Annotated in this window: 85 protein-coding genes, 1 other RNA gene and 1 pseudogene; 37 read left to right on the forward strand and 50 right to left on the reverse strand. The window is 63.3% G+C overall.

Translation table 11 applies throughout. From position 1 onward, the window contains the following. The 5 genes and pseudogenes from AWB74_RS26275 to AWB74_RS26295 all read right to left on the reverse strand — a co-directional run. Positions 1-266: pseudogene (locus AWB74_RS26275) on the reverse strand (electron transfer flavoprotein subunit alpha/FixB family protein); the annotation flags it as partial. A gap of 15 nt (positions 267-281) precedes the next feature. Next, positions 282-1,031 (reverse strand): electron transfer flavoprotein subunit beta/FixA family protein, encoded by a 750-nt coding sequence (locus AWB74_RS26280; RefSeq protein WP_061149602.1) that lies wholly within the window; start codon positions 1,029-1,031, stop codon positions 282-284. Between the two features lie 175 nt (positions 1,032-1,206). Continuing rightward, positions 1,207-1,998 carry a MetQ/NlpA family ABC transporter substrate-binding protein gene (locus AWB74_RS26285; protein WP_061149603.1) on the reverse strand — a complete coding sequence of 264 codons (792 nt, stop codon included), beginning with the start codon at positions 1,996-1,998 and terminating at the stop codon, positions 1,207-1,209. 22 nt (positions 1,999-2,020) lie between these two features. Next, positions 2,021-2,674: a methionine ABC transporter permease gene (locus tag AWB74_RS26290; protein WP_061122762.1), complete on the reverse strand. Its 654-nt coding sequence runs from the start codon at positions 2,672-2,674 to the stop codon at positions 2,021-2,023. Continuing rightward, on the reverse strand, positions 2,664-3,698 hold the full coding sequence (locus AWB74_RS26295; protein WP_061149604.1) for a methionine ABC transporter ATP-binding protein: 1,035 nt from the start codon (positions 3,696-3,698) through the stop codon (positions 2,664-2,666). Before AWB74_RS26295 ends, AWB74_RS26290 begins: the two co-directional genes overlap by 11 nt. 163 nt (positions 3,699-3,861) lie before the next feature. Here AWB74_RS26295 and AWB74_RS26300 point away from each other — a divergent pair, with 163 nt between their 5' ends. Beyond that, a complete protein-coding gene (locus tag AWB74_RS26300) occupies positions 3,862-4,746 on the forward strand; it encodes an alpha/beta hydrolase (protein WP_061149605.1) in 885 nt (294 codons plus the stop codon). On the opposite strand, the gene AWB74_RS26305 is transcribed toward AWB74_RS26300, so the two are convergent. After that, positions 4,743-5,666 carry a histone deacetylase family protein gene (locus tag AWB74_RS26305; protein ID WP_061149606.1) on the reverse strand — a complete coding sequence of 308 codons (924 nt, stop codon included), beginning with the start codon at positions 5,664-5,666 and terminating at the stop codon, positions 4,743-4,745. The two genes, AWB74_RS26300 and AWB74_RS26305, sit on opposite strands and share 4 nt — an antisense overlap. A gap of 308 nt (positions 5,667-5,974) precedes the next feature. Here AWB74_RS26305 and mltB point away from each other — a divergent pair, with 308 nt between their 5' ends. Then, positions 5,975-7,138: a lytic murein transglycosylase B gene (mltB, locus tag AWB74_RS26310; RefSeq protein ID WP_061149607.1), complete on the forward strand. Its 1,164-nt coding sequence runs from the start codon at positions 5,975-5,977 to the stop codon at positions 7,136-7,138. A 67-nt stretch (positions 7,139-7,205) separates the two neighbouring features. Here mltB and cysM read toward each other — a convergent pair whose 3' ends face one another. From cysM to gyrA, 16 genes are all read right to left on the reverse strand, one after another. Next, on the reverse strand, positions 7,206-8,108 hold the full coding sequence (gene cysM, locus AWB74_RS26315) for a cysteine synthase CysM (RefSeq protein ID WP_061149608.1): 903 nt from the start codon (positions 8,106-8,108) through the stop codon (positions 7,206-7,208). A gap of 269 nt (positions 8,109-8,377) precedes the next feature. Beyond that, on the reverse strand, positions 8,378-8,764 hold the full coding sequence (locus AWB74_RS26320; protein ID WP_061149609.1) for a ComEA family DNA-binding protein: 387 nt from the start codon (positions 8,762-8,764) through the stop codon (positions 8,378-8,380). Between the two features lie 75 nt (positions 8,765-8,839). Then, a complete protein-coding gene (rfaD, locus tag AWB74_RS26325; protein WP_061149610.1) occupies positions 8,840-9,832 on the reverse strand; it encodes an ADP-glyceromanno-heptose 6-epimerase in 993 nt (330 codons plus the stop codon). Between the two features lie 9 nt (positions 9,833-9,841). Continuing rightward, positions 9,842-10,825: a D-glycero-beta-D-manno-heptose-7-phosphate kinase gene (rfaE1, locus tag AWB74_RS26330; protein ID WP_061149611.1), complete on the reverse strand. Its 984-nt coding sequence runs from the start codon at positions 10,823-10,825 to the stop codon at positions 9,842-9,844. Continuing rightward, positions 10,791-12,191, reverse strand: a complete 1,401-nt coding sequence (locus tag AWB74_RS26335) for a UDP-glucose dehydrogenase family protein (RefSeq protein ID WP_061149612.1) — start codon at positions 12,189-12,191, stop codon at positions 10,791-10,793. Before AWB74_RS26335 ends, rfaE1 begins: the two co-directional genes overlap by 35 nt. 81 nt (positions 12,192-12,272) lie before the next feature. After that, a complete protein-coding gene (gene lapB, locus AWB74_RS26340) occupies positions 12,273-13,448 on the reverse strand; it encodes a lipopolysaccharide assembly protein LapB (protein ID WP_061149613.1) in 1,176 nt (391 codons plus the stop codon). Positions 13,449-13,490: 42 nt separating this feature from the next. Next, positions 13,491-13,784 carry a LapA family protein gene (locus tag AWB74_RS26345; RefSeq protein ID WP_061149614.1) on the reverse strand — a complete coding sequence of 98 codons (294 nt, stop codon included), beginning with the start codon at positions 13,782-13,784 and terminating at the stop codon, positions 13,491-13,493. A gap of 269 nt (positions 13,785-14,053) precedes the next feature. Next, the gene (locus tag AWB74_RS26350; RefSeq protein WP_061122718.1) at positions 14,054-14,383 is read right to left on the reverse strand and encodes an integration host factor subunit beta; all 330 of its coding nucleotides are present in this window, start codon (positions 14,381-14,383) and stop codon (positions 14,054-14,056) included. A gap of 23 nt (positions 14,384-14,406) precedes the next feature. Continuing rightward, complete coding sequence (gene rpsA, locus AWB74_RS26355) at positions 14,407-16,137, reverse strand: 30S ribosomal protein S1 (protein ID WP_200822032.1); 1,731 nt, start codon at positions 16,135-16,137, stop codon at positions 14,407-14,409. A 103-nt stretch (positions 16,138-16,240) separates the two neighbouring features. Further along, on the reverse strand, positions 16,241-16,927 hold the full coding sequence (gene cmk, locus AWB74_RS26360) for a (d)CMP kinase (RefSeq protein ID WP_061149669.1): 687 nt from the start codon (positions 16,925-16,927) through the stop codon (positions 16,241-16,243). Between the two features lie 61 nt (positions 16,928-16,988). Beyond that, positions 16,989-18,293, reverse strand: a complete 1,305-nt coding sequence (gene aroA, locus AWB74_RS47385) for a 3-phosphoshikimate 1-carboxyvinyltransferase (RefSeq protein ID WP_061149615.1) — start codon at positions 18,291-18,293, stop codon at positions 16,989-16,991. 15 nt (positions 18,294-18,308) lie between these two features. After that, entirely contained in the window at positions 18,309-19,229 is a 921-nt protein-coding gene (locus AWB74_RS47390) for a prephenate dehydrogenase (protein WP_061149616.1), read from the reverse strand. A 34-nt stretch (positions 19,230-19,263) separates the two neighbouring features. Continuing rightward, complete coding sequence (gene pheA / locus AWB74_RS26370) at positions 19,264-20,346, reverse strand: prephenate dehydratase (protein WP_061149617.1); 1,083 nt, start codon at positions 20,344-20,346, stop codon at positions 19,264-19,266. A gap of 25 nt (positions 20,347-20,371) precedes the next feature. After that, complete coding sequence (serC, locus tag AWB74_RS26375) at positions 20,372-21,454, reverse strand: 3-phosphoserine/phosphohydroxythreonine transaminase (protein ID WP_061149670.1); 1,083 nt, start codon at positions 21,452-21,454, stop codon at positions 20,372-20,374. A gap of 199 nt (positions 21,455-21,653) precedes the next feature. Beyond that, positions 21,654-22,268 carry a DUF2059 domain-containing protein gene (locus tag AWB74_RS26380; RefSeq protein ID WP_061149671.1) on the reverse strand — a complete coding sequence of 205 codons (615 nt, stop codon included), beginning with the start codon at positions 22,266-22,268 and terminating at the stop codon, positions 21,654-21,656. A 184-nt stretch (positions 22,269-22,452) separates the two neighbouring features. Further along, entirely contained in the window at positions 22,453-25,098 is a 2,646-nt protein-coding gene (gene gyrA, locus AWB74_RS26385) for a DNA gyrase subunit A (protein WP_061149618.1), read from the reverse strand. Between the two features lie 702 nt (positions 25,099-25,800). Between gyrA and ompA the strand changes: the two genes are divergently transcribed. The 4 genes from ompA (at position 25,801) to ssrA (ending at position 28,561) form a co-directional block, all read left to right on the forward strand. Beyond that, positions 25,801-26,463 carry an outer membrane protein OmpA gene (ompA, locus tag AWB74_RS26390; protein ID WP_061149619.1) on the forward strand — a complete coding sequence of 221 codons (663 nt, stop codon included), beginning with the start codon at positions 25,801-25,803 and terminating at the stop codon, positions 26,461-26,463. 190 nt (positions 26,464-26,653) lie between these two features. Then, entirely contained in the window at positions 26,654-27,352 is a 699-nt protein-coding gene (gene ubiG, locus AWB74_RS26395; protein ID WP_061149620.1) for a bifunctional 2-polyprenyl-6-hydroxyphenol methylase/3-demethylubiquinol 3-O-methyltransferase UbiG, read from the forward strand. Positions 27,353-27,356: 4 nt separating this feature from the next. Continuing rightward, the gene (gene gph / locus AWB74_RS26400) at positions 27,357-28,121 is read left to right on the forward strand and encodes a phosphoglycolate phosphatase (protein ID WP_061149621.1); all 765 of its coding nucleotides are present in this window, start codon (positions 27,357-27,359) and stop codon (positions 28,119-28,121) included. A gap of 81 nt (positions 28,122-28,202) precedes the next feature. Beyond that, positions 28,203-28,561: a transfer-messenger RNA gene (ssrA, locus tag AWB74_RS26405) on the forward strand. 466 nt (positions 28,562-29,027) lie between these two features. On the opposite strand, the gene AWB74_RS26410 is transcribed toward ssrA, so the two are convergent. Together AWB74_RS26410 and AWB74_RS26415 are read right to left on the reverse strand one after the other, a co-directional pair. Further along, positions 29,028-29,297: a hypothetical protein gene (locus AWB74_RS26410; protein ID WP_061149672.1), complete on the reverse strand. Its 270-nt coding sequence runs from the start codon at positions 29,295-29,297 to the stop codon at positions 29,028-29,030. 131 nt (positions 29,298-29,428) lie between these two features. Continuing rightward, complete coding sequence (locus AWB74_RS26415; protein WP_061149622.1) at positions 29,429-30,499, reverse strand: substrate-binding domain-containing protein; 1,071 nt, start codon at positions 30,497-30,499, stop codon at positions 29,429-29,431. A gap of 128 nt (positions 30,500-30,627) precedes the next feature. Between AWB74_RS26415 and AWB74_RS26420 the strand changes: the two genes are divergently transcribed. The 4 genes from AWB74_RS26420 to AWB74_RS26435 all read left to right on the forward strand — a co-directional run bounded on the left by AWB74_RS26420 (position 30,628) and on the right by AWB74_RS26435 (position 35,917). Beyond that, entirely contained in the window at positions 30,628-31,116 is a 489-nt protein-coding gene (locus AWB74_RS26420; RefSeq protein WP_061149623.1) for an NAD(P)H-dependent oxidoreductase subunit E, read from the forward strand. Continuing rightward, positions 31,113-32,669: a formate dehydrogenase beta subunit gene (locus tag AWB74_RS26425; RefSeq protein ID WP_061149624.1), complete on the forward strand. Its 1,557-nt coding sequence runs from the start codon at positions 31,113-31,115 to the stop codon at positions 32,667-32,669. Before AWB74_RS26420 ends, AWB74_RS26425 begins: the two co-directional genes overlap by 4 nt. A 77-nt stretch (positions 32,670-32,746) precedes the next feature. Continuing rightward, on the forward strand, positions 32,747-35,668 hold the full coding sequence (gene fdhF, locus AWB74_RS26430) for a formate dehydrogenase subunit alpha (RefSeq protein WP_061149625.1): 2,922 nt from the start codon (positions 32,747-32,749) through the stop codon (positions 35,666-35,668). Between the two features lie 3 nt (positions 35,669-35,671). After that, positions 35,672-35,917 carry a formate dehydrogenase subunit delta gene (locus tag AWB74_RS26435; RefSeq protein WP_061149626.1) on the forward strand — a complete coding sequence of 82 codons (246 nt, stop codon included), beginning with the start codon at positions 35,672-35,674 and terminating at the stop codon, positions 35,915-35,917. Positions 35,918-35,968: 51 nt separating this feature from the next. On the opposite strand, the gene AWB74_RS26440 is transcribed toward AWB74_RS26435, so the two are convergent. Genes AWB74_RS26440 through AWB74_RS26450 form a run of 3 tightly spaced genes read right to left on the reverse strand, consistent with a single transcriptional unit; the run spans position 35,969 to position 39,151 of the window. Further along, the gene (locus AWB74_RS26440; RefSeq protein WP_061149627.1) at positions 35,969-37,705 is read right to left on the reverse strand and encodes an FAD-dependent monooxygenase; all 1,737 of its coding nucleotides are present in this window, start codon (positions 37,703-37,705) and stop codon (positions 35,969-35,971) included. Between the two features lie 42 nt (positions 37,706-37,747). After that, positions 37,748-38,755 carry a cation diffusion facilitator family transporter gene (locus tag AWB74_RS26445; RefSeq protein WP_061149628.1) on the reverse strand — a complete coding sequence of 336 codons (1,008 nt, stop codon included), beginning with the start codon at positions 38,753-38,755 and terminating at the stop codon, positions 37,748-37,750. Between the two features lie 36 nt (positions 38,756-38,791). After that, the gene (locus AWB74_RS26450) at positions 38,792-39,151 is read right to left on the reverse strand and encodes an ArsR/SmtB family transcription factor (protein ID WP_200822033.1); all 360 of its coding nucleotides are present in this window, start codon (positions 39,149-39,151) and stop codon (positions 38,792-38,794) included. 122 nt (positions 39,152-39,273) lie between these two features. Here AWB74_RS26450 and AWB74_RS26455 point away from each other — a divergent pair, with 122 nt between their 5' ends. Continuing rightward, positions 39,274-41,133 (forward strand): tetratricopeptide repeat protein, encoded by a 1,860-nt coding sequence (locus tag AWB74_RS26455; RefSeq protein ID WP_061149629.1) that lies wholly within the window; start codon positions 39,274-39,276, stop codon positions 41,131-41,133. A 48-nt stretch (positions 41,134-41,181) separates the two neighbouring features. Here the strand turns inward: AWB74_RS26455 and tcuC are convergent, their stop codons facing one another. Further along, positions 41,182-42,477, reverse strand: a complete 1,296-nt coding sequence (gene tcuC, locus AWB74_RS26460) for an MFS transporter (RefSeq protein WP_061149630.1) — start codon at positions 42,475-42,477, stop codon at positions 41,182-41,184. Positions 42,478-42,841: 364 nt separating this feature from the next. Beyond that, positions 42,842-43,015: a hypothetical protein gene (locus tag AWB74_RS48420; protein WP_327362460.1), complete on the reverse strand. Its 174-nt coding sequence runs from the start codon at positions 43,013-43,015 to the stop codon at positions 42,842-42,844. A 23-nt stretch (positions 43,016-43,038) separates the two neighbouring features. Here AWB74_RS48420 and AWB74_RS48425 point away from each other — a divergent pair, with 23 nt between their 5' ends. From AWB74_RS48425 to AWB74_RS26475, 3 genes are all read left to right on the forward strand, one after another. Continuing rightward, the gene (locus AWB74_RS48425; protein WP_327362462.1) at positions 43,039-43,242 is read left to right on the forward strand and encodes a GNAT family N-acetyltransferase; all 204 of its coding nucleotides are present in this window, start codon (positions 43,039-43,041) and stop codon (positions 43,240-43,242) included. Between the two features lie 192 nt (positions 43,243-43,434). Next, positions 43,435-44,457 carry a hypothetical protein gene (locus AWB74_RS26470; RefSeq protein WP_061149631.1) on the forward strand — a complete coding sequence of 341 codons (1,023 nt, stop codon included), beginning with the start codon at positions 43,435-43,437 and terminating at the stop codon, positions 44,455-44,457. Between the two features lie 74 nt (positions 44,458-44,531). After that, entirely contained in the window at positions 44,532-45,251 is a 720-nt protein-coding gene (locus AWB74_RS26475; RefSeq protein ID WP_061149632.1) for a DUF2968 domain-containing protein, read from the forward strand. Between the two features lie 87 nt (positions 45,252-45,338). Here the strand turns inward: AWB74_RS26475 and AWB74_RS26480 are convergent, their stop codons facing one another. The 5 genes from AWB74_RS26480 to AWB74_RS26500 form a co-directional block, all read right to left on the reverse strand. After that, positions 45,339-46,796 carry a gamma-glutamyl-gamma-aminobutyrate hydrolase family protein gene (locus tag AWB74_RS26480; protein WP_061149633.1) on the reverse strand — a complete coding sequence of 486 codons (1,458 nt, stop codon included), beginning with the start codon at positions 46,794-46,796 and terminating at the stop codon, positions 45,339-45,341. Positions 46,797-46,947: 151 nt separating this feature from the next. Then, positions 46,948-48,705: a cation:proton antiporter gene (locus AWB74_RS26485; protein ID WP_061149634.1), complete on the reverse strand. Its 1,758-nt coding sequence runs from the start codon at positions 48,703-48,705 to the stop codon at positions 46,948-46,950. A 142-nt stretch (positions 48,706-48,847) separates the two neighbouring features. Then, positions 48,848-49,186 carry a P-II family nitrogen regulator gene (gene glnK / locus AWB74_RS26490; protein ID WP_008342452.1) on the reverse strand — a complete coding sequence of 113 codons (339 nt, stop codon included), beginning with the start codon at positions 49,184-49,186 and terminating at the stop codon, positions 48,848-48,850. Positions 49,187-49,265: 79 nt separating this feature from the next. Then, positions 49,266-50,951 (reverse strand): NAD+ synthase, encoded by a 1,686-nt coding sequence (locus tag AWB74_RS26495; RefSeq protein WP_061149635.1) that lies wholly within the window; start codon positions 50,949-50,951, stop codon positions 49,266-49,268. Positions 50,952-50,994: 43 nt separating this feature from the next. Then, entirely contained in the window at positions 50,995-52,137 is a 1,143-nt protein-coding gene (locus AWB74_RS26500) for a GNAT family N-acetyltransferase (RefSeq protein WP_061149636.1), read from the reverse strand. Between the two features lie 152 nt (positions 52,138-52,289). Between AWB74_RS26500 and AWB74_RS26505 the strand changes: the two genes are divergently transcribed. Beyond that, positions 52,290-52,583, forward strand: a complete 294-nt coding sequence (locus AWB74_RS26505; protein ID WP_061149637.1) for a GIY-YIG nuclease family protein — start codon at positions 52,290-52,292, stop codon at positions 52,581-52,583. 45 nt (positions 52,584-52,628) lie between these two features. On the opposite strand, the gene ppa is transcribed toward AWB74_RS26505, so the two are convergent. Beyond that, positions 52,629-53,156 carry an inorganic diphosphatase gene (gene ppa / locus AWB74_RS26510; RefSeq protein WP_061149638.1) on the reverse strand — a complete coding sequence of 176 codons (528 nt, stop codon included), beginning with the start codon at positions 53,154-53,156 and terminating at the stop codon, positions 52,629-52,631. 230 nt (positions 53,157-53,386) lie between these two features. Here ppa and AWB74_RS26515 point away from each other — a divergent pair, with 230 nt between their 5' ends. From AWB74_RS26515 to ureG, 15 genes are all read left to right on the forward strand, one after another. After that, positions 53,387-54,826, forward strand: a complete 1,440-nt coding sequence (locus AWB74_RS26515) for an aldehyde dehydrogenase family protein (protein ID WP_061149639.1) — start codon at positions 53,387-53,389, stop codon at positions 54,824-54,826. Between the two features lie 9 nt (positions 54,827-54,835). Next, positions 54,836-55,612 carry an SDR family oxidoreductase gene (locus AWB74_RS26520; RefSeq protein WP_061149640.1) on the forward strand — a complete coding sequence of 259 codons (777 nt, stop codon included), beginning with the start codon at positions 54,836-54,838 and terminating at the stop codon, positions 55,610-55,612. A gap of 175 nt (positions 55,613-55,787) precedes the next feature. Beyond that, complete coding sequence (locus AWB74_RS26525) at positions 55,788-57,104, forward strand: MFS transporter (protein ID WP_061149641.1); 1,317 nt, start codon at positions 55,788-55,790, stop codon at positions 57,102-57,104. A gap of 855 nt (positions 57,105-57,959) precedes the next feature. After that, entirely contained in the window at positions 57,960-59,267 is a 1,308-nt protein-coding gene (gene urtA, locus AWB74_RS26530) for an urea ABC transporter substrate-binding protein (protein WP_061149642.1), read from the forward strand. Positions 59,268-59,344: 77 nt separating this feature from the next. Continuing rightward, a complete protein-coding gene (urtB, locus tag AWB74_RS26535; protein ID WP_061149674.1) occupies positions 59,345-60,949 on the forward strand; it encodes an urea ABC transporter permease subunit UrtB in 1,605 nt (534 codons plus the stop codon). A 3-nt stretch (positions 60,950-60,952) separates the two neighbouring features. Continuing rightward, positions 60,953-62,146, forward strand: coding sequence for an urea ABC transporter permease subunit UrtC (gene urtC / locus AWB74_RS26540; RefSeq protein WP_061149643.1), 1,194 nt, complete (start codon positions 60,953-60,955; stop codon positions 62,144-62,146). Beyond that, positions 62,143-63,012, forward strand: a complete 870-nt coding sequence (gene urtD, locus AWB74_RS26545; RefSeq protein WP_061149644.1) for an urea ABC transporter ATP-binding protein UrtD — start codon at positions 62,143-62,145, stop codon at positions 63,010-63,012. The genes urtC and urtD overlap by 4 nt, the downstream gene beginning before the upstream one ends. Positions 63,013-63,689: 677 nt before the next feature. Then, a complete protein-coding gene (urtE, locus tag AWB74_RS26550; protein WP_061149645.1) occupies positions 63,690-64,382 on the forward strand; it encodes an urea ABC transporter ATP-binding subunit UrtE in 693 nt (230 codons plus the stop codon). Between the two features lie 30 nt (positions 64,383-64,412). Continuing rightward, positions 64,413-65,273 (forward strand): urease accessory protein UreD, encoded by an 861-nt coding sequence (locus AWB74_RS26555; protein ID WP_061149646.1) that lies wholly within the window; start codon positions 64,413-64,415, stop codon positions 65,271-65,273. A 122-nt stretch (positions 65,274-65,395) separates the two neighbouring features. Next, entirely contained in the window at positions 65,396-65,698 is a 303-nt protein-coding gene (locus AWB74_RS26560; protein ID WP_008342482.1) for an urease subunit gamma, read from the forward strand. Between the two features lie 4 nt (positions 65,699-65,702). Beyond that, entirely contained in the window at positions 65,703-66,008 is a 306-nt protein-coding gene (locus AWB74_RS26565) for an urease subunit beta (RefSeq protein ID WP_014192077.1), read from the forward strand. A 21-nt stretch (positions 66,009-66,029) separates the two neighbouring features. Next, a complete protein-coding gene (gene ureC, locus AWB74_RS26570; RefSeq protein ID WP_061149647.1) occupies positions 66,030-67,736 on the forward strand; it encodes an urease subunit alpha in 1,707 nt (568 codons plus the stop codon). A 7-nt stretch (positions 67,737-67,743) separates the two neighbouring features. Further along, on the forward strand, positions 67,744-68,313 hold the full coding sequence (gene ureE, locus AWB74_RS26575; protein WP_061149648.1) for an urease accessory protein UreE: 570 nt from the start codon (positions 67,744-67,746) through the stop codon (positions 68,311-68,313). Continuing rightward, positions 68,300-68,980 (forward strand): urease accessory protein UreF, encoded by a 681-nt coding sequence (locus AWB74_RS26580; protein WP_061149649.1) that lies wholly within the window; start codon positions 68,300-68,302, stop codon positions 68,978-68,980. The genes ureE and AWB74_RS26580 overlap by 14 nt, the downstream gene beginning before the upstream one ends. 8 nt (positions 68,981-68,988) lie before the next feature. After that, a complete protein-coding gene (ureG, locus tag AWB74_RS26585) occupies positions 68,989-69,639 on the forward strand; it encodes an urease accessory protein UreG (protein WP_061149650.1) in 651 nt (216 codons plus the stop codon). A gap of 18 nt (positions 69,640-69,657) precedes the next feature. On the opposite strand, the gene AWB74_RS26590 is transcribed toward ureG, so the two are convergent. From AWB74_RS26590 to AWB74_RS26615, 6 genes are all read right to left on the reverse strand, one after another. Next, complete coding sequence (locus tag AWB74_RS26590) at positions 69,658-70,461, reverse strand: FkbM family methyltransferase (protein WP_061149651.1); 804 nt, start codon at positions 70,459-70,461, stop codon at positions 69,658-69,660. Between the two features lie 335 nt (positions 70,462-70,796). After that, positions 70,797-71,792, reverse strand: coding sequence for a DUF4238 domain-containing protein (locus AWB74_RS26595; RefSeq protein ID WP_087039208.1), 996 nt, complete (start codon positions 71,790-71,792; stop codon positions 70,797-70,799). A gap of 102 nt (positions 71,793-71,894) precedes the next feature. Beyond that, a complete protein-coding gene (gene waaA, locus AWB74_RS26600; RefSeq protein ID WP_061149653.1) occupies positions 71,895-73,220 on the reverse strand; it encodes a lipid IV(A) 3-deoxy-D-manno-octulosonic acid transferase in 1,326 nt (441 codons plus the stop codon). A gap of 32 nt (positions 73,221-73,252) precedes the next feature. Continuing rightward, complete coding sequence (locus AWB74_RS26605) at positions 73,253-74,137, reverse strand: Kdo hydroxylase family protein (RefSeq protein ID WP_061149654.1); 885 nt, start codon at positions 74,135-74,137, stop codon at positions 73,253-73,255. Positions 74,138-74,196: 59 nt separating this feature from the next. Continuing rightward, on the reverse strand, positions 74,197-75,192 hold the full coding sequence (waaC, locus tag AWB74_RS26610; protein WP_061149655.1) for a lipopolysaccharide heptosyltransferase I: 996 nt from the start codon (positions 75,190-75,192) through the stop codon (positions 74,197-74,199). Between the two features lie 138 nt (positions 75,193-75,330). Next, the gene (locus AWB74_RS26615) at positions 75,331-76,731 is read right to left on the reverse strand and encodes a phosphomannomutase/phosphoglucomutase (RefSeq protein WP_061149656.1); all 1,401 of its coding nucleotides are present in this window, start codon (positions 76,729-76,731) and stop codon (positions 75,331-75,333) included. 469 nt (positions 76,732-77,200) lie between these two features. Here AWB74_RS26615 and AWB74_RS26620 point away from each other — a divergent pair, with 469 nt between their 5' ends. From AWB74_RS26620 to AWB74_RS26640, 5 genes are read left to right on the forward strand one after another with little or no spacing between them, the layout of a single operon-like run. Then, a complete protein-coding gene (locus tag AWB74_RS26620) occupies positions 77,201-78,463 on the forward strand; it encodes an oligosaccharide flippase family protein (RefSeq protein WP_061149657.1) in 1,263 nt (420 codons plus the stop codon). Further along, positions 78,460-79,266, forward strand: a complete 807-nt coding sequence (locus tag AWB74_RS26625) for a glycosyltransferase (protein WP_061149658.1) — start codon at positions 78,460-78,462, stop codon at positions 79,264-79,266. Before AWB74_RS26620 ends, AWB74_RS26625 begins: the two co-directional genes overlap by 4 nt. A gap of 55 nt (positions 79,267-79,321) precedes the next feature. Then, positions 79,322-80,461 (forward strand): glycosyltransferase family 4 protein, encoded by a 1,140-nt coding sequence (locus tag AWB74_RS26630; RefSeq protein WP_061149659.1) that lies wholly within the window; start codon positions 79,322-79,324, stop codon positions 80,459-80,461. 41 nt (positions 80,462-80,502) lie between these two features. Then, positions 80,503-81,537, forward strand: coding sequence for a UDP-glucose 4-epimerase GalE (gene galE / locus AWB74_RS26635; RefSeq protein ID WP_061149660.1), 1,035 nt, complete (start codon positions 80,503-80,505; stop codon positions 81,535-81,537). Between the two features lie 57 nt (positions 81,538-81,594). Further along, positions 81,595-82,704 carry an MraY family glycosyltransferase gene (locus AWB74_RS26640; protein ID WP_061122756.1) on the forward strand — a complete coding sequence of 370 codons (1,110 nt, stop codon included), beginning with the start codon at positions 81,595-81,597 and terminating at the stop codon, positions 82,702-82,704. Positions 82,705-82,749: 45 nt separating this feature from the next. Here the strand turns inward: AWB74_RS26640 and AWB74_RS26645 are convergent, their stop codons facing one another. From AWB74_RS26645 to AWB74_RS26660, 4 genes are all read right to left on the reverse strand, one after another. Further along, positions 82,750-83,445 (reverse strand): dienelactone hydrolase family protein, encoded by a 696-nt coding sequence (locus tag AWB74_RS26645; protein WP_061149661.1) that lies wholly within the window; start codon positions 83,443-83,445, stop codon positions 82,750-82,752. 21 nt (positions 83,446-83,466) lie between these two features. Then, the gene (locus tag AWB74_RS26650; RefSeq protein ID WP_143749314.1) at positions 83,467-83,946 is read right to left on the reverse strand and encodes a hypothetical protein; all 480 of its coding nucleotides are present in this window, start codon (positions 83,944-83,946) and stop codon (positions 83,467-83,469) included. Further along, the gene (locus AWB74_RS26655) at positions 83,934-84,410 is read right to left on the reverse strand and encodes an ImmA/IrrE family metallo-endopeptidase (RefSeq protein WP_061149663.1); all 477 of its coding nucleotides are present in this window, start codon (positions 84,408-84,410) and stop codon (positions 83,934-83,936) included. Before AWB74_RS26655 ends, AWB74_RS26650 begins: the two co-directional genes overlap by 13 nt. Before the next feature lie 159 nt (positions 84,411-84,569). Next, on the reverse strand, positions 84,570-85,391 hold the full coding sequence (locus AWB74_RS26660; RefSeq protein WP_061149664.1) for an alpha/beta fold hydrolase: 822 nt from the start codon (positions 85,389-85,391) through the stop codon (positions 84,570-84,572). A gap of 700 nt (positions 85,392-86,091) precedes the next feature. Here AWB74_RS26660 and AWB74_RS26665 point away from each other — a divergent pair. Beyond that, a complete protein-coding gene (locus AWB74_RS26665) occupies positions 86,092-87,519 on the forward strand; it encodes a hypothetical protein (protein WP_061149665.1) in 1,428 nt (475 codons plus the stop codon). 1 nt (position 87,520) lies between these two features. Here the strand turns inward: AWB74_RS26665 and AWB74_RS26670 are convergent, their stop codons facing one another. Further along, the gene (locus AWB74_RS26670; protein WP_061149666.1) at positions 87,521-87,979 is read right to left on the reverse strand and encodes a hypothetical protein; all 459 of its coding nucleotides are present in this window, start codon (positions 87,977-87,979) and stop codon (positions 87,521-87,523) included. A gap of 173 nt (positions 87,980-88,152) precedes the next feature. Between AWB74_RS26670 and AWB74_RS26675 the strand changes: the two genes are divergently transcribed. Beyond that, positions 88,153-88,479, forward strand: a complete 327-nt coding sequence (locus tag AWB74_RS26675; RefSeq protein WP_061149675.1) for a hypothetical protein — start codon at positions 88,153-88,155, stop codon at positions 88,477-88,479. Positions 88,480-88,543: 64 nt separating this feature from the next. Here AWB74_RS26675 and AWB74_RS26680 read toward each other — a convergent pair whose 3' ends face one another. From AWB74_RS26680 to AWB74_RS26695, 4 genes are all read right to left on the reverse strand, one after another. Beyond that, entirely contained in the window at positions 88,544-90,772 is a 2,229-nt protein-coding gene (locus AWB74_RS26680) for a polysaccharide biosynthesis tyrosine autokinase (protein ID WP_061149667.1), read from the reverse strand. A gap of 84 nt (positions 90,773-90,856) precedes the next feature. Next, positions 90,857-92,044 (reverse strand): polysaccharide biosynthesis/export family protein, encoded by a 1,188-nt coding sequence (locus AWB74_RS26685; RefSeq protein WP_235024685.1) that lies wholly within the window; start codon positions 92,042-92,044, stop codon positions 90,857-90,859. A 17-nt stretch (positions 92,045-92,061) separates the two neighbouring features. Further along, on the reverse strand, positions 92,062-93,441 hold the full coding sequence (locus AWB74_RS26690; protein WP_061149668.1) for an undecaprenyl-phosphate glucose phosphotransferase: 1,380 nt from the start codon (positions 93,439-93,441) through the stop codon (positions 92,062-92,064). A 135-nt stretch (positions 93,442-93,576) separates the two neighbouring features. Next, positions 93,577-93,680 (reverse strand): hypothetical protein (locus AWB74_RS26695; RefSeq protein WP_143749315.1); only part of this gene is annotated, 104 nt, incomplete at its 5' end.

The raw sequence follows: 93,680 nt of genomic DNA on the forward strand, positions 1-93,680 counted from the left end.
GCCAGAATGTGCGAGTAATCCTTCGCGATGTTCAGCACCGTGCCTTCGATGTTTTCCGCGAGGCCATCGGCGAGTTGAGGCGCATCGGCGAGCAGCACTTTCGCCACGCCCGCGATCTTTGCCGCTGCGTCCGCCGCGCCTTGCGCGTTCGAGCCCGCGACCAGCACGTGCACATCGCCGCCGATCTTCGCAGCCGCCGCAACCGTGTTCAGCGTCGATGCCTTGATCGACGCGTTATCGTGTTCCGCAATTACCAGAATCGTCATTTTTCGCGTCTCCCTTTACAGCACCTTGGCTTCGGTCTTCAGCTTCTCGACCAGCGTCTTCACGTCCGGCACCATGATGCCCGCGCTGCGCTTCGGCGGCTCGGTGACCTTCAGCGTCTTCAGACGCGGCGCGACATCGACGCCGAGATCCGCGGGCTTCACCGTCGTCAGCGGCTTCTTCTTCGCCTTCATGATGTTCGGCAGCGTCACGTAGCGCGGCTCGTTCAGGCGCAGATCGGTCGTGACAACAGCGGGAAGCTTCAGCGACAGCGTTTCCGCGCCGCCATCGACTTCACGCGAAACCGTGGCCTTGCCATCGGCAACGACCACTTTCGATGCGAACGTCGCTTGCGGCAGACCCGCCAGCGCAGCAAGCATCTGACCGGTCTGATTCGAGTCATCATCGATGGCCTGCTTGCCGAGAATGACCAACTCAGGCTTTTCCTGATCGACCAGCGCCTTCAAAATCTTCGCGACCGCCAGCGGCTGCAGATCTTCTGCGGATTCGACGAGAATCGCGCGATCCGCGCCAATAGCCAGCGCCGTGCGCAACGTCTCCTGACATTGCGTCACACCGCACGACACGGCGATCACTTCGGTAGCAACACCCGCTTCCCTCAACCGGACCGCCTCTTCCACGGCGATCTCGTCGAACGGGTTCATCGACATCTTCACGTTGGCGATATCGACTCCCGTGTTATCCGATTTCACACGGACCTTCACGTTGTAGTCGACCACGCGCTTGACTGGCACCAGAATTTTCATGCACACGCTCCAAAGTTACGATTACGTCAACCCAGCGACATTATACGAGCGCCACGTCGGCTAGCCCCTCCACAAGCGGGTGGGTTGGGTCGTCATGCAATAGGAATCGGTCTATTTTTATCGAACGATCGTTCTATTTATATCCACGAAAACCCGCATCCGTCACTGAAAACGATTACCAGGCCGTAATCACCGCCCCCGCATATTTGCCTTCGACGAACTGCTTCACCTCCGGCGAGTGATACGCCGCGATCAGCTTGGCGACCCACGGCTTGTCCTTGTCGGCTGCGCGAATCGCGATGATGTTCACGTACGGACCGCGCGGGTCTTCGATCGCGATCGCATCCGACTTCGGCTTGAGGCCCGCTTCCATCGCGAAGTTCGTGTTGATGGCGGCGGCGTCGACGTCGTCGAGCGAGCGCGGAATCTGCGCCGCGTCGAGTTCGACGATCTTCAGCTTCTTCGGGTTCTCGACGATATCGATCGGTGTCGCCTTCAGGCCCGCGTCCGCGCGCAGCTTGACGAGACCTTGCTTTTGCAGCAGCAGCAACGCACGCCCGCCGTTGGTCGGATCGTTCGGCACCGCGATGCGCGCGCCGTTCTGCAACGCCGACAGCGACTTCAGCTTCTTCGAATAGATGCCCATCGGGAACGTGACCGTGTCCGCGACCTTGATGAGCTTGTAGCCGCGATCCTTCACCTGCGCGTCGAGATACGGCAAATGCTGATAGCTGTTCGCATCGAGATCGCCGGATGCGAGCGCGGCGTTCGGCTGCACGTAATCCGAAAACTCGATGACCGTGATCTTCAGGCCGTTCTTCGCGGCGACCTGTTTCACCACGTCCATGATCTGCGCGTGCGGGCCGCCCGTCACGCCCATCTTGATGGCGTCCTCGGCATGAGCGACGTTGAAAAGCGATGCGCCCAGCAGCGCGGCGGCGAACTTCAGCATGAATCGACGTTGCATGGATTGGTCTCCTGTAGATGAATTATTTGTGGCTCAGGCGGCGCACGAGCCAGTCGCCGAACGACTGCACGAGCTGCACGAACACGATGAGAATCACGACGACGGTCAGCATCACTTCAGGCAGGAAGCGCTGATAGCCATAGCGGATGCCGAGATCGCCGAGCCCGCCGCCGCCGATCGCGCCCGCCATCGCCGAGTAGCCGACGAGCGACACGAACGTGATCGTCAGTCCCGCGACGACGCCCGGCAGCGATTCCGGCAACAACACCTTGAACACGATTTGCGATGTCGTTGCGCCCATCGCCTGCGCGGCTTCGATGAGCCCGCGATCCACTTCGCGCAACGCCGTCTCCACGAGACGCGCGATGAACGGCGCGGCCGCGATCGTCAGCGGCACGACGGCGGCCGCGGTCCCGATCGACGAGCCGACGACCAGCCGCGTGAACGGAATCACCGCGACGAGCAGAATGATGAACGGCGTCGAGCGCACCGCATTCACGACGCCGCCGAGCCCGCGATTCACGCCGAGGTTCTGCAGCACGCCATCGCGGTCCGTGAGATAGAGCAGCACGCCCAACGGCAAGCCGATCGCCGCGCCGACGAGTCCCGAGATGCCGACCATGATCAGCGTTTCCCAGAACGACTGGACGAACATGTCGAACATTTCACTCAACATGGGACAACTCCTCCACCACGACGCCTTGCGCGCGCAAATATTCGATCGCCTCGGCGATCTTCACCGGTTGCCCGCCCGCGAGCACCGCGAGCGAGCCGAACGCCTGCCCCTGAATCTCGTCGATCTGGCCATGCAGGATGTTGAAATCGAGTTCGTAGCGGCGGATCGTCTCGGAGAGAATCGGCTGATCGACGCCCGATCCCGTGAACGCGAGCCGCAGCAAATGGCCGCTGCCGGTCTTCAGCCGCTCGATGACGCGCGCCTTCAGCGCGGGCGGCAACTCGTGCGCGATGACGTCGCCGATCAGCGCGCGCGTGACTTCGTGATGCGGCTGCATGAAGACATCGACGACCTTGCCCTCTTCCACGACGCGCCCGGCGTCGAGCACCGCAACGCGGTCGCAGACCTGCTTGATGACTTCCATCTGATGCGTGATGAGCACGATCGTGAGCCCGAGCTCGCGATTGATCTTGCGCAGCAGATCGAGAATCGCGCGCGTGGTTTCGGGATCGAGCGCGGATGTGGCTTCATCGGAGAGCAGCACTTTGGGATTGCTCGCGAGCGCCCGCGCGATGCCCACGCGCTGCTTCTGCCCGCCGCTGATCTGCGCGGGATATTTGTCCTTGTGCGTCGTCAGGCCGACGAGTTCGAGCAGCGGCAACACGGCCGCCTCGATCTCCGCGCGCTTCTTGCCCGCGAGTTCGAGCGGCAGCGCGACGTTGTCGAACACCGTGCGCGAGCTCAGCAAATTGAAGTGCTGAAAGATCATGCCGATATCGCGGCGCGCGGCGCGCAGCGCGTCGCTCGAAAGCGTCATGAGATCGCGTCCGTCGACGATCACGTTGCCTTCGCTCGGCCGCGTCAGCAGATTGATGGTGCGCACCAGCGTGCTCTTGCCCGCGCCGCTGCGCCCGATGATGCCGAACACTTCGCCGGCGGGAATCGTCAGATTGACGTTGTGCAGCGCTTCGACCCAGCCCCGGGGCCCGGCGAAACGCTGCGAGAGATTGCGTATTTCGATCATGAAAATGCAAACGGCGGAAGGCTCGCCGGGTCGAAACACCCGCGCAGCCGGCCGCCGCTTGTCGTAGCTGGTTGATACGTAGCCCGCGATTTTACAGGACGCGTTACATTCTGTTTAATAATGATTTCGGATCGGCTAATAACGCGGAGGAATTTACCGGCTCATGTCACGCAATATTTATTCGACGAGCGCCGTCACGACGCGGCACGGCGTCGAACTGTTCCTGCATCGCTGGCAGAGCGCGCCGGACGTCGAAGTGAGGGCTCGCATCGCGCTGATTCACGGTCTCGGCGAACACGCGGGACGCTACGACGCGCTTGCGGTCGAGTTGAACGCGGCGGGCATCGAACTGCTCGCAATCGATCTGCGCGGGCACGGGAAGTCATCGGGTGATCGCGCCTGGGTGCGCGTCTTCACCGACTATCTGCGCGATGCCGACGTGCTGCTCGAAGCGTGTGCCGCGACATCGCCCGCCGACACGCCGCTCTTCCTGATGGGCCACAGCATGGGCGGCACGATCGCGGCGCTCTACGTCGCCGAACGCGCGTCTGGCCGAAAGCTGGCGGGGCTGATTCTGTCGAGCCCGGCGTTGAAGCTGGGCGCGGGCACGCCGCGCTGGAAGGCGAAACTGAGCCGCATCGTGGGGACGGTCGTGCCGCGCATGGCCGCGTTCAGCATCGATCCGTCGTTGCTCTCGCGTGCGCCGGGCGTGGTCGTTGCCTATCGGCGCGACCCGCTCGTGCATCATGGCGCCGTTCCCGCGCGCACCGCCGCGCAGATTCTCGCCGGGATGGAGCGCGTGGCGGCGAAGCGCGATGCAATCACCTTGCCGCTCTACGTCTTCCACGGCTCGGCGGACGCGATCTGCGATCCCGCCGGCAGCCGCGAATTCGAGGCAAACGCCGGCTCGACTGACAGCACGCTCGCGATCGTCGAAGGCAGCGCTCACGAAACGCTCAACGATCTCGATCGTGACCGCGTGATTCGCGAGCTGATCGACTGGACGCTCGTACGCACCGATTACGCGCGGGCGCATGCGAACGGCTAGATGTCGGCGAGCACCCGCAGATGCGCGACGACGCTGCGCCCGAGCGCCGACAAGTTGTAGCCGCCTTCCAGACAACTCACGATGCGCCCCTGCGCGTGACGTTTCGCGACCGCGCGAACCTGCTCGGTGATCCACGCGTAATCGTCTTCGACGAGGCCCATGTTGGCCATGTCGTCTTCGCGATGCGCATCGAAACCGGCCGAGACGAAGATCATCTGCGGCTTGAACTCCTCGAGCCGCGGCAGCCACATCATGTCGACGACCTCGCGCACCTGCATGCCCTTCGTGCGCGCGGGCAGCGGCACGTTGACCATGTTCGGCGCATGATTCCCGGCGCCGGAGAACGGATAGAACGGATGCTGGAAGAAGCTGCACATCAGCACGCGCGAGTCGCCGCTGAAGGCGGCTTCGGTGCCGTTGCCGTGATGCACGTCGAAATCGACGATCGCGACACGTTGCAGGCCGTGCACCTCGAGCGCATGGCGCGCCGCGATCGCGACGTTGTTGAAGAGGCAGAAGCCCATCGCGCGCGCGGGCTCGGCGTGGTGGCCCGGCGGGCGCACGCTGCAGAACGCGTTGTCGTAACGCCCTTCGATGACGGCATCGGTGGCCGCGATCGCCGCGCCCGCCGCGCGCAAGGCTGCCCGATAGGACTCGGGGCACATCGACGTATCGGGGTCGAGCTCGCTTCGGCCGTGCTCGGGCGTGCGGCTCTTGATGTAATCGATATGCGCCTGCGTGTGCACGCGTGCGAGCTCGGTTTCCTCGGCGAGCGGCGCTTCCTCGCGTTCGATGAGCGTATCGATCCGGCTCGCGATCAGTTGATCTTCGATTGCCTGCAAACGCGCCGGGCATTCGGGATGCCATTGGCCGTTGTCGTGCTGCAGGCAGTCGGGATGGGAATAAAAGCCGGTGGCCATGATGTCTCGCAATGCCGCTTTTGTCGGCTCTCGTCTCGTGTTTTTTCGTCATACGCGACCGTGTGCCGCGCATTTGACGTTAAGTTACCACACCGTTCGATACCGCCGCCCGCCTCCGGACGCCCGGGCGATACCGGCGCGAAGCGTCGGTTATACTGCCTCGACGCCTTGCCGGCCAAGCGTTTGCGCGCGGCATGTTGCAGGCTGTTGCGTTCCGTTGAGAATCGTTGCGGATCGATTCGACTTCACAGGCGTTTCGGCCGCTCGCGAATCCGGCATCGCCCCAACCGTCTCCAACCACGCACACTATGACTTTCCCGTTTGCTCCGTTCGACTTCACGGCCTCTTTCACGCCGGCAAAGCGCGCGCTCCTCGTCTCTCTTTTCTGCGCGCTCGGTGTCGTCTCCGCCAACAGTGCCTTTGCGCAGTCGCAGCAGCCGCAGACCGCGACGCCGCAAGGGCAGGTGTTCGAAGAAGAGATCGTGCCGCAGCGTTACGCGAACAATCCGAATGTCGCGGCGTTCATCAACGACATGGTTGCGCGCTACGACTTCGATGCCTCGGCGCTGCACGATCTGTTCGCGCGCGTGAGCTATTCGGCGACGGCGGCGAAGCTGGTCCTGCCCTCGCCCACGCCGCAAGCGAAGAACTGGCGGGCGTATCAGTCGCGCTTCATCGAGCCAGTCCGCATCAACGCGGGCGTGAAGTTCTGGCGCGCGAATCAGGCCACGCTGCAGCGCGCCGCCGAACAGTTCGGCGTGCCGCCGGAGGTCATCGTCGGGATCATCGGCGTGGAGACGATCTACGGGAAATACATGGGCAACTTCCGCGCGCTCGACGCGCTGACCACGCTCACCTTCGATTATCCGAACACGCCGAACCGCGCCGAACGCATGGCGACGTTCCGCAAGAATCTCGAAGATCTGCTCGTGTGGACGCGCGATTCGCAGATCGATCCGACGACCGTGCTCGGTTCGTACACCGGCGCGATCGGCATTCCGCAATTCCTGCCGAGCAGCATCGTGCAATACGCGGTCGATTACGACGGCAACAGCCGCATCGATCTGCGCTCGAGTCCGGCGGACGCCATCGGCAGCGTCGCGAACTATCTGAAACAGAACGGCTGGCAGCCGGGCCGCCCGGTGGTCTGGCGCATTGCGGGTGATGAAGGCAGTCAGGGTATCGCGCAGGCCGCCGCCGATGGGTCGCCGGAACCGAAATGGTCGCTCGCGCAGTTGACGAAGGCCGGCATGCTGCTCAACGAGCCGGGCCTGAATATCGCGGCGGAAGCGCCGACGCCGCTCACCGTCGTCGACCTCCCGACGCCCGGCCGCGCGACCGAATACACGCTCGGGCTGAAGAACTTCTATGTGCTCACGCGCTATAACCGCAGCTTCTTCTATGCGCTCGCTGTGTATCAGCTCGGCGAGGCGGTCAAGGCGCGCATGATAGCGGGCGACGCCTCGCAGTGATATCGCGGCGGCGCCTTATGTGAAAAACCCCGGCACGCCGGGGTTTTTTCATTGAGCAAGCGTCGATTTACGCCGGAAACACGCCTGTCGACAGATACCGGTCGCCGCGGTCGCAGACGACGAACACGATCGTCGCGTTCTCCACCTGACGTGCGATGCGCAGCGCGACTTCACATGCACCACCCGACGAAATGCCCGCGAAAATGCCTTCGACCGATGCGAGGCGCCGCGCCATCGCTTCGGATGCCGCCTGGCTCACGTTCTCGACGCGATCGACGCGGCTGCGATCGAAAATCTTCGGCAGATACGCTTCCGGCCACTTGCGGATGCCTGGAATGCGCGAGCCTTCTTCCGGCTGCGCGCCGATGATCTCGATGTTCTGATTCACCTCTTTCAGATACTTCGACACGCCCATGATCGTGCCGGTCGTACCCATCGACGAGACGAAGTGCGTGATGCGTCCTTCCGTCTGCTTCCACAGTTCCGGGCCGGTGCCTTCGTAATGCGCGAGCGGATTGTCCGGATTCGCGAACTGGTCGAGGATGATGCCGCGGCCATCGCGCTGCATCTGATCGGCGAGATCGCGCGCGTATTCCATGCCGCCCGTCACCGGCGTGAGCACGATCTCCGCGCCATACGCAGCCATGCTCTGACGGCGTTCGATCGACAGATCTTCAGGCATCAGCAGCACCATCTTGTAGCCGCGCATCGCGGCGGCCATTGCAAGCGCGATGCCGGTATTGCCGCTCGTCGCTTCGATCAGCGTATCGCCCGGCTTGATGCGGCCGCGCTCTTCAGCTTTCCTGATCATCGACAAAGCCGGGCGGTCCTTCACCGAGCCCGCCGGGTTGTTGCCCTCGAGCTTGCCCAACACGATGTTGTTGCGGCTGCGGATTTCATCGTCCACGACGCGGACGAGTTGCACGAGCGGCGTATTGCCGATCGTGTCTTCGATAGTCATGTAAGCCATATGCGGAGCGGATTCGTGTCCCACGGAAAACTCGACGGCTGTGGGCTTTTTGATATAGGGGTTCTTCGATTGTAGCCCAGTGGTCCTCCCGGTGCCGGCGCACCCCTGATACGCGGATGGATTGCCGAATCGAACTGTAAGCATGCGCGCGCGGCGGGCGAGCAAAAAGCCCCGCGACGAAGCCGTTCGCGGGGAGCCCAAAACATCCGAAGGCTGAAGGAGGTCAATGGCGCGCGCCGCACGCCTGGGCGCGCGCCGTCATGTCGTCCTTATTTCTTTACGACGACCGGCTTGGCCGACGCGGACGCGGAAACCGGCGTCGCGACAGCCGAGTTCGCCGCGCCAGGCGGCGCCGCGTTGCCGGGCGCGACCGCCGCCGTCTTCGGCGCGGCACCGATGGTCAGCCCTTCCGCTTCGAGGCGCTGGACGGTCTTGCCGCCCATGCCTTTCACGCGTGTGCCGAGATCGTTCGCGTCCTTGAACGGGCCATGCGCCTGACGCTCATCGAGAATGGCTTTCGCCTTCGCCGGGCCGATGCCCTTGATGCCGCGCAGCGCATCGGAGTTGGCGGTATTGACGTCGACGGCCGCGAACGCGCTGCCGATGGAAAAAACGAGCGCGAACGCGGCGATCGACGAGAGTGCTTGCTTGAACATGACTGAGTCTCCGTGAAGAACCGGCCGGCACCAGCGCCAACCGTGAGACCCAGTGTAAAGACGCTCGAAGCGCGTTTATAGCTGGCCGAATAGCCAACGCACGTAGCGGTCGACGCCTTCCTGAACCGTCAGAAATGGCGCGTCGTAGCCCGCCGCGCGCAGCCGCGACTGGTCCGCCTGCGTGAAGCATTGATACTTGCCGCGCAGTGCGTCGGGGAACGGAATGTACTCGATGAGCCCGCGCTGCACGAGTTCCGCGAGCGACAGCGCGGCCTCATTGTTCATCGCACGCAAGGAGTTCACGACCGTCGACGCGATGTCGTTGAACGGCTGCGCGCGTCCGGTGCCGAGATTGAAAATGCCCGACTTCTCCGGATGATCGAAAAAGAACAGGTTCACCTTCACGACGTCTTCGACCGAGATGAAGTCGCGCGTCTGCTCGCCCGCCGCATAGCCGTTGTATTCGCCGAAGAGCTTGACCTTGCCTTCCGAGCGGAACTGATTGAAGTTGTGGAACGCGACGGACGCCATGCGGCCCTTGTGCGTCTCGCGCGGGCCGTACACGTTGAAGTATCGAAAGCCTACGATCTGCGTCTTCGCCTTCGGCAGCGTTTGCCGCACGATCTGATCGAAGAGGAACTTCGAATAGCCGTAGACGTTGAGCGGCTTTTCGACTTCGCGCTCTTCGACAAAACGGCTCGACCCGCCGTACGTCGCCGCCGACGACGCATACAGGAACTGCGCGCCCTGCGCGAGGCACGCGTCCATCACGTCGCGGCTGTAGCGGAAGTTGTTGTCCATCATGTAGCGGCCGTCGGTTTCCATCGTGTCCGAACAGGCGCCTTCATGAAAAACCGCGCGCACCTTGCCGAAATCGCCACGCTGAAAGCGCTCGACGAACTCCGTTTTGTCGAGGTAATCGTCGATCTCGCAATCGACGAGATTCTTGAATTTGTCGGCGCGCGTGAGGTTATCGACCGCGATCACGCGGTTCTCGCCACGCTCGTTGAGCGCCTTGACGATATTGCTGCCGATGAATCCGGCAGCACCGGTAACGATGATGGTCATGGCGATGGGTCAGGTAAGGTCAGCGAAGAGTTCGTTGTAGTCGACGGTGGCCGTGCCGAGCTTGCCCACGACGATGCCCGCCGCGCGGTTCGCATAGACGATCGAGTCGACGAGCGGCACACCCGCGCCCAGCATGGTCGCGACCGTCGCGATGACGGTGTCGCCCGCGCCCGAGACATCATACACTTCGCGTGCTTCGGCCGAAGTGTGCAGCACCTGGTTCTCCGTGAAGAGCGTCATGCCCTCTTCCGAGCGCGTGAGCAGCAGCGCTGAGAGATCGAGCTCGGCGCGCAGCTTCGTCACGCGCTCGTGCAGGTCTTCCTCGGACTTCCATTGCCCGACTACTTCGCGCAGCTCGGCGCGGTTCGGCGTGATGAGCGTAGCGCCACGATAGCGGTCCCAGTCGTCGCCCTTCGGATCGACGAGCACGGGCTTTCCGGCGCGTTTCGCGTCGGCGATCATCTGCGTGACGTGCGTCAGGCCGCCCTTCGCGTAATCGGACATGAGGATCACGTCATGCTGCGGCAGGATTTCCGCGAAGCGCGCGAGGCACGCGCGCAGCACTTCGTGATTCGGCGTGTTCTCGAAATCGACGCGCAACAGTTGCTGCTGCCGCGACAGCACGCGCAGCTTGATGGTCGTGAGCAGTTCGGGATCGCGTTCGAGATGCGCCGCGACCTTGCTCTCGCTGAGCAGTTCGACGATGCGCTCGCCCGGCTCGTCATGTCCGACCACGCACAGCAGCCCGGCCTGCGCGCCGAGCGCCGCCGCATTGCGCGCGACGTTCGCGGCGCCGCCCAGGCGATCTTCCTTCTTCTGCACGTGCACGACCGGAACGGGCGCTTCGGGCGAGATCCGGTTCACGTCGCCGAACCAGTAGCGGTCGAGCATCACGTCGCCGACCACCAGCACGCGCGCCGCCGCGACGCGCGCGCGCGGCACGACGGGAATATCGGTGCTACTTGCCGTCTTGGCTTCGGTCGAGTTCGACATGGGGACGTCCTATTGCGTGATAGTCGATGCCCATCTCGGCCATCGATTCCGGTTCGTACAGATTGCGGCCATCGAAGATCACCGGCGTCTTCAGCGCGCTCTTCAAGTGCCCGAAATCCGGGCTCTTGAACTCCTTCCATTCGGTCACGATGATGAGCGCATCCGCACCCTTCAGCGCTTCGTGCTGCGTGCCGACGAGATGCAGGCGGTTCAGGTCGTCCGGCCGCTCGGCGAGATCGAGCTCGAGCACGCGTTCGGTTTCCTGCATCGCGACAGGATCATATCCGCGCACCGTGGCGCCGCGCGCCAGCAGCGCCTCGATGATGCGCCGGCTCGGCGCCTCGCGCATGTCGTCGGTGTTGGGCTTGAACGCGAGGCCCCATATGGCGAACGTGCGCCCGCTCAGATCCTCGCCCATGCGCTTCACGATCTTGTTGACGAGCACGTCCTTCTGATCGCGGTTCACCGCTTCGACCGCTTCGAGCACGCGCAGCGTGTGGCCGTTTTCTCGCGCCGTCTGCGCGAGCGCCTGCACGTCCTTCGGGAAGCACGAGCCGCCGTAGCCGCAGCCCGCATACAGGAAGTGATAGCCGATGCGCGGATCCGAGCCGATGCCCCGCCGCACCGATTCGATATCGGCGCCGACGGTATCCGCGAGATTCGACAGATCGTTCATGAACGAGATGCGGGTCGCGAGCATGGCGTTGGCCGCGTATTTCGTGAATTCCGCCGAACGCACGTCCATGTAAAGCGTGCGCTCGTGATTGCGGTTGAACGGCACGTAGAGGCGCTTCATCTTCTCGCGGGCGAGATTGCCCGCGTGGTCGTCGTCGATGCCGATGACGATGCGATCCGGACGCATGAAGTCGTCGACCGCCGCGCCTTCCTTCAGAAACTCAGGGTTCGACACGACCGAGAAGCCGTGCGACTCCGAGCCGAGCCCGCGCGCCTTCAACTCTTCCTCGACGACGTTCTTCACCTGCTGTGCCGTGCCGACCGGCACCGTCGATTTATCGACGATCACCTTGAAGCCGTTCGAATATTTGCCGATGTTGCGCGCCGCTGCGAGCACGTACTGCAGGTCGGCGGAACCGTCTTCGTCGGGCGGCGTGCCCACCGCGATGAACTGAATATCGCCATGCTCGACGCTTGCTTTCACGTCGGTGGAGAACTGGATGCGGCCCGCCGCGCGCGTGCGCCTCAGCATTTCCTGAAGGCCCGGCTCATGGATTGGCACGCCGCCATTGTTGAGGATTTCGATCTTGCGCGGATCGACGTCCACGCAAAACACGTCATTGCCGATTTCGGCGAGGCACGCGCCGGTCACAAGACCGACGTAACCCGTGCCGACGATGGTCACTTTCATACGCTTTCCGGTGGTTTTTGAAATGCCGGTGGCGGAAGCGGCGCTCACGCGCCGCCTGATCTCATTCTAGTCGCGCGCCGCTCAGGCCGAACTCGTGATCGGCTCGACGCGACGCGGCGCGTACGTCTCCCAGCCGCTGCAGCCGGGACATTGCCAATAGAATAGTCGCGCGCGGAATCCGCACGTTTGACAGGTATAACGCGGCAGGTTCTTGGTGCGCTGTTTCACCAGATTGCGCATCAATTCGAGCTCGCCGCGGCGAGGCTCCTCGGCCGTCGCTTCCTGGGCTTCGAGCAGGCGTGTCATGCCCGCGAGGTTCGGCGCGCTCTGCATCTGCCCGCGCGCGAGCGCGTGCGCCGCGTCCAGGCCGCGCAGCTCCTGGACGTGCTTGTACGCGACATCGAGCAAATCGTTCGACGGATAGCGGCTCGTGTAATCGGTAAGCAGGTCGACGCCCTCGTCCTTGCGTCCAAGCGCGGCGTACGCCTTCATCAGCTTTTCGGCCACGAGCGGCAAATACGCTTCGTTCTGCTCTTCGACGCGCTTCCAGTTCGCGATCGCGGCTTCGACATTGCCGGCGGCCGCTTCGACATCGCCTGCGAGAATCGTCGCGCGCACGTTGTCCGGATTCGACGCTAGCGCGAGCTTCAGCTCGGCACGCGCGCCATCGGGATTCTTGCGCTGCAACGCTTCCTGCGCGAGCTCGCAGTGAAAATGCGCGATCTCCATGTGCAACGACGGCGCGCCCATCTTTTCGATCTGCTCGGCCGTCGTGATCGACTTCGGCCAATCCTTTTCGATTTCGTAAATGGTCAGCAGCGCGCGCTGTGCGCCGAGCGAATACTCGCCCGCGTCGAGCGAGCGGAACGTTTCCTCCGCGCGATCGAGCAAGCCCGCCTTCAGGAAGTCCTGTCCGAGCTCATAGAGCGCGTGATCGCGCTCGGCGACCGGCAAGTCGGAGCGGCTCAACAGATTCTGATGCACGCGGATCGCGCGATCGGTCTCGCCGCGACGGCGAAACAGGTTACCGAGCGCAAAGTGCAGTTCGATGGTTTCGGGATCGAGCTTGGCGACCTCGACGAACGCATCGATCGCCTTGTCGTGTTGCTCGTTGAGCAGAAAATTGAGGCCGCGAAAGTACGAGCGCGGCAGATTCGCATTTTCGGACAGCAACGTTTTCAGGTCATAGCGGGACGTCATCCATCCCAGCGCGAACGCGACGGGAATGACGAGCAGCCACCAGAAGTCTAGATCCATGCGATTAGTCGTTGATTGTTAGGTGTCCGCTTTCGCGTCACGTCAGATGAGCGGCGGCATCGGCGGCTCTTCCTTGACGACCGGCGTTTCCCGCGCTGCGCGCAGTTCGCGCTTCAGGCGGCCGTTTTCCATGCGCAGGCGCAGCTTCGCGGGCAGGCCGGACACGAGACCTGCCAGCAATCCCACGACGAAAAACGCCAGGCCGATCAGGATCAGCGGCGCGGTCCAGGCATAGCCTGCGAGAAAGTTCAGTGTCGCAGTCTGGGTATTGGCGAGCGCCAGCACCAGCAGCAGCACGAAAACCAGAACGCGGATAAGCCAGACGAGGAATTTCATGTAGGGTCTCGCAAGAGCGGTTTCACCAGACGCGGCCAAGCCTGCGCGGTTGAACACGCAGGTCAAAGTGACCGGTATTGTAATTGATGCTCACGAGCGCAGACACCGGCCTGCTCCCCGCACGAGTTTAAGCAAGTCGCGCACCCGTTGCCGCCCGAAGGCGACGCGCATAAAAAAAGCACCCCGAGGGGTGCTTTCCTGGTCGATTGCCTCGTGGCCGGACGCCGCGAACCGAAGATCCAGTGAGATCGTCAGCAAGGATGCGCCGATCAGAGATCGTCCGCATCGTCGTCATTCGACTGCTTCAATGGCTCGCCCGCGCGGCCGTCGACACGTTCGCGCAATTCCTTGCCCGGCTTGAAGTGCGGCACGAATTTCTCCGGTACCAGCACTTTTTCACCCGACTTGGGATTGCGCCCGACGCGTGACGGACGACGGTTGAGCCCGAAGCTGCCGAAGCCGCGAATCTCGATGCGGTGACCGTTGGCCAAGGCCTCCGACATCGCATCGAGCATCGTCTTCACCGCGAAATCCGCATCCTTGAGGACAAGTTGCGGAAATCGCGACGCCAACTGGGCGACCAATTCCGATTTGGTCATACTGCAGCTGTGCCTTTAAGGGCTTAGCTGTTCTGGCCGTCGAGCTTGGCCTTGAGCAGCGCGCCGAGGTTGGTCGTGCCGGTCGCGGCGGCGTTCGAGTCGCCCTGCAGGCTGCGCATGGCTTCCTGCTGTTCGGCCGAATCCTTCGCCTTGATCGACAGGTTGATGCCACGCGACTTGCGATCGATGTTGATGATCATCGCGTTGACCTTGTCGCCTTCCTTCAGCACATTGCGCGCATCTTCCACGCGGTCTTGCGCGATTTCCGAAGCACGCAGGTAGCCTTCGACTTCGCCGGACAGCGTGACGACCGCACCCTTCGGGTCCACCGTCTTCACGATGCCGTCGACGATAGCGCCCTTGTCGTTGATCGCGACGAAGTTGTTGAACGGATCGCCTTCGAGCTGCTTGATACCGAGCGAGATGCGTTCCTTGTCCACGTCGATGCCCAGAACCACGGCTTCGACTTCGTCGCCCTTCTTGTACTTGCGGACGGCTTCTTCGCCGGTTTCCGACCACGACAGGTCCGACAGGTGAACCAGACCGTCGATGCCGCCAGGCAGACCGATGAACACGCCGAAGTCGGTGATCGACTTGATGGCGCCGCTGATCTTGTCGCCCTTCTTGAAGTTGCGGCTGAAGTCATCCCACGGATTCGGCTTGCACTGCTTCATGCCGAGGGAGATACGGCGGCGGTCTTCGTCGATTTCGAGAACCATGACTTCGACTTCGTCACCGAGTTGCACGACCTTCGACGGCGCGACGTTCTTGTTGGTCCAGTCCATTTCCGACACGTGAACCAGGCCTTCGATGCCCGATTCCACTTCGACGAATGCGCCGTAGTCGGTGATGTTCGTGACCTTGCCGAACAGGCGCGTGCCCGACGGGTAGCGGCGCGAGATGCCTTCCCACGGATCGTCGCCGAGTTGCTTGATGCCGAGCGAAACGCGGTTCTTCTCTTGGTCGAACTTGAGGATCTTGGCGGTGACTTCCTGGCCAACCGACAGCACTTCCGACGGGTGACGCACGCGGCGCCATGCGATGTCGGTGATGTGCAGCAGGCCGTCGATGCCGCCGAGGTCCACGAACGCGCCGTAGTCGGTGATGTTCTTGACCACGCCTTCGACGATCGCGCCTTCCTTCAGCGTCTCGAGCAGCTTCGCGCGCTCTTCGCCCTGCGTCGCTTCGATGACGGCGCGGCGCGACAGCACCACGTTGTTACGCTTGCGATCGAGCTTGATGACGCGGAATTCGAGCGTCTTGCCTTCATACGGCGTCGTGTCCTTGACCGGACGCGTGTCGACGAGCGAACCCGGCAGGAACGCGCGGATGCCGTTGACCATCACGGTCATGCCGCCCTTGACCTTGCCGGTGATCGTGCCGGTCACGAGTTCGTTGTTGTCCAGCGCCTTTTCCAGCGACAGCCACGAAGCCAGACGCTTCGCCTTGTCGCGCGACAGGATGGTGTCGCCATAGCCGTTTTCCAGCGCGTCGATCGCGACGGAAACGAAGTCGCCCGCCTGCACTTCCACTTCACCCGCGTCGTTCAGGAATTCTTCGAGCGGAATATAGGCTTCGGACTTGAGACCAGCGTTGACGACCACGAAGTTGTGGTCGACACGCACGACTTCGGCGGAGATCACTTCGCCGGCGCGCATGTCCTGCTTGGTCAGCGACTCTTCGAACAGAGCCGCAAAGGATTCGGTATTCGGGGTGGAGGTTTGCAGGTCGGACATAAAAATCGATATTTGCACGGCCTTCGCGCGGTGGTCTCGGTATTGAGACCGGTGAGGCGCAACGCCATACGGGGTTGAAGGGTTTAACACACGCCCTGCCTCCCGGCAGAGCACCTTACTTCTACTGCACTACGCGAATCTCGCTGTACCAGCCGATGATCTGCTCGACCGCTTGATCGATCGACAAACCGGAGGTGTCCAGCGTCTTCGCATCCGCCGCGGGCTTGAGCGGCGCGGCGCTCCGGTTCATGTCCCGGTCGTCGCGTGCACGCAAATCTCGCAGCAAGTCATCCATATTAGCAGAAAAACCTTTTTGCATCAATTGCTTATACCGTCTGGCCGCGCGCGCCTCGGCGCTGGCGGTCAGAAAGACCTTCAGCGTGGCGTCCGGGAAGATGACCGTGCCCATGTCGCGGCCATCGGCGACGAGGCCGGGGCGCTTGCGGAAGGCCCGCTGGCGCGCGACGAGCGCCTGGCGCACCTCGGGATGGACCGCGATCGCGGAGGCGCGGTTGCCGACTTCCTCGGCGCGGATTTCGCCGGAAACGTCCACGCCGTCGAGCTGCGCGCAACCTTCGCGGAAGGTGATATGGAGCGCCTCGATCAGTTTTGCAAGGCCGCCCGCGTCGTCGTTCGCCACGTCGTAGCGCAGGCTCGCCAGCGCCGCGAGCCGGTACAGTGCGCCGCTGTCGAGCAGATGGAAGCCGAGCGTCGCCGCGACGATCGCCGCGACCGTGCCCTTGCCCGACGCCGTCGGCCCGTCGATGGTGATCACTGGAGTGGGGTCGAATGGACGGGTCGGTTTCATCGTGTCCTGGCGGTCTGGCCCGTTGTTACGGTTGTTGAAGTCGATGGCATCGCGTTTCACGTCAGGCCTTTACGAGTGTGGCAAACCGGTCGAAATAGTCCGGGAAAGTCTTGTTCACGCACTTCGGATCGTTGATGCGCACCGGCACTCGTCCGAGACTCACGAGCGAGAAGCACATCGCCATGCGGTGATCGTCGTAGGTGTCGATCGCGGCGTTCGCCGTCAGTTTCGCAGGCGGCGTGACGACGAGATAGTCCGCGCCCTCTTCCACCGTTGCGCCGACCTTGCGCAGTTCGGTCGCCATCGCAGCGATGCGGTCGGTTTCCTTCACGCGCCAGCTCGCGATGTTGCGCAGCGTCGTCGTACCGCTCGCGAAGAGCGCGGCGACGGCGATCGTCATCGCGGCGTCGGGAATCAGGTTGAAGTCCATGTCGATGGGCGCGAGCTTGCCGTCGTCGGACTCGACACCGCGCACTTCGATCCAGTCCTCGCCCATCATCACGTTCGCGCCCATGCGATTCAGCGCATCGGCGAAACCGACGTCGCCCTGAATGCTCGCGCGCCCGACGCCTTCGACGCGCACCGGCCCGTGGCCGATCGCACCCGCCGCGAGAAAGTACGACGCCGACGACGCATCGCCTTCGACCATGATCGCGCCCGGCGACGTATAGCGCGCGTCCGCTGCAACCGTGAAGCGCGCCCAGCCGTCGCGCTCGACGGTCACGCCGAAGCGCTCCATCAGGCGGATCGTGATTTCGATGTATGGCTTCGAAATGAGTTCGCCCTCGACTTCGACCGTCACCGGCGCGTTGCGGCCTTCGATCACCGGCAGGCTCATCAGGAGCGCGGTGAGGAACTGGCTCGACACGTCGCCGCGCACGCGAACGGGCTTGTCGATGGCGATCTTCGCGGCGTGAATCTTCAGCGGCGGAAAGCCGTCGTTGAGCTCGTAGTCGATGCTCGCGCCGATCTGACGCAGCCCGTCGACGAGATCGCCGATCGGCCGCTCGTGCATGCGCGGCACGCCGTGCACGCGATATTCGCCGCCGTTCACCGCGAGCGCCGCGGTCAGCGGACGCACCGCCGTGCCCGCGTTGCCGAGGAACAGCTCCGCCGATTTCGACGCAAACGCGCCGCCCGTGCCGCCGACGATCACGCGCTCGCCGTCCTCACGGACATCGACGCCGAGCGTTTTGAGCGCGGCGATCATCACGCGGGTGTCGTCGGAATCGAGGAGATTGGTAATCGACGTTTCGCCCGCCGACAACGCCGCGAGCAGCAGCACGCGGTTCGAAATGCTCTTCGAGCCGGGCAGGCGCACCGTGCCGGACGCGCGGGAGAAAGGTCCGAGATCGAGATGTTCCATAGTGTTTCTGTTTCCTTATTTCGCGGCGACGTCGTTGGAAGGCTTGATGCCGCCGCGTTCCTGCCATTCCTTGCGCGCGACGCGCGAGCGCGCGAACGCGGCTTCGAGCGCTGCGCCGTCCGATGCCTCGATGGCCGCACGAAAACGCGCGAGCACGGCAGTGTAATCGTCGAGTTCGGCGAGCAGCGCGGTGCGGTTCGCGACACAGATATCGCGCCACATTTCCGGGCTCGACGCGGCAATGCGCGTGAAATCGCGGAAACCGCCCGCGGCGAACGAGAATTTCAGCTCGGCATCGGGCGTATCGAGAATCTGGTCGACCAGCGCGAACGACAAAACGTGCGGCAAATGGCTCACGGAAGCGAACACGCGATCGTGCTGCGCCTCGCTCATTTGACGCACGCACGCGCCGGTCGCGCGCCACATCGACGCGATGCGCTCGACATCGTCGGCTGCGTTTTCGGGCAGTGGACACAGCACGACATTGCGATCGACGTAGAGATCGGGCAGCGCCGCATCGACGCCGCTCGACTCGCGCCCGGCGATGGGGTGACCCGGCACGAACTGCGCGACACGTGCGCCGAGCGTGCGCCGCGCCGCCGCGACGACGTCGCTCTTCGTGCTGCCCGCATCGGTGACGATGGTGCGCTCGCCGAGAAACGGCGCGATGCGCGCGAGCAGCGGCTCAGTCTGCGCGACCGGCGCCGCGAGCAGCACCACGTCCGCGTCTGCGAGCGCGCTTGCCAGCGCGGTGTCGTCGTCGAGCGCGGCGGCTTCGTCGATCACGCCGAGTTCGATTGCGCGCGCGACCGACGTCGCCGTTCGCCCGACGCCGACGACGCTGCCGCCAGACCCCGCGCGCTCACGCAACGCGCGCGCGAGCGATCCGCCGATCAGACCGACGCCGAAAATAACCAGTTTGTTGAAAGAGAACATCGATGCAGCCTGAAGCTGAAAACGAAACGGCCGCTCAACGCGCCCGCGGATACGAACCGAGAATCTTCAGGAACGCGGCTTTGCGCCCGAGCTCTTCAAGGGCGGCGGCAACCGAAGGGTCATCGCGATGACCTTCGATGTCGATATAGAAGTAGTACTCCCACGCGCCCGAACGCGCCGGGCGCGATTCGAAGCGTGTCATCGAGACGGCGTGCTTCGAGAGCGGCTCCAGCAGCTTGAACACCGCGCCCGCTTCGTTCGTCACCGAGACGATAAGGGACGTCTGATCGTGGCCGCTCGAATCGGTCGGCTGCTTGCCGACGATCACGAAGCGCGTGCGATTGTGTGGATCATCCTGAATCTGGGAGAACACGATGCCGAGGTCGTAGTGCGTCGCGGCGCGGTCGCCGGCAATGGCCGCAACCGTCGGATCGTTGACCGCCATGCGCGCCGCTTCCGCGTTGCTCGACACGGCCTGGCGCTCCAGATGCGGTGCGTTCGCCGTAAGCCAGCGCTGGCACTGCGCGAGCGCCTGCGGATGCGCGCATACGCGCGTGACGCCATCGAGCCTGCCGGACGCGGTCAGCAGATTGTGATGAATCGGCAATGCGAGCTCGCCGCCGATCAGCAGCGACGTCTGCAAGAGCAGATCGAGCGTGCGCGACACGGCGCCCTCGGCCGAATTCTCGACGGGCACGACACCGTATTGCGCCGCGCCCGCTTCGACCGAGCGGAACACTTCGTCGATGGACGGACACGGCAGCCCTTCGATCGAATGCCCGAAGTATTCGAACATCGCCTGTTCGCTGTAGGTGCCGACCGGCCCGAGATACGCGGCGCGGATGGTCTGCTCGAGCGCGCGGCTCGCGGCCATGATCTCGCGCCAGATCGACGCGATGTGCTCATCGGCGAGCGGTCCTTCGCTCATCTCCTGCAGGCGCGCGATGACCTGCAACTCGCGCTCGGGACGAAACACCGGCGCATTGAAATGCTTCTTCACCTCGCCGACTTCGAGCGCGACGGAAGCGCGCTGATTGAGCAGCGCGATGAGCTGCGCGTCGAGCACGTCGATGCGCTCACGCAGCGGTTTGAGTCTTGAATTGAGATCGTCGTCCATGCGGTGCTTTGGTGTCTGATGCGGTTTAAGCGCTCGTGCGCTCGAATTCCTTCATGTAGTCGACGAGCGTTTTCACGCCCTCGACCGGCACCGCGTTGTAGATCGATGCCCGCATGCCGCCGACGGACTTGTGGCCCTTCAGTTGCAGAAGCCCGCGCGCCTTCGCGCCGGCCAGAAAATCGGTATTGCGCGTTTCATCGGCAAGGAAGAACGGCACGTTCATCCGCGAACGGCTTTTCCGCTCGACCTTGTTGACGTAGAAATCGCTGGAATCGATGGTGTCGTACAGCAGCGTCGCCTTCTCGACGTTACGCGCTTCGATCGCTTCCAGGCCGCCCTGCTTCTTCAGCCACTTGAAGACGAGCCCGGCGATGTAGATCGCATACGTGGGCGGCGTGTTGTACATCGAGTTGTTCTCCGCGACGATCTTCCATTCGAACGCGGACGGGCAAATGGGCAGCGCGCGATCGAGCAGATCCTCGCGCACGATCACGACGGTCACGCCCGCCATGCCGATATTCTTCTGCGCGCCGCCGAAGAGCACGCCGTACTTGGCGATGTCCATCGGGCGCGACAGAATGTGCGACGAAGCATCCGCGACGAGCGGGATGTCGCCCAGATCGGGAATCTCGAAGGCCTCGACGCCGTCGATGGTTTCGTTCGAGCACAGATGAACGTATGCCGGATCATCCGACAACTGCCATTCACTGAAGGCCGGCACGCGCGTGAAGCCCGCGTCGGTCTTGCCGCTCGCCGCGAGATGCGGCGTGCCGTACTTCTGCGCTTCCTTGAATGATTTGGTGGACCACGAACCGGTCACGACGAAATCGGCGGTTTGCTTCTTGCCGAGCAGGTTCATCGGCACGATCGCGTTTTCGCCGATGCCGCCACCCTGCAAGAACAGAATCCGGTGCGACGCGGGGACCTTCAGCAACTCGCGCAGATCAGTCAGCGCCGCCTCGTGAATCGACATGAACTCCGCGCCGCGGTGGCTCATTTCCATCACGCTCATGCCGCTGCCTTGCCAATCGAGCATTTCTTCGGCTGCCTGTTTCAGCACTTCTTCTGGCATGGCGGCGGGGCCGGCGGAGAAATTGAACACGCGCATCTGAAGATCCCGGAATTCCGATTGGGCAGGCGCGAAAGGAACGGCAGATGGAACGATGACCGCGTTTTTCACGCCCGAAAAAGAAATGGCTGTTTGCACTTGCGCGCAAACAACCATTATCGCACTGTCCTGAAAACCCGCCAATGCACGGGGCGGCGAGCCCCGTCAGCGGATGTCTGTCAGGACCATACTGCCGTGCTTACTTGCCCGGCTTGACGCTCGCCACTTCCTGATCGGCTTGCGTGCGCGTCGCCTTGATGGCTTGCGGCATGTACTTCTGCATCAGACCGTTCACGACGTCGCGGCCAACCTGGTCCTGAACCTGGATGAACTTGCGGCCAGTCGGGCTCTTGTAGAAGTTGGTCAGATCCTTGATCTCGTCGGTCGAGTAGTACTTCGCGTATGCGTCGTACTGAGCCTGCATCGCGTCCTTGCGGAATGCATCGGTCGCGAAAACCTGACCAGCGGAATCGACCAGCTTCGGCACTGCGTTCTTCTGCAGCGCCGGAACAGCAGCCTGCTTCTGCTTGTCGTTCAGCGTCTTGTTCTCGGACAGTGCGTCCGAGAGGATCGCCGGCACGAGCTGCTTCGACTGCATTTGCGCACTGTTACCGATCGCACCGACCAGCTTCTGTGCGTCGATCGCGTCGAGCAGATCCTTGATCGCGGCTTGCTTGGCCGGATCAACCGGTGCTGCTGCGGCCGGCGCCGGTGCGGCCGACTGTGCAGGCGCCTGATTCTGAAGCGACTGAGCCATCGCGAAAGTCGGCACGAAAGCGGCCAGCAACATCCACTGCTTGAAACGTCCTTGCATCATTACTCCCTGTAAAAAATATCCAGTTCAGCACTGGCGACGAGCTTTGCATGTCCGTCCGATGCCGGCTTCGCCTGCTGCGAAGCACGAACAACAGCGAACGTCAGCAAGGCGCTCAGGTCGCGCAGCTTAACCAATTCAGGCTTTCAAAAGCGATAACGAGAGGTCCGTGACACAAAAAATATCAGGCGTTTTCTCCGCCTTCACCATTCTCCGTGCCGCCGTTCTCGCCCGCAGCATCGTCCGACCCGGCGTCGCCTTCGAGCTCGGCCTCGGCTTCCGCTTCGGCGATATGCTGCAGTCCCGACAACTTCGTTCCCTCGTCAAGGCTGATGAGTGTAACACCTTGAGTTGCACGGCCCATTTCACGTATCTCTGAAACACGCGTGCGGATGAGCACGCCGGAGGTCGTGATCAGCATGATCTCGCTTTCCGGTTCGACGAGCGTCGCCGCGACGACACGGCCGTTGCGCTCGGAAGTCTGGATGGCGATCATGCCCTTCGTACCGCGGCCGTGGCGCGTGTACTCGTTGATCGGCGTGCGCTTGCCATAGCCGTTCTCGGTGGCCGTGAGCACCGACTGGTTTTCGCCGCCGGCGACCAGCATCGCGATGACCTGCTGTCCGTCCTCGAGCTGCATGCCGCGCACGCCGCGTGCCTCGCGGCCCATCGCGCGCACGTCGTTCTCGTCGAAACGAACGGCCTTGCCCGCGTCGGAGAACAGCATGACGTCGTGCTCACCGTCGGTGATTGCCGCGCCGATGAGGTAATCGCCATCATCCAGGCCAACAGCGATGATGCCCTTCTTCATCGGACGGCTGAAGGCTTCGAGCGGCGTCTTCTTGACCGTGCCGAGCGCGGTCGTCATGAACACGTACTTGTCCGCCGAGAATTCCCGGATCGGCAGGACGACGTTGATCTTCTCGCCATCCTGCAACGGGAACATGTTGACGATCGGACGGCCGCGCGAGTTCCGCGAGCCCTGCGGCACTTCATAGACCTTGATCCAGTACACCCGGCCGCGGTTCGAGAAGCACAGCATGTGATCGTGCGTGTTCGCGATGAAGAGCGTGTCGATCCAGTCGTCTTCCTTCATCTGCGTCGCCTGCTTGCCGCGCCCGCCGCGCTTCTGCGCGCGATATTCGGACAGCGGCTGCGACTTCACATAACCGGAATGCGACATGGTCACGACCATGTCCGTCGGCGTGATCAGGTCTTCGGTGTTGAGCTCCGTCGCGTTCATCTCGATGCGCGAGCGGCGCTCGTCGCCGAACTCGGCGCGCACCTGGCCCAGTTCCTCGACGATCATCTGGCGGATACGCTCCGGCCGCGCGAGGATGTCGAGCAGGTCGGCGATCTGCGCCATCACCTCGCGATACTCGCTGACGATCTTGTCCTGTTCGAGCCCGGTCAGGCGTTGCAGGCGCATTTGCAGAATTTCCTGCGCCTGGACGTCCGACAATTTATATAGGCCGTCCGCCTGGAGACCGTACGCCGGATTCAGCCCTTCCGGACGATACGCCACGCGCCCGCCCGAAGCCTCGGTCTCGGCGCGCGTCAGCATTTCGCGCACGAGCGACGAGTCCCACGGCTTCGCCATCAATTCCTGCTTGGCGATGGGCGGCGTCGGCGCGGCCTTGATGATCGCGATGAAATCGTCGATGTTCGCGAGCGCGACGGCGAGACCTTCGAGCACGTGCCCGCGATCGCGCGCCTTGCGCAGTTCGTAGACCGTGCGCCGCGTCAGCACTTCCCGTCGATGCGACAGGAAGCACTCGATCATTTCCTTCAGGTTCAGAAGCTTGGGCTGGCCGTCGACGAGCGCGACCATGTTCATGCCGAACGTGTCCTGAAGCTGCGTCTGCTTGTACAGATTGTTCAGAATGACTTCGGGCACTTCGCCGCGCTTCAGTTCGATCACGACGCGCATGCCGCTCTTGTCGGATTCGTCGCGGATATCGGAAATGCCTTCCAGCTTCTTCTCGTTGACGAGTTCGGCGATGCGCTCGAGCAGCGTGCGCTTGTTCACCTGATACGGAATTTCGTCGACGATGATCGCCATGCGCTGACCGCGGTCGATCTCCTCGAAGTGCGTGGTCGCGCGCATCACGACGCGCCCGCGCCCCGTGCGATAGCCGTCGCGCACACCCGCGACGCCGTAGATAATGCCGGCCGTCGGGAAATCCGGCGCAGGCACGATCTCGATCAGTTCGTCGACGGTCGCCTCGGGCGTGTTCAGCAGATGCAGACACGCATCGACGATTTCGCGCAGATTGTGCGGCGGAATGTTGGTCGCCATGCCGACCGCGATGCCCGCCGAGCCGTTGATCAGAAGATTGGGAATACGGGCCGGGAGGACGAGCGGCTCGCTTTCGCTGCCGTCGTAGTTCGGACCGAAGTCGACGGTTTCCTTGTCGATGTCGGCCAGCAACTCGTGGCCGATCTTCGCCATGCGAATTTCGGTGTAGCGCATGGCCGCGGCATTGTCGCCGTCGACCGAGCCGAAGTTGCCCTGGCCGTCCACGAGCATGTAGCGCAGCGAGAACGGCTGCGCCATGCGAACGATCGTCTCGTAGACGGACGCGTCGCCGTGAGGATGGTACTTACCGATGACATCGCCGACGATACGCGCCGATTTCTTGTATGCGCGATTCCAGTCGTTGTTCAGCTCGTGCATCGAGTAGAGCGCCCGGCGATGCACCGGCTTCAGGCCATCGCGGACATCGGGAAGCGCGCGCCCGACGATCACGCTCATCGCGTAATCGAGATACGAACGGCGCATTTCCTCCTCGAGGGAGATTGGCAGAGTCTCTTTGGCGAATTGATCCATTATCCGTGTCTAGAACTTTGCAGCGGCGACACGGCAGCGCGCGGCGATGTGGCGGGACAGTCCGCCAGCCACGCGACATGCGCCGGCGTGGCGCGGAGCCGACGCACGCTGCGCGCTGCATGTGCAGCGCATGCATTTATTATGTGCTGCGAACGCAGCGCATCAGAAGATTCTACCATGCGCGACTTTCGCGCCCGGCGCTGCTGTATACATACAGTGCACGTCGAAAAAACCTGCCTGCAATCCGCTATGCGCGCGAATAGTTCGCGATGCGCAACGCTGTACCAATTACTTACAAAAACCGGGGAACGTATTCCGTCAATTCGTCATCCGGGCGGGCTATCATGCCGCCTCGTCGTTTCGCCAGACAAGCAAAGTACCCGCGATAAAAACACGCAGGAAATCGCCTTTAGGCACGCAAAGTGCGCGAGTTTCGCGCCTTCTTTGCTGCCCGACCGTCTCCTGTCCCCTTCTTGTTGCGCATGCACCACATAAGGTTGCGGGCGTACAGCGTGCGGGGATATTTTTATCGTTGCAAGGGAACGATATGGCAAAATGCCAACGCACAAAGTTAGACACTGCTCGAAGTCTATACAGCGCGTTTTGTTCCGCGGGAATGTTATACTTCGAGCAATGTATGACTTGACTTCGTCTACAGGCTCGCAGTAAACCTGCGGTAATCTCAATTTCGAGAGGAGAAATATGAATAAACTTTCAAAGCTCGCGTTCATTGCAGCTACCGCAGTTATGGCTGCATCGGCCTCGGCACAATCGGTGCCGGCCTCGCGACAAGCCGTGAATGACAACTGGGTGAACGGTACGGGCGAGTATGTGTGGATGAACGGCACGAACGAACTGTGCTGGCGCGACGCGTTCTGGACGCCGGCAACGGCAAACGCAAAGTGCGATGGCGCTCTGGTCGCGCAAGCACCGACGCCGCCGGCACCGGTCGCTCCGCCGCCGCCCGCTATCACGAGCCAGAAGGTTACCTATCAGGCTGACGCTCTGTTCGACTTCGACAAGGCAGTCCTGAAGCCGGCTGGTAAGGAAAAGCTGGACGATCTGGCATCGAAGATCGGCGCGCTGAACCTCGAAGTCGTGGTTGCAACGGGTTACACCGACCGCATCGGTTCGGACGCGTACAACAACCGTCTGTCGCTGCGCCGTGCGCAAGCTGTGAAGGCTTACCTGGTCAGCAAGGGCATCGAAGCCAACCGTATCTACACGGAAGGCAAGGGCAAGCGCGACCCGGTCACGGGCGGCAAGTGCACGCAGAAGAACCGCAAGCAACTCATCGCCTGCCTCGCACCGGATCGTCGCGTGGAAGTCGAAGTTGTCGGCACGACGCGTCAGCCGCAGCAGTAATAGCGAGCTGGATTGCCGCAGATCAAACCCCCGCCTCGGCGGGGGTTTTTTTATGCCCGAAGCCCTTCAGGCTTTCGCATGCTGAACGTCCGATCCGGCAGACTGACCCGTTCCGGCTTTTGCCCACCCCTTGCGGCGCCTATATACTCGGTCCTAATCGATTCACGACTAAAACAAGGCACTTCCGAACATGACCAATGTCGATCCCCACGAACTGCAGAAATTCAGCGAGCTCGCGCATCGCTGGTGGGACCCGAACGCCGAGTTCAAGCCGCTGCACGAGCTGAATCCGGTGCGGCTCGACTGGATCGACGCGCACGCGCATCTGATGAGCAAACGCGTGCTGGACATCGGCTGCGGCGGAGGCATTCTTTCCGAGTCGATGGCGACACGCGGTGCGAATGTGAAAGGCATCGATCTGTCGTCGAGCGCGCTCGGCGTCGCGGATCTGCATAGCCTCGAAAGTGGCGTCGAAGTCGCCTACGAGGAAATTTCCGCGGAGGCGCTCGCCGCGCGCGAACCCGCTTCGTACGATGTCGTCACGTGCATGGAAATGCTCGAACACGTGCCGAATCCGGCGGGTACCGTCGCCGCGTGCGCCACGCTCGTGAAACCGGGCGGCTGGGTGTTTTTCTCGACGCTGAACCGAAACGCGAAGGCCTACCTGTTCGCTGTCATCGGCGCGGAATACATCGCGCGCATGCTGCCGCGCGGCACGCACGATTACGCGCGCTTCATCAAACCGTCGGAGCTCGCGACGTTCGCGCGCATGGCCTCGCTCTTGCCCGTCGATATCAAGGGCATCACTTATCGGCCGATCTCCAAGCACTTCGGCCTGTCGAACGACTCGAGCATCAACTACATGATGGCTTGCCGCCGCGAAGCCTGACGCTATGACCAACGAAGATCCCTTGTCCACGGGCACTATCGACACCAGGCCCCTTCCGGAAGAAACCACGCCCCTGCCGCAGCGCCTAGCCGAACGTGACGGCATCGGGCTGTGCCAGGCGGTGCTGTTCGATCTGGACGGCACGATCGCCGATACTGCGCCCGATCTCGTCGCCGCTGTGAATAAGATGCGGCACGATCGCGGCCTGGAGATGCGTCCGCTCGAAATGCTGCGGCCGTTTGCGTCGGCGGGCGCGCGCGGACTGCTGGGCGGCGCCTTCGAGATCGGGCCGGAGCATCACGACTTCGCGTCGATGCGCGACGAGTTCCTCGCCAACTACGAAGCCGACCTGTGCATCGAGACGACGCTCTTTCAGGGCATCCCCGAGATACTCGATCAGCTCGATGCGCGCGGCGTGCGCTGGGGCATCGTCACGAACAAGGTGACGCGTTTCGCCGCCCCGCTCGTCGGCTTGCTCGGTCTCGATACGCGCTCGGGTTGTCTCGTCTGTGGCGACACCACGCCGCATTCGAAGCCGCATCCCGCGCCGCTGCTGCACGCGGCGGAGTTGCTGGATGTCGCGCCGGAGCGCATCGTCTATGTCGGCGACGATCTGCGCGACGTGCAGGCGGGCTTCGCGGCGGGCATGATCACCGTGGCGGCCGCCTACGGCTATTGCGGCGACGACATTCCGCCGCGCCGCTGGCACGCCAATCACGTGGTCGATTCAACGGAAGAGTTGCAGCAGCTGCTGCGCGACATCGCGTGAGTCGCGAGGCGAAAACGGCGCCTTGATTTGCGCGCCATTCGCCTCATATGGTTTTTCGTGGGATAATTTCAGTTCCGTTTCGGGGGCGACCTGGTTTCGACAGTGGTTGTGAAGCGGTCAGGGCATACCGAGGACCCGTCACCTCGTTAATCAATGGGAAAAACGTAACTGCAAACGACGATACGTTCGCACTGGCAGCCTAAGGGCTAGCCGTCCTCTCACTAATTCGCTGACGGGTTAGGGTAGCAATACCACGAGAGGTCATATACGTCAGATAAGCCTTTGCGGCGTCACGACGCCAAGGTCGAAAATTTAGTGAATCGCCGTAACGCAGCGTGTTCGTCCGCGTCGTTGTGGTTAAATCAAATGACAGAACTAAGTATGTAGAACTGGTCGTAGAGCGCTTCTGGACGCGGGTTCGATTCCCGCCGCCTCCACCAAAACACCCTAAAAAACCCGCGATTGCGCAAGCATCGCGGGTTTTTCTTTGCAGACACGGCAGACGATCCGCCCGGCGCAAAAAAAAGCCCCGCACGGGGCGGGGCAAACATCCTTGAGAGACGTAGCGAGGACAGAGACCACCTTCACTACGTCCGAGAGAATAGGCGTACCCGGGAATTGTTCGTATCAGACCGGTCCTAATGCCATTGCCTCATGTCAATTATCAACTGATCTTCATGTTGCGGCCGCAGCGATCTGTCTGGAATCGTTGTCTCAGAGCGCTCCCATTCTTGATAGCCGATACATCTTCTATCCTTCCATCGCACCTCGAACCGCAGCTTCGTTCTGCTGCGGATCGCAGTGTCATTCCAAGTACTTTGACCTCGCCTTGTGCGAGGTCTTTTTTTTGGCGCAGGAAAAAGATGCGCTGCAGCAGCGCAATGGCGAGATCGAAGTCGAACGATGTCAGTTCGTGCCGTCTTTAGGACACTTCAGATTGCAGCCGTCGGGATCGCCGTTGTCGCCGCGGCGGCGCATCGACGACTTTCCGTTCTGATATTTGTCCGACGGTGCCGACGCCGCGTACTGAAGCTGCGGATGTTCGTTGAGACGGAACTGATCCTGCAAAATGCCGCCCGGCATGCCCGGGGAATTCTGAGCGAAAGCAACAGGAACTAGATACATCGCGCCAGCGACGAGCGCGGCGGAACAGCAAACGAGCAACGGAAGTTTCATGACGGTATATCGCGCGTAGAGCCAAAAAGTCGACAGCAAACCGTTAGGTTATCCCAATTTGACGCCAATCGCAGCGTTACGCCCGCCCCGCTCTTTTACGGCATGTTTCGAGTCTTCGTCACGCCCTTATTTCAACCACGCAATCCTTCATCGATATCGACGAGCGAGCCGCAACGCGCCGGATCGTAGCCTTCGAGATGGGAGACGCTGTCCGTGAAGCCCTCGCTGCGAAGAATGCGCAACACGGATGCAAGCCGCGCCTCGTCGAGCCGCTCGCGCTCGCAGGCGAAAAAGTAGTCCTCGTCGATGATCGGAATGAAATCGAGCGCGAAATGCTGCGCGGCCGGCTGCACGCCGAAACCGAGATCGGCCATGCCGCTCGCGACGAACGCGGCGATCGCCGAATGCGTGAGCTCGGTGGTCGCATAGCCGTTGATCTGGTCCGGATCCACGCCCACGCGCCGCAACGACAGATCGAGCAGCATGCGCGTACCCGAACCTGGCTGGCGATTGACGAAGCGCACGTCGCTGCGCGCGAGATCGCGCAAACCGGAGATGTGCTTCGGATTGCCCTTCGGCAGGAAAAGCCCTTGCGTGCGGCGCGTGAGCCGGATCAGCTGATGCTTGTTCCTGTCCAGATACGGCCGATAGATATCCGCGCAGGTCGAGCGAAATTCGCCGATCGGCAAATGGAAGCCCGCCAGCTCGCATTCGCCGCGCGCGAGCGCGCTCACCGCTTCGGCACTCTCCCGGTATTTGATGTCGACCGGCACGCGCTGATCGCCGAGCGCGCGCACGAGCGTCGCGACCGCGTAACCGTGCGACGCATGAATCCGCACCTGGCTGACGCCGCCCGCGAGACGCCGGTTCAGCTCGACGGCGACGTCGTTCGCGACCGCCTGCAACGGGGCCTCGAGCCGGTCGCCGCAGACCCGTTGCGCGCGCAGCACGGACTCACCAAGCTCGGACAGCACCGACCCGCGCCCGCGCGATTTGGTGATGAGCGCACCGCCCAGGCGCGCTTCGATTTCGCGCAACAAACCCCATGCGTGCCGATAGGACAAACCCTTAGCGTTCGCGGCATTCGCGATGCTGCCTGTCTGAGCGACGAGCTGTAAAAGCGGCACAACCGCGCTGAGACTGGTTTCCCGGCCATCGGCGTCCCGCAGGACCAGCTCGGCCCGGCATTCGACGTCTACCATATGAACTCCCCCATCCTATTGCCAAGATATATCACGACGCCTATTGTTCTTTAACCGGCTCGGCACCCGTAATTATATCGACTCAAATATGTACCGACAAAACATATGCCGAGTGTTGGAGGAGCCCCATGACACATACGCAGCTATCCGCCGCTGCTTCCGTTGAACTCGTGCGTCGCCACGCGGTACAAGGCGCGACGTTGATGACCATTCTCCACGCCATCCAGGACGAAGCCGGCTATGTGCCGGACGAGGTCGTCGCGTCGCTTGCGCAGACGCTTTCGCTGTCGCGCGCCGAAGTGCATGGCGTCATCACGTATTACCATCACTTCCGGAGCGCGCCGCCCGCGCGCGTGACCGTGCAGCTCTGCCGCGCGGAAGCGTGCCGCAGCATGGGCACGGAAGCGTTGAAGGATCACATCGAAGGTCACACGGGCTGCCGCTTCGACAGCGGCCACGCCGAGGACACCGAGCTCGAATCGGTGTATTGCCTCGGCCAATGCGCGCTGTCGCCGTCGATGATGATCAATGGCGAACTTCACGCGCGCGTGACACCCGCGAAGTTCGATCGACTTTTCGCCGCCGCGCAAACCAAAGTCGCGGAGGTGACGGCATGACGCGCATCTACGTTCCCATCGATTCCGCGGCGCTCGCGCTCGGCGCCAATGCCGTGGCCGAAGCCGTTGCGAGCGAAGCGCAGAAGCGCGGCCTCGACGTGCAGATCGTGCGCAACGGCTCGCGCGGGCTCTTCTATCTCGAACCGCTCGTCGAAGTCGAGACGCCCGACGGCCGCATCGGCTATTCGAACGTCGAAGCCGAAGACGTCGCCGCGTTGTTCGATGCCGGCTTTCACGAAGGCCGCGCGCACGAGAAAAACGTCGGTGTCGTCGACGAGATTCCGTATCTGAAGAACCAGCAGCGCCTGACGTTTGCGCGCATCGGCATCACGGACCCGCTCTCGATCGACGACTACACCGCACTCGGCGGCCTGCAAGGCCTGCGCAACGTGCTCGACATGAACGGCGACGCCGTCTGCGAAGCGCTGCTCGATTCCGGCCTGCGCGGTCGCGGCGGCGCGGCGTTCCCCGCGGGCATCAAGTGGAAGACGGTGCGCGCGGCGCTCGCGGACCAGAAATACATCGTCTGCAATGCCGATGAAGGCGACTCGGGCACCTTCTCCGACCGTCTCGTGATGGAAAGCGATCCGTACATGCTGATCGAAGGCATGATCATCGCCGGCGTGGCGACGGGCGCGACCAAGGGCTACATCTATGTGCGCAGCGAGTATCCGCATTCGATCGACACGCTGAACCGCGCCATCGACCGCGCGCGCGACGCGGGCTGGCTCGGCGCGAGCGTGCTCGGCACGTCGCATGCGTTCGAGCTGTATGTGGCGAAGGGCGCGGGCTCGTATGTGTGCGGCGAGGAAACGGCACTCCTGGAATCGCTCGAAGGCAAACGCGGCATCGTGCGCGCGAAGCCGCCGGTGCCGGCGCTCGTCGGCCTGTACGGGAAGCCCACGGTCATCAACAACGTCATCACGCTCGCGACGGTGCCGATCATCTTCGCGAAGGGCGCCGCGTTCTATCGCGACTACGGCATGGGCCGTTCGCGCGGCACGCTGCCCTTCCAGATCGCGGGCAACGTGAAGCAAGGCGGACTCGTCGAACTGGCGTTCGGCGTGACGCTGCGCGAACTGATCTACACCTACGGCGGCGGCACCGCGAGCGGACGTCCGGCGCGCGCCGTGCAGGTGGGCGGGCCGCTCGGCACGTATCTGCCGGAAAGCCAGTGGGACATTCCGCTCGACTACGAGGAATACGCGAAGGTCGGCGCGGTGGTCGGCCATGGCGGTCTCGTGATCCACGACGACATCTCGAATCTCGCCGAGCTCGCGCAATACGCGATGCATTTCTGCGCGATCGAATCGTGCGGCAAGTGCACGCCGTGCCGTATCGGCTCGACGCGCGGCGAGGAAGTCATCGCGAAAATCCGCGAGGGCGATACGTCGGTGAAGCAGATCACGCTGCTGCGCGAACTCTGCGACACGATGATCTCAGGCTCGCTCTGCGCGATGGGCGGCATGACGCCGTTCCCGGTGGTTTCCGCGCTCGATCACTTCCCGGAAGATTTCGGTTTGCCCCGCACGCCCGCGCAGAAAGCGGCCTAAGCGGCGCGCCATTTCATTTGCATGGGGCCAGAGTAAGGCGCTGAAGCGCCAACTCTGGCCGACAAGGAGACAAGACAATGTCCAACACCATCAACGGCTGCGGCTCCGGCAACTGCGCGTGCAAGAGCGCGGCATCGGTGCAGCGCCGCGATCCGTTCGACGACACCGATTACGGCACGCCGCTGCGCCACGCCGACATCGACGTAACGCTGGAAATCGACGGTCAGTCGGTCACGGTTCCCGCGGGCACGTCGGTGATGCGCGCCTCGATCGAAGCCGGCGTCAACGTGCCGAAGCTCTGCGCCACCGATTCGCTCGAACCGTGGGGCTCGTGCCGTCTGTGCCTCGTCGAGATCGAAGGCAAGCGCGGCTATCCGGCATCGTGCACGACGCCCGTCGAAGCGGGCATGAAAGTGCGCACGCAAAGCGACAAGCTGCAATCGCTGCGTAAGAACGTGATGGAGCTCTACATCTCCGATCACCCGCTCGATTGCCTCACGTGCCCCGCCAACGGCGACTGCGAGCTGCAGGACATGGCGGGCGTCGTCGGCCTGCGTGAAGTGCGTTACGGCTACGAAGGCGCGAACCATCTGAAGGACGCCAAGGACGAATCGAATCCGTACTTCACCTACGATCCGTCCAAGTGCATCGTCTGTAATCGTTGCGTGCGCGCGTGCGAAGAGACGCAAGGCACGTTCGCGCTGACCATCGCCGGACGCGGTTTCGAATCGCGGGTAGCGGCCAGCGAAAACGTGCCGTTCATGGAATCGGAATGCGTGTCGTGCGGTGCATGCGTCGCCGCGTGCCCGACCGCGACGCTGCAGGAAAAGAGCGTCATCATGCTCGGCCAGGCAGAGCATTCGGCCGTGACGACGTGCGCGTATTGCGGCGTCGGCTGCTCGCTGAAGGCGGAGATGAAGGGCGACACCGTCGTGCGCATGACGCCGAACAAGAACGGCCAGGCGAACGAAGGCCACGCGTGCGTGAAAGGCCGCTTCGCATGGGGCTACGCGACGCACAAGGACCGCATCAAGAAGCCGATGATCCGCGCGAAGATCACCGATCCGTGGCGCGAAGTCTCGTGGGACGAAGCGATCAACTATGCGGCAAGCGAGTTCCGCCGCATTCAGGACAAGTACGGGCGCGATTCGATCGGCGGCATCACGTCGTCGCGCTGCACGAACGAAGAAACGTACCTCGTGCAGAAGCTCGTGCGCGCTGCGTTCGGCAACAACAACGTCGATACCTGCGCGCGCGTGTGCCACTCGCCGACCGGCTACGGTCTGAAGACGACGCTCGGCGAATCCGCCGGCACGCAGACCTTCGCCTCGGTCGAGAAATCCGACGTGATCATCGTGATCGGCGCGAATCCGACCGATGGCCACCCGGTCTTCGGCTCGCGCCTGAAGCGCCGCGTGCGTGAAGGCGCGAAGCTGATCGTGATCGATCCGCGCCGGATCGATATCGTCGATACGCCGCACGTGAAGGCGCAGTATCACCTGCCGTTGCGGCCGGGCACGAACGTCGCGATGCTCAACTCGCTCGCGCATGTGATCGTCACGGAAGGCTTGCTGAAGGAAGACTTCATCGCGGAACGCTGCGAGACGCGCGCCTTCGGCCAATGGCGCGAGTTCGTCGCGCGCGAAGAGAATTCGCCCGAAGCGATGGAAGCGACCACCGGCGTGCCCGCGCAAGCGGTCCGCGAGGCCGCGCGCGTCTACGCGACGGGCGGCAACGGCGCGATCTACTACGGCCTCGGCGTCACCGAGCACGCGCAGGGGTCGACGGCCGTCATCGGCATCGCGAACCTGGCGATGGCCACCGGGAACGTCGGCCGCGAAGGCGTCGGCGTGAATCCGCTGCGCGGCCAGAACAACGTGCAGGGCTCGTGCGACATGGGCTCGTTCCCGCACGAGCTGCCGGGCTATCGCCATATCGGCGATGCCGCCGTGCGCTCGCTCTTCGAAGAAGCGTGGGATGTGAAGCTGCAGCCGGAGCCGGGCCTGCGTATCCCGAACATGTTCGATGCCGCGATGCACGGCAGCTTCATGGGCCTGTATTGCCAGGGCGAGGACATCGTTCAGTCGGACCCGAACACGCAGCACGTGGCGGACGCGTTGTCGTCGATGGAATGCATCGTCGTCCAGGACATCTTCCTCAACGAGACGGCGAAGTACGCGCACGTGTTGTTGCCGGGCTCGACCTTCCTCGAAAAGGACGGCACCTTCACCAACGCCGAGCGCCGCATCTCGCGCGTGCGCAAGGTGATGCCGCCGCTCGCGGGCTATGCCGACTGGGAAGTGACGATCAAGCTCTCTCGCGCGCTCGGCTACGAGATGAACTACGCGAATCCGTCCGAAATCATGGACGAGATCGCGCGCCTCACGCCGACGTTCCACGGCGTCTCGTACGAGCGCATCGACGAACTCGGCAGCATCCAGTGGCCGTGCAACGAGAAGGCGCCCGACGGCACGCCGACGATGCACATCGACGAATTCGTGCGCGGCAAGGGACGCTTCGTCATCACCAAGTTCGTCGCGACGCCGGAAAAGGTCACGCGCAAGTATCCGCTGCTGCTCACGACCGGGCGGATTCTGTCGCAATACAACGTCGGCGCGCAGACCCGCCGCACCGAGAACTCGCGCTGGCACGAAGAGGACCGGCTGGAGATTCATCCGGTGGACGCGGAAGATCGCGGCATCAAGATGGACGACTGGGTCGGCATCGAATCGCGCGCGGGGCAGACCGTGTTGCGCGCGAAGATTTCCGAGCGCATGCAGCCGGGCGTCGTCTACACGACGTTCCACTTCCCGGAATCGGGCGCGAACGTCATCACGACGGATTCGTCCGACTGGGCAACCAACTGTCCGGAGTACAAGGTGACGGCTGTGCAGGTGATGCCGGTCGAGCAGCCGTCGCAATGGCAGAAGGACTACTCGCGCTTCAACACGCAGCAACTCGAACTGCTCAACCTCGCCACGACTTCTTCAGGAAAATAAAAAATGGATGTCGATAACCTGATCGAGATGGCGAACCGCATCGGCGAATTTTTCGATTCGATGCCGGACCGCGCCGAAGCCGTCGATAGCGTCGCGGATCATATCCGCCGCTTCTGGGAGCCGCGCATGCGGCTCGCGATTCTCGCCGCGCTGGACAATCCGGAAGCGAGCGCGGCGATGGAGCCGATCGTGCGCGAGGCGCTCAATCTGCACAAGGCGGACCTTCAGCCGAAGACGGCGCCAGCCTGAAGCGTTCATCGCATCGTCTTGAACCGAAGCCCTGCACCGCAGGGCTTTTTTTCAATCTTCGCGATATTCGCGCTCGACGTGCCGCTCCGTGCTCGTTTCCTGCGCGCCGAACCACGTCTCGCAGTGACGCAGGAGCGCATGCACATCCGACGGCGCGCGTCCGCGCGCCGCGATATAGCCATCGGGACGCACGAGATAGAACGCGGGGCGCGTGCGGCCGTAGTTGTCGGTGAGCGAATGCGCGCCCTCGCCGCTCGTATCGGTGATGCGCCACACGCGCACGGCGTTCGGCATGATCGTTTCGATGGAAGCAGCGAGGCCGTCGAGGTCCGGCTCGCCGATCGCGTGCGCGACGGTGATGGTCGCGGGCGCGAGCGCGATGTCGTCCTCGCCCGACGGATTCACGAGCAGAAAGAGCGAGAAGCAGCCGGGATCGTGCAGATCGTAGAGGCAGCCGACGCCCGGCAGACGCCCGAGCGGACCGTCGATGACATGCACGCGCGCATCGGGCGCCCGCTCGCCGGCGCGCGGGCCGCCGTCGAGCAGACGTTCGAGCGTGAGCGGGCTCTTGCGATAGTTGATCGACAGCTCGCTCACCGTGCGCCGCATCGCGTCGCGCAGCGGGCCGATCGCGGCGAGCGCGGGCATCACGTGCTCGCGCATCAGCTTCATCGGGCCGTGCTCGGCGCCGGCCATCTGCGTGAGCATGCTGGATTGCCTGAGCACGTCGCGCTCGATCGGATAACGCTCCGTGTGATAGGTGTCGAGCAACCGCTCGGGCGCGCCGCCCGCAAGCATGCGCGCGATCTTCCAGCCAAGATTGAACGCTTCCTGAATGCCGGTGTTCATGCCCTGCGCGCCGGCGGGACTGTGCACATGCGCCGCATCGCCGACGAGAAACACGCGCTCCATGCGCAGCCGGTCGACCATGCGGCTGTTCAAATGAAAGTACGACGACCACGTGAGATTCGACAACGTCACGCGATGATGCACGCGCCGCGCGACGAGCGCCCGGCATTCATCGAGCGTCGGACCTTGCTTCGATTCGGCGGCGTTGACCGCGCTCGCGACCGGCGCGGGCAGATCCGCGATCAGGCGTGCGCGGTCGCCGCCCATCGGAAAGAGCGCGACGAGGCCTTCGCCCGACGCGAAGATATGGAACTCGTCGTCGGGCCAGTCTGAGTCGGCCTGGAGATCGGCGAGCAGAAAGGTTTGCTCGAAGGTCTTGCCGTCGAAACCGATGCCGAGCCGATGCCGCACGAAGCTGTGCGCGCCGTCCGCCGCGATCAGATACGACGGCCGCAGCAGTTCGTCGCGTCCGTTCGGATGGCGCAGCGTGGCTTGCAAGCCGGCCGAGCCTTGCGACAGATCGACGAGCTCGACACCGCGCTCGACGTTCACGCGATAGCCCGCAAGGTGCGCTGCGAGCAGGCGTTCGGTCTGCGATTGTTCGAGAAAGAGCAGATACGGATAACGCGTCTGCAGCGGATCGAAGTCGAGGCGCGCGAGGCGCTGCCCGTTCGAATAGAGGTTGGCTACGCGCGCGCGATGACCGAGTTCGAGAAAGGGCTTGACGACGCGATGCTGCTCGAAGAGTTCGAGCGTGCGCGCCTGGATGCCGATCGCGCGCGAGTACGGCGACGGCTCGCGCGCACGGTCGACGAGCCTGACCGGGATGTGCGCGCGCGCGAGGCTCATCGCGGCAGCGAGGCCCGTGGGACCGGCGCCTGCGATCAGAACGGGCGCGACGTCCAGCTTGTCGTTCGGATTCAGCTTTGGCGCGAACATCGGTCGATCCTCCCGAAAGTCACGCGCTCTAGTGTACGCCGCTCAATGCGCGTGGCCGCGCTCGTTCAGCACGCACGCCTGGCACGCTTCGCCGAACTCGACCTGCACGGTCGCGTGATGCATCGCGTATTCGCGGCGCAGCGTCCCGACGACGCCTTGCACGAATTCATCGCCGGGATGGCCTTGCGGCATCACCAGATGCACGGTGAGCGCGTTTTCGGTCGTCGAGAGCGCCCAGACGTGCAGGTCGTGAACGTCGCGCACGCCGGGCAACGCCGTCAGATAGCCCTCGATGCGCGTCATGTCCACGCCCGGCGGGACCGCGGCCATCGCGAGGCGCATTGCGTCGCGGCCGAGTCCCCACGTGCCGTAGACGATCACCGAGACGACGATCAGGCTCATCAGCGGATCGAGCCAGCTCGCGCCCGTGAACAGAATGACGAGGCCGCTCACCGCGACCGCGGCGGAAATCGCGGCATCGGCGGCCATGTGCATGAAGGCGCCGCGCACGTTGAGGTCTTCCTTGCTGCCGCGCATGAAGAGCCACGCGGAGAAACCATTCACGACCATGCCGATGGTCGCGACGATGAACACGTCGAGGCCCGCGACGGGCGCCGGATTGATGAGCCGCTGGACCGACTCGAGCACGATCGCGCCGCACGCGAGCAGCAGCAACGCGGCGTTGGCGAGCGACGCGAGAATCGACGAACTGCCGAGCCCGAAGGTATAGCGCGCGTTCGGCCGGCGCGTGCCGAGCCACACGGCACCCCACGCGAGCAGCAGACCGAGGACGTCGGAGAGATTGTGGCCGGCATCGGCGAGCAGCGCGGTCGAATGCGCGAGGAAGCCGTAGACGGCCTGCACGACGACGATCAGGACGTTCAGCCCGACCGCGAGCGCGAACGTGCGGCCCTGCCCTGCCTGCGGCGCATGGTGATGATGATGATGGCCGCCCGAGGCGTGGTCGTGGCCTTCATGCCCGCCATGAGCGTGATCGTGATCGTGCCGATTTCCGTGTTCTTCGTGTTCTTCGTGTTGATGGGTGCTCATGGCGTGCTCATCGCGGTGCGCGTGGTTTGACGGCGGTCATTCGATATCCGTGGCTTCTGTTTGCGGCTCGGCGACGTGCTCGAGCAATTCGCCGAGCATCGCGCTGATGTGGCGGTCGGCGGCGACATAGAACACCTGCTTTCCCTGGCGCTCCGCGCGCACGATCCGCGCCGCGCGCAGCAGACGCAGATGATGGCTCACCAGCGACGCCGACAGCCCGAGCAATTCCGCGATCGCTCCGACCGCGCGCTTCTGTTCGAGGCACGCGAGCACAATGCGCAGGCGCGTGGGATCGCCGAGCAGACGAAACAGGTCGGCGAGCGGCACCACGCGGTCGTCGGACGTACTCGCGCCGACGGAAGACACTGGATCGGATGACACGATTGTGACAAACATATGAATAGGTGTTCATATGTTAAGTGCCTTCGCCGCAACATGTCAACCGCGCTTCTGAGGGACCAGCCGGCCGATGTGGGAAAATGCGGGGTTTGCTTTTCCGGGTCAGAAGTTTTTCCGTCATGGACACCGTATTCGCCCGCGGTTTCGCGGCCCATCGTGACGGCCGCCTGACCGACGCGGAGCGCGACTATCAGGCCGCGCTCGCCGCCGAACCCCACCACGTCGACGCACTGCATTACCTCGGCGTGCTGCGCCATCAACAGGGCCAGCACGCGGAGGCGGCCGAGCTCGTGCGCCGCGCCGTCGACCTGCGCCCGACCGATGCCGGCCTGCAGCTGAATCTCGGTAACGCGCTGAAGGCACTCGGCCGTCTCGACGACGCCATCGAGCGCTTTCGCAACGCGCTGACGCTCGCGCCGGGCTTCCCGATCGCGCAGTACAACCTCGGCAACGCGTACACGGCGGCTGGCCGTCACGAGGACGCCGCCGATGCGTTCGAGAAAACGCTGCGCCTGCAGCCCGACGATCCGGCCGCGTGGAACAATTTCGGCAATGCGCTCTCGGCGCTGCGCCGCTTCAAGGACGCGGCGCACGCTTTCAGGCGCACGCTCGCGCTGCGCCCGCGCCATGCCGGCGCGCACAACAACCTCGGCATGGCGCTGAACGCGCTCGGCGACACGCTCGGCGCGATCGCGCATTTTCGCGCCGCGCTCGACGTCGAGCCGAACTACGCCGCCGCGCATTTCAATCTCGGCAATCTGCTCGATGCCAACGGCCATCCGGACGACGCGCTGCCCGTACTGCGCAAGGCCGTGGCGCTGCAGCCGCATTTCGCGCCGGGGTATTTCGGGCTCGGGCATGCGCTCGCCAAGCTCGGCCGTCACGACGAAGCCGTGCCGCACTTCGAGCGCGCCGTCGGGCTCGATCCGAAATACGGCGTCGCGTGGCTCTGTCTCGGCAACACGCATCTCGCGCTCGGCGCGCATCGCGCGGCGCTGCGCGCGTTCGATCAGGCATTGCGCATCGATCCCGCGATGCCCGCCGCGCATCTGAACCGCGCCCTCGCGCTGCTGACCATCGGCGACTACGCCCGCGGTCTTTCAGCCTACGAATGGCGTCTTCAGACACCGGGCAGCGAACCCGCGCCACGCCTGCCGCGCTGGAACGGCGAGCCGATGCCGGGCCGCACCCTGCTCGTACGCGCCGAGCAGGGTTTCGGCGATACCCTGCAGTTCGCGCGCTTCGTGCCGTTCGCGGCGAAGCTCGTCGGCAAGCTGGTTCTGGAAGTGCAACCCGCGCTCGTACCGCTGCTCGCGCCTGCCGCCCATGCCGCGCGCGTCGAATTGAAAAGCAAGTCGGATGGCATCCCCACGCCCGCCGACGCCTTTTGCCCGCTGCTCAGCCTGCCGCTCGCACTCGGCATGACCTCGCCCGATGCGATTCCGGCGCGCGCGCCCTATCTCGTCGTGCCCGCCGACTACCGCAGAAAATGGCGCGGCTCGATCGGCGGCCAGGCGCGGCGCAAGATCGGCCTGACGTGGTCGGGAAGGATGCAGCCGGGCGAAACGCGCTCCGTGGAAGTCACCGAGCTGGGGTCGCTCTTCGCCCTCGAAGGCATCGACTGGGTCGTGCTCCAGCCGTTCGTCACCGACCGCGAGCGCGACGTGCTGCGCGCGCATCCGAACGCGAAGTCGATCCATCTGCTCGAAGGACGCCTCGAGAATTTCGCGGACACGGGCGCGATCGTCGACCGGCTCGACGCGGTCGTGTCCGTCGATACGTCCGTCGCGCATCTCGCGGGCGCCCTCGGCAAACCGGCCTGGGTGATGCTGCCGTTCGCCGCCGACTGGCGCTGGGGCGTCGATGCGGACAGCACCGTGTGGTATCCGCGCGCGACGCTCGTACGTCAGCGCGCGCCGGGGCAGTGGCGCGAAGTCATCGACGAAACGGCGGCGGCGCTGGCTTCGGTTGCGGCATAAAAAAATCCCTCGTCGGTGCGAGGGATTTTTTTCGGGCGCCGATGCGCTTCAGGCCGTCTTGTACTGATTGCGCGCCTCCGGCGAGCGATACAGGACGAGGGTCGCGATCAGGCCGCAGATCGCCGCCAGCCCCATCCACAAACCGGGCGCGGCCTTGTTGCCGGTCGCGTGGATCAGATACGTGGAGATCGCGGGCGTGAAACCGCCGATCGTCGTCGCGAGACTGTAGGCCATCGAGAACCCGGTCGTGCGCACGTCGGCCGGCATGACTTCGGTCAGCGCCACAACCATCGCGCCGTTATAGCTGCCGTACAGGAACGAGAGCCACAGCTCGCACATCAGCAGACGCAGGAACGAAGGGTCCGCGACGAGCCACTGCACCACCGGATACGAAGTGAGAATGGTGAGAATCGTGAACACGAGCAGCACCGGGCGGCGCCCGACGCGATCGGATACCGCGCCCATCAGCGGCAGCCAGACGAGGTTCGAAAGGCCCACGCAGACGGTAACGACGAGCGCGTCGATCGACGAGAGCTTCAGCACTTCCTTGCCGAAGGTCGGCGTGTATGCGGTGATCATGTAGAACGACACGGTCGTCATGATCACCATGCCCATGCCTGCGAGCACGACGCCCCAGCTCTGCGCGATCGAGCGCGCGATCTCGCCCATGCTCGGCCGATGCTTCTTCGCGAGAAACTCGTCGGTCTCACGCAGCGACCGGCGGATGATGAAGAGGAACGGCACGATCAGACAGCCGATCAGGAACGGCACGCGCCAGCCCCAGGCGGTCATTTGATCGGGCGGCAGCATGCGGTTCATGATGACGCCGATCAACGCCGCGAAAACCACGGCGACTTGCTGGCTGCCGGACTGCCAGGAACAATAAAAGCCCTTGTTGCCCTTAGTCGCGATCTCGGACAGATACACCGATACGCCGCCCAGCTCCACGCCGGCCGAGAAGCCTTGCAGCAGGCGCCCGCCCAATACGATGACCGGTGCGAGCACGCCGATGGTCGCATAGCCCGGCACGAGCGCGACGCACGCCGTGCCGACGGCCATCAGGGCGAGCGTAAGGATGAGGCCCTTGCGCCGCCCATGGTGGTCTATATATGCGCCGAGCACGATCGCGCCGACCGGCCGCATCAGGAAGCCCGCGCCGAACACGGACAGCGCGAGCATCAGCGAGGCGAACTCGTTGCCGCTCGGAAAATAGGTCTTGGCGATCGCCGAAGCGTAATAGCCGTAGACCATGAAGTCGTACATTTCAAGGAAGTTTCCACTGACGACGCGAAAGACCGTCTTGAACTTGGATTCGTTGGCAGGTGCTACGTGGCTTGTGGACATGACTTTCTCGAAAAGCGGTGGGCGCACTTCGGCTTTGCATGGGAGCGCAAACCGTACGCGGCCGCGACGACGATCGGCCGCAACGAACGAGGCTGAATGTTTCTTTTTTCAATATGCGATGCCGTCGATTTTAACGCCTTCCCGTCCGCGTCCGCACGCATCTTCGTTTAATTTCGCCCAATTCACTATTAAAATACGCTTACATAGGCCCAACTCTAAGCTGACATCTGAACAGAAACTCGACGGCGCGAAAGTCTCGCTGCGCATCGCTACCCTGGCCGACACCGCGCTCATCGCATCGATGCACGCGCGGAGTTGGGCGACGGCGTATCGCGGGATTCTGCCGGACGGCTATCTCGACGAACTACCAAGTGAGCGCGCCGCGCATTGGGACGCGCGCATGAAGGAAATCGCCGGCGGCGCGGGGTGCGTGTTCATCGCGGAACACGAGGGCGAGCCGGTCGGCTTCATGTGTCTGGTCGAGCCGGACGAGACGGGCAGCGTGCTCGTCGATAATCTGCATGCGCTGCCGGGCCATCGCGTCTCGGCACGGGCACCGCGATGCTCGACGAAGCGGCGCGCTGGGCCCGCTCGCGAGGGGCGCGGCGGTTGCATCTTTCCGTGCTCGAGCAGAACACGGCGGCGATCGGCTTCTACGAATCGCGCGGCTGGCAGTGTGCCGCACGTGAGTCGGACCATATGGCGGGCATCGATCTGTTTTCGTTGCGCTATACCCTCCCACTCGATCAACCACAAAAGCGGTGAATCGGTCAATAAGCATTCCTGTCAAAAATCAACAATCAGATTCCTCTGGTCGTCGGGCTCGTGACCGTTTCGTATGATCGCGGGTCGAAATTTCAGCCGTCTCGCGCCGAACCTCGGTGCTATCTGTTGCGCCACGAAGGCCCGGGCGGGCTGTCCCGTTGTCCGTTCCGGACGCATGCATGTGGAACCCTCATGACCGAAGACTTGATCGAAGTGGAAGGCAATCTGCGCGTGCCCACGCTGCACGCGCTGACGGACTCGCCCTTGAACTACGGTCGCGAGTGGTCGCCCGCGTTCTCGCGCCCTGTTCAGTCCCGGTCTGAATTCGCGCTCTTCGCCGCGCAATTCAGGACCGCCTACGTACCAGCGTTAAGTCTGTCCGATACGAATTCGCCCTACCGTGCCGCAAGCCTCTGGGGTGTCTTCGCCAAGGAGCACATTCCCCGCGCGATGCTGCGTCTGATGGAAGGCAAGTCCCCATCGGACGAGGCAGGCATCGATCGCGCCGCTTTCGTCCATCTGAACGTAAGCGCGCCAGCGGCGCCGGGCGCGGCGAAGCATTACTTCAGCAAGCCTGTCGCGGCGCTCACCGCTGTGGCGTGTGCAGCGCTCATCGCATGGCTGTTCTTCGAATACGATCGTGACGCGCCGGGCAAGTCGCGGGCGGCCCCGGCGATGGAAGTCGGAACGCAAAGCCGCGAGCCTGATGCCAAGGCGCAACCGGACCGCCCGGTGTCGCCGGCGGCGGCGAGCATCGCTGCGGTTGAGACGGGCGTTGCGGATCGACCAGCGAAGGACAGTCAGACATCTCAGGCGGCGACACCGTCAGAATCAGCCATCGCGATCGCGAATGCCAATGTGATCGCGAGCGAGAACGTCCCGGCCGCAACGAGGCGCGAGGCGTCGGGCGTGCATCTCATCCCCGAAACGACTGCCCGCAGGCCTAACGGCCGCGTAAGAACCGTGCTCGCTCCGCGCACCCCGCAAACCGCCGCAGTTCGCACACCCGCGACCGACAAGCACGTCGCGAAACGTGACACCACGGCGCATGCACGCGCACCATCGGCCCGGGCTCATGCAGACCGTGCATCGAAAGTTTCGGATCCAATGAACGCCGAGGCGCTTTACGCGATCCTCCAGCATTCGCCAACACTCGATAGCAACGCAGGCGGCGCATCCAGCCGCGGCGGCGCGCAAACCCAGAACGCACGCTGAAGGACGAACCGCGCCCGATGCATCCGCGAGCACACTCAGCCCGCCCAATCAACCATTCCGGCCAAGACGCCAATATGATGCAACACCGATATATCCGTTACGCGACGCTCACGCTCGCCTTGTCCCTCTGCGCCATCCTCGCGCCGTTCTCGACGACATTCGCCGCCCCCGTGAAGGCGGACGCGGCACAGACGCCGGCAGCAAGCGCACCCGCACAGGCGGCCCCCGAGGACCTGTCCGACCTGAACGCCGATTCGAACGCGCCACGCGTCGACGGCAACATCGCCGAATTGCAGAATCTCGTGCAGGCAGGCAGCCTCACGGAACTGCGCGCGACACGCAACGGCAGCTACGGCGCGAAGCTCTTCTTCCTCGCGCAGGAGATGCTGTACTACGTCGCGCTGTCGCAGGATGCGCGCTGGTGGCGCGTCGTGAAGACGCAGGACGCGGCGCGCGCGGAATCGATCTACGCGCAGTTCTCGCGCAAGAGCTACGAACTGGCCGATGGCGAAATCCGCCGCATGCAATTGCAGGCACAGAAGGCGCTGCTCGATCGCGTGATCGCGAAGTCGGCGGATCGTGCGAACCGTCTCTCCGCCGATCTCGCGCTTTCACAGCAGCAGGATTCACAGGTCACGCAGCGTCAGCAGCAGTTGCAGGCCGAGTCGGCGGTCCTGCAGACGGACAAGCTCGAAGCGGAACGCAAGCTGCGCGCGCTGCAATTGCAGGTCGAACAGCTCCAGAAGCAATCGGAAGCCGGACTCGCGCCGGTGAGCACGGCGCCATCGCGTTGATGCCGGCAATACGCGCCTGAAAGCGAAGAAGGCCCGCTCGAATCGAGCGGGCCTTCTCGTTTTTGCGTCGTACCGCTATGGGCTTCGTCAGAAGCGCGTCTCGCGCGCGACGCGCAGGAACGTATCGAGCAGCGGCGTGCAATCGAGCAACTCGGCGCCGCCCGCGCGATGGAACTCCGGGTGCCACTGCACGCCGACGACGAACGGCGACTTGCGATACCGCACCGCCTCGATGATCCCGTCCGACGCCGACACCGCCTCGATGTTCAGATCGCGGCCGAGCGTCTTCACCGCCTGATGGTGAATCGAGTTGACGATCGCGTCGCGCTGATTCGGGAACATGTTGACGAGCGTGGAGCCCTCGGGGAAGCGGATCGAATGGCGATGCTGGTCGTAATGCTCGTTGACGTGAACGCCGGCCGTCGGCACGTCGGTGGCGATATCGCCGTAGAGCGTGCCGCCGAATGCGACGTTGATCAGCTGACAGCCCCGGCACACGCCGAGCACCGGCTTGCCCGACTCGACGAACTCGTGCAGCAGCTCCAGCTCGTACATGTCGCGCACGCGGTCGCCGGGCCATTCGGGCCGCGTCGTGCGCTCCTCGTAGGACTGCGGAGAAACGTCGGCGCCGCCTTGAAGCAGGAGGCCGTCGAGATGCTTCGCGTAGTCGCGCAGGCGGATATTGCTCGGATGCAGCATCCCCTGCTGCCCGACCGTCGGAATCATGAAGACGAGCACGTCGCGCGACATGACCCAGTGCGCGATCGATTCCTCGAGATATTGCAGCGTTTTGCCGCGGAGCCCTTTCGCGCCCGGCTCCGGATGAAAGATGCGCGCCGACACGCCGATGCGTAACGTACGCTGCGTGATGCGCTGCCCCGCGCGGTCGAAAATCTGACGCGCGCGCGCCGCGACGATGCGGCCGAACACGGACCACGCCGAATCCGACTGCTTGAGATAGGCAGGTGGCGCAGGAGCCGCGGCCTGCTCGGGCGGCGGCAAGGGCGGCGGATTGAGCGTGCCGAAGTCCGGCGCGTCGCTGATGCTGGGCGGCAGGCCAACAGCGGGCGACGGCGCGGCGCGTCCGGTCGGCGAGTCTGACGAGGCGGATTGCGCGTTGGCCGTGCTCGCGGCTTCCGCTTCGGTCGCGGCTTCGAGGTTCTCGGCGAGGCTTGCCCTGGGTTTCGTCGATGCATGCTGCTTCGCACGCACCGCGGCTTCCTGCGCGGCGGTTGCGCTCGCCGCCGACGCGCGCGCGTCGCGGGCCTCTTGCCTTGCGGCGTCGCGCCGGACCTGCGCTGCATCGACCGGTTCGACGTTCGATGCGCTCGAAGGCGCGTCCGTCGACGCCCGTTCGGTCGCGCTTGCGTCGGGGCCGGGGGCCGCAGCCGCCGCGGCCGCTTCGGGCGGCGCCGTGGGATTCGCGCCGCCTGGCGCATCGTGCGTGGATGTCTCGTTTCGCGAATAACCCGCGGCTGAGGAATCGGCGCCGCTTCGGCGTGCGTCGGTGCTGCTTGCGTCGTTGGACGTTTTGTTATCGCTCATTCCGGATTCAGGCGCTCGCGCGCCGTAAGGAGAATGCACAAGCCCTAATTATCCGCCTGTCGACTAGACGGGGCAAACCAGCACACATTTGGTCACATTATCGCGAGAAGCGGCCATGCGTCGCTGTCAGGGCTATCCCGCGATGAAGCCGTCAATGATCGCGCGGTTCCTCAAAGGTCTCGCGCAGTGCGATTTGCATCGTCGCGTGGATCTTCACGCACCAGCGCCATAACACCGTGAGCAGCAGCGCCGCGCACAGCAGCACGCCGACCATCAGGCCGAACGGCGGCAGGATGCCGCCCGACAACGCCGCGACGAGCAGAAAGACGCCGAACATCGCGACGATCGGAATCAGCCCGGAAATTGCCGAACGGATCGCGCGCGTGAAGCGCCCCGCTTTTGCGGGCTGCACGCTCACTTCGGCGAGCAGCAGCGCAAGCGATTCGAGCTTGCGATACACCGCGACCAGAAACGGCAACGCGACGACGAGCGCCGCGCTCCACAGCACGACGCGCTGCGCGTTGTCGGTGTCGAGCCAGCGCGCGAGATAGCCCGACGCGAACGGCGCCGCATAGGAAGCCCCGAGAAAGATCGCCGCGACGAGCGCGAGATTCACCGCGATCTGCAACACGATGCGCCGGGTCATCGAGAACAGCGTCGGGCCGCCGGACGCGGGCGTGAGGCTCGCGAGCCACTGCGAATAGAGACCGAAGGTGTGAGCGAGCGGCGCGGGCATTGCGCGCGCGAGGCGCATCGTGGCGGGATCGGCGGCGCGGATCAGATACGGCGTAAAGAGCGTCGTGAGCGCGGATACCGCGACCGCAATCGGATAGAGAAAGGGGCTCGTGACTTTCAGCGACAACCCGAGCGACGCGATGATGAACGAGAACTCGCCGATCTGCGACACGCTCATGCCGACGCGCATCGCGGTGCGCCCGTCCTTGCCCGCGAGAAACGTGCCGAGCCCGCACGACACGATCTTGCCCGCCACCACCGCGATCGTGATGACGGCGATCGGCCACGCGTACTCGACGAGCACCGTCGGATTCAGCAGCAAGCCGATGGTCACGAAAAAGATCGCCGAAAACATGTCGCGCACCGGCGCGATCAGATGCTCGATGCGCGCGAGATGCTTCGACTCCGCCATGATCGCGCCGATCAGAAATGCGCCGAGCGCGATCGAATAATCGAGCTTCACGACGAGCAGGCAAAAGCCAAAGCAGAAGCCGAGCACGGTGACGAGCAGCATCTCGTCGCTCTTCGCGCGCGCGACGTAATTGAGCGCGCGCGGCACCGTGAGAATGCCGACCACCAGCGACACCGTCATGAAAAGCAGCAGCTTGCCGAGCGTCACGACCGCGACGCCCGCGCTCACCGAACCCGTCTGCGCGATGCCGGACAGCAGCACGAGCATCGCGATGGCGAGAATATCCTCGACGATCAGAATGCCGAACACGATCTGCGCGAAGTGCTCGCCCTTCATGCCGAGCTCGGACAGCGCTTTCACGATGATGGTCGTCGACGAGATCGCGAGCATCGCGCCAAGAAAGAGCGAGTCCATGACGGTCCAGTCGAACCAGCGCCCAATCTCGTAGCCGATCCAGATCATCAGCACGATTTCCGAAAGCGCCGCGACGAACGCCGTCGCGCCGACTTTGAACAGCTTGCGCAGGCTGAATTCGAGCCCGAGCGAGAACATCAGGAACACGACGCCCAGTTCGCCGAGGGTCTGAATGGTCACCTCGTCGTGGATCAGATTGAACGGCGGCGTGTACGGCCCGATGATCACTCCCGCGACGATATAGCCCAGAACGACCGGCTGCCGCAGACGGTGAAACAGCACCGTCACGACGCCCGCGATGGCCATGATCACAGCAAGATCCTGGATGAAGCCTATCGCGTGATGCATCGAATAGTTCCTTACAAAGAAATAACGAGATTTCGATGTTACCGCACGGATGGGAAACGCTTGCGCTCAGGCAGGCAATGGCGCGAAAAAAATAGGCCCGCGCGAACGGCGGGCCTGGGATGACGTGGAAAAACGCGAACGCTCAGACCGCCGCTTCGTTTTCCTCGCCGGTGCGGATGCGGATCACGCGTTCGACATCGGCGACAAAAATCTTGCCGTCGCCGATCTTGCCGGTGCGCGCCGCGCCGATGATTGCGTCGATGACCTGATCGGTTTGATCGTTCGCGACAACGACCTCGATTTTCACTTTCGGCAGGAAGTCGACCACATACTCTGCACCACGATAGAGCTCGGTATGTCCTTTCTGGCGCCCGAAGCCCTTCACTTCCGTGACCGTCAGCCCGGTCAGACCGACTTCGGCCAGCGCTTCGCGGACTTCGTCGAGCTTGAACGGTTTGATGATGGCGGTGATGCGTTTCATGGCGTGCCTCGCTGAGAGTTGGATGGATGTCCCGGATGGACGGATTCGGAGAGATGCTTTCGATTCTAGTCGCGTTTGATCAAGCCAGTGGTTCGTTGAAGCGCGAAGTGATCGGATAACGCCAGTCGCGGCCAAACGCGCGATGCGTCACGCGAATGCCGATCGGCGCTTGCCGGCGCTTGTACTCGTTGATCTTGATGAGGCGCGTCACGCGCGCAACGTCGTCCGCGTTGTAGCCCGCCGCGACGATCTCCGCGAGCGAGCGGTCTTCCTCCATGTACATGCGCATGATCGCGTCGAGCACGTCGTAAGGCGGCAGGCTGTCCTGATCGGTCTGGTTGTCGCGCAGCTCCGCGGAAGGCGCGCGCGTGAGAATGCGCTCGGGAATCACATCGCGCGCGCCGTACGCATCGGTCGCGTTGCGATAGTGGCAGACCTTGTACACCAGCGTCTTCGCGATGTCCTTGATGACGGCGAATCCGCCCGCCATGTCGCCGTAAAGCGTGCAATAGCCGACGGCCATTTCGCTCTTGTTGCCCGTCGTGAGGACGATCGAGCCGAACTTGTTCGACAACGCCATCAGGAGCGTGCCCCGAATGCGTGCCTGGATGTTCTCTTCGGTCGCGTCTTCCGCGCGGCCCGCGAATTCATCGGCGAGCGCGCCGCGGAACGCCTCGAACATCGGCGCGATCGCAATCTCGTCGTACTTCACGCCGACGCGTTGCGCCATGTCGCGCGCGTCGGTCGTGGAGATATCGGCGGTGTAGCGCGAGGGCATCATCACGGCGCGCACGCGATCCGGGCCGAGCGCATCGCAGGCGACCGCGAGCACGAGTGCCGAATCGACGCCGCCCGACAAGCCGATGATCGCGCCCGGAAAGCCGTTCTTGCCGATGTAATCGCGCACGCCGACGACGAGCGCCTTATACACCTGCGCTTCGAGCGGCAAGTCCGGCGCGACGTCGCCACGCACCGGCGTGGTGCCGTCGAACTCGACATAGCCGATGGTCTCGTCGAACTGCGCCAGCTTCGTGACGAGTTCGCCGTTCGCATCGAGCACGAAGGAGCCGCCGTCGAAGATCAGTTCATCCTGCGCGCCCGCGAGATTCACGTAGACCATCGGCATGCCGGTCTCGCGAATGCGCGCGCGCAGAATGTCGAAGCGCACCGATTCCTTGTTGACATGAAACGGCGAGCCGTTCGGAATCAGCAGCACTTGCGCGCCCGCCGCCTTCGCGAGTTGCGCTGCCGATGCGTGCCACGCGTCCTCGCAGATCACGACGCCATAGCGCACGCGATCGAGATCGAACACGAACGGACGTGGATCGGTCGCGAAGTAGCGCTTCTCGTCGAAGACTTCCGTGTTGGGTAGATCCTGCTTCAGATAGGTGCCGACGATCGCACCATCGACGATCAGCGAGGCCGCGTTGTAGGTATCGCGCGGCGGCACGCCACGGGCGATCGGCGCGTTCATGTCGGCGCCGTCTTCCTGCGCGCGATGCGGATGCCCGACGAGCACATGCAGACCGTCGAACGCTTTGAGTTGCACGGCGAGATCGTCGAGCGCCTGCGCACTCGCGCGATAAAACGCCGGACGCAGCAACAGATCTTCCGGCGGATAACCCGAAATCGCCAGTTCCGGCGCGATCATGAGCCGTGCGCCATTGTCGTGCGCCGCGCGCGCGGCATCGACGATGCGTGCGACGTTGCCGGCGAAATCGCCGACGGTGACGTTGATCTGGGCCAGTGCAATGCGGGTTTTCATGTCGATGCAATATTGAGGGTGCGATGACGGCGGGATTATCGCATCAGGCTTTCTTCCTGAACGGCGTGTGCGCTTCCAGTTCCTCGATGTGATGATCCATCGCTTCGGTTTCGGCATCGAGAAACTCGGCGATCGCGTGCGCGAAACGCTGATCCGCGATCCAGTGTGCGGACCATGTCGGCGTCGGCAGCAGACCGCGCGACATCTTGTGCACGCCCTGCGCGCCGCCTTCGAAGCGCGCGAGCCCGTGCTCGATGCAATACGCGATGCCCTGCATGTAGCACGTCTCGAAGTGCAGCCCCGAGATGAACTCGCGCGTGCCCCAATAGCGGCCGTACATCGTGTCGCCGCCGATCATGTTGAGCGCGCACGCGAGGCGCTCGCCGTCCGCTTCGGCGATCACGAGCAGGATGCTGTCGGGCGCGTCCGCGTGGATCTGGCCGAAGAATTCGCGCGTCAGATACGGCGCGTTCCAGTGCTCGCGATACGTGTTCTCGTAGCAGTCATAGAAGAAGTCGAGCGCGCTCTGGTCGATCTGCGCGCCGCGCAGCCACGTGTAGCTGACGCCTGCTTCCGTCACGCGCCGCCGGTCCTGCTTTACCTTCTTGCGCTTGTCATGGCTCATCGTCGCGAGGAAGGCGTCGAAGCTCGCGAAGCCGTCGCCGGGCAGATTTTCCCAATGGAACTGCACGCCTTCGCGCAGCATGTAGCCCGCGTCCGTCAGCGCCTCGACGTCCTGCGCATGCGGAAACAATACGTGCAGCGATGAAAGCTCGAGCCTGCGCGCAAGTTCGATCGCACCACGCGCGAGCAGCACGCGATCTTCGTGGTGCGCGGCGATGAGGCGCGGGCCCGTCACCGGCGAAAACGGTACCGCCGAGAGCGCCTTCGGGTAATAGCGCAGACCGTGGCGCTCGAAGGCATCGGCCCATGCGTGATCGAACACGTACTCTCCGCGCGAGTGCGATTTCAGATAGAGCGGCATCGCCCCGGCGAATTCACCGCCGCGTTTCACTATCAGATGATGCGCGCGCCAGCCGGTCCGCTTCACCGCGCAGCCCGTCTCCTGCAGCGCCGACAGAAACGCGTGACGCACGAACGGGTTGTCGCCCGCGAGCCGGTTCCAGTCGCCGGCGGGGATGTCGGTGAGCGTATCGATCACATGAATTTCGATCTCGCGATTCAACAGGCTACCTCGCTAAATATCGATGGACGCATTCAAGAACCGCGCCCGAAAGCGGCTATTCTCGCGCAAGTCATCGAATGACGCCCACGCGTTCCCGCGCCCTGAATCGGTGCTTTCGGCGATAATGCGCGGCAAATCATCGACACGCGCTCATGGCCTGGTTCCTCTATCTGATCGAATGCGACGACGGCAGCCTGTATACGGGCATCGCCACGGACGTCGAAGCGCGTTTCACCGCGCATGCGAGCGGCAAGGGTGCGCGATATACGCGCGCGAAGAAGCCGTTGCGTGTGCTGGCGTCGTTCGAACTGGCGGGGAAATCGGAGGCGTTGCGGGCGGAATATCGCGTGAAGCGCTTGTCGCCGATGCAAAAGCGCGCGCTGATCGCGGGGGAAAGAACGCTGGAATCGGTGTTGCCCCAGACCGAGGCAAGCGAAGAAGAATGAAGCGCCGCCGCGTCAAAAGCGTGCAGCGGCGCTCGTCTGCGAAACTTACTTCTTATAGTTCGCCACGCCTTCCGAAATTTCCTTGTGCGCGGCATCGATGCCCGCCCAGCCTTCGATCTTCACCCACTTGCCCTTTTCGAGCGCCTTGTAGTTCTCGAAGAAGTGCTTGATCTGGTCCTTCAGGAATTCGGGCACGTCGTCGATCGACTTGATGTTCGCCGTCATCGGGCAGACCTTGTCGTGCGCCACGGCGATCAGCTTCGCGTCCACACCCGATTCGTCCGTCATCTGCAGCATGCCGAGCGCGCGCGCACGCACGACCGAGCCGGCCAGCAGCGGATACGGCGTGATGACGAGCACGTCGACCGGGTCGCCGTCGCCCGAAAGCGTCTGCGGGATGAAACCGTAGTTGGCCGGATAGCGCATGCCGGTGCCGATGAAACGGTCGACGATGAGCAGGCCCATGTCCTTGTCGGCTTCGTATTTGACCGGATCGCTCTGCGCGGGAATCTCGATGATGACGTTGAAATCCTGCGGAAGGTCCTTGCCGGGAGGTACGTTATTGAAGCTCATGAGCACTCTCTGGAGAAGTTGAGAAGGGAGAAGGAATCGCACGGACGGACGGTCTTCGAGGCACCGCCGCGGCGCACGTGCGGCGCTGGGCGTCGCTTGCGCGTGATCACGTCATTATAGCCAATCGCGTCCTGCGCCTTTGCGCGCAAGGCGCGCACCGCGCGTTGGCGTGATAATCGAGAGACCAGACCGAATTCCGGCACCGGAAACCCCGATTTCAGGAGACATGCATGGAAGACGCGAAGCATTTCATCAACAACCGCTGGGTCGCGGCATCGGGCGGCGAGACGATTCCGGTGGTCGATCCGTCGGATGGTCAGATTTTCGCGCAGATCGCGCGCGGCAATGCGGGCGACATCGACCGCGCGGTCGCCGCCGCGCGCGCCGCCTTCGAAGGCCCCTGGGGCACGACCAGCGCCGCCGAGCGCGGACGCATCCTCGCGCGCCTGTCGATGCTGATCGCCGCGTGTCACGAGGACATCGCGCAGGTCGAGGCGCGCGACACCGGCAAGCCGCTCAAGCAGGCGCGCGCCGACGCGACCGGCATCGCGCGCTATTTCGAGTTCTACGCGGGCGCCGCCGACAAGCTGCACGGCGAAACCCTGCCCTATCAGTCCGGTTTCACCGTGCTGACGATCCGCGAGGCGCACGGCGTGACGGGCCACATCGTGCCGTGGAACTATCCGCTACAGATTTTCGGGCGCAGCGTCGGCGCCGCGCTCGCGACCGGCAACGCGTGCGTCGTGAAGCCGGCGGAGGACGCGTGCCTGTCGCTGTTGCGCATCGCGGAGCTCGCGGCGGAAGCCGGCCTTCCCGATGGCGCGCTCAATATCGTCACCGGCTACGGGCACGAAGCGGGCGCGGCGCTGGCGCGGCATCCGGGCATCGATCACATCTCGTTCACCGGTTCCCCCGCGACGGGCGCGGCCGTCACCAAAATGGCCGCCGACAACCACGTGCCCGTCACGCTGGAACTCGGCGGCAAGTCGCCGCAGATCGTTTTCGCCGACGCCGATCTCGACGCGGCGTTGCCCGTGCTCGTCGCCGCCATCGTGCAGAACGCGGGACAGACGTGCTCGGCGGGCAGCCGCGTGCTGATCGAGCGCTCGGCTTACGAGCCTTTGCTGGAGCGTCTCGGGCAGGCGTTCGCCGCTTTGCGGGTCGGCCCGAGCAAGCTCGATCTCGATTGCGGCCCGCTCATCAGCGCGAAGCAGCAGCAGCGCGTGTGGGACTTCCTGTCCGACGCGCAGCACGACGGCATCCCAATGGCGGCTCACGGCGAAGTCGTCGGCGATGCGCCCGAAACCGGCTTCTATCAGGCGCCGACCCTCTTGCGCGACGTCCCGCCGACGCATCGGCTCGCGCGCGAGGAAGTGTTCGGCCCGGTGCTATCCGCGATGCCCTTCGACGACGAAGCCGAGGCGCTCAAACTCGCCAACGGCACCGACTACGGGCTGGTCGCGGGCATCTGGACACGCGACGGCGCGCGTCAGATGCGCCTCGCGCGCCGCGTGCGCTCGGGGCAAGTGTTCATCAACAACTACGGCGCGGGCGGCGGCATCGAATTGCCGTTCGGCGGCGTGAAGCATTCGGGACACGGACGGGAGAAAGGCTTCGAGGCGCTGTACGGCTTCACGACGCTGAAGACCATCGCAATCAAACACGGATAAGGAGACACCATGCGACTGCAAGGGAAGACGGTGATCGTGACGGGCGGCGGCTCGGGTTTCGGCGAAGGCATCGCGAAGACGTTCGCGCGCGAGGGCGCGAATGTCGTCGTGAACGATCTGAACGCGCCGGCCGCCGAGCGCGTGGCGAGCGAGATCGCGCTCGCGTCGTCGCCGGAAGTGAAGCATGGCCGCGCGATCGCCGTAGCCGGCGATGTCACGAAGCGCACCGACTGGCAAACGCTCTTCGATGCGGCCATTCAGGACTTCGGCAGCGTGCAGGTCGTCGTCAACAATGCGGGAACGACGCACCGCAACAAGCCTGTGATGGATGTGACCGAGGCCGAGTTCGACCGTGTCTACGCGGTGAACGTGAAGAGCATCTACTGGAGCATCGAGCAGTTCGTGCCGTATTTTCGCGAGCAGGGCGGCGGCGCGTTCATCAACATCGCGTCGACTGCGGGCGTGCGGCCGCGCCCCGGTCTCGTCTGGTACAACGGCAGCAAGGCGGCGGTGATCGTCGCGAGCAAGGCGCTCGCGGTCGAGCTGGGCGCGGATCGCATCCGCGTGAACTGCATCAATCCGGTGATGGGCGAAACCGCGCTGCTCTCCGAGTTCATGGGCATGGAAGACACGCCGGAGAACCGCCGCAAGTTTCTCGCGACGATTCCGCTGGGCCGCTTCTCGACGCCGCAGGATGTCGCAAACGCCGCGCTCTATCTCGCCTCTGACGATGCCGAGTTCATCACCGGCGTCGCGCTCGAAGTGGATGGCGGCCGCTGCGTCTGAGCGTCGTGCGCACGCCGCGCGGCGCTTGCGGCGTGCGCTGAAACATCGGGGCTTTCCCTAGCGAAAACACGCGTTTGACGTCGTTGCCGAAGGGCTAGAATCCTTACGCGCCCGTAAACGTGAGCGGGCCCATCCGCTCGGCTTCGTGCGTTAAAAACTAGAGGAGACAAGCAACATGGCCAGCACCGCCAACCCGGCGCCTCGCCCCGCCGCGGGCGCCAATTCCGCCTTCGAAGAGGCCACATACCGCAAGGTCGTGTGGCGGCTCGCGCCGCTTCTGCTGATCTGCTATATCGTCGCGTATCTCGATCGCGTGAACGTCGGCTTCGCCAAGTTGCAGATGGCCGCCGACCTGCAGTTGTCCGACACCGTGTATGGCTTCGGCGCGGGCATCTTCTTCTTCGGCTATTTCATCTTCGAGATTCCGAGCAACATCATCCTGCATCGCGTCGGCGCGCGCGTGTGGATCGCGCGGATCATGATCACGTGGGGCATCATTTCTGCGCTCACCATGTTCATCTCGACGCCGACGATGTTCTACGTGATGCGCTTTCTGCTCGGCGCGGCGGAAGCGGGTTTCTTCCCCGGCATCATTCTTTATCTGACGTACTGGTTTCCGGCGCGGCGGCGCGCGCGCATCACGACGCTGTTCATGACCGCCATCGCGTTGTCGGGTTTGATTGGTGGGCCGATCAGCGGCTGGATCATGGACGCCTTCCACATGAAGAACGGCTGGCACGGCTGGCAATGGCTGCTGCTGCTCGAAGGCATTCCGTCGATCATCGTCGGTATCGTTGTGTTTATGAAGCTCGATGACCGCATCGCGAAGGCGAAGTGGCTCACCACGGAAGAACGTGAACTGCTCGAGCGCAACATCGCGGCGGATAACGTCGCGAAGGAAGATCATTCGATCGGCAAGATCTTGTCGAGCCCGAAGGTATGGCTGATGAGCCTGATTTACTTCTCGTTCGTGATGGGTCTGTACGGCGTGAGCTTCTGGCTGCCGACGATCATCAAGTCGATGGGTGTTTCCAATGCGCTGCATGTGGGTCTGTTGTCGGCGATTCCGTATGGCGCGGCGGTGATCGGCATGCTTTACGCGGCGCGCAGCGCGGATCGCAGCGGCGAGCGACGCTGGCATATTGCGATTCCGGCTTTCCTGGGCGCGATTGGGCTCGTGTTGTCGGTGATCTGGGCGTCCAACACGACACTTGCGATGCTCGGGCTCACGCTTGCGACGATGGGCATTCTCACGACGCTGCCTTTGTTCTGGAGCCTTCCGACGGCATTTCTCGCCGGGACCGGCGCGGCGGCGGGTATCGCGATGATCAACTCGCTTGGGAATCTTGCTGGTTTCCTGAGTCCCTATCTTGTGGGGTGGCTGAAGCAGGCAACTGCTTCCAATTCCAGTGGGATGTATATGCTCGCTGGTTTTCTCGTGCTTGGTGCTTTGCTCGTGTTGAGCGTGCCGGCGCGGATGGTTAATCGTTAGTTGTTTCTTTTGGGGCGGTGCTCTTGGCTTTTTCGTGGAATCCTGATTTCGCGTCGGTCTATTGGCATTGCCCCTCCCCGGGGCGGGGGTAACTTTCTTTGCTGCTGCAAAGAAAGTCACCAAAGAAAGCAGCTTTCCCCAGCCTAAGCACTTCATACCGGCCGCGGCACAGGCGATCGACCTAATGGCCCCCAGAGTAGCGAGTGCCCTCGTAGGCCTAACCGGGCTTGGATCGCGCACGGTCTGACACATCGCACCGCATAACATGCTGGTCCAGCACCAGATAGCTCCGGCCCGCTTCGCGGCCGACCGGTCAATCGGGTTTGCGTGCGCTCTACTCACTGCACTTGTGATCAGTTGGTTTCCCTTGCATACCCGGCGGCAGCGCGTAGCGCTGTGCCGAAGCCATTTCGTGCTGAACCGGTGCCCTTTGCGTTATGGCTTATCAGACCGTGCGCGGTCCACGCCCGATGAGACCTGCGAGAACACTCGCTACTCCGGGTTCCATTCAGTCAATCGCCTGTGCCGCGGCCGGCGTGAAGTGCTTAGGCTGGGGAAAGCTGCTTTCTTTGGTGACTTTCTTTGCAGCAGCAAAGAAAGTTACCCCCGCCCCGGGGAGGGGCAACGCTAGTAGACCACCGCGAAAACAGGATTCCATATAAGCACACACGCACCGCAACGATGCACTCAAGGCCACATCTGCACCAAAACCCCGCCGCGCAGCGAACACAAAAAAACCAAAAACCACCACGAAACCCGCACGGCCAGTGCATTCCACCCCAACTGGCATACCCCTTGCAAAACGAACCGGGCAATTTGCTCAAACAAACCAAATCGGCAAGGGGAACCCAAAAAATGAAACGACGCAGTCTGCTGAAGTTCGGCTCCATGTCGAGCGCGCTGGCCCTCGCAGGCCAGCTTCCGATCACGAAAGCCCACGCCGCCGATACCGGTCCGATCAAGGTCGGCATCCTGCATTCGCTCTCAGGCACGATGGCGATCTCCGAGACCTCGCTGAAAGACACGGCGCTCATGACCATCGCCGATATCAACAAGAACGGCGGCGTGATGGGCCGCCAGATTCAACCCGTCGTCGTCGATCCGGCTTCAAACTGGCCGCTCTTCGCCGAGAAAGCCCGCCAGCTTCTCACGCAGGACAAGTGCGCAGTCGTGTTCGGCTGCTGGACGTCGGTGTCGCGCAAGTCGGTGCTGCCCGTCTTCGAAGAGCTCAACGGCCTACTCTTCTATCCCGTGCAATACGAAGGCGAAGAGATGTCGCGCAACGTGTTCTATACGGGCGCGGCGCCCAATCAGCAGGCGATTCCCGCCGTCGAATATCTGATGGGCGCGGAAGGCGGCAACGCCAAGCGCTTCTTCCTGCTCGGCACCGACTACGTGTATCCGCGCACGACCAACAAGATCCTGCGCGCGTTCCTCCATTCGAAGGGCGTCAAGGATGCAGATATTCAGGAGGTCTATACACCGTTCGGACACAGTGACTATCAGACCATCGTCGCGAACATCAAGACCTTTTCCCAAGGGGGAAAGACGACCGTCATCTCTACGATCAACGGCGATTCCAACGTACCGTTCTACAAGGAACTCGGCAACCAGGGCCTGAAAGCGACCGACGTACCCGTTGTCGCGTTCTCGGTCGGCGAGGAAGAACTGCGCGGCATCGATACGAAACCGCTTGTCGGGCACCTCGCCGCATGGAACTACTTCATGTCGGTGAAGAACACGAACAACTCCAAGTTCGAGAAGGAATTCTTCGCGTACGCGAAGGCGCAGAACCTGCCCGGCGGCGACAAGCGTGTCACCAACGATCCGATGGAAGCAACCTTCGTCGGCATCCACATGTGGAAGCAGGCCGTCGAAAAGGCGAAGAGCGCCGACGTCGACAAGGTGCGCACCGCGATGCTCGGCCAGACCTTCGCAGCGCCCTCGGGCTTCACGCTGACGATGGACGGCAACCATCATCTGCACAAGCCGGTGATGATCGGCGAGATTCGCGGCGACGGCCAGTTCAACGTCGTGTGGAAAACGAAGACCGCGATTCGCGCGCAGCCGTGGAGTCCGTATATCGCGGGCAATCAGGGCAAGCCGGATGTGGTCACTTCGATTCCCGCGTTTCTGCGCCGTCAGCGCGTGCGCGTGGCCTGACGCATCGATGCCCTGAAGTCATGGCCGCGCGCCGATCGATGACGCGCGGCCGTTCGAGTCATACAAGAAAGGCCACCATGACCGGTTCCTTCGTGCGCGTTCTGCTCGCGCTATGCATTGCGCTGATGTCGCTCGCGGCGCACGCGCTCACCCGCGACGATCTCGCCCCGCTCGCCGGCGATGATTTCGAAGCGAAGTCCGCAGCCATCGACAAGCTCATCGCCAATGCCGACGCATCTTCGATCGCCGTGCTCAATGCCTTGGCCGATGGCTCGCTCGTCGCAACCGACGATGGCCAAGTCACCATCCAAACCGATGAAGGCAACAAGGACCCGGTGACCGGCAAGACCGTCGAAGCGCCGGATGCGCAGCCGATCACCCTCTCCAACATCCTGCGCACGAAAGTGGCGGGTGCGTTGTCGGGCCTGCAACTCGCATCGACCGATATCGCGAAACGTCGCGAAGCGATCACGGCGCTGCTGAAGAACCCGGACGCATCGATGAAACCGATGATCGATCGCGCCCGCGCCATCGAACGCGATCCCGATTTGAAGAAGCGCCTGGACACGCTCTGGGCGATGACCGCGCTGCACGATCCCGACGTGAACAAGCGCCTCGAAGCCGCGCAACTGGTCGCCGCGCGGCATGATCTCGACATGTACGAACTGCTGCGCCCGATCGTCGCGAAGCATGCCGATGGCGCGTTCAACGAGCCCGACGCGCGCGTGCGCAGCGCGGCGCAGGAAGGCCTCTACGCGCTCGACTCGCTTCAGCGCCGCAGCGAAATCTTCGGGACGATCTTCGCGGGCCTGTCGCTCGGCAGCGTGCTGCTGCTCGCCGCGCTCGGCCTTGCGATCACGTACGGACTGATCGGCGTCATCAACATGGCGCACGGCGAGTTTCTGATGATCGGCGCCTATGCGACTTATGTCGTGCAGAACCTCGTGCAGCATTACGCGCCCGCCGCGTTCGACTGGTATCCGCTCTTCGCGGTGCCCGCCTCGTTCGTCGCGGCGGCGCTCGTCGGCATCGTGCTGGAGCGGCTCGTATTGAAGCATCTCTATGGAAGTCCGCTCGAAACGCTGCTGACGACCTTCGGCGTCAGCCTGATCCTCATTCAGGCGACGCGCACGCTCTTCGGCGCGCAGAACGTGCAGGTGACGAATCCTTCATGGATGAGCGGCGGCGTCGCGGTAATGCAGAACCTCATCCTGCCGTACAACCGTTTGACGATCCTCGCGTTCTCGCTTGCCGTCGTCGCGATCGCGTGGGGCGTGCTCACGAAGACGCGTCTCGGCCTCTTCGTGCGCGCGGTGACGCAGAATCGACGCATGGCCGCGTGCGTCGGCGTGAAGACGGCGCGCGTCGATTCGTACGCGTTCGCGTTCGGCGCGGGCATCGCGGGGCTGGGCGGCTGCGCGCTTTCGCAGATCGGCAATGTCGGGCCGGACCTCGGGCAGAGCTACATCATCGATTCGTTCATGGCGGTCGTGCTGGGCGGCGTCGGCCAGCTTGCGGGCACGGTAATCGGCGGCTTCGGGCTCGGGCTCGTCAGCAAGGCCGTCGAGCCGTTCTGGGGCGCGGTGCTCGCGAAGATCGCGGTGCTCGTGCTGATCGTGCTGTTCATCCAGAAGCGTCCGCAGGGCATGTTCGCCTTGAAGGGCCGCAGCGCGGAGGCCTGAGTCATGACCGCATCGACCAATTTCCCCGCGAATCTCGACGTCACGCCGCAACCCGATGCCAGCGCCGCGCGCGCCGGCTTCGCGCTCGGGCTTCCACCGCGCGCCGCGTTGCTGCCGCGCAATGGCTGGATCGCGCTGATCGCGCTCGTCATCGCGATGGGCGTCTTCGTGCCGATATCGGCGCTCGTGTTGCCCGAGACGAGCACGTTCCATCTGTCCGCGTACGCGATGACGCTCACCGCCAAGCTCATGTGCTACGCGATCGGCGCGCTCGCGCTCGATCTCGTGTGGGGTTACTGTGGCATCCTAAGTTTAGGTCACGCGCTTTTCTTCGCGCTCGGCGGCTATGCGATGGGCATGTACCTGATGCGTTCGATCGGCCGCGAGGGCGTGTACAAGAGCGATCTGCCCGACTTCATGGTGTTTCTCGACTGGCATGCGCTGCCGTGGTATTGGCAAGGCACGGAGCATCTCTGGTATGCGCTGCTGCTCGTCGTGCTCGTGCCTGGCGTGCTCGCGTGGGTGTTCGGCTTCTTCACGTTTCGCTCGCGCGTGAAGGGCGTGTATCTGTCGATCATCACGCAGGCGATGACCTTCGCCGCGATGCTGCTTTTCTATCGCAACGAAACCGGCTTCGGCGGCAACAACGGCTTCACGGATTTCAAGCGTATCGCGGGCTTTTCCGTCACGCATCCGGGCACGCGCACCGCCCTCTTCCTCATTACGTTCGCGGTGCTCGTGCTCGCGTTTCTCGCGGCGCGCGGGATCGTCACGTCGAAACTCGGGCGCGTCGTCACCGGCGTGCGCGATGGCGAGGCGCGGCTCATGTTCCTCGGCTACAGCCCGCTCGCGTACAAGCTCTTCATCTGGACGGTGTCGGCTGTGCTGTGCGGCATCGCAGGTGCGTTGTACGTGCCGCAGGTCGGCATCATCAATCCGGGCGAGATGTCGCCGGCGAACTCGATCGAAATGGCGATCTGGGTCGCTGTCGGCGGACGCGGCACGCTGATCGGGCCGATCCTCGGCGCGTTCGCCGTAAACGGCGCGAAGAGCTTTTTCACCGCGTATTTCGCGGAGTACTGGCTGTTCTTCCTCGGCCTCATCTTCACGCTGGTGCCCTTGCTTTTGCCGAACGGCATCATGGGACTCATCGATCTCGCGCGCCGCGGGAAGGCTTATGGAGACGCAGCGGAATGACTGCACACAACGCATTGATCGTCGATCTGCCGCCGCTTCCGCCTCTTGAAGAGCATCTCAATCTCAACGGCGTTGCGGGCCTGGGCCATGTGCTTGCGCCTGGCGAGATCGATGTATCGCACGGTGCGATTCTCTATCTCGAGGACGTGACCGTGAGCTTCGATGGCTTTCGCGCGTTGAACGCGCTCACGCTTTCCATCGACGTGGGCGAGCTGCGCTGCGTGATCGGCCCGAACGGCGCGGGCAAGACCACGATGATGGACGTCATCACCGGCAAGACGCGGCCCGATGCAGGCCGCGTGTTTCTCGGGCAGACGCTGGATCTCACGCGCATGTCGGAGCCGGTGATAGCGCGCACGGGCATCGGACGGAAGTTTCAGAAGCCGACGGTGTTCGAGAATCATCCGGTGTGGGAGAACCTCGAGCTCGCGATGAAGACCGACAAGCGCTGGTTTGCGTCGTTACGTGCACGGCTGGATGCGCAGGCGCAGGCGCGCATCGAGGAAACATTGGAGTTGATTCGCCTGCAGCATCAGGCGACGCGGCTTGCGGGGGAGTTGTCGCATGGACAGAAGCAGCGGCTGGAGATCGGCATGTTGTTGATGCAGCAACCTGCGTTGTTGTTGCTCGATGAGCCTGCTGCCGGTATGACGGATCACGAGACGATGGAACTCGCCGATCTTCTCAACAAGCTGCGCGGGTCGTGTTCGATGATGGTTGTGGAGCATGATATGGAGTTTGTTGCTGCTCTCGCCGGGGCTTCCGGGAAGGTTACCGTGATGGCCGAGGGTCGGGTGCTTGCTGAAGGCTCGCTTGATGAGGTCAAACGGGATGACGCTGTTATTGAGTCTTATCTGGGGCGGTGAGGTTTTTGGGCGTTCGCTTCGGCTTTCGTGGAATCCTGCTTTCGTATTGGTTTATTAGCACTGCCCCTCCCCGGGGCGGGGGTAACTTTCTTTGCTGCTGCAAAGAAAGTTACCAAAGAAAGCAGCTTTCCCCAGCCTAAGCACTTCACACCGGCCGCGGCACAGGCGATTGGCTGAATGGATCCCGGAGTAGCGAGTGTTCCCATTGTTGAGCCGGGCGTGGACCGCGCACGGTCTGCCGCCCGATAACGTTGAGCGTGCTGGTTCAGCACGAAATAGCTCCGGCACAGCGCTACGCGCTGCCGCGGGGTACACGAGGGAACCCAGCGGTGGGCGTAGCAATACCGGGCTCACGCAAACCCGATTGACCCGTCGGCCGCGAAGCGGGCCGGAGCTTTCAGGTGCTGAACCAGTGTGTTATGCGGTGCGATGTGTCAGACCGTGCGCGATCCAAGCCCGGTTGGGCCTACGAGGGCACTCGCTACTCTGGGGGCCATTAGGTCGATCGCCTGTGCCGCGGCCGGTGTGAAGCGCTCAGGCTGGGAAAAGCTGCTTTCTTTGGTGACTTTCTTTGCAGCAGCAAAGAAAGTTACCCCCGCCCCGGGGAGGGGCAACGCTAATAAACCAACACCAAATCAGGATTCCATAGAAACAAGCAAAGCAAAAACGGAAAGCAAATGCTAAACATAGAAAACCTGAACCAATACTACGGCGGCAGCCACATCCTCCGAGGAATAAACCTGACCATCCCCGAAGGGAAACTGACGGTCCTGCTAGGCCGCAACGGCGTAGGCAAGACGACACTCTTGCGCTGTCTGATGGGCGTAGTCCCAACAAAAACCGGCACAATCACCTGGCGCGGCAGCAAAATCTCCTCGCTCCCAACGCACGCCCGCGTCGCCAACGGCCTCGCCTACGTCCCACAAGGCCGCGATATCTTCCCTCGTCTCACCGTCGAAGAAAATCTGCTCGTAGGCGCAGCAAGCAAAACGGCACCAAAGAAAATCCCCGACCACATCTACGATCTCTTCCCCGTGTTGAAAGACATGAAACACCGAAGAGGCGGTGATCTCTCCGGCGGCCAGCAACAGCAACTCGCAATCGCCCGCGCGCTGATGAGCGAGCCGCAACTGCTGATCCTCGACGAACCCACGGAAGGCATCCAGCCATCCATCATCCGCGATATTGGTCGAACACTGAGGCAACTCGTCGACGAAATGGGCATGACGGTGCTGCTCGTCGAACAGTATTACGACTTCGCACGCGAGCTCGCGGACCACTATTGGGTGATGAGCCGCGGCGAAATCGTCGCGGGCGGCGCGGGATCGGACATGGACGCGCATGGAGTGCGCGAACTGATCGCCGTATGATGACGGCTTGCCATCGATCGCAATCCATTCATGCATCGTGAATCCCACACGGCGCTCGCCGACGCGGAAATCTGGCGCGGCTCGCTCGAACTCGGCTTTGCGCGCCAGCACGGCCGCACGGCCTGCGTTCATCGCAAGCACGAAGGGCCGCTGAGGTTGCAACGGCCGCTCTATCCCGAAGGCGATATCTGTCACTCGGTGATCGTGCATCCGCCGGGCGGTGTCGCGGGCGGCGACCGTCTGTCCATCGACATTCGCTTGCAGGAACACACGCACGCCGTCATCACGACGCCAGGCGCGACCAAGTGGTACAAGGCCAACGGCAGGCTCGCGACGCAGCGTATCGATATCGGCCTCGCACCGCACGCGAGGCTCGACTGGCTTCCGCAAAACAACATCGTGTTCGAAGCGTCGAACATCGAACTCGAATTCAATCTCACACTCGATGAAAGCGCCACCGCAATCGGCTGGGACGCGATGCTGCTCGGCCGCGCCGCAGCCGGCGAGAAATGGACGCAAGGACATATCAGGGCGACGTCGCGTATCGCACATCGTGATGGCCGCACGCTCTGGTTCGAACGCACCCTGCTCGATGCAGGCGATCCGCTGCGCGATGGCGCTCAAGGGCTCGCGGGCTATCCCGCCTACGGCACGCTCTGGGCGATCGGCCCCGCCTGCGACGATGCGCTCGCCGAAACCCTCACGGCCCGATTGCCATTCGACGATGCCTTACGCGCGGCTGCATCGTGCGTCGCCCCCGGCGTATTGATCGTGCGTGCAATCAGCCGTTCGATGGAGCCGCTGCAACGCGCCCTCACCGATTGCTGGACGTATCTGCGGCCAATCGTGCATCACGTCGACGCGCAGCCTTTGCGCCTGTGGACGACCTAATCACGCACCAATCTGACGCACGCATCTGCCCCGTCGTGGTGCGAGCACGAGCCGAAACGCATAGAAACAATCGTTGGCACGACTCTCGCTATATAGCGTGAGCCGATCAAAACAACGAACTCATGAAACTCACGCCTCGCGAAAAAGACAAGCTGCTGATCTTCACCGCAGCCTTGCTCGCCGAACGCCGCCGCGCGCGCGGCCTGAAGCTGAATCATCCGGAAGCGGTCGCATTCATTTCCGCTGCCTTGATGGAAGCGGCGCGCGACGGCAAGACCGTCGCCGAAGTCATGCACTACGGCACGACGCTCCTCACCCGCGACGACGTGATGGAAGGCGTGCCCGAGATGATTCCCGACATCCAGATAGAAGCGACCTTCCCCGACGGCACGAAGCTCGTCACGGTTCATCATCCGATCCCCTGAAAACATGATCCCCGGCGAATATTTCATCGATGACGGCGAGCACGAGCTCAACGCGGGCCGCGAAACCGTGACGGTCGTCGTCGCGAATCATGGCGATCGCCCCGTGCAGGTCGGCTCGCATTACCACTTCTACGAAGTCAACGCCGCGCTGAAGTTCGAGCGAGAGAAAGCGCGCGGCTTTCGCCTGAACATCGCGGCGGGCACGGCGGTGCGCTTCGAGCCGGGACAGGAACGCACGGTCGAGCTCGTCGCGCTCGCGGGCGATCGTCACGTGTACGGCTTCAACGCGCTCGTCATGGGCCCGCTTTAATTCGGAATCCAAAGGAAGACTATGACGCTACGCATCGGCCGCCGCGCTTATGCGGAAATGTTCGGCCCGACCACCGGCGACCGCGTGCGCCTCGCCGATACCGATCTCATCATCGAAGTGGAGCGCGACTTCACGACCTACGGCGAGGAAGTGAAGTTCGGCGGCGGCAAAGTGATTCGCGACGGCATGGGCCAGTCGCAACGCCCCGCCGCCGATGTGGTCGATACCGTCGTGACCAATGCGCTGATCCTCGATCACTGGGGCATCGTGAAAGCCGATATCGGCATCAAGGGTGGACGCATCTTCGCGGTCGGCAAGGCGGGCAATCCGGACATTCAGCCGAACGTGAACATCGCCATTGGCGCGGCGACGGAAGTGATCGCGGGCGAAGGGATGATCGTCACGGCGGGCGGCGTCGATACGCATATCCACTTCATCAGCCCGCAGCAGATCGACGAAGCGTTATCGAGCGGCGTCACGACGATGCTCGGCGGCGGCACCGGGCCCGCCACCGGCACGAACGCGACGACCTGCACGCCGGGTCCGTGGCACATGGAGCGCATGCTGCAAGCCGCCGATGGCTGGCCGATGAATCTCGGCTTTCTCGGCAAGGGCAACGCGAGCCTGCCCGCACCGCTGATCGAACAGGTGAAAGCGGGCGCGATCGGTCTGAAGCTGCACGAGGACTGGGGCACGACGCCCGCCGCGATCGACAACTGCCTCTGCGTCGCCGATGACACCGACACGCAAGTCGCCATCCACACCGATACGCTGAACGAAGCGGGCTTCGTGGAAACGACCATTGCCGCGTTCAAGGGCCGCACGATCCACACGTATCACACGGAAGGCGCGGGCGGCGGGCACGCGCCGGACATCATCAAAGTCGCGGGCGAACCGAACGTGCTGCCCTCTTCGACCAATCCGACGCGCCCCTACACCGTCAACACGCTCGACGAGCATCTCGACATGCTGATGGTGTGCCATCACCTCGATCCGTCGATTGCGGAAGATATCGCGTTTGCCGAATCGCGCATTCGCCGCGAGACCATCGCCGCCGAAGACATCCTTCACGATCTCGGCGCGCTGTCGATGTTGTCGTCCGATTCGCAGGCGATGGGCCGCGTCGGCGAAGTCATCATCCGCACGTGGCAGACAGCGCACAAGATGAAGGTGCAGCGCGGCGCGTTGCCCGAAGACAGCGCGCGCAACGACAACTTTCGCGCGAAGCGTTACGTGGCCAAATACACGATCAATCCGGCGATCACGCATGGCATCGCGCATGAAGTCGGATCGATAGAAGCCGGCAAATGGGCCGATCTCGTGTTCTGGGAGCCGGCGTTCTTCGGCGTGAAGCCATCGCTGATACTCAAGGGCGGCATGATCGCGCTCGCGCAGATGGGCGACCCGAACGCATCGATTCCGACGCCGCAGCCGGTGCATTATCGCGAGATGTTCGCGACGCGCGGCGGCGCGCTCGGCAAGACATCGCTCACGTTCGTATCGCAACTGGCGATGGACGCACGCATCGCGGACCGTTACGGCCTGCAGAAGCAGATCGTCGCGGTGAAGAACTGCCGTCATGTGACGAAAGCCGACATGATTCACAATGCATGGCAGCCGTCCATCAGCGTCGATCCGCAGACCTATCAGGTGATCGCCGATGGGCAATTGCTCACCTGCGAACCCGCCACCGTTCTGCCGATGGCGCAGCGCTATTTTCTGTTCTGATTCCCTCATGCGTACCATCGACAAACGTCTGACCGCAAAGCTCGCACCCGTGCTCGTCAAGCGCGCGCCCACCCTGACTCTGCCCTTCGATGCGCGCAGCAAGAGCCGGCTCGCCGCCACGCTCGATGACGGCGAAGACGTGGCGCTCGTGATGCCGCGCGGCACCGTGCTCGCCGACGGCGACATGCTCGTCGCGGATGACGGCGGTTTCGTTCGCGTGGTTGCGGCGGCGGAAGATGTGCTCGTCGTGCGCGCGCCGAGCGTGCGTCTGCTCACGCGCGCCGCCTATCATCTCGGCAATCGCCATACACCCGTCGAAGTCGGCGCGGACTATCTGAAGCTCGAAGCCGATCCGGTTCTCGAAGACATGCTGAAACGTCTGGGCGTGCTCGTCGCGCATGAATCGCAGCCGTTCCAGCCGGAAACCGGCGCGTACGGCGGCGGTCACAAGCACGGCCACGACGAAACCTTCAGCGAAGACCATGCGCTCGCGCAGAAGGTCTTCGATGAACATCACGGGCACGATCACTCATCGTGCGGACACGATCATCACCACCACGGCCATGCGCATCGCTGAGCTGACGGCGCTCCTGCATCTCGCGTCGCCGGCGCTGCCGATCGGCGCGTTCAGTTATTCGCAGGGGCTCGAAGCGGCCATCGAGCACGGCCTGATTCACGACGGCGACAGCGCGCGCGACTGGATCGCGAGCGGTTTGACGAACGTGCTCGCGCGCGGCGAACTGCCGTTCATCGCGCATCAGATGCAACGCTGGCATGCCCGCGACGAAGCCGCGTTGAAGGCCGCGAACGACGAATACATCGCGAGCCGCGAATCGGCGGAACTGCGACGCGAAACCGAACAGATGGGCTGGTCGCTCGCGCAGCTTTGCGCATCGCTCGAATGGGGCGATGAAGCCCGCCGCGCGACGCTCGCCGCGATCAGGCCGATCGCGCAGCCGACCGCCTTCGCATTCGCCGCGTTCGCGCACGATGCGTCGCCGAACGCGGCGCTCGCGGCCTACGCATTCAGCTGGGTCGAGAATCAGGCGGCCGCCGCGCTGAAGGCCGTGCCGCTCGGACAGCTCGCGGGGCAACGCATCATCGTCGCGTTGCGCGAGCCGATCGATGCCGCCGTGCGCCGCGCGCTCGATACATCGCCCGACGCCATCAACACGTTCGCGCCGCAACTCGGCATTCTGTCGGCGCGGCACGAATCGCAATATTCACGACTCTTTCGCTCCTGACTCGCACGATGAACGCTCCCGCCTATTCCGCCGCCGCCCGCCGAACCAAGAAACTGCCGCCGTTGCGTGTCGGCGTCGGCGGGCCGGTCGGCTCCGGCAAGACCACGCTGCTCGAAATGCTCTGCAAGGCGATGCGCGATCGATACGATCTCGTCGCCATCACCAACGATATCTACACGAAGGAAGATCAGCGCCTGCTCACGGTTGCGGGCGCGTTGCCGGCCGAGCGCATCATGGGCGTCGAGACGGGCGGCTGTCCGCATACGGCGATTCGCGAGGATGCATCGATCAATCTCGAAGCCGTCGATCGCATGGTGTCGAAGTTTCCGGATGCCGATATCGTGTTCATCGAATCCGGCGGCGATAACCTCGCGGCGACGTTCAGCCCCGAGTTGTCCGATCTGACCATCTACGTGATCGATGTCGCGGGCGGCGAGAAGATTCCGCGCAAGGGCGGGCCGGGCATCACGAAGTCGGATCTGCTCGTCATCAACAAGACGGATCTCGCGCCGCATGTGGGCGCGAATCTCGACATCATGGCAAGCGATGCAAAAAAGATGCGCGGCGAGCGGCCATTCGTGATGTGCAATCTGAAGGCGCTCGACGGCCTCGATGAAGTCATCGGCTTCATCGAGAAGAAAGGGCTGCTGCTCGCCTGAGACGTATCGTAAAAGCTGCTACGACAGCGCGATCGAGTTCGATATGGAGATCGCGTTCTCGCCCATCTGCACGAAATCGCGCTTCATCTCGACGTGCCATTGCAGAAAGTTGCGGCTGTTGGATTCGCCGGGCAGCATCCAGTCGTGCAGCTCGATCACGATGAGCGGGAATGTGTTCAGCGCTTCGCAATGGCGCGAGAACAGATCGGACTCCGCGCCTTCGATATCGATCTTCAGGATGAACGGCGTCACGCCGGACGGGATCAACTCTTCGAGCGTGAGCGCGTCGACGGCATAACCCTTGTCGACGGGCTGCTCGGCCGTCCGGAACGCCCACTCGCCGCCGCCGGGATCGTTGAGATAGAGCGTGCCGTGCTTCGCTGCGATCGCGGCATTCAACGGCGTGATCAGCGGGAACGGCGCGGCATTGCGCTTGAGAAGCGCGAAGTTCGCTACGTCCGGCTCGATGGCGACGATCTTCGCCTTCGGATAGGTAAGCGCGTACCATACGGCGGACGCGCCGATATTGGCGCCCGCGTCGATGATCAGCGGATTTTCGCAAGCGTCGTAGAACGCCGCAATTTCCTTCGCGCGCCAAAGCGAATCGGTGGCGTAGGAGCGGAGAAAGAAGATCTGCTTGCAGACGCCGCGATCGGCGACGCAGGGCCGGTATTCGAAGCGGCGGTTACCCGGCAGCACGAGACCGTGCATGCCCCATCGGGCGCCGCCCCACGCATCGGTCGGTTCGTTGGATGGCTTCAGCAGGCGAAAAAGCCGGGGCGGAATTACATCTTTGACGAACTGCTTGATGAGATCTTGCATGCGAGTCCTCAATGTCAAACTGAAAACGCATTCGCAGGCATCCGGCCAATTGTCTGCGTGGCCGGCTCGGGGCGATCAGTATCCCTCTTACGTCCAAGACGTTCAACCCTCGTTACCCTTCGACATATAGGGCGGCAACGTTCGAGACACTATTTTCTGTCAGACGAAACCGTTCCGCACGGTCGTACATTCTGAATAGCGCGGTGGAGAATCGATACTGACCAAACCGGAAGCGAGACTTCGTTTTTTACACTAGAAGCGTTAATAGTATTTTGATTGCGCTGCGTTTAATGGCGTTGCCTTTCCCGAAACCCTCATCTATTTATCTCTATGGACTATTGGCTCTTCCGCGTCATCTTCGGCTCCCACTTTGTATTGGATAAGTTCGCTGCCTGAGCCAACGAGCTTACGAGCTTCGCATCTCTTCCTATCAAGAACCGTTGACACATCTCCGCCGCAGCGAGATTTACCTGCCTAATTTGCCCCTCATCCGCTTGCATATGTCTGAGTTTCCCGGTGTTGCTATACATTAATAACGCACATGATGCCGTTAGCGGAAAAGTAACCAACGCGTCAGCGTTTCCGAATCCGAGACCCCAGAAGTTTCCCTCGCGAGGCTCCAAGGTCGTTAGCAGCACGGGAGCGTCTGTTGTGATGAAGGATTTTCGCTCATTGGGCCGATGTACAACAACCCATTCGCGTCCAGCAAATATCGGAGCCATCTTTAAACCCATAAGAATTGCTCCACCTACGGCCCAGCTGTGGCTCGCTTTGATGGTCACGCCGTCACGAGCCATCTTCACCATCAGTTCCGCCTCGCTGGTAATCTGCTCATCGGACTTCCCTACGTATTTGGGATCCTCCCGTAACGACTTCCACACCTCGTCGACTGAATTGAAGTTTGCCTTCACGAAGTCCATTCCAAGTTCCGCTATCAGTCCTTTCACGGATTCGACTGTATCCGGCGTGCGCGCGACACATAATGCCAGGAAGATAGAGAAATCGGATCGCTCCTCTGGATCGAGCGACTTTTTGGCTTCCAACTTGTCGATGATGGGCTTGGCTCTCGACTCATAGTGCGAAAGAATAAATTCTATGTCGTATCGCCTCCGCCCATCACTGTCCGTTACTGTATAGAAATGTCCAATTACCGCTGAATTTATCGGTTGCTGCAAGCGAACCGCGTTTGCTTCTCGATCGTAGACCGCAACCAATCCATTTTTTGAAAATTTTTCGAGATAAAAACGAGGCAGAAAGTGTTGACGCTTCGGACCTGATAGTACTGCTCTCTGCGTCAGCACATTCGGTAACGGGATTTCGCTTTTGGCCATACTCAAGATCCAAGCAACTACGCCTAATTATTGCGCACTACTCCATACCCATACTTACCGCTTACGCTAACAAAAAGCAGCCAGATTCAGCGCATTGCTTGTTCAAGCTGCCTCCCCTTCCTCAAGCAACGCGCTCAGCACGCTCACCGTTCTTTCCGTCGCGCCGCGATGACGCGCCGCGAATGCCGAGGCCGCCGCGCTCATCGCGAGACGTCTGGCCTTGTCGTTGAAGATTTCACGCAGCCCGCGCGCGAGATCCGGCGGGCCCTGCACGCGCAGCGCGGCGCCGGCCGCGATGGCGTCGTTGGTCGCCTGCGTAAAGTTGAACGTGTGCGGCCCGATCAGCACCGGCACGCCCGCCGCGCACGCTTCGATCAGATTCTGCCCGCCGAGCGGCAGCAGACTTCCGCCGATGAACGCGAGATCCGCCGCCGCGTAATACGCACCGAGCTCGCCCATCGAATCGCCGAGCAACACCTGCACGCTCGCCGGCAACGGCTCCGGCACGTCCGCGCCCGAACCCGCCGCGACGGGCTTCGGCGCCCACACCGAGCGGCGCGCGCTCGTGAGCCCGAGGCTCGCGATCAGCGCAGAGACTTCATCGAAACGCTGCGGATGCCGCGGCACCAGAATCAGCAGCGCATCGGGCACGTTCAGCGCCGCGAACGCGCGCAAGACCAGCGTCTCCTCGCCTTCGCGCGTGCTCGCCGCGACCCACACGGGCCGCTCGCCGATCGCCGTGCGCCACGCCTGGCCGCGCGCGACGAGTTCGGGCGGCGCGGTCATGTCGAACTTCAGATTGCCGAGCACCGCGACGTTGCGCGCGCCGAGCGCGGTCAGCCGCTCGGCGTCGGACGGCGTCTGCGCGAGCACGCGCGAAAAACCGCCGAACACTTCACGCACCGCGCGTCCGAACTTCGCCGCGCGCCGGTACGAGCGCTCCGACATGCGCGCGTTCGTCAGCACGAGCGGCACGTCGGCGCGCTTGCATTCGTCGATGAGCGTCGGCCAGACTTCGGTCTCCATCACGATGCCGAGCGACGGACGCCACGCACGCAAAAAACGCCGCACGAGAACGGGCAGATCGTAAGGAAGATAGCTGCGCAGCACGCGATCGCCGAACAGCTCGACGCCGGTTGCGCGACCGCTCGGTGTCATGTGCGTGAGCAGGATGCGGGCTTCGGGATGCGCCTTCAGCAAGGCGTCGATGAGCGGCTGCGCGGCGCGCGTCTCGCCGACCGACACCGCATGCACCCAGATGAGCGGCGCGAGGTCGTCGGCGCTTCTGCCGCGATGCGGCGGCACGCGCCCGAAACGCTCGCCGATATGCTCACGGTAGCCCCGCTCCCTGCGCGAACGGATCAGCAGCCGCAGCACCGCGAGCGGCGCGACGATCCACCAGAGCGCCCGGTAGACGAGCCTCAGCATCGCAGCCGATGCGCCCGGGGAAGCCGCGCCGCTCAAACGAGCGCCCTGCCCTTCAGGCGCTCGAGAATGCCGAGCGGCGCGCATTCGGGACGCGCCATCGCCTTGACGGGCAGAAAGAACGTCTGCTCCATCATGAACTGCCCGGACATCACCGCGTGCGATGCGTGATCGGAGAAGCAGACCCACACCGAGCCGGGCGGGAACGGCATCGTTTCCTGCGGCGAAGTCTTCTGATAGTCGAGATCGGCCTTCATCGCGTCATGCAGATGCAGCATCAGATGGTCGTACGCCGAGCGCTTCGACTTCGTGATGTGCAGCAGATTCATGAGCCACGCCGAGCCGGGCGTCTGCGCCTTGATGCCGGGCAGGAAGCGCTTCGCCATGTCTTCGAACGGTTCGCCGACGCGCCACACGCGTGGCGCGCCCTGCGGATTGATGTTCGTGAACACGCGCAGGATGCGCTCGCCGTAGTTCGGGCGCGACGGGAAGGCATCGACGTGCAGGCGGCTGTCGTCCTTGCGCCACGACGTCTCGCGCGTTTCGACCTGATGCAGCCGCAAGCTGGTGGGCGCGACGCGCAGCTTGCCGTCGTACTCGGGGAAGAGCCCGTCGACGAGCGAGCGCGCATGATCCTGATATCGCTTGATGAGCGAGCGCACCGCCGACTGCATCACGTTGTCGCCGAGCACGCCGGCGAGCACGCCGCCGTTGGGTGCGAGGCTGATGTTCTTGCGCTTCGGGTCGGCGATCTTCGGATCGAGCAGCGCAATCTCGCCGCCTTCGATCGGAAAACGCAGATTGGGGAAATACAGCACCTTGCCGTTTTCGACGCCGGCAAGCAGCGTCTCGCGCGGCACGGACAGGTTCTTGCCCTGCCAATCGCCCGATGCGACTTCGATGATTTGAGATTCCGTCATGTGTCTACGACCTTGAGTTACCGCGCATGGCGCGCGTCGGGCACGCTAGCACGGGCGCGCTACAGCAGGCCGAAGCCCGCGAGCGCGGTCTTGACTTCAGACAAAGTGGGGTGCCGGCTGGCGTCGCCCAGATTGACGACTTGCGGCGACCAGTAGCCGCCGGTGCGCCATGCGGTCGAGAAATTGTACAACTCGACGGTCGGGCGCTTCAGCGCCGCGGCAATGTGCACGAGACCGGTATCGACGCCGACGGTTGCGGCCGCGCCGTCGATCAGGCCGACGACCGCGGGCAGCGAGAGCTTCGGCGGCACGATCGCGGCCGCGCCGAATTCTTTCGCGAGCTTTTCGCTTGTCGCGCGTTCGGCGTCGCTGCCCCACGGCAGCACGATCGACGCGCCGCGCGTCACGAGCGCCTGACCGAGTTCGATCCACGCGGCTTCGGGCCATTGCTTGTCGGCGCGCGAAGTGGCGTGCACGAACACGACGTACGGCACCGGCAGGTTCAGCCCGAGCTCGGAGACGGCGAGCGTCGCGCGCCGCGTGTCGATGCCGAAGTCGATGTCGTCGGACATCTGCGGCTTCGGCAAATCGAGCGCCGCCGCGACGAGCTGCCGCGTGCGCTCGACGACATGCGTGCGCGGCTCGATCGGCACGCGCCGGTCATAGAAGAAGCGCACGGGCCATTCGTAGCCCGCGCCGTCCGTGCGGTTGCCGAGGCCGGCCAGCGGCCCACGCGCCCAGCTTGCGACCCATGCAGTCTTGATGAGCCCCTGGCAGTCGATCACGAGATCGTATTTCTCGGCGGCGAGCTCGCGCCTGAACTTGCCGATCTCGCGCCAGTTCGCGGGCGATGCAAACCCCTTGCGCCAGCGTCTGAGCGAGAACGGGATCGCGCGATGCACGCCGTGAACCAGTCCGACGAGACTCGCGAAGCTTTCCTCGACGAGCCAGTCGATTTGCACATCCGGATAGCGGCGGCGGATGTCGGCGATGGCGGGCATGTTGTGGACGACGTCGCCAAGCGACGACACGCGGACGATCAGGATCTTTTGCACGCTGGGATGGGGAGGCGCGGACGGGCGCGCGGCGGTGTGAGCGGGAAAACGGGGATTTTAGCGCGGCGCGTGCAACAGCCAAGCAAAAAGCGGCACGGTAAAAAACCGTGCCGCTCTGTAATCAACTATCGAAACCGCTCAGAACGGCAACTTCGCGTCCGGCTTCTCCGCCAGGATCACCCGGCGAAAATCCTCCTGAATCCGCTTCAGCGCCGCGTCGTTGTCCGCCTCGAAGCGCATCACGACGACCGGCGTCGTGTTCGACGAGCGCGCGAGTCCGAAGCCATCCGGATACTCCACGCGCAAGCCGTCGATGGTCAGCACATCGTCCGCGCCGGTGAACTTCGCCGATTTCTGCAGACGCGCGATCAGCTCGAAGTTCTCGCCCTCTTCCAGCTTCAGTTGCAGTTCGGGCGTCGACAGCGAATTCGGCAGATCGTTGAGCAGCTTGCTCGGATCGGCCACGCGCGACAAGATTTCGAGCATGCGCGCGCCAGTGTAGAGACCGTCGTCGAAGCCGTACCAGCGGTCCTTGAAGAACACGTGGCCGCTCATTTCGCCCGCGAGCGGCGCGCCGGTCTCGCGCAGCTTCGCCTTCACGAGCGAGTGGCCGGTCTTCCACATCACCGGCTCGCCGCCCTGCTCGCGCACCCACTTCGCGAGATTGCGCGTGCACTTCACGTCATAAATGATTTGGCCGCCCTTGTTGCGCGACAGCACTTCCTGCGCGAACAGCATCAACTGACGGTCCGGATAGATGACCTCGCCGTCTTTCGTGACGACGCCCAGACGATCGCCGTCGCCATCGAACGCGAAGCCGATTTCGGCATCGGTTTCTTTCAGCGCCTTGACGACGTCCTGGAGGTTTTCAGGATGCGCCGGGTCCGGGTGATGGTTCGGGAAGTTGCCGTCGATGTCCGTGAACAGTTCGACCAGCTCGCAGCCGAGCGCCTTGAACAGCTTCGGCGCGAGACCACCGGCCACGCCGTTGCCCGTATCGACGACGATCTTCATGCCGCGCACCGGCTTCACGTCGGACACGATGCGATCGAGATACATCTGCGACACGTCGAACTCGGTGTAGCTGCCCTCGCCTTGAGTGAGATCGTTGTCGACGATGCGCTTGTACAAGCCCTGGATCTGCTCGCCGTAGATCGCCGCGCCGCGCAGCACCATCTTGAAGCCGTTGTAGTCGGGCGGATTGTGGCTGCCCGTCACGACGATGCACGAATCCACGCGGCGCTCGCCCGACGGCAAGGGCAGCGGCACGCTCGCCGCGAAGTAGCCGACGGGCGTCGGCACCATGCCGATATCGACGACATCGACGCCCGCCGAGCGCAAGCCGTCCGACAGCGCGCCGACGAGTTCGGGGCCGGAGAGACGGCCGTCGCGCGCGACGACGACCGAATCGCCGCCCTGCTTCCTGATTTCGCTGCCGAATGCCTGGCCGATGCTTTTGGCGACGTCACGGTCGACCGTCTTGCCGACGATGCCGCGAATATCGTATGCCTTGAAGATGGACTGGGAAACTTGGCTCATGAGATGGCTACCTCTTCTCTATTAATTGATGTTTTCCGGCGATGCAGCCATGAGGCATGCAGGTCGTGACTGTCGGCGCGCCGATCTTTGCTGCGGGTAAGCGCGCGAACGGCTGCCAGATGACGTATCGAATTTTGCCTATGCGTGTGTCAAATCAATACGAAAGAAACAATTCGAAGCAAGTCGAAGCAAATTGAAGCGGAACCGCGACAGCGGGCGGGTGTCGGATCGCACTTATAATCGCTGTCTTTCGGCGCTCTTCGCGGTCGCGCGCGCCGGGATCGAAACCCGGTTCAAGCCTGCGCGTTCATTCTAATCCAATGCTTAAACGCTCTTTCGCCTCGATGCCTTCGAATGAGGCGCGTCCGCGCGCAAACACACAAAACTTCACCGATCACGCGCGCCTTTCAATAGTCGATCAGGCTCGGCCAGCACGCGGCGTGCCCGTTATCGTGACGGGATCGGCCGAATGAAGGCGCTGACGCGCTCCGGCAATCCGGACGTCGCCCGGGCGCTTGCCAATATCGTGTGGCTCGGGCTGGAGCGGCTGACGCAGATCGCGGTCGCGATCGTCATCTCGGGATTGCTCGCGCGCTATTTCGGGCCCAACGATTTCGGCAAATGGCAGTACGCGAACACGCTGCTGCTCGTGATCGCGCCGATCACCTGGATGTGCGGCGCGGAGATTCTCGTGCCGACGATCGTCCATCGCCCGCCCGCCGACACCGGCGCCGTGCTCGGCAGTGCGTTCGTGCTGCGCATCGGCATGTCGGTCATCGCGCTCGCGCTGACGTGGATCTGGATCGCGGCGGGCGGACCCGATCCGATGGTCGGTCTGATGCTCACGGGCCTCGTCGTCACGTTGCTGTTTCGCGATCCGCTCATCGGCGTGGTGAATTGCTGGTTGCAGAGCATGACGTACAGCAAGCCGCAGCTCATCGCGAGCATGACGGCCGCGATCGTCAAGGCGGCGCTCGTCTTTGCGCTCGTGCGCGTCACGGCGGCGCCGCAAAGCTTCGGCTGGCTCTGGGCGCTCGAAGCCGCGGCGATCGGCGGCGCGCTCGTCGTGTATTACATGCGCCGGCATGGCGGCAAGCTCGACTGGCGTTTCGATCGCGCGCTCTTCAGACATTTCGCAAGCGCGGGCACCGTGTTCTGGCTCGGGCTCATCTGCATGTATCTGTTTCTGAAGCTCGACCGGCTGATGCTCGCGCATCGCGTATCGTTCGCGGAGCTCGGGCTGTATTCCGCCGCGCAACAGCTCAACGAAAACTGGATCACGCTCGCGCTGATGCTCTCGCAGACCATCGCGCCGGCGTTCGTCTATCGCGTGCAGGACACCGCGCGGCTCAAACGCAACCTCGTGCGCCTTTTCGCGATGACCGCCGCGCTGATGATCGCGGGCGCGGCCGTCCTCGATGCGCTCGCGGGCTTCATCATCGCGCGCGTCTTCGGCCCGAATTACGCAGGCGCTGCCGATATCTTCCGCTGGGCCGTGTGGCTGTCCGTGCCGGCGGGCATCGAGGCGATCGGCAATCTCGTCGTGCTGAAATATCAGGCGAAATACGTGCTGCTGGCGAAATGGCTCTTTGCGCTCGCGGTCGCGTTCGTCGTGAACGGGATCGCGATTCCTCGCATGGAAGGTTACGGCGCGCTGATCGGGCTGGCGGCGGGTTATCTCGCGGCGGCGTCGGTGAACTTCTACTACATTCGATACCGGCTGCGCGCATGAACGATCTATCCGACGTTGCTGTCTTGATGCCCGCGTTCAACGGCCAGGCCGATGTCGAACGCACGCTCGCGTCGTTCACGGAAACGTGCACGGTCCGCGTGCTGATCGTCGATGACGGCAGCACGCCGCCGATCGTCGCGCCCGCCGTCGCCGGCATGAACATCGACATTCTGCGGATGCCGAAAAACGGCGGCATCGAGCGCGCGCTCGAAGCGGGCATGACAGCGCTCGCCGCGCGCGGCATACGTTACGCGGCGCGCATCGACGCAGGCGATCTCGCGACGCCCGGCCGGCTCGCGAAGCAGCGCGCGTATATGGAAGCGCATCCGCGTGTCGCGGCGCTGGGCATGTGGACGCACGTCGTGTCGACCGAAGGCGCCCCGCTCTTCGATCTGACGCCGCCGACCGAGCCCGCCGCGATCCGCCGCGCGATGCTCGCGCGCACATGCTTCACGCATCCGTCACTGATGCTGCGCGTCGATGCCGTGATCGAAGCGGGCAACTATCGCGCGCAGTATCGCGCGGCCGAAGATCTCGATCTTCTGCTGCGCCTCATGCAGCGTCACGATGGTGCGAACCTGCCCGAGTTCGGGCTCTTCTATGAGCTGAATGAAAGCGGCATCAGCGCGACCAAGCGGCGCGCGCAGGTGATGTCGACGTTGCGATTGCAGCTTCGCTATTTGCGCGTGACGAATCCGCTCGACTGGGCGGGCGTCGTGAAGAGCGTCGCGCATCTGCTGCTGCCGTATCGCGCGTTGCGTGGCCTGAAGGCGCGGCTGCTGAAGCCTGCGTCGTCGGCATGACACTTTTTGTTTAGCCGGGCGCGTCATCGAGCGCGCGGCGCACCAAGATTTCCGGATGACCAAAGAAAAGTCGAATCTTCGCATCGCCCTCGTGTGCAACACGGCGTGGGCGATCTACACCTACCGGCGCGGCGTGCTGCGCATGCTCACCGCGCAAGGCGCGCAGGTGACGATCATCGCGCCGCGCGACCGCACCTTCGAGCCGCTCATTGAAATGGGCTGCCGCTGCGTGGAGCTGCCGGTGGCGTCGAAAGGCACGGACCCTCGTCAGGATTTGAAGACGCTCGCCGAGCTCTATCGCGAATATCGCGCGACGCGTCCGCATATCGTGTTTCACTACACCATCAAGCCGAACATCTACGGCTCGCTCGCCGCGATGCTCGCGCGCGTGCCGTCGATCGCGGTGACGACGGGCCTCGGCTACGTCTTCATCCAGAAGAGCCGCACGGCACAGGTCGCAAAGCTGCTGTACCGGTTCGCGTTCCGCTTTCCGCGCGAAGTGTGGTTCCTCAACAAGGACGATCATCACGCGTTCAAGCATGAGAAGCTGCTCGCGCATCCGGATCGCGCGCGGCGTCTGCATGGCGAAGGCGTCGATCTCGACGAATTCGCGCTTCAACCGCTGCCCGCGCGCAAAGATTTCGTGTTCATCCTGATCGGGCGTCTTCTGTGGGACAAGGGCGTGGCGGAATATGTCGAGGCCGCGCGCAGAATCCGCGCGAAGTTTCCGCACGCGCGTTTCCAGTTGCTCGGGCCGGTCGGCGTCGACAATCCGAGCGCGATCAGCCGCACCGACGTGGAGAAGTGGGAGGACGAGCATATCGTCGAGTATCTGGGCGAAGCGAACGACGTGCGGCCGCTCGTGGCCGCGGCGGATTGTGTCGTGCTGCCCTCGTATCGCGAAGGCGTGCCGCGCACGCTGATGGAAGCCTCGGCGATGGGCCGGCCGATCATCGCCACGGATGTGCCCGGCTGCCGCGAGGTGGTCGAGCACGGCGTGAACGGCCTGCTGTGCGAGGTGAAGAGCGCCGACAGCCTCACGGACGCGATCGAGCGCATGCTGACGCTCTCCGCCGACGAACGTGAAGCCATGGCGCGGCGGGGCCGCGAAAAAGTCGCCCGCGAATTCGACGAAAAAAATGTCGTCGAACGCTACAAGGGCACAATACATGCCATTACCGGCATTTCACTCTGATTCAGCGATTTCAGTAATTTCACCGATAGGGAGAACACACGATGAATGACAACCAGTCGATGAAAGGCACGATTCTCGTCACGGGCGGAGCGGGCTTCATCGGTTCGCATACGTGTGTCGAATTGCTCGATGCGGGCTACGGCGTCGTCGTCATCGACAATCTCGTCAACAGTCGCGCGGAATCCCTGAAGCGCGTGGAGCGCATCACGGGTAAAAGCGTCGCGCTATACGAAGCGGACGCGCGCGATGAAGCCGCGCTCAACCGCATCTTCGACGCGCACGCGATCACCGGCGCGATTCACTTCGCCGCGCTGAAAGCCGTGGGCGAATCGGTCGCGAAGCCGATCGAGTACTACAGCAACAACATCGGCAGCCTGCTTGCCGTGCTCGAAGTGATGAAAGCGCGCAATGTGCGCAACTTCGTGTTCAGCTCGTCCGCGACCGTGTATGGCGTGCCGAAGAGCGTGCCGATCGACGAATCGTTCCCGCTTTCCGCGACCAATCCTTATGGACAGAGCAAGCTGATCGCCGAACAGATTTTGCGCGATCTCGAAGTCTCCGATCCGTCATGGCGCATCGCGACGCTGCGTTACTTCAATCCGGTAGGCGCGCATGAAAGCGGGCTGATCGGCGAAGATCCGGCGGGCATTCCGAACAACCTGATGCCGTATGTCGCGCAGGTGGCCGTCGGCAAGCTGGAGCGCCTGCGCGTGTTCGGCAGCGATTACGATACGCACGACGGCACCGGCGTGCGCGATTACATTCACGTCGTGGATCTGGCGCGCGGGCATATCGCGGCCATCGGCGCGCTGAAGACGCTCGATCGCAGTTTCGTCGTGAATCTCGGCACCGGGCAAGGCTATAGCGTGCTGGATGTCGTGAAGGCGTTCGAGAGCGCGTCGGGCAAGCGCGTGCCGTACGAGCTGGTGCCGCGCCGCCCCGGCGATGTCGCCGCCTGCTACGCCGACCCCGCTGCCGCCGCCGAACTGATCGGCTGGCGCGCGGAGCACGGCATCGAACGCATGTGCGCGGATCACTGGCGCTGGCAATCGCAGAATCCGCAAGGGTTCGCGTAACCACGTCGCGGCGCTCGCATTCGATGCGGCGCCGCTCTATTTCATCGGTTCTAGTTCATGCTTAGTTTCGCGCTTGCTTTTCTGGTCTCGCTCTTCGTGACCTTGTTGATCGTGCGCTTCGCACACTTGCAGGAAGGCGTGCTCGGCGACACCGATCTCGCCGGCGTGCAGAAGTTTCACGCGCGTCCGGTGCCGCGCATCGGCGGCGTGGGCATCATCTGCGGGCTGACCGCTTCGGCCGTGCAGTTGCGATGGGGCTATCCGGCCGTGTCGGGCGGCATTCTCGGCATCATTGCGTGCGGCTTGCCGGCGTTTCTCTCCGGGCTCGTCGAAGACCTGACCAAGCGCGTATCGCCGCTCGCGCGCCTCATCTGCACGATGGCGGCCGCGGGCCTCGCCTATGCATTCCTGAACATCGCGGTGACGCGCATCAGCGTGCCGCCGCTCGATTTCCTGCTGTCGTACGCGGTCATATCGTGCGCGGTGACGGTGCTCGCCGTCGCGGCGCTCGCAAACGCGGTGAATATCATCGACGGCTTCAACGGCCTCGCGTCGATGGTCACCTTCATGATGTTCGCCTCGCTCGCCTACGTGGCGTTCCAGGTTCACGATCCGGTCGTGCTGTCCGGCTCGCTCATCATGATGGGCGCGGTGATGGGCTTCTTCATCTGGAACTTCCCTGCCGGGCTGATCTTTCTCGGCGATGGCGGCGCGTACTTCGCCGGATTCATGCTGGCCGAGCTCGCGATCCTGCTCGTGATGCGCAACCGCGATGTCTCCGCGTGGTATCCAGTGCTGCTCTTCATGTACCCGATCTTCGAGACGTGCTTCTCGATCTATCGGAAGAAATTCATTCGCGGCATCTCGCCCGGTATTCCGGACGGCGTGCATTTGCACATGCTCGTCTACAAGCGTCTGATGCGCTGGGCCGTGGGCGCGAAGAACGCGCACGAGCTGACGCGGCGCAACTCGCTCACGTCGCCCTATCTCTGGCTGCTGTGCCTCATCGCCGTGATTCCCGCGACGCTCTTCTGGCGGCACACGCTGCATCTGTTCTGTTTCGTCGTCGTGTTCGCGGCGACCTACGTGTGGCTCTACATGAGCATCGTGCGCTTCAAGTCGCCGCGCTGGCTGGTGTTTCGCCGGCCGCATCAAGCGAAGAAGTAAGCCGACGCCGCCCTCTTTCGGGCGGCGTTTCTCTTTCCGCGCCGCTTACTTCAGGTGCTTCTTGAAGAACTCGGCAGTGCGGCCGTTGGCGAGTTGCGCCGCGGCTGCGTCGTAATGCACGCCCTGGTTGCGCGCGAACGCATGATGGCAGCCGGGATACGTGAAAGCCTCCACATTCGCGTGCCCCTGCACTGCGGCGAGCACGCGATTGCGCGCCTCCTCGTTGATGAACTCGTCGGCTTCCGCGAGATGCAGCATGAGCGGCACCTTGATCTTCGGCAGATCGGCGAGGTATTGGTCGGTACCGCCGCCGTAGTAGGAAACCGATGCATCGACATCGGTGCGCGCGGCCGTCAGAAACGACAGGAGGCCGCCGAGACAGAATCCGACGGAACCGATCTTGCCCTGGACCTGCGACAGCCCGCGCGCAAAGCCGATGGTCGCCGCGATGTCCTCGACGCCCGTGTTCACGTCGAACCCGTTGTAGTACTTCATCGCCTGCTGCCATTCGGCTTCGGTCTTGTCGGTCAGGACGACGTTCGGCTCCTGCCGCCAGAAGAGGTCGGGACACAGCGCGACGTAGCCCTGGCGCGCGTACTCGTCGCAGGTTTCGCGCATGTCGGCGTTGATGCCGAAGATCTCCTGAATGACGACCACGGCGGGCGCGGGCGTTTGCGCAGGATAGGCGACGTAGGCGTCGAAATTGCCGTCGGGCGTGGAGATGCTGAGCATGTCGGACATGAGGGTCTCCTTTAGTGGGTGTCACGCAGCGGGCTTGCTTCTACCTAAATAGGTTTTGAGCACATAGGATAGTTCCTTGACGAGCAGCTGCCATATCGAGAGGTCGTTCTTTTCCTCCTTGGTCGGGCCGCTCTCCCGGAACAAAAAGCGTATCAGCGCCAGCAGCGGCACGGCAACCAGCGCGGCCACGATGGCGATTGGCGTGAGAAGCAGACCGCTCGTGGCGGGATCGGTTCGGTATGCGCTAGAGAACAGACGCACGCCGAAGGAACCGGTCCATGTGACGAGCACAATCGTCAGCGTCGCGATGAGCGCTGCAATGCCGTAAAACGCATGTTGCCTGAGCTGCCGATACTGCTTTCTATCGGCAACGTCCTGGTCGACGAGATCCGGATGACCCGTCCTGCGCCTTTTGCTCTCGACCGCCATCGAGAAATCCTCAGCATCGTTGTGTTCCGGCGCGTTGACTAATTCTTTCGTTTTCGTGCTCAATAAATCCATTTGAGTTTCTTCAATCGATGCTTCATCACGAGGTCCGAGACTGCGAATATTTCTGTGAGCCGCACGAAATTCATGATGTTCCGTTTGCTGATCATGATATTGAGGGCGAAATCGGGAACGAGAAGTTCCAGCGCGAACTGGTTCGCCTGATGTTCCGCGCGGTCGTAGTGCACGGGCCAGAACTGAAGCGCGGTATCGACGAACCGCTTTCCGTGCTCCAACGCAAAGTGCCCCAACTCGTGCGCGACGACGTACCGCAAACGCGAAACCGGTTCATTCGGGTTCGTGTAGATGTGCGGCTTTCCGTCCACGAACTCGAAGCGTCCCAGTTCCTTCGGCTCCATCTCCGCGTCATGTTCGACGGTCACACCCGCCGACCGCGCAATCGCAAACGGATCGACCGGCAGCTTTCCATCCCAATGCTCGGACAACATGTAACGCGCAGCCATTCTCGGCATAATCATTGCCCTCCATCAGCAAGTTGTGGCACGCAAATAGATGCTTCGCAATCCTTTGCGTTCTTGCGATGAAGTCTATCATCGGGCTTTCGGCGTCTCCATGCACCTCGTCCGAATGGCTAATCTTTGGAACGGCCCGCCGCATCGGGCGAGCCGCACCTTTGCTTACGACTCGATGAACGCCAGCAAATCCGCGTTCACCTTATCCGCTTCCACGGTGCACATCCCGTGCGACCCGCCCGGATAAACCTTCAACGTCGCATTCCTGACGATCTTCGCCGCCTTCTGCGCCGCCGCGCCGATCGGCACGATCTGGTCGTCGTCGCCGTGAAGGAAGAGCGTCGGCACGTCGAATTTCTCGAGATCGGCCGTGTAGTCCACTTCCGAAAACTGTTTGATGCACTCGTACTGCCCCTTGATGCCGCCACGCATGCCCTGCAGCCAGAACAGGTCGATCACGCCCTGCGAAATCGTCGCGCCGTCGCGGTTATAGCCGTAGAACGGCGTCGTCAGATCCTTGTAGAACTGCGAGCGGTCAGCGGCGACGCCCTTGCGGATGCCGTCGAACACGTCGATCGGCAAGCCGTCCGGATTCGCCTCGGTCTTGAGCATGAGCGGCGGCACCGCGCCGATCAGCACCGCCTTCGCGACCCGCTTCGTCCCGTGCCGGCCAATGTAATGCGCGACTTCGCCGCCGCCCGTCGAATGGCCGACGAGCGTCGCGCCCGTCACGTCGAGTGCGTCGAGCAGCGCGGCGAGATCGTCGGCATAGGTGCCCATGTCGTTGCCTTCCGACGGCTGATCCGAGCGGCCATGTCCGCGCCGGTCGTGTGCGATCACGCGATAGCCCTTACCGAGAAGAAACAGCATCTGTGCGTCCCACGCGTCGGCGTCGAGCGGCCAGCCGTGAGAGAACACCACGGGCTTGCCGCTGCCCCAGTCCTTGTAGTAAATCGAGGTGCCGTCCTTCGTCTTGATCGTGCTCATCGGGTGAAATCCTTGGCTATCCAACAGTTGGGAAATGCGCCCCATCCGGCGAACGCGCTCGAACGAGCGTGCGCCAGAGCGGCAGTCGAAGTGTGAAACGCTTGTGTGACGGTGAGACGCGCGCCAGGCACGAAAGGGCGCGCCGTGCGGCAAGAGCTTATTTGATACGCGAAAAACGGCGCGCGCGCCAGCATTGAATCGCCGGACGGCAAGGGATGAGAGGCAGCGCAAAGCAGCAGGTGACGGACGACGACTCTTCACGGCGATGATCGCGAGTCCCCGGATGATCGAACTGGTTCGATCGATCGGGTTCCCGGCATGCGTGTCGCGCCGAACAAGCCCATGCCGTTTCCCTTCTGCGAGGGCCGCTCGTTGACGTATGGCCCGCGCGGCTGACGCCGCGCGTCCTCGTGGGCTTGCTGACCCGCTATCGCGGGTCACCTCGTATCGGCACGCGCACGCACATCGCACCTGTGGATTGGTCTCGCCGGATCAGACCGCATCCGGCCATCCAATCTTCGGTCCGCAAGTGCGGGGCGATCCGCCAGAATCACGTCCTTTACGGACACGGCGACACGCACGCGTTTCTCTGCGCACACCGGATCGAAGCGCTCCCCACGCAACGTTATTTGGCGCACATGTGCGCAATGGGGCCGCTGATATATTCGACGCACAAATAAAAGGGGTGCCCGGGGGCGTCATGCGCAACAAGTTCGCCGTCGTCTGGATCTGGCTCGTTCTGCTGCCGCTCGCCTTCGACATCAAGGGCGTCGCAACCGTCGACAAAATCATTCCGATTCTGCTCACCGTCACGTCGATGGGCGCGGCCTGCGCCGTCTTGCTGATCGCGCCGCGCTTCGCGCGCCGCTCGCGCATGCGCACGCTCGTCACTTCGCTGCTGCTGCTCACGCTCTTCGGCAGCGCCGCCACGCACGCGCTGCAAGGCAACGACGTGGGCAACTACGCGCGCGTCATCCTGCCGTTCCTGCTGATGCTGCTCGGCTACTTCGTCGGCTGCCGTCCGTGGGATTCGCAGCGTCTCGAACAGATCGAGCGGGCGCTGGCCGGAGCGATGATCGCCTCGCTCATCGTGAGCGTCGGCTTCGACGTGGCGATGAACGACGGCATCGGCAATGCGGACGCTGGCATCGTCCCCGTCACGTTCCTCTGCCTGCAAGCGCTGCTGCTGCATGAACTCGTCTTCGCGAAGCACTTCCCGAAGCTCACCGTTGTGCTGTTCGTCGCGACCGTCGTCATCGAGTTGCTGTTCGTCACGCGCAGCCTGTTCGTCGGCACCTTGCTGCTCTTCGTGTTTGCGACGTGGCTCGCCGCGCCGTCGATCCGGCATTTTTTCGGCGCGAGCCTGCGCGCCGTCGCGATCCTGACGCTGCTCGGCGCGATGGCGGCCGCGTCGGCGTCGTTCTTCCCCACCGTTGCCGAGCGCTGGTTGCCGGATGTGCCGCTCGCACAGGACGACGCCGCCATCGCGCGTCTCGCGGAGATGAAGGCTCAGGTCGATCAGGCGACATCGTCGACGCTATCGACGATCGTCGGCATGGGCTATGGCCACGACTATCGCTACTCGCCTTCGACGCTGCGCGAGCCCGGCGAAAACAATGTCCCTGCGATCAGGAACTGGACCGCTGGCCAGGACTTCTGGGTGTATCAGTTCTTCGCGGGCGGGCTGTTCGGACTTGCGTTGCCGGTCGCCGTGCTGTGGGCGCTCTGGCGCGGTTCGATGGCCTATCGTGCGTGGCGGCATAGCGCGCCCGATGCGCGCCATCTGCCCGAGCTCGGACGCGCGCTGCTGATGCTCGCGGCGCTGCCCGCGACGTCGATCGGCGGGAATCCGCTCAGCAACGGCTTTGCGGCGGTCGTGTTCGGCGTCGCGCTGGGCGTAGCCGTCGCGTCGTATGCGCGCATCGCGAACGCGATGCAGATGCGCGCAGCCGTCGCTGCGGGCAAACAGCCGCAGCCCGTCTATCCGTACTATGGCGTGCCGCCGGACCTGCGCGCGCACGACGAACCGTTGCCCGAATCGCTGCCTGAGCTGCTGCCCGCGGCTACCTTGCCGGCACAAGGCCGTCAGGAACCGCCGGAGCGGGACTCGCTCGCGCCCAACGCCTGATTCACTGCGCGGGCAAATGCGCCCGCAGATACGGCGCGAAACCGTTCTGCACGGAGATGATCTTCGTCGCGCAGTCGTCGAAATCGGAGCCGCGCGCGCGTTCGTCTTCATACATGCCCTTGCATTGCGCGAAGAGCGAGATCGTCGCGCCGTTGCCGCTCGCGATGCGTGTCGCGGAGAACACCGGCTTGCCGGTGCCCGAAGGCACGTCCGTTTCGATCGCGGCATCGTCGGCGCGCGTCAGGCGTTCCTTCGAATTCTGCTCGACGTAAGTCTTCGTGAGCTTCCAGGCCGCATCACACTGTGCGGCGTCGCGGCACGCGATGGTCGCGTTACGCTGCGCCGTATCGAGCGACTGCTGCGAGAGCAGGAACGTGCGTTCCTTCTGCTGCTCCTTCTCGGCGGACGAGCATGCGGTGAGGACGATCGAAGCGACTGCGAGAGCGATGAGCTTTTTCACGGGCGGAAAGCAGAAAAACAGGTCGGACGGCGATTATAACGACGCCCGCTTTCAACGCGCGTGCCCCTGTACGAATGGCCGCTCGCGCAGGGCTTTTGGCGTCGGCTGGTGACGGCACGCAATATTCTTGCTTTCATGGGCGCAAGACGCAGCTTTTCAACATCGGAGGAAGCATGAAACATGCGCTACGCAAGGCGGTCCTGTCGCTGATGCTCGTGGCATCGTCGGCAGCGAATGCAGACGATCTGGCCGATGCAGCGTCGGCCGAACTCGCGTTGTCCGGCAGCAGATCGCCGTCGGCGCAGCTTCTCGCACAGCAAAACGGATATGCGGGGAATCCCGCGGGAAGCGCGCGGCTTCGTCCGGGCGGACGGGCCGACGCCAGGTCGATGACGGCGCCGAAGAGCGCCGCCGCGATACTCTATCCGCCGCCGCCGGGCTTCAAGACGCCGAAGACCAATCCGGCCCGCGCGCACGACATCTACAAGTCGCCATATTGATCGTGAGAAAGGAAAGCGCCGGCATCGCAATGCCGGCGCGTGACGCGATGCCTGAATGCGAGGCTTATTCCGCGATGCTTTCGTAGCTGTAGTAACCGGCGTACGTGCTGCCCATCAGCACCTTCGATTGCGGCACGTCGGTGAGCAGCACGCCTTTCATCTGCACGCCGCCGTTGTGCAGTCGCTTCATCGTTTCGCCGATCTCCTGCACCTGGTTCTTGCCGTGCCGCACGACGAGCAGACTCGTGCCGGCGTGCTTGCCGATCACGGTCGCGTCGGTGACCGCGAGGACCGGCGGCGTATCGATGACCACGAGGTCGTAATGCCGCTTCAGTTCCGCGAGCACTTCGCCGAAGCGGTCGCTCGCGAGCAGCTCCGAAGGATGCGACGGCAGCGAGCCCTTCGTGATGAGATCGACGCCCGGCAGCACGTCGTGAAGGATCGTGTCCATGACGTCGGCGCCCATCAGCACGTCGGAGAGACCGGGCGAATGGCGCACGCCGAAATGCGAGTGGATGTCGCCGCGGCGCATGTCGCCATCGATCAGCAGCACGCGCTTTCTCGTCGAGGCGACGAGCGTCGCGAGATTCGCCGACAGGAACGACTTGCCCGCTTCCGGACGCGAGCCCGTCAGCATCACGACGTTGTTGCGCGCATCGGTGAGTTGCAGTTGCAGCGACGTGCGCAGGCTGCGGATGCCTTCGACAGCCGCATCTTCCGGCGCCTGCGCGGCGAGCACATGCAGCCCTTCGCGGCGCATGCCGACCTGGCGTTGCAGGCGAAGCTGCTGCGTGCTGCGCGGCACGATCGCGAAGACGCGCGTGCCCAGTTGCCGCTCGATGTCTTCCGGACGCTCGACGCCGCCATACAGCGACTTGCGGATGAACGCGACGATGATGCCGATCACGAGGCCGATGCCCGCCGAGATCAGGATCACGAGCATGCGCTTCGGACGTACGGGATCGTCGGGGACTTGCGCGAAGTCCACGACGCGCACGTTGCTGCCCTGCCCCGCCTTCGTGATGCGCATCTGCTGCACGCTGCTGAGCAGGTTCGTGTAGAGCTCGGTGTTGACGCGCACGTCGCGCATGTAGCGCAGCGCGGTCTGCTCGGTGTCGGGCAGCGTCGACACGTTCTTGCCGAGTCGCGTCTGCGCATTCGTGAGCGAGGCGATCTGCGCATCGAGCGCCTGCACCGACGGGTGATTCGCCGTGAAGCGCAGCGACAGTTCGGTGCGCTGCTGTTGCAGGTCCGCGAGCTTCGTCTTGTTATCGACGATCTGCTGCAGCAACATGCGGCTTTCCTCGTTCAGATCGACGCCGCCCTGCTTGTTGCGAAACGCGCTATAGCGCTGCTCGGCATCGTCGAGCTGCTTCTTGGCGACGGGCAACTGCTGCTCCAGAAACGAGAGCGTGTGCTCTGCATCGGACGCGCGGTTCTCCGCGTCCTGCTGCACGTAACGGCGTGCAATGTTATTGACGATCGCCGCAATTTCATTCGGATTACTACCTTCCAGCGATACGCCGATGATGCCGGACTGCAATGCGGTCTCCGCCACGGTCAGGCGCTTTTGCAGACGGTCGATGGTCGTGACCGTCGAGAAGCGCTGCAGCTCGAACTGCACGCCGGGCTTGCCGTCGAGCTTGTCGACCTTGAGCGTGACGGCGCCTTGCGGCGTCATGCCGGACGCTTCCCTGCCGACGTGGCCCGTGAGCACCGCGAGTCCGTCCGGATCGTTCAGCGCGTAAGTGCCGTTCTGGCCCGCGATGAGGGTGAATTTTCTGTCGTAGAGTTCTTTGGGCGTGTCGAAGAGCGGCACGTCGATCTGCTCGCCGCTCCAAGCGAAGCGCGACAGATAGCCCTGCGGCACCGGCTTGCCGAGCATCGAGAACGCGCGGCCGATCAGACCGCCCACGACGGGCATCGAACGCGGCGACGCGCTAATGTCGAGATGAAAACGCCGCACGGCATCTTCGATGACGAGACGCGAGCGCAACAGCTCGATCTGCGCGGCGGTGACGGACTTGACTTCGGAATTCTGCGCAACGCCCTGCTGTCCGCCATTGGCGGGCGCGTTCGCGTTGGTCTTGCTGTGCTCTTCCACCTGGATCACCGCGTCCGCCTTGTACGTCGGCGTCGCGAGGAAGGCGTATGCGGTCCCGACTGCGACCACGACGAGCATGACGGCGGTCACGAGCTTCCAGTTGCGCATCACCGCCGCCAGATAGTCGGACAGCCGCAACTCGTCGCCCGTCGATACGTCCACGTACCGTGAATCGAAGTTCATCGCCATGATCTCGCTCGCTTGCTTTTTTTTAAGTCGAACAATGATTTCCCGGCGCGCCCCCGCGCGCGCCGGTCAGACGCTTTCAGACGCTTACTTCGTCAGCACGGCGGCCGTCAGACCCGCGTTGATCGCCGGCAGGAGCAGGTTCAGGACGCGCGAGAAGCGCACGAGGCCGTTGTTGTCCACGTAGACGACGTCCTTCGGCTGCAGCTCGAAACCGTTCGCGAGCAGCATCGACACCGGCGAACGCGCGTCGAGGTGATACACCTCCGGCTGGTCCGTCTGGCCGTTGCGGATCACGTAGACCTGTTTCGGGTCGGACGTTTCCGCGTTGAAGCTGCCGCCCTGCGAGATCGCATCCGACAGCGTCATCTTGCCGTTGCGCATCGGGATCACGGTGGCGGGACGCGTCACTTCGCCCATCACGTAGACGCCGTTGTCGTCGCGCGAATCGACGCGCACCGCATCGCCCGGCTTCAGCATGATGTCCGACGGGCTGCGGCCCTTCGCGGTCATGCCCGCCATGTTGATGTGATACGTGACGCCGTCGCGGATGAGCGTGACGCGGCTCTGGTCCGCCGTCAGCGCGAAACCGCCCGCGCGGCCGACCGCCTCGGTGAGCGTCATCGGAATGTCGTTGATCTGCTGCGCGCCCGGCGTGCGCACGTCGCCGTCGATATACACCTGCGACGCACGGAACGATGCGACGCGCACCGTCACCTGCGGCTTCACGAAGACCTTCGACAGCTCCGCATAGAGCTCGCGCTGCACTTGCGTCTCGGTCTTGCCGACGACATGCAGCGGCTTGTTCACGTACGGGAACTGGACGTTGCCGTCCGCATCGACGACGAAGCCGGGCGCGGCGTCCGAAGTGCGCGACTGAGCGACCGGCTGGCCCAGTGCCGCGACGAGTTCGGGGTGATCCCAGACCGTGATCTGCAGCACGTCGCCGATGCCGAGCTTGTACGGCGTGGGCTTGCCGTAGAGCGACGCGTTCGGATCGTTCGTGTCGGAAGGCATCGCCGCGCGCATCTTCTTGATGAGCGTCAGGTCGATCGGCGTGATCGGAATGTTGACCGTCGAGGCCGGATCGCCCTGATCGTTCGACGTCTCGACGAGTTGCGCCGGCTGTTCGAAGTGCATGCCCGGCGCGAGCCCGCAGCCCGTCATGACGACACAGATGGAAGCTGCCGCGGCCAGGCTCGTGAGGCGGAAGATACGCGACACGTTGGTGTTGGCGGCCAGTGAGGTGGTGCCCGGTTGTTGTTGGTTGTGCATGATGGTCGTCCCCTGCATCAGTAAGCGTTGGTGTGGCGTAGTCCCTTGAAGATCGTTGCGGCGATGATTCTCATATCGAGTCCGAACGACCAATTACCCAAATAGTACAAATCGTGAGCGACGCGTCCTTCCATCTTTTCGATCCGATCAGTTTCCCCACGAAAACCGTTGACCTGGGCCCAGCCGGTGATGCCTGGCTTGATCCGGTAACGATGGATGTACCCCGATACGACCTTCTGATACAGGTCGTCATGTTCAAGCGCGTGTGGACGCGGGCCCACGACCGACATGTCGCCTAGCAGAACGTTGAAGAACTGCGGCAGCTCATCGAGGCTGGTGCGGCGCAGGAACGCCCCGACACGGGTCACGCGCGGATCGTTGCGCGTGGCCTGCTGGAGCACTCCGGCCCGTTCCGTGTGCATGCGCATCGAACGGAACTTGTAGATGTTGAAGACGCGGCCGTCTGCGCCCTTGCGGCGTTGCCTGAAGAAGACCGGCCCGCGCGAGGTCAGCTTGATGGCGAGCGCAATGCAGATCAGGAGCGGCGAGACGGCGATGATCGCGCCGAGCGCGAACGCGCGGTCGAAGAGTTCTTTCTGCAACTGCGCCGATGCCGACAGCGGCGACGCGACCAGGTCGATCGCGGGCTGGCCGAGCAGATCGGTCACGCCGCTTTCGAAGAGCGCGAGGCTGCGCACGTCGGGAATGAAGCGCACGTTGATGAGATCGTCGCGGAATTCGTTCACGAAGCGCAGGATCGTGCGCTCTTCGGAAAGCGGCAGCGCGAGCCACACTTCGTGCACGTTCTGCGAGCGCACGAAGCTGATGAAGGCATCGTAGTTGTCGTAGACCGGCACGCGCGTGGTCAGACGCGCCTTGCCCGGCGCCGCATTGAACGCAGCGGTCATGCGAAAGCCGGTGTCCTGCGAGCGTTCGATCTTGCGAACAATCGAATCGCAATGCCTGCCGCCGCCGACGATCGCCACCTGCTGCAGGTTCATACCCGCGTTGCGCATATGCGCGAGGATTGCATGCGTGATGAGGCGGCCGGCGATCATGAGGCCGCCGGACATCGCGGTCCAGTAGGCGAACCAGAGGCGCGATACATAGTCGAGCCGATGCAGCGAGAACATGAGCGCGAGCGCGCAGCCCTGCACGACGAGCCAGCCGAGCGAGACCTGACAGGCAAGCTGAAGCTTGCTGCGGCCGCGCCACGACTGATAGACGCCGAAGCCAGGAAAGAGCGCGAGCGAGAACGCCGCCGCGAACGCGACGAACGCCACCGAATAGGTGTGAGCCTCGATGTACTCGAACCTGATTTGCGACGCTACCGCCGCGCCGCCGACGATCATTACGACGTCGAACAGGCGTGCCAGCAACCCTTGTAAATCGCGCATGTTATCTCCCCGAAACGCAATCAGCCCTTTACCGCTCCGCTTCGTCTCCTCCGTCGCCAGTGCCCGTCTTTTCGAATGAAAGCCGTTGCAAAAACGCTGCTGCCTCAACCGGTCATGCCGTCGCCCGTGGCGCGCTCAATGGCGCCCGTAGGTATCGTCGAAGCGCACGATGTCGTCTTCGCCGAGATAGCTGCCGGACTGCACTTCGATGATCTCGAGCGGCACCTTGCCCGGGTTCT

This window comes from Caballeronia arvi, assembly GCF_001544695.2.
Lineage (GTDB): Bacteria > Pseudomonadota > Gammaproteobacteria > Burkholderiales > Burkholderiaceae > Caballeronia > Caballeronia arvi.

Coding starts and splice junctions, on each gene's coding strand:
- AWB74_RS26280 (WP_061149602.1), bottom strand. CDS start 1,031: ATGAAAATTCTGGTGCCAGTCAAGCGCGTGGTCGACTACAACGTGAAG.
- AWB74_RS26285 (WP_061149603.1), bottom strand. CDS start 1,998: ATGCAACGTCGATTCATGCTGAAGTTCGCCGCCGCGCTGCTGGGCGCA.
- AWB74_RS26290 (WP_061122762.1), bottom strand. CDS start 2,674: ATGTTGAGTGAAATGTTCGACATGTTCGTCCAGTCGTTCTGGGAAACG.
- AWB74_RS26295 (WP_061149604.1), bottom strand. CDS start 3,698: ATGATCGAAATACGCAATCTCTCGCAGCGTTTCGCCGGGCCCCGGGGC.
- AWB74_RS26300 (WP_061149605.1), top strand. CDS start 3,862: ATGTCACGCAATATTTATTCGACGAGCGCCGTCACGACGCGGCACGGC.
- AWB74_RS26305 (WP_061149606.1), bottom strand. CDS start 5,666: ATGGCCACCGGCTTTTATTCCCATCCCGACTGCCTGCAGCACGACAAC.
- mltB (WP_061149607.1), top strand. CDS start 5,975: ATGACTTTCCCGTTTGCTCCGTTCGACTTCACGGCCTCTTTCACGCCG.
- cysM (WP_061149608.1), bottom strand. CDS start 8,108: ATGGCTTACATGACTATCGAAGACACGATCGGCAATACGCCGCTCGTG.
- AWB74_RS26320 (WP_061149609.1), bottom strand. CDS start 8,764: ATGTTCAAGCAAGCACTCTCGTCGATCGCCGCGTTCGCGCTCGTTTTT.
- rfaD (WP_061149610.1), bottom strand. CDS start 9,832: ATGACCATCATCGTTACCGGTGCTGCCGGATTCATCGGCAGCAATATC.
- rfaE1 (WP_061149611.1), bottom strand. CDS start 10,825: ATGTCGAACTCGACCGAAGCCAAGACGGCAAGTAGCACCGATATTCCC.
- AWB74_RS26335 (WP_061149612.1), bottom strand. CDS start 12,191: ATGAAAGTGACCATCGTCGGCACGGGTTACGTCGGTCTTGTGACCGGC.
- lapB (WP_061149613.1), bottom strand. CDS start 13,448: ATGGATCTAGACTTCTGGTGGCTGCTCGTCATTCCCGTCGCGTTCGCG.
- AWB74_RS26345 (WP_061149614.1), bottom strand. CDS start 13,784: ATGAAATTCCTCGTCTGGCTTATCCGCGTTCTGGTTTTCGTGCTGCTG.
- AWB74_RS26350 (WP_061122718.1), bottom strand. CDS start 14,383: ATGACCAAATCGGAATTGGTCGCCCAGTTGGCGTCGCGATTTCCGCAA.
- cmk (WP_061149669.1), bottom strand. CDS start 16,927: ATGAAACCGACCCGTCCATTCGACCCCACTCCAGTGATCACCATCGAC.
- aroA (WP_061149615.1), bottom strand. CDS start 18,293: ATGGAACATCTCGATCTCGGACCTTTCTCCCGCGCGTCCGGCACGGTG.
- AWB74_RS47390 (WP_061149616.1), bottom strand. CDS start 19,229: ATGTTCTCTTTCAACAAACTGGTTATTTTCGGCGTCGGTCTGATCGGC.
- pheA (WP_061149617.1), bottom strand. CDS start 20,346: ATGGACGACGATCTCAATTCAAGACTCAAACCGCTGCGTGAGCGCATC.
- serC (WP_061149670.1), bottom strand. CDS start 21,454: ATGCGCGTGTTCAATTTCTCCGCCGGCCCCGCCGCCATGCCAGAAGAA.
- AWB74_RS26380 (WP_061149671.1), bottom strand. CDS start 22,268: ATGCAAGGACGTTTCAAGCAGTGGATGTTGCTGGCCGCTTTCGTGCCG.
- gyrA (WP_061149618.1), bottom strand. CDS start 25,098: ATGGATCAATTCGCCAAAGAGACTCTGCCAATCTCCCTCGAGGAGGAA.
- ompA (WP_061149619.1), top strand. CDS start 25,801: ATGAATAAACTTTCAAAGCTCGCGTTCATTGCAGCTACCGCAGTTATG.
- ubiG (WP_061149620.1), top strand. CDS start 26,654: ATGACCAATGTCGATCCCCACGAACTGCAGAAATTCAGCGAGCTCGCG.
- gph (WP_061149621.1), top strand. CDS start 27,357: ATGACCAACGAAGATCCCTTGTCCACGGGCACTATCGACACCAGGCCC.
- AWB74_RS26410 (WP_061149672.1), bottom strand. CDS start 29,297: ATGAAACTTCCGTTGCTCGTTTGCTGTTCCGCCGCGCTCGTCGCTGGC.
- AWB74_RS26415 (WP_061149622.1), bottom strand. CDS start 30,499: ATGGTAGACGTCGAATGCCGGGCCGAGCTGGTCCTGCGGGACGCCGAT.
- AWB74_RS26420 (WP_061149623.1), top strand. CDS start 30,628: ATGACACATACGCAGCTATCCGCCGCTGCTTCCGTTGAACTCGTGCGT.
- AWB74_RS26425 (WP_061149624.1), top strand. CDS start 31,113: ATGACGCGCATCTACGTTCCCATCGATTCCGCGGCGCTCGCGCTCGGC.
- fdhF (WP_061149625.1), top strand. CDS start 32,747: ATGTCCAACACCATCAACGGCTGCGGCTCCGGCAACTGCGCGTGCAAG.
- AWB74_RS26435 (WP_061149626.1), top strand. CDS start 35,672: ATGGATGTCGATAACCTGATCGAGATGGCGAACCGCATCGGCGAATTT.
- AWB74_RS26440 (WP_061149627.1), bottom strand. CDS start 37,705: ATGTTCGCGCCAAAGCTGAATCCGAACGACAAGCTGGACGTCGCGCCC.
- AWB74_RS26445 (WP_061149628.1), bottom strand. CDS start 38,755: ATGAGCACCCATCAACACGAAGAACACGAAGAACACGGAAATCGGCAC.
- AWB74_RS26450 (WP_200822033.1), bottom strand. CDS start 39,151: ATGTTTGTCACAATCGTGTCATCCGATCCAGTGTCTTCCGTCGGCGCG.
- AWB74_RS26455 (WP_061149629.1), top strand. CDS start 39,274: ATGGACACCGTATTCGCCCGCGGTTTCGCGGCCCATCGTGACGGCCGC.
- tcuC (WP_061149630.1), bottom strand. CDS start 42,477: ATGTCCACAAGCCACGTAGCACCTGCCAACGAATCCAAGTTCAAGACG.
- AWB74_RS48420 (WP_327362460.1), bottom strand. CDS start 43,015: ATGGCCCGGCAGCGCATGCAGATTATCGACGAGCACGCTGCCCGTCTC.
- AWB74_RS48425 (WP_327362462.1), top strand. CDS start 43,039: ATGCTCGACGAAGCGGCGCGCTGGGCCCGCTCGCGAGGGGCGCGGCGG.
- AWB74_RS26470 (WP_061149631.1), top strand. CDS start 43,435: ATGACCGAAGACTTGATCGAAGTGGAAGGCAATCTGCGCGTGCCCACG.
- AWB74_RS26475 (WP_061149632.1), top strand. CDS start 44,532: ATGATGCAACACCGATATATCCGTTACGCGACGCTCACGCTCGCCTTG.
- AWB74_RS26480 (WP_061149633.1), bottom strand. CDS start 46,796: ATGAGCGATAACAAAACGTCCAACGACGCAAGCAGCACCGACGCACGC.
- AWB74_RS26485 (WP_061149634.1), bottom strand. CDS start 48,705: ATGCATCACGCGATAGGCTTCATCCAGGATCTTGCTGTGATCATGGCC.
- glnK (WP_008342452.1), bottom strand. CDS start 49,186: ATGAAACGCATCACCGCCATCATCAAACCGTTCAAGCTCGACGAAGTC.
- AWB74_RS26495 (WP_061149635.1), bottom strand. CDS start 50,951: ATGAAAACCCGCATTGCACTGGCCCAGATCAACGTCACCGTCGGCGAT.
- AWB74_RS26505 (WP_061149637.1), top strand. CDS start 52,290: ATGGCCTGGTTCCTCTATCTGATCGAATGCGACGACGGCAGCCTGTAT.
- ppa (WP_061149638.1), bottom strand. CDS start 53,156: ATGAGCTTCAATAACGTACCTCCCGGCAAGGACCTTCCGCAGGATTTC.
- AWB74_RS26515 (WP_061149639.1), top strand. CDS start 53,387: ATGGAAGACGCGAAGCATTTCATCAACAACCGCTGGGTCGCGGCATCG.
- AWB74_RS26520 (WP_061149640.1), top strand. CDS start 54,836: ATGCGACTGCAAGGGAAGACGGTGATCGTGACGGGCGGCGGCTCGGGT.
- AWB74_RS26525 (WP_061149641.1), top strand. CDS start 55,788: ATGGCCAGCACCGCCAACCCGGCGCCTCGCCCCGCCGCGGGCGCCAAT.
- urtA (WP_061149642.1), top strand. CDS start 57,960: ATGAAACGACGCAGTCTGCTGAAGTTCGGCTCCATGTCGAGCGCGCTG.
- urtB (WP_061149674.1), top strand. CDS start 59,345: ATGACCGGTTCCTTCGTGCGCGTTCTGCTCGCGCTATGCATTGCGCTG.
- urtC (WP_061149643.1), top strand. CDS start 60,953: ATGACCGCATCGACCAATTTCCCCGCGAATCTCGACGTCACGCCGCAA.
- urtD (WP_061149644.1), top strand. CDS start 62,143: ATGACTGCACACAACGCATTGATCGTCGATCTGCCGCCGCTTCCGCCT.
- urtE (WP_061149645.1), top strand. CDS start 63,690: ATGCTAAACATAGAAAACCTGAACCAATACTACGGCGGCAGCCACATC.
- AWB74_RS26555 (WP_061149646.1), top strand. CDS start 64,413: ATGCATCGTGAATCCCACACGGCGCTCGCCGACGCGGAAATCTGGCGC.
- AWB74_RS26560 (WP_008342482.1), top strand. CDS start 65,396: ATGAAACTCACGCCTCGCGAAAAAGACAAGCTGCTGATCTTCACCGCA.
- AWB74_RS26565 (WP_014192077.1), top strand. CDS start 65,703: ATGATCCCCGGCGAATATTTCATCGATGACGGCGAGCACGAGCTCAAC.
- ureC (WP_061149647.1), top strand. CDS start 66,030: ATGACGCTACGCATCGGCCGCCGCGCTTATGCGGAAATGTTCGGCCCG.
- ureE (WP_061149648.1), top strand. CDS start 67,744: ATGCGTACCATCGACAAACGTCTGACCGCAAAGCTCGCACCCGTGCTC.
- AWB74_RS26580 (WP_061149649.1), top strand. CDS start 68,300: ATGCGCATCGCTGAGCTGACGGCGCTCCTGCATCTCGCGTCGCCGGCG.
- ureG (WP_061149650.1), top strand. CDS start 68,989: ATGAACGCTCCCGCCTATTCCGCCGCCGCCCGCCGAACCAAGAAACTG.
- AWB74_RS26590 (WP_061149651.1), bottom strand. CDS start 70,461: ATGCAAGATCTCATCAAGCAGTTCGTCAAAGATGTAATTCCGCCCCGG.
- AWB74_RS26595 (WP_087039208.1), bottom strand. CDS start 71,792: ATGGCCAAAAGCGAAATCCCGTTACCGAATGTGCTGACGCAGAGAGCA.
- waaA (WP_061149653.1), bottom strand. CDS start 73,220: ATGCTGAGGCTCGTCTACCGGGCGCTCTGGTGGATCGTCGCGCCGCTC.
- AWB74_RS26605 (WP_061149654.1), bottom strand. CDS start 74,137: ATGACGGAATCTCAAATCATCGAAGTCGCATCGGGCGATTGGCAGGGC.
- AWB74_RS26615 (WP_061149656.1), bottom strand. CDS start 76,731: ATGAGCCAAGTTTCCCAGTCCATCTTCAAGGCATACGATATTCGCGGC.
- AWB74_RS26620 (WP_061149657.1), top strand. CDS start 77,201: ATGAAGGCGCTGACGCGCTCCGGCAATCCGGACGTCGCCCGGGCGCTT.
- AWB74_RS26625 (WP_061149658.1), top strand. CDS start 78,460: ATGAACGATCTATCCGACGTTGCTGTCTTGATGCCCGCGTTCAACGGC.
- AWB74_RS26630 (WP_061149659.1), top strand. CDS start 79,322: ATGACCAAAGAAAAGTCGAATCTTCGCATCGCCCTCGTGTGCAACACG.
- galE (WP_061149660.1), top strand. CDS start 80,503: ATGAATGACAACCAGTCGATGAAAGGCACGATTCTCGTCACGGGCGGA.
- AWB74_RS26640 (WP_061122756.1), top strand. CDS start 81,595: ATGCTTAGTTTCGCGCTTGCTTTTCTGGTCTCGCTCTTCGTGACCTTG.
- AWB74_RS26645 (WP_061149661.1), bottom strand. CDS start 83,445: ATGTCCGACATGCTCAGCATCTCCACGCCCGACGGCAATTTCGACGCC.
- AWB74_RS26650 (WP_143749314.1), bottom strand. CDS start 83,946: ATGGATTTATTGAGCACGAAAACGAAAGAATTAGTCAACGCGCCGGAA.
- AWB74_RS26655 (WP_061149663.1), bottom strand. CDS start 84,410: ATGATTATGCCGAGAATGGCTGCGCGTTACATGTTGTCCGAGCATTGG.
- AWB74_RS26660 (WP_061149664.1), bottom strand. CDS start 85,391: ATGAGCACGATCAAGACGAAGGACGGCACCTCGATTTACTACAAGGAC.
- AWB74_RS26665 (WP_061149665.1), top strand. CDS start 86,092: ATGCGCAACAAGTTCGCCGTCGTCTGGATCTGGCTCGTTCTGCTGCCG.
- AWB74_RS26675 (WP_061149675.1), top strand. CDS start 88,153: ATGAAACATGCGCTACGCAAGGCGGTCCTGTCGCTGATGCTCGTGGCA.
- AWB74_RS26680 (WP_061149667.1), bottom strand. CDS start 90,772: ATGGCGATGAACTTCGATTCACGGTACGTGGACGTATCGACGGGCGAC.
- AWB74_RS26685 (WP_235024685.1), bottom strand. CDS start 92,044: ATGCACAACCAACAACAACCGGGCACCACCTCACTGGCCGCCAACACC.
- AWB74_RS26690 (WP_061149668.1), bottom strand. CDS start 93,441: ATGCGCGATTTACAAGGGTTGCTGGCACGCCTGTTCGACGTCGTAATG.